Annotated in this window: 91 protein-coding genes (1 of these 91 running past the window's edge); 56 read left to right on the top strand and 35 right to left on the bottom strand. The window is 67.1% G+C overall.

Going from position 1 to position 115,343, the window contains the following annotated elements:
* The 5 genes from J7J08_RS06405 to J7J08_RS06385 form a co-directional block, all read left to right on the top strand.
* Window positions 1-864: the 3' portion of a LacI family DNA-binding transcriptional regulator gene (locus tag J7J08_RS06405; protein ID WP_214902842.1), read on the top strand. Its footprint begins 198 nt before the window's first position; the window shows 864 of its 1,062 coding nt (coding positions 199-1,062); its start codon lies off the left edge, out of view; the stop codon is at window positions 862-864.
* 279 nt (window positions 865-1,143) lie between these two features.
* A complete protein-coding gene (gene kduI / locus J7J08_RS06400) occupies window positions 1,144-1,992 on the top strand; it encodes a 5-dehydro-4-deoxy-D-glucuronate isomerase (protein WP_214902839.1) in 849 nt (282 codons plus the stop codon).
* 67 nt (window positions 1,993-2,059) lie between these two features.
* Window positions 2,060-2,815: a 2-dehydro-3-deoxy-D-gluconate 5-dehydrogenase KduD gene (gene kduD, locus J7J08_RS06395; protein WP_214902836.1), complete on the top strand. Its 756-nt coding sequence runs from the start codon at window positions 2,060-2,062 to the stop codon at window positions 2,813-2,815.
* A gap of 116 nt (window positions 2,816-2,931) precedes the next feature.
* Window positions 2,932-4,038: a GDSL-type esterase/lipase family protein gene (locus J7J08_RS06390; RefSeq protein ID WP_214902833.1), complete on the top strand. Its 1,107-nt coding sequence runs from the start codon at window positions 2,932-2,934 to the stop codon at window positions 4,036-4,038.
* 305 nt (window positions 4,039-4,343) lie between these two features.
* Window positions 4,344-5,411 carry a Fic/DOC family N-terminal domain-containing protein gene (locus tag J7J08_RS06385; protein ID WP_214902830.1) on the top strand — a complete coding sequence of 356 codons (1,068 nt, stop codon included), beginning with the start codon at window positions 4,344-4,346 and terminating at the stop codon, window positions 5,409-5,411.
* A gap of 31 nt (window positions 5,412-5,442) precedes the next feature.
* Here J7J08_RS06385 and phhA read toward each other — a convergent pair whose 3' ends face one another.
* Window positions 5,443-6,339 carry a phenylalanine 4-monooxygenase gene (gene phhA / locus J7J08_RS06380; RefSeq protein WP_214902827.1) on the bottom strand — a complete coding sequence of 299 codons (897 nt, stop codon included), beginning with the start codon at window positions 6,337-6,339 and terminating at the stop codon, window positions 5,443-5,445.
* A 127-nt stretch (window positions 6,340-6,466) separates the two neighbouring features.
* On the opposite strand from phhA, the gene J7J08_RS06375 reads away from it, so the two are divergent.
* Window positions 6,467-6,949: an Lrp/AsnC family transcriptional regulator gene (locus J7J08_RS06375; protein ID WP_214902824.1), complete on the top strand. Its 483-nt coding sequence runs from the start codon at window positions 6,467-6,469 to the stop codon at window positions 6,947-6,949.
* Window positions 6,950-7,045: 96 nt separating this feature from the next.
* On the opposite strand, the gene J7J08_RS06370 is transcribed toward J7J08_RS06375, so the two are convergent.
* Window positions 7,046-8,047 carry a patatin-like phospholipase family protein gene (locus J7J08_RS06370; RefSeq protein ID WP_214902820.1) on the bottom strand — a complete coding sequence of 334 codons (1,002 nt, stop codon included), beginning with the start codon at window positions 8,045-8,047 and terminating at the stop codon, window positions 7,046-7,048.
* Window positions 8,048-8,384: 337 nt separating this feature from the next.
* Here J7J08_RS06370 and J7J08_RS06365 point away from each other — a divergent pair, with 337 nt between their 5' ends.
* Complete coding sequence (locus J7J08_RS06365) at window positions 8,385-10,652, top strand: TonB-dependent receptor (RefSeq protein WP_214902817.1); 2,268 nt, start codon at window positions 8,385-8,387, stop codon at window positions 10,650-10,652.
* 347 nt (window positions 10,653-10,999) lie between these two features.
* Here the strand turns inward: J7J08_RS06365 and J7J08_RS06360 are convergent, their stop codons facing one another.
* Window positions 11,000-11,845, bottom strand: a complete 846-nt coding sequence (locus J7J08_RS06360; RefSeq protein WP_214902814.1) for a phosphatase PAP2 family protein — start codon at window positions 11,843-11,845, stop codon at window positions 11,000-11,002.
* A 273-nt stretch (window positions 11,846-12,118) separates the two neighbouring features.
* On the opposite strand from J7J08_RS06360, the gene J7J08_RS06355 reads away from it, so the two are divergent.
* Together J7J08_RS06355 and J7J08_RS06350 are read left to right on the top strand one after the other, a co-directional pair.
* Window positions 12,119-13,000, top strand: coding sequence for a hypothetical protein (locus J7J08_RS06355; protein WP_214902811.1), 882 nt, complete (start codon window positions 12,119-12,121; stop codon window positions 12,998-13,000).
* A gap of 10 nt (window positions 13,001-13,010) precedes the next feature.
* A complete protein-coding gene (locus tag J7J08_RS06350) occupies window positions 13,011-14,219 on the top strand; it encodes a DUF4785 domain-containing protein (protein WP_214902807.1) in 1,209 nt (402 codons plus the stop codon).
* Window positions 14,220-14,338: 119 nt separating this feature from the next.
* On the opposite strand, the gene J7J08_RS06345 is transcribed toward J7J08_RS06350, so the two are convergent.
* A complete protein-coding gene (locus J7J08_RS06345; RefSeq protein WP_214902804.1) occupies window positions 14,339-15,166 on the bottom strand; it encodes an ATP-binding cassette domain-containing protein in 828 nt (275 codons plus the stop codon).
* Between the two features lie 119 nt (window positions 15,167-15,285).
* On the opposite strand from J7J08_RS06345, the gene J7J08_RS06340 reads away from it, so the two are divergent.
* The 6 genes from J7J08_RS06340 to J7J08_RS06315 all read left to right on the top strand — a co-directional run bounded on the left by J7J08_RS06340 (window position 15,286) and on the right by J7J08_RS06315 (window position 22,974).
* On the top strand, window positions 15,286-16,518 hold the full coding sequence (locus J7J08_RS06340) for a fatty acid desaturase (protein WP_214903096.1): 1,233 nt from the start codon (window positions 15,286-15,288) through the stop codon (window positions 16,516-16,518).
* 42 nt (window positions 16,519-16,560) lie between these two features.
* The gene (locus J7J08_RS06335) at window positions 16,561-16,887 is read left to right on the top strand and encodes a hypothetical protein (RefSeq protein WP_343237709.1); all 327 of its coding nucleotides are present in this window, start codon (window positions 16,561-16,563) and stop codon (window positions 16,885-16,887) included.
* A 41-nt stretch (window positions 16,888-16,928) separates the two neighbouring features.
* Window positions 16,929-17,741 carry a bifunctional DNA-formamidopyrimidine glycosylase/DNA-(apurinic or apyrimidinic site) lyase gene (mutM, locus tag J7J08_RS06330; protein WP_214902801.1) on the top strand — a complete coding sequence of 271 codons (813 nt, stop codon included), beginning with the start codon at window positions 16,929-16,931 and terminating at the stop codon, window positions 17,739-17,741.
* A gap of 63 nt (window positions 17,742-17,804) precedes the next feature.
* Window positions 17,805-18,371, top strand: coding sequence for an ECF-type sigma factor (locus tag J7J08_RS06325; RefSeq protein ID WP_214902798.1), 567 nt, complete (start codon window positions 17,805-17,807; stop codon window positions 18,369-18,371).
* Between the two features lie 78 nt (window positions 18,372-18,449).
* On the top strand, window positions 18,450-21,323 hold the full coding sequence (locus J7J08_RS06320) for a serine/threonine-protein kinase (RefSeq protein ID WP_214902795.1): 2,874 nt from the start codon (window positions 18,450-18,452) through the stop codon (window positions 21,321-21,323).
* A 49-nt stretch (window positions 21,324-21,372) separates the two neighbouring features.
* Entirely contained in the window at window positions 21,373-22,974 is a 1,602-nt protein-coding gene (locus J7J08_RS06315) for a glucan biosynthesis protein D (RefSeq protein WP_214902792.1), read from the top strand.
* Between the two features lie 240 nt (window positions 22,975-23,214).
* On the opposite strand, the gene J7J08_RS06310 is transcribed toward J7J08_RS06315, so the two are convergent.
* Complete coding sequence (locus J7J08_RS06310) at window positions 23,215-23,835, bottom strand: thymidine kinase (RefSeq protein WP_214902789.1); 621 nt, start codon at window positions 23,833-23,835, stop codon at window positions 23,215-23,217.
* An 88-nt stretch (window positions 23,836-23,923) separates the two neighbouring features.
* On the opposite strand from J7J08_RS06310, the gene J7J08_RS06305 reads away from it, so the two are divergent.
* Both J7J08_RS06305 and J7J08_RS06300 read left to right on the top strand, forming a co-directional pair.
* Window positions 23,924-25,900: a UvrD-helicase domain-containing protein gene (locus J7J08_RS06305; protein WP_214902786.1), complete on the top strand. Its 1,977-nt coding sequence runs from the start codon at window positions 23,924-23,926 to the stop codon at window positions 25,898-25,900.
* A gap of 113 nt (window positions 25,901-26,013) precedes the next feature.
* Window positions 26,014-26,547, top strand: coding sequence for a GNAT family N-acetyltransferase (locus J7J08_RS06300; protein WP_214902783.1), 534 nt, complete (start codon window positions 26,014-26,016; stop codon window positions 26,545-26,547).
* 35 nt (window positions 26,548-26,582) lie between these two features.
* Here the strand turns inward: J7J08_RS06300 and J7J08_RS06295 are convergent, their stop codons facing one another.
* Window positions 26,583-27,242 carry a DUF480 domain-containing protein gene (locus tag J7J08_RS06295; RefSeq protein WP_214902781.1) on the bottom strand — a complete coding sequence of 220 codons (660 nt, stop codon included), beginning with the start codon at window positions 27,240-27,242 and terminating at the stop codon, window positions 26,583-26,585.
* Window positions 27,243-27,352: 110 nt separating this feature from the next.
* Between J7J08_RS06295 and J7J08_RS06290 the strand changes: the two genes are divergently transcribed.
* The 5 genes from J7J08_RS06290 (at window position 27,353) to plsB (ending at window position 33,813) form a co-directional block, all read left to right on the top strand.
* A complete protein-coding gene (locus tag J7J08_RS06290) occupies window positions 27,353-28,282 on the top strand; it encodes a 5'-nucleotidase, lipoprotein e(P4) family (RefSeq protein WP_251006465.1) in 930 nt (309 codons plus the stop codon).
* On the top strand, window positions 28,279-28,998 hold the full coding sequence (pyrF, locus tag J7J08_RS06285) for an orotidine-5'-phosphate decarboxylase (protein WP_214902775.1): 720 nt from the start codon (window positions 28,279-28,281) through the stop codon (window positions 28,996-28,998). Before J7J08_RS06290 ends, pyrF begins: the two co-directional genes overlap by 4 nt.
* A gap of 202 nt (window positions 28,999-29,200) precedes the next feature.
* A complete protein-coding gene (locus tag J7J08_RS06280) occupies window positions 29,201-30,019 on the top strand; it encodes a serine protease (protein WP_251006464.1) in 819 nt (272 codons plus the stop codon).
* A gap of 120 nt (window positions 30,020-30,139) precedes the next feature.
* On the top strand, window positions 30,140-31,120 hold the full coding sequence (locus tag J7J08_RS06275) for a hypothetical protein (protein ID WP_251006463.1): 981 nt from the start codon (window positions 30,140-30,142) through the stop codon (window positions 31,118-31,120).
* Window positions 31,120-33,813: a glycerol-3-phosphate 1-O-acyltransferase PlsB gene (plsB, locus tag J7J08_RS06270; RefSeq protein WP_214902769.1), complete on the top strand. Its 2,694-nt coding sequence runs from the start codon at window positions 31,120-31,122 to the stop codon at window positions 33,811-33,813. The genes J7J08_RS06275 and plsB overlap by 1 nt, the downstream gene beginning before the upstream one ends.
* A gap of 228 nt (window positions 33,814-34,041) precedes the next feature.
* Here the strand turns inward: plsB and J7J08_RS06265 are convergent, their stop codons facing one another.
* Window positions 34,042-34,245 carry a DUF465 domain-containing protein gene (locus tag J7J08_RS06265; RefSeq protein WP_214902767.1) on the bottom strand — a complete coding sequence of 68 codons (204 nt, stop codon included), beginning with the start codon at window positions 34,243-34,245 and terminating at the stop codon, window positions 34,042-34,044.
* An 88-nt stretch (window positions 34,246-34,333) separates the two neighbouring features.
* On the opposite strand from J7J08_RS06265, the gene ttcA reads away from it, so the two are divergent.
* The 4 genes from ttcA to J7J08_RS06245 all read left to right on the top strand — a co-directional run bounded on the left by ttcA (window position 34,334) and on the right by J7J08_RS06245 (window position 37,869).
* On the top strand, window positions 34,334-35,242 hold the full coding sequence (gene ttcA / locus J7J08_RS06260; protein ID WP_214902764.1) for a tRNA 2-thiocytidine(32) synthetase TtcA: 909 nt from the start codon (window positions 34,334-34,336) through the stop codon (window positions 35,240-35,242).
* Between the two features lie 51 nt (window positions 35,243-35,293).
* Window positions 35,294-36,199: a recombination-associated protein RdgC gene (locus J7J08_RS06255; protein WP_214902761.1), complete on the top strand. Its 906-nt coding sequence runs from the start codon at window positions 35,294-35,296 to the stop codon at window positions 36,197-36,199.
* Window positions 36,200-36,323: 124 nt separating this feature from the next.
* Window positions 36,324-37,103, top strand: a complete 780-nt coding sequence (locus J7J08_RS06250) for a SprT family zinc-dependent metalloprotease (protein ID WP_214902758.1) — start codon at window positions 36,324-36,326, stop codon at window positions 37,101-37,103.
* Window positions 37,104-37,353: 250 nt separating this feature from the next.
* Complete coding sequence (locus J7J08_RS06245) at window positions 37,354-37,869, top strand: hypothetical protein (RefSeq protein ID WP_214902756.1); 516 nt, start codon at window positions 37,354-37,356, stop codon at window positions 37,867-37,869.
* Window positions 37,870-37,907: 38 nt separating this feature from the next.
* On the opposite strand, the gene J7J08_RS06240 is transcribed toward J7J08_RS06245, so the two are convergent.
* On the bottom strand, window positions 37,908-38,792 hold the full coding sequence (locus J7J08_RS06240) for a methylglyoxal synthase (protein ID WP_214902753.1): 885 nt from the start codon (window positions 38,790-38,792) through the stop codon (window positions 37,908-37,910).
* 134 nt (window positions 38,793-38,926) lie between these two features.
* On the opposite strand from J7J08_RS06240, the gene J7J08_RS06235 reads away from it, so the two are divergent.
* Window positions 38,927-39,199: a hypothetical protein gene (locus J7J08_RS06235; protein ID WP_214902751.1), complete on the top strand. Its 273-nt coding sequence runs from the start codon at window positions 38,927-38,929 to the stop codon at window positions 39,197-39,199.
* 46 nt (window positions 39,200-39,245) lie between these two features.
* Here J7J08_RS06235 and J7J08_RS06230 read toward each other — a convergent pair whose 3' ends face one another.
* From J7J08_RS06230 to J7J08_RS06220, 3 genes are all read right to left on the bottom strand, one after another.
* A complete protein-coding gene (locus J7J08_RS06230) occupies window positions 39,246-40,691 on the bottom strand; it encodes an FAD-dependent oxidoreductase (RefSeq protein ID WP_214902748.1) in 1,446 nt (481 codons plus the stop codon).
* A gap of 101 nt (window positions 40,692-40,792) precedes the next feature.
* Complete coding sequence (gene gltB, locus J7J08_RS06225; RefSeq protein ID WP_214902746.1) at window positions 40,793-45,247, bottom strand: glutamate synthase large subunit; 4,455 nt, start codon at window positions 45,245-45,247, stop codon at window positions 40,793-40,795.
* A gap of 165 nt (window positions 45,248-45,412) precedes the next feature.
* Window positions 45,413-45,775 (bottom strand): I78 family peptidase inhibitor, encoded by a 363-nt coding sequence (locus tag J7J08_RS06220; RefSeq protein WP_251006462.1) that lies wholly within the window; start codon window positions 45,773-45,775, stop codon window positions 45,413-45,415.
* A gap of 185 nt (window positions 45,776-45,960) precedes the next feature.
* Between J7J08_RS06220 and J7J08_RS06215 the strand changes: the two genes are divergently transcribed.
* A complete protein-coding gene (locus J7J08_RS06215; RefSeq protein WP_214902740.1) occupies window positions 45,961-47,016 on the top strand; it encodes a DNA topoisomerase IB in 1,056 nt (351 codons plus the stop codon).
* Between the two features lie 64 nt (window positions 47,017-47,080).
* Here the strand turns inward: J7J08_RS06215 and J7J08_RS06210 are convergent, their stop codons facing one another.
* On the bottom strand, window positions 47,081-47,422 hold the full coding sequence (locus tag J7J08_RS06210) for a hypothetical protein (RefSeq protein ID WP_214902738.1): 342 nt from the start codon (window positions 47,420-47,422) through the stop codon (window positions 47,081-47,083).
* A gap of 174 nt (window positions 47,423-47,596) precedes the next feature.
* Here J7J08_RS06210 and J7J08_RS06205 point away from each other — a divergent pair, with 174 nt between their 5' ends.
* The 3 genes from J7J08_RS06205 (at window position 47,597) to J7J08_RS06195 (ending at window position 51,188) form a co-directional block, all read left to right on the top strand.
* The gene (locus J7J08_RS06205) at window positions 47,597-48,703 is read left to right on the top strand and encodes an SDR family oxidoreductase (protein ID WP_214902736.1); all 1,107 of its coding nucleotides are present in this window, start codon (window positions 47,597-47,599) and stop codon (window positions 48,701-48,703) included.
* Window positions 48,704-48,881: 178 nt separating this feature from the next.
* Complete coding sequence (locus J7J08_RS06200) at window positions 48,882-49,268, top strand: BlaI/MecI/CopY family transcriptional regulator (RefSeq protein WP_214902733.1); 387 nt, start codon at window positions 48,882-48,884, stop codon at window positions 49,266-49,268.
* 3 nt (window positions 49,269-49,271) lie between these two features.
* Window positions 49,272-51,188, top strand: coding sequence for a M56 family metallopeptidase (locus J7J08_RS06195; RefSeq protein ID WP_214902730.1), 1,917 nt, complete (start codon window positions 49,272-49,274; stop codon window positions 51,186-51,188).
* A gap of 70 nt (window positions 51,189-51,258) precedes the next feature.
* On the opposite strand, the gene J7J08_RS06190 is transcribed toward J7J08_RS06195, so the two are convergent.
* The 3 genes from J7J08_RS06190 to J7J08_RS06180 all read right to left on the bottom strand — a co-directional run bounded on the left by J7J08_RS06190 (window position 51,259) and on the right by J7J08_RS06180 (window position 55,228).
* Complete coding sequence (locus J7J08_RS06190) at window positions 51,259-51,594, bottom strand: I78 family peptidase inhibitor (RefSeq protein ID WP_214902727.1); 336 nt, start codon at window positions 51,592-51,594, stop codon at window positions 51,259-51,261.
* A gap of 95 nt (window positions 51,595-51,689) precedes the next feature.
* Window positions 51,690-52,751 (bottom strand): ribonuclease H-like domain-containing protein, encoded by a 1,062-nt coding sequence (locus J7J08_RS06185; RefSeq protein ID WP_214902724.1) that lies wholly within the window; start codon window positions 52,749-52,751, stop codon window positions 51,690-51,692.
* Complete coding sequence (locus J7J08_RS06180; protein WP_214902721.1) at window positions 52,748-55,228, bottom strand: DEAD/DEAH box helicase; 2,481 nt, start codon at window positions 55,226-55,228, stop codon at window positions 52,748-52,750. Before J7J08_RS06180 ends, J7J08_RS06185 begins: the two co-directional genes overlap by 4 nt.
* A 137-nt stretch (window positions 55,229-55,365) precedes the next feature.
* Between J7J08_RS06180 and J7J08_RS06175 the strand changes: the two genes are divergently transcribed.
* Both J7J08_RS06175 and J7J08_RS06170 read left to right on the top strand, forming a co-directional pair.
* The gene (locus tag J7J08_RS06175) at window positions 55,366-55,833 is read left to right on the top strand and encodes a hypothetical protein (RefSeq protein ID WP_214902718.1); all 468 of its coding nucleotides are present in this window, start codon (window positions 55,366-55,368) and stop codon (window positions 55,831-55,833) included.
* On the top strand, window positions 55,830-56,135 hold the full coding sequence (locus J7J08_RS06170; RefSeq protein WP_214902715.1) for a type II toxin-antitoxin system RelE/ParE family toxin: 306 nt from the start codon (window positions 55,830-55,832) through the stop codon (window positions 56,133-56,135). Before J7J08_RS06175 ends, J7J08_RS06170 begins: the two co-directional genes overlap by 4 nt.
* On the opposite strand, the gene J7J08_RS06165 is transcribed toward J7J08_RS06170, so the two are convergent.
* The 9 genes from J7J08_RS06165 to J7J08_RS06125 form a co-directional block, all read right to left on the bottom strand.
* Window positions 56,127-57,992 (bottom strand): hypothetical protein, encoded by a 1,866-nt coding sequence (locus tag J7J08_RS06165; RefSeq protein ID WP_214902712.1) that lies wholly within the window; start codon window positions 57,990-57,992, stop codon window positions 56,127-56,129. The genes J7J08_RS06170 and J7J08_RS06165 overlap by 9 nt on opposite strands.
* Window positions 57,989-60,151 carry a DUF4175 domain-containing protein gene (locus tag J7J08_RS06160; RefSeq protein ID WP_214902710.1) on the bottom strand — a complete coding sequence of 721 codons (2,163 nt, stop codon included), beginning with the start codon at window positions 60,149-60,151 and terminating at the stop codon, window positions 57,989-57,991. Before J7J08_RS06160 ends, J7J08_RS06165 begins: the two co-directional genes overlap by 4 nt.
* Window positions 60,148-61,263, bottom strand: coding sequence for a BatA domain-containing protein (locus J7J08_RS06155; protein WP_214903090.1), 1,116 nt, complete (start codon window positions 61,261-61,263; stop codon window positions 60,148-60,150). The genes J7J08_RS06160 and J7J08_RS06155 overlap by 4 nt, the downstream gene beginning before the upstream one ends.
* Before the next feature lie 2 nt (window positions 61,264-61,265).
* Window positions 61,266-62,156 (bottom strand): DUF58 domain-containing protein, encoded by an 891-nt coding sequence (locus J7J08_RS06150; RefSeq protein WP_214902707.1) that lies wholly within the window; start codon window positions 62,154-62,156, stop codon window positions 61,266-61,268.
* A gap of 7 nt (window positions 62,157-62,163) precedes the next feature.
* The gene (locus tag J7J08_RS06145) at window positions 62,164-63,150 is read right to left on the bottom strand and encodes a MoxR family ATPase (protein ID WP_214902704.1); all 987 of its coding nucleotides are present in this window, start codon (window positions 63,148-63,150) and stop codon (window positions 62,164-62,166) included.
* A gap of 61 nt (window positions 63,151-63,211) precedes the next feature.
* Window positions 63,212-63,913 (bottom strand): DUF4159 domain-containing protein, encoded by a 702-nt coding sequence (locus J7J08_RS06140; RefSeq protein WP_214902701.1) that lies wholly within the window; start codon window positions 63,911-63,913, stop codon window positions 63,212-63,214.
* A gap of 43 nt (window positions 63,914-63,956) precedes the next feature.
* Window positions 63,957-65,291 carry a TldD/PmbA family protein gene (locus tag J7J08_RS06135; RefSeq protein WP_214902698.1) on the bottom strand — a complete coding sequence of 445 codons (1,335 nt, stop codon included), beginning with the start codon at window positions 65,289-65,291 and terminating at the stop codon, window positions 63,957-63,959.
* Window positions 65,292-65,312: 21 nt separating this feature from the next.
* A complete protein-coding gene (locus J7J08_RS06130; RefSeq protein ID WP_214902695.1) occupies window positions 65,313-66,947 on the bottom strand; it encodes a TldD/PmbA family protein in 1,635 nt (544 codons plus the stop codon).
* A 23-nt stretch (window positions 66,948-66,970) separates the two neighbouring features.
* Window positions 66,971-68,599, bottom strand: a complete 1,629-nt coding sequence (locus tag J7J08_RS06125) for a TldD/PmbA family protein (protein WP_214902692.1) — start codon at window positions 68,597-68,599, stop codon at window positions 66,971-66,973.
* A 113-nt stretch (window positions 68,600-68,712) separates the two neighbouring features.
* On the opposite strand from J7J08_RS06125, the gene J7J08_RS06120 reads away from it, so the two are divergent.
* A complete protein-coding gene (locus J7J08_RS06120) occupies window positions 68,713-69,330 on the top strand; it encodes a DUF938 domain-containing protein (RefSeq protein ID WP_214902689.1) in 618 nt (205 codons plus the stop codon).
* Between the two features lie 75 nt (window positions 69,331-69,405).
* On the opposite strand, the gene J7J08_RS06115 is transcribed toward J7J08_RS06120, so the two are convergent.
* From J7J08_RS06115 to J7J08_RS06095, 5 genes are all read right to left on the bottom strand, one after another.
* Window positions 69,406-71,058, bottom strand: coding sequence for a DUF2235 domain-containing protein (locus J7J08_RS06115; protein ID WP_214902686.1), 1,653 nt, complete (start codon window positions 71,056-71,058; stop codon window positions 69,406-69,408).
* Entirely contained in the window at window positions 71,055-71,972 is a 918-nt protein-coding gene (locus tag J7J08_RS13360) for a hypothetical protein (protein ID WP_251006461.1), read from the bottom strand. Before J7J08_RS13360 ends, J7J08_RS06115 begins: the two co-directional genes overlap by 4 nt.
* Window positions 71,973-72,107: 135 nt before the next feature.
* A complete protein-coding gene (locus J7J08_RS06105; RefSeq protein WP_214902683.1) occupies window positions 72,108-73,385 on the bottom strand; it encodes a type II toxin-antitoxin system HipA family toxin in 1,278 nt (425 codons plus the stop codon).
* The gene (locus J7J08_RS06100; RefSeq protein WP_214902680.1) at window positions 73,382-73,825 is read right to left on the bottom strand and encodes a helix-turn-helix transcriptional regulator; all 444 of its coding nucleotides are present in this window, start codon (window positions 73,823-73,825) and stop codon (window positions 73,382-73,384) included. The genes J7J08_RS06105 and J7J08_RS06100 overlap by 4 nt, the downstream gene beginning before the upstream one ends.
* A 187-nt stretch (window positions 73,826-74,012) precedes the next feature.
* Window positions 74,013-77,711, bottom strand: a complete 3,699-nt coding sequence (locus J7J08_RS06095) for an indolepyruvate ferredoxin oxidoreductase family protein (protein WP_214902677.1) — start codon at window positions 77,709-77,711, stop codon at window positions 74,013-74,015.
* 162 nt (window positions 77,712-77,873) lie between these two features.
* On the opposite strand from J7J08_RS06095, the gene J7J08_RS06090 reads away from it, so the two are divergent.
* The gene (locus J7J08_RS06090; protein WP_214902674.1) at window positions 77,874-78,512 is read left to right on the top strand and encodes a tetratricopeptide repeat protein; all 639 of its coding nucleotides are present in this window, start codon (window positions 77,874-77,876) and stop codon (window positions 78,510-78,512) included.
* Between the two features lie 54 nt (window positions 78,513-78,566).
* On the opposite strand, the gene J7J08_RS06085 is transcribed toward J7J08_RS06090, so the two are convergent.
* The gene (locus J7J08_RS06085; protein WP_214902672.1) at window positions 78,567-80,051 is read right to left on the bottom strand and encodes an AAA family ATPase; all 1,485 of its coding nucleotides are present in this window, start codon (window positions 80,049-80,051) and stop codon (window positions 78,567-78,569) included.
* Window positions 80,052-80,182: 131 nt separating this feature from the next.
* Here J7J08_RS06085 and J7J08_RS06080 point away from each other — a divergent pair, with 131 nt between their 5' ends.
* The 9 genes from J7J08_RS06080 (at window position 80,183) to J7J08_RS06040 (ending at window position 89,112) form a co-directional block, all read left to right on the top strand.
* A complete protein-coding gene (locus J7J08_RS06080) occupies window positions 80,183-80,812 on the top strand; it encodes a ParA family protein (RefSeq protein ID WP_214902670.1) in 630 nt (209 codons plus the stop codon).
* Between the two features lie 16 nt (window positions 80,813-80,828).
* On the top strand, window positions 80,829-81,305 hold the full coding sequence (locus tag J7J08_RS06075) for a histidine phosphatase family protein (protein WP_214902668.1): 477 nt from the start codon (window positions 80,829-80,831) through the stop codon (window positions 81,303-81,305).
* Between the two features lie 129 nt (window positions 81,306-81,434).
* A complete protein-coding gene (locus J7J08_RS06070) occupies window positions 81,435-81,920 on the top strand; it encodes a YceI family protein (protein WP_214903086.1) in 486 nt (161 codons plus the stop codon).
* Window positions 81,917-84,004, top strand: coding sequence for a phospholipase D family protein (locus J7J08_RS06065; protein WP_214902666.1), 2,088 nt, complete (start codon window positions 81,917-81,919; stop codon window positions 84,002-84,004). Before J7J08_RS06070 ends, J7J08_RS06065 begins: the two co-directional genes overlap by 4 nt.
* Before the next feature lie 28 nt (window positions 84,005-84,032).
* Complete coding sequence (locus tag J7J08_RS06060; protein WP_214902664.1) at window positions 84,033-84,470, top strand: hotdog fold thioesterase; 438 nt, start codon at window positions 84,033-84,035, stop codon at window positions 84,468-84,470.
* Between the two features lie 73 nt (window positions 84,471-84,543).
* Entirely contained in the window at window positions 84,544-85,335 is a 792-nt protein-coding gene (locus tag J7J08_RS06055; protein ID WP_214902662.1) for a lysophospholipid acyltransferase family protein, read from the top strand.
* A 28-nt stretch (window positions 85,336-85,363) separates the two neighbouring features.
* Window positions 85,364-86,353, top strand: coding sequence for an alpha/beta fold hydrolase (locus J7J08_RS06050; RefSeq protein WP_214903081.1), 990 nt, complete (start codon window positions 85,364-85,366; stop codon window positions 86,351-86,353).
* Window positions 86,354-86,417: 64 nt separating this feature from the next.
* A complete protein-coding gene (locus J7J08_RS06045) occupies window positions 86,418-88,487 on the top strand; it encodes a tetratricopeptide repeat protein (RefSeq protein WP_214902660.1) in 2,070 nt (689 codons plus the stop codon).
* A 13-nt stretch (window positions 88,488-88,500) separates the two neighbouring features.
* The gene (locus tag J7J08_RS06040) at window positions 88,501-89,112 is read left to right on the top strand and encodes a YbhB/YbcL family Raf kinase inhibitor-like protein (RefSeq protein ID WP_214902658.1); all 612 of its coding nucleotides are present in this window, start codon (window positions 88,501-88,503) and stop codon (window positions 89,110-89,112) included.
* Between the two features lie 180 nt (window positions 89,113-89,292).
* On the opposite strand, the gene J7J08_RS06035 is transcribed toward J7J08_RS06040, so the two are convergent.
* Together J7J08_RS06035 and J7J08_RS06030 are read right to left on the bottom strand one after the other, a co-directional pair.
* Window positions 89,293-90,132, bottom strand: a complete 840-nt coding sequence (locus J7J08_RS06035) for an META and DUF4377 domain-containing protein (RefSeq protein ID WP_251006460.1) — start codon at window positions 90,130-90,132, stop codon at window positions 89,293-89,295.
* Window positions 90,133-90,203: 71 nt separating this feature from the next.
* Window positions 90,204-90,998 (bottom strand): undecaprenyl-diphosphate phosphatase, encoded by a 795-nt coding sequence (locus tag J7J08_RS06030; RefSeq protein ID WP_214902655.1) that lies wholly within the window; start codon window positions 90,996-90,998, stop codon window positions 90,204-90,206.
* A 240-nt stretch (window positions 90,999-91,238) separates the two neighbouring features.
* Here J7J08_RS06030 and glnA point away from each other — a divergent pair, with 240 nt between their 5' ends.
* The 12 genes from glnA to J7J08_RS05970 all read left to right on the top strand — a co-directional run bounded on the left by glnA (window position 91,239) and on the right by J7J08_RS05970 (window position 113,176).
* Complete coding sequence (glnA, locus tag J7J08_RS06025; protein ID WP_214902654.1) at window positions 91,239-92,648, top strand: type I glutamate--ammonia ligase; 1,410 nt, start codon at window positions 91,239-91,241, stop codon at window positions 92,646-92,648.
* A gap of 189 nt (window positions 92,649-92,837) precedes the next feature.
* Window positions 92,838-93,176 carry a P-II family nitrogen regulator gene (locus tag J7J08_RS06020; protein WP_214902652.1) on the top strand — a complete coding sequence of 113 codons (339 nt, stop codon included), beginning with the start codon at window positions 92,838-92,840 and terminating at the stop codon, window positions 93,174-93,176.
* Between the two features lie 18 nt (window positions 93,177-93,194).
* Complete coding sequence (gene amt / locus J7J08_RS06015; RefSeq protein WP_214902650.1) at window positions 93,195-94,631, top strand: ammonium transporter; 1,437 nt, start codon at window positions 93,195-93,197, stop codon at window positions 94,629-94,631.
* 341 nt (window positions 94,632-94,972) lie between these two features.
* Window positions 94,973-96,646, top strand: a complete 1,674-nt coding sequence (locus tag J7J08_RS06010) for a ShlB/FhaC/HecB family hemolysin secretion/activation protein (RefSeq protein ID WP_214903078.1) — start codon at window positions 94,973-94,975, stop codon at window positions 96,644-96,646.
* Window positions 96,647-96,716: 70 nt separating this feature from the next.
* Window positions 96,717-99,893 carry a filamentous hemagglutinin N-terminal domain-containing protein gene (locus tag J7J08_RS13355; RefSeq protein WP_343237707.1) on the top strand — a complete coding sequence of 1,059 codons (3,177 nt, stop codon included), beginning with the start codon at window positions 96,717-96,719 and terminating at the stop codon, window positions 99,891-99,893.
* On the top strand, window positions 99,894-109,136 hold the full coding sequence (locus J7J08_RS06005; RefSeq protein ID WP_343237711.1) for a hemagglutinin repeat-containing protein: 9,243 nt from the start codon (window positions 99,894-99,896) through the stop codon (window positions 109,134-109,136).
* Between the two features lie 8 nt (window positions 109,137-109,144).
* On the top strand, window positions 109,145-109,528 hold the full coding sequence (locus J7J08_RS05995; RefSeq protein ID WP_214902648.1) for a hypothetical protein: 384 nt from the start codon (window positions 109,145-109,147) through the stop codon (window positions 109,526-109,528).
* A 168-nt stretch (window positions 109,529-109,696) separates the two neighbouring features.
* The gene (locus J7J08_RS05990) at window positions 109,697-109,879 is read left to right on the top strand and encodes a hypothetical protein (RefSeq protein WP_214902646.1); all 183 of its coding nucleotides are present in this window, start codon (window positions 109,697-109,699) and stop codon (window positions 109,877-109,879) included.
* Between the two features lie 460 nt (window positions 109,880-110,339).
* Window positions 110,340-110,555 carry a hemagglutinin repeat-containing protein gene (locus J7J08_RS05985; protein ID WP_343237710.1) on the top strand — a complete coding sequence of 72 codons (216 nt, stop codon included), beginning with the start codon at window positions 110,340-110,342 and terminating at the stop codon, window positions 110,553-110,555.
* Window positions 110,556-110,732: 177 nt separating this feature from the next.
* Window positions 110,733-111,473, top strand: a complete 741-nt coding sequence (locus tag J7J08_RS05980) for an N-acetylmuramoyl-L-alanine amidase (RefSeq protein WP_214903072.1) — start codon at window positions 110,733-110,735, stop codon at window positions 111,471-111,473.
* Between the two features lie 28 nt (window positions 111,474-111,501).
* The gene (locus J7J08_RS05975; RefSeq protein WP_251006473.1) at window positions 111,502-112,623 is read left to right on the top strand and encodes an MltA domain-containing protein; all 1,122 of its coding nucleotides are present in this window, start codon (window positions 111,502-111,504) and stop codon (window positions 112,621-112,623) included.
* Window positions 112,624-112,633: 10 nt separating this feature from the next.
* On the top strand, window positions 112,634-113,176 hold the full coding sequence (locus tag J7J08_RS05970; RefSeq protein ID WP_251006459.1) for a hypothetical protein: 543 nt from the start codon (window positions 112,634-112,636) through the stop codon (window positions 113,174-113,176).
* A gap of 33 nt (window positions 113,177-113,209) precedes the next feature.
* Here J7J08_RS05970 and J7J08_RS05965 read toward each other — a convergent pair whose 3' ends face one another.
* The 3 genes from J7J08_RS05965 to J7J08_RS05955 form a co-directional block, all read right to left on the bottom strand.
* Window positions 113,210-114,184 carry a polysaccharide deacetylase family protein gene (locus J7J08_RS05965; protein WP_343237706.1) on the bottom strand — a complete coding sequence of 325 codons (975 nt, stop codon included), beginning with the start codon at window positions 114,182-114,184 and terminating at the stop codon, window positions 113,210-113,212.
* A 95-nt stretch (window positions 114,185-114,279) separates the two neighbouring features.
* On the bottom strand, window positions 114,280-114,801 hold the full coding sequence (locus J7J08_RS05960; RefSeq protein WP_214902638.1) for a hypothetical protein: 522 nt from the start codon (window positions 114,799-114,801) through the stop codon (window positions 114,280-114,282).
* Window positions 114,802-115,177: 376 nt separating this feature from the next.
* On the bottom strand, window positions 115,178-115,343 hold a 166-nt coding region (locus tag J7J08_RS05955; protein WP_214903066.1), incomplete at its 5' end, for an IS3 family transposase.

The following is a 115,343-nucleotide window of genomic DNA, read 5'->3' as shown; positions in this document are numbered from 1 at the left end:
GACCCGCTCGCGCGCGGCCTGGCCTTCCGTCGTTCATTCCTGATCGGCATGGTCTACGACAACCCGACCGCGCAGTACATCGTGGACATGCAGTACGGCGCGCTGGATGCGCTGCGCGGCTCCAGTTTCGAGCTGGTGGTGCACCCCTGCGATTCGCGCAGCCCGGGTTACATCGAGGGCGTGCGCCGCTTCGTGCAGCAGCAGAAGCTGCACGGGGTGATCCTGGTGCCACGCGCCTCCGAAGACCAGGCGCTGGTGGACATGCTGGATGAGATCGGCTGCCGCTTCACCCGCATCGCCGCGCTGCCGCTGGACGAAACCTCGCAGATGGTGGTCACCCACGACCGCGACGGCGCCGCCGAAGCCGCCGATTACCTGCTCTCGCTTGGCCACCGTGACATTGCGCTGGTCACCGGCCCCAGTGCCTACCGTTCGGCGCACGAGCGCACCGCCGGCTTCATCGATGCCCTCGCCCAGCGCGGGATCGAGCTGCCGCCCGGACGCATCGTGGAGGCCGGCTACACCTTCGAATCCGGCGTGGCCGCCGCCGAGAAGCTGCTGCTGGGCAAACAGCGCCCGACCGCTATCTTCACCGGTAACGATGAAATGGCCGCCGGCATCTACAAGGTGGCGCTGCGCGCGGGCATCAACATTCCGCGCCAGCTGTCCATCATCGGCTACGACGACAGCCCGCTGGCCTCGCGCCTGTGGCCGTCGCTGACCTCGGTACGCCGCCACACCCGCGACACCGGCCGCACTGCCGCGGCGATGCTGGTCCAACCCGACGGCCAGGCCGCGCTGCAGATCGCCAGCGTGCGCCCGCATCTGATCGTGCGCGATTCGTGCCAACCGCCGGAGGACTAACCCGGGAGGATTGAGCCCCGGAGGGGATCAATCCGGTAGGTCACGCAAGGAACGGCGCAGCCGTTCCTAACGTCGTTTACCGACGGCCCGAAGGGTGGCCGCCGCCAGGCGGGCATACCGTTAGTCGTGACTCCTTAGTCCCTGTAACGGTGACACCCCCACATTGCCCGGGCCCCTCCCACCTTGCACCGCAAAATGACACCGGTTTCCTGTCCGGCTAGAATGGACGGAAATCGCGCCGGGGCCGCCCCTGCGGCCCACCCCTGCTCTGGAGACGCCATGTACTGCAAGACCCACTACGCCACCCATCCCGACGCCATCAAGGGCGCCAGCAACGACGACCTGCGCGAGCTGTACCTGCTCGACGGCCTGTTCAATGCCGACGCGGTGACCCTGAAGTACACCCACTACGAGCGTTTCGTGCTCGGCGGTGCGGCCCCGGTGAAGGGCCCGGTGGCGCTGCCGAAGCAGACCGAACCGGCCTCGGCCGCCGGCCATGCCTTCCTGGAGCGCCGCGAGCTGGGCGTGATCAACGTCGGCACCGGCAGCGGCACCGTCACCGTGGATGGCACCGTGTACACGCTCGGCCCGAAGGACGGCCTGTACGTGGCGATGGGCAGCGAAGAGGTCGTGTTCGCCTCTGACGATGCCGCCGCCCCGGCCCAGTTCTACCTGGCCTCGACCCCGGCGCACGCGCGCTTCGAGACCAAGCAGCTGTCGATCAAGGACGCGGTGGCGCTGGAGCGCGGCGCGCTGGAAACCAGCAACGAACGCACCATCTACCAGTACATCGTGCCGGCCACCTGCCAGTCCTCGCAGCTGCTGCTGGGCCTGACCGTGCTCAAGCCGGGCAGCGTCTGGAACACCATGCCGCCGCATCTGCACGACCGCCGCAGCGAAGTCTATTTCTACTTCGACCTGGGCCAGAACGACCGCGTGTACCACTTCATGGGCGAGCCGGACGCGCAGCGCCATATCGTGATCCAGAACAACGAAGCGGTGGTGTCCCCGCCGTGGTCGATCCACATGGGTGCCGGCACCAGCAACTACGCCTTCATCTGGGCGATGGGCGGCGAAAACCTGGATTACACCGACATGCACGTGCTGGACATCTGCCAGCTCAAGTGACGTTTCGTGCGCCGCCCGCACTGGGCGGGCGGCGCCTGTGCCGCATTGAATAAGGACCGTAACCGCAATGGCTAATCCGTTCAGTCTGGAAGGCAAGATCGCCCTCGTCACCGGTGGCAACACCGGCCTGGGGCAGGGTATCGCGGTGGCGCTGGCACAGGCCGGCGCCGATGTCGCCGTGGCCGGCATCGCGCCGCCCACCGAGACCATCGCGAAAATCACGTCGCTGGGCCGCCGCTGCCTGGCGGTGGAAGCGAACCTGATCAGCATCGAGCCGGTGGAGCGGGTGATCCGCGAAACCGTGGAAGGCCTGGGCGGCCTGGACATCCTGGTCAACAACGCCGGCCTGATCCGCCGCGCTGATGCGGTGGACTTCAGCGAGCAGGACTGGGACGACGTGATGAACGTCAACATCAAGTCCGCGTTCTTCATCTCGCAGGCGGCGGGTCGTCATTTCATCGCGCAGGGCCGCGGCAAAATCATCAACATCGCCTCGATGCTGTCCTTCCAGGGCGGTATCCGGGTGCCGTCGTACACCGCCAGCAAGAGCGGCATCGCCGGCATCACCCGCCTGCTGGCCAACGAGTGGGCCAACAAGGGCATCAACGTCAACGCCATCGCCCCGGGCTACATGGCCACCGACAACACCGCCGCGCTGCGCGCCGACGAGGACCGCAACAAGTCCATCCTCGACCGCATCCCGGCCGGCCGCTGGGGTACGCCGGAAGACCTCGCCGGCACCGCCGTGTTCCTGGCCTCCAGCGCCTCGGATTACGTCAACGGTTCGGTGATTCCAGTCGACGGCGGTTGGCTGGCGAGGTGATGCACCGATATCGACCAACGGTCGATATCCATCGCGTAGCGCCGGGCTCTGCCCGGCCCACGCACTCCTGACACCGCGCGATCGCCGGGCAGAGCCCGGCGCTACGGGGGACGAACATGCTGCGCTTTTCGTTGCTGCTGTCGTTGCTGTTGTTCTCCACCGTGACCCACGCTGCGCCGCAGCGGGTTTTCATCGCCGGTGATTCCACCGCCGCCGAATACGGTCCGGAACGCGCCCCGCAGGCCGGCTGGGGCCAGGCACTGCAGAGCTACCTCGACCCGGCCGTGTGGGAGGTGCGCAACCACGCCAAGGGCGGCCGCAGCGCACGCAGTTTCATCGAGGAAAAGCGCTTGGACGCCATCGCCGCCGACATCAGGCCCGGCGACGTCCTGCTGATCCAGTTCGGCCACAACGACGCCAAGTTCGAAGACCCCACCCGCTACAACGAACCAGCCACGGCCTACCCGCGCTACCTGCAGCGCTACATCCAGCTGGCCCGCGACAAGGGCGCCACCCCCGTGCTGATCACCCCGGTAGCGCGGCTGCTGTACGACTTCGGCGCGCTGCTGGACACCCATGCGCTGTATACCCAGGCCATGAAGCAGCTGGCCGCGCGCGAACAGGTGGCGCTGATCGACCTCAACGCCAGTTCCACCCGCTGGATCCGCGCGCTGGGCGAGCAGGGCGCCAAACCGTATTTCATGTTCGTGCCCGAACAGAACAAGGCCGACGGCACGCACTTCAGCGTTGCCGGTGCCACCGCTGTGGCCTGCCTGGTGGTGCGCGACTGGGTGGCGTTGAAGCCGGAGCTGAAAACCGCGTTGAAGCGCGATATCGACTGCGACGTGAGCGAACCTGCAGGGCAGGGCAGTGATGCGGCCAAGCCCTCGCGCGTGGTCCACGAGCGCGATATCGCCATTACCCAGCCCGGCCCGCATGGCGGCGCAGGACCGACCACCGCGTACCCGTTCTTTGCCGACGACAAGGACCTGCCGTTCGTGCTGCGCAAGCGCGTGCTGCACAAGGGCGCCGGCATCGGCCTGCACCCGCAGCACAAGGACGAGATCTATTACATCGTCAGCGGGCAGGGCAGCTATGTGCTGGATGGGAAGCAGTACGACGTGGCGGCGGGCGATGCCCTGCTGACCCGGGTGGGCAGCCTGCATGCGCTGCAGCAGCGGGGGGAGCAGGATCTGGTGGTGCTGTTGGCCTATCCGCGGTAAGGCCCCGGCCGGGCAGAGCCCGGCGCTACGCGCAGGCGCCGGTAGAGCCGGGCTCTGCCCGGCTGCTCGGCTAACCTTCAAAAGCCTGGCCAGCTTTTGAAGGTTAGTTGCCTAAACTTCAAAAGAGTGGGATGCTTCTGAAGGTTAACGTCCCATGGCTTGGGGGTCGAATGCGCCGTGAAGACATCGCAGGCCCCCTCCGGGCCTACCTGACCCCAGTAGCGGGGCGACCCCATCTGCTGGCAATGTGCCCGCCGCCGACACCGCGCAGGCTCCCCCTTGGCCAATCGGGTTCCCGTGACCTGATGATCCAGGCCAATGCGGCCCTCGACCGGTTAAGCGACGCCATCCGCCATTGGCCCGCCCCCGAGTTGGTCACACGGACACTGGCGCGCCGTGAGGCGGTCCAAAGCTCCCAGATTGAAGGTACCCAGACCGACCTGGACCAGTTGCTGGTCTACGAGGCCACGCTGGGCATGGACGGTCTGCCGGTCGACGTGCTGGTAACCGAACGCTATGTACAGGCGCTTCAATATGGTCTGGACGCGGTCAGGAAACGCGGCAGGTCTGCGCTCAGCCTGGCGTTGGTCAATCAGCTGCATGCCATGCTGATGCAGGATGCTCCGGACGATTTCCCAAAAGGGGCGTACCGCAACGAGCAGGCCATCATCGGCGCCCTCGGCAGCCGGCCGGAAGATGCCCGCTTCATTCCGTCGCCGCCGGACAGGATCGGCGCTGCGATGCAGGAGCTGGAGCGCTCGATGCTTCAGTACAGGGCGGGCGAAGAAGAGCAAAGCGAGTTGATCGTGGTGGCACAGCTCGCCATCGCGCACGCGCAGTTCGAGACCATCCATCCTTACAAGGATGGCAACGGCCGAACCGGCAGGCTGTTGATGCCGCTCATCCTCGCGGCTGAAGGCTACCCGCCGCTGTATCTGTCAGGTGCACTGCTACGCAGCAGGAATGCGTATTACGACGCGCTCAACCAAGTGCAGATCAAGGGCAACTGGACGCCCTGGATGGACATGCTGTGCAAGGCGATCGTCGAATCGGCGCACGATGCGATGTCGATTGCCGACGACATGACCGCATTGGTGCAGATGTGGTCCGAAAAGTTGAAAAGCTACCGCCGCGATTCGGTGGCCCAGCGCCTTCCGAACCTGCTCATCGGGCACCCCGTGGTAACGGCGGCGCAGGTCGCCGCGCTATTGGACGTTTCCGAACGCTCTGCACTGACCGGCATCTACGCACTGCAGAAGGAAGGCGTGCTGGTTCAGGGCGACGAACGCAAATGGGGGCGAACGTATTACGCGCAAGCCGTGCTGGACCGGCTCAACCAGCTGCCAGTGCCTCCGAAGATCCGCGCGTGGTGAAGCGAAGGCCGGGCAGAGCCCGGCTCAACGCCTACACGTCGCCGCCGTCTTCCCAGCCCTCGCCGGTGCCCTTCTGGAACACGCGGTCGCCTTCCTGCACGTCGCCGGCCGGCAGGTGCTCCAGGGCTTCCAGCGCTGCATAGATCGGGATGAAGTCCGGCGAGGTGGCTTCCATCAACTGCTCGTAGCTGTCGATGACGAAGTAGGTCTTCTGGAACGTGTCGATGCGGTAACGGGTGCGCATGATGCGTTCCAGATCGAAGCCGATCCGGTTGGGTGCGGCCGATTCCAGCGAGTACAGCGATTCGCCCTTGGACGAGACGATGCCCGCGCCGTAGATGCGCAGCCCTTCGGGTGTGTTGATCAGGCCGAATTCCACCGTGTACCAGTACAGGCGGGTGAGGTGCTGCAGCGCTTCAGGGCCGATCGCGTGCGCCTTGACCCCACCACGGCCGTAGGCGGCCATGTAATCGGCGAACACCGGGTTCATCAGCAGCGGTACGTGCCCGAACAGGTCATGGAACATGTCTGGTTCGGCGATGTAGTCGATCTGGTCCGGGCGGCGGATCCACCAGGTGACCGGGAAGCGCCGGTTGGCCAGATGGTCGAAGAAATCCAGCTCCGGCAGCAGCCCTTCCACGCCGACCAGGGTCCAGCCGGTAGCCGCGCCCAGCACTTCGTTGAGCTGGTCGAAGCGCGGAATCATGTGCGCGTTCATGCCCATCTCGTCCTGCGCCTGCAGGAACTCCCGGCTGGCACGGCCGACCAGCAGCTCGCGCTGGCGCTGGTACAGCGTGCTCCAGGTGGCGTGGTCGTCTGCGGTATAGCTGTCCCAAGGCTGCTCCACCACGGCGGTGGTATACACCGGCACATAGCCCTTGTCGGTCTGCTGGTGTTCGACGCGGCGGGGGGCGGTGGCGGTTTCCATCGAGGTGGGCTCCTGGGAAGTGACCCATTGATGCTAGGGCAGGGCGCGCGCAAGAGGATTGCAAAGTTGCGCGGATAAGCCGTTGTGGCGCAATATCGTTGCGTCAATTCAATGTTGCGGAGCAGCAATGTCCGGAGATGCCCCCTTCGACCGCACGGACCTGCGTCTCCTGGCGGAGATCCAGCAACATGGCCGTGCTACCAACGCCGAGCTGGCCGCGCGGGTGAACCTGTCCCCGTCGGCGTGCCTGCGCCGGGTGCAGCGGCTGGAAAGCGAAGGGGTCATCGCCGGGTACGGCGCGCGTCTGGAGCCTCGACGGATAGGGCTTGGCCTGCAGGCGTTCGTGCGCGTACAGCTGGAGAAGCACGACCAGCACGCCATCGGTGTGTTCGCCGACAGCGTGGTGGAGTGGGATGAGGTGGTGGCCTGCCATGCGCTGACCGGCGACATGGACTACCTGCTGCACATCTACGTGCGCGACCTGGCACATTTCTCCAGCTTCCTGCTGGACAAGCTGCTGAACGCGGCGGGCGTGGCCGATGTGAATTCCAGCTTCGTACTGCGCACGGTGAAGGATTTCAGGGCATTGCCGTTGTCACAGCTTGAATGACGCGTAGTGCCGGGCTCTGCCCGGCAACACGGGAATGCCTGACGCCCGCACGAAGAGCAGCCGGGCAGAGCCCGGCGCTACGGCGCCCGCGTGGGGTTATCCCTCGCACTTTTCCTTGCGGCCCATCAGCCTGCCCACGCGCGATGGCTCGTCGCACTTCGGCGTCGGTGGCGGCGGGGCCAGCGCGGCGGCGCGGGCTTTCTGCAGCTGCTGGATCTTGGCGCGGATCTGCGGCATCGCCGCCATCGCGGCCTTTTCTCCTTCCAGAATCGCGTACCCGCGCTGGCTGAAATCGGCCGCGCCGATGTCCAGCACCTTGGGGCGGATGATGATGTCGGCGCGTGCCAGCTCCTGCTCGCCCAGGCGCTGGCCCATGATCGCGATCGACTGGTTGACGATGCCCAGCATGCCGGTCGGCGACTTGCCGCTGGCCTTGCTGGAAATGTCCACCGCGATGACGAAGTCCGCACCCAGCTGGCGCGCGGCGTCCACCGGCACCGGGCTGACCACGCCGCCATCCACGAACAGGTTCTTGCCGATCTTCACCGGCTCGAACACACCGGGAATGCTGCTGGAGGCACGGACGGCCTGGCCCACATTGCCGCGCACGAACACCGCGCGCTCGCCGGTGTCCAGGTTGGTGGCAACCGCAGCGAACGGCTTGCTCAGCTTCTCGGCGGGGCGGTTGCCCACCTGCGCGTTGACGTAGTCCTGCAGCTTCTGGCCCTGCACCAGCCCGCCGGAGAACAGGCGCACGTCGCGGATGCTGGCTTCATCCAGCGCCACCGCCTTGGACTGCATGTCGAACGCGTCCATGCCGCTGGCATACAGCGCGCCGACCACGCTGCCAGCACTGGTGCCGGAGACGACCACCGGTTCGAAGCCATTGGCTTCCAGCATCTTGATTACACCGATATGCGCAAAGCCCTTGGCGGCACCGCCGCCCAGGGCGATGCCGATCTTCACCGGCTTGGCCTGCGCGGCCGGCACCACCACGGGCGTGACCGGGGTCGGGCGGGCATTCTCGCCGCCGCAGCCGGCCAGCAGGCCGAGCAGGGCAACGGACAGCGAAAGGCGGGTACGGCGGAAGGCGGTCATGGCGTCGGCGGAAAGTGAATGGGCGATAGCATAGCGGTAGCGCCGGCCGTTGGCCGGACCTCGCGATGGTTGGGGAACCCGAACATTCAGCAGGCGGACGGTTGGCCGCTTCGGACAGGCGGGGTAGGTGAGCTCGGTTGTATCCGTCACCGTGTGCGTGTCGAACGTCCAAGTGCCGCCTGGGCCGGCCAACGGCCGGCGCTACCGGGGGTGACCCTTCACGCTGCGACCTGAAGAATCGGGTAATGAATGCCCGGAATTTGCTCGCATGTTGTTGTACTGCAACAATTGTCTGGTAGCGCCGGTCCACCACCCTTCCCAACACAGCCTAATCGCCATGTTCCCGAACCGCACTGCCCACGGCCGTCTTCCGTCCGTGCACCCCCTCGTTGTCGCTCTTGCCGCCCTGCTGCCATTGACGGCCGCAGCCCAGGACGCCCCCGCCACCAAGGATCCGGTTGCACTCGACACCCTGCAGGTCACGGCCCAGCGCCGTGTGGAAAACGCCAAGGACGTGCCGGTCTCGATCTCGGCGATCCAGGGCGAAAAGCTCGACGTGCTCGGTTCGGCCGGCGACGACATCCGCTTCCTGTCGGCGCGCGTGCCGAGCCTGAACATTGAATCGTCCTACGGTCGTGCCTTCCCGCGCTTCTACATCCGCGGCCTGGGCAACACCGATTTCGACCTCAATGCCTCGCAGCCGGTGTCGTTGGTATATGACGATGTGGTGCAGGAAAGCCCGCTGCTGAAGGGCTTCCCGCTGTTCGACCTGGCCGGCGTGGAAGTGCTGCGCGGCCCACAGGGCACGCTGTTCGGGCGGAACACGCCGGCCGGCGTGGTGAAGTTCGATTCGGCGCGTCCGTCGCAGGACGCCGACGGTTACGTCAAAGTCTCCTACGGCACCTACGACACCTGGAACACCCAGGCGGCCTACGGTGGCCCGCTGACCGACCGTTGGTCCGCGCGCGTGTCGGCGCTGTACCAGCGCCGCGAAAACTACGTGGACAACACGCGCCCGAATGCACCGGCGGAAGGCTTTGAAGGCTACGACGAAGCCGCTGGCCGCGTGCAGTTCCTGTACGAAGGCGATGAGTTCGAAGCGCTGTTCAACCTGCACAAGCGCAAGCTCAACGGCACCGCGCGCCTGTTCCGCGCCAACATCCTCCAGCCGGGCAGCAACGCGCTGGTCGAGAACTTCGACCGCGACAAGGTCTCCAACGACGGCATGAATTTCTCCGAACTGGAAACCTGGGGCGGCAGCGCGCGCCTGCAGTGGAACCTGGGCGGCGTCACGCTGCACTCGATCACCGGCTATGAAACCGCCGAATCGCTTAACCATGGCGACATCGACGGCGGCTACGGCGCCAGCTTCCTGGGCGACGGCAACTACGGCCCCGGCTTCATCCCGTTCCCCTCCGAATCGGCCGATGGCCTGCCGCACCACCGCCAGTGGACCCAGGAATTCCGCGTGGAATCCAACGAATGGGGCCGCTTCGACTGGCAGGCGGGCGTGTTCTACTTCGATGAAGACGTCACCATCGACAGCTTCAACTATGACTCGCTGACCCCGGGCAACCCGCAGACCGGCCACGCCGTGCAGAGCCAGCGCAACAAGGCGTGGGCGGCATTCGCGTCGGGCGACTTCGATGTCACCGAGAAGTTCAAGCTGCGCGGCGGCGTGCGCTACACGCAGGACAAGAAAGACTTCACCGCCAGCGTGCTGCAGGCCGTGCCGGGTGGCACGCCGGTGAGCGGGCCGTACGTGGCCAACACCGATGTGGATGATGTCAGCTGGGACCTGAGCGGTGTGTACCAGGTTACCGACAACTTCAACGCGTACGCACGCGTGGCCAAGGGCTTCCGCGCTCCGTCGATCCAGGGCCGCCTGGCCTTCGGTGGCGTGTCGCAGGCCGATTCGGAGAAGGTGATTTCGTATGAGATCGGCGTCAAGGCAGACCTGTTCGACCGCCGCGCGCGCCTGGGCTTCAACATCTTCCGCTACAACGTGGATGGCCAGCAGTTGATCGCGGTGGGCGGCAGCAACAACACCGCCACCCTGCTCAATGCCGACAAAACCATCGGCCAGGGCGCGGAGCTGGACTTCGAAGCCTACCTGACCGACCACGTGCTGCTGACCCTGGGCAGCAGCTACAACGACACCGAGATCAAGGACCGCGACCTGGCGGTGGCGATCTGCGGTGGCGGCTGCACCATCACCGACCCGACCACGGTGATCAACGGCGGCACCTACGCGCTGGTCAACGGCAACCCGCTGCCGCAGGCGCCGAAGTGGATCCACAACATGACGCTGCGCGCCGGCTTCCCGATCACCGATGCCAGCGAGTTCTACGTCTTCACCGACTGGGCCTACCGCAGCGCGGTGAACTTCTTCCTGTACGAGTCGCCGGAATTCCGCAGCCGCTCGTCGCTGGAAGGCGGCCTGCGCCTTGGCTACAACTGGGACTACGGCCAGTACGACGTGGCCGTGTTCGGTCGCAACCTGACCAACCAGACCCGCGTGGTGGGCGCGATCGACTTCAACAACCTGACCGGCTTCCTCAACGAGCCGCGCACGTTTGGCGTGGAGTTCACGGCGAAGTTCTGATGTCGCCGTTGATGGCCTGAAACGAAAACGGCGCGGAGAGATCCGCGCCGTTTTCCGTTAGACGCATTGCCTGCGTGGTAGGGTCGATTCCCAAACGACTGCCGATAACGTCTCAACGCTCGGTAACGCATGACCTTGAAACGAAAAACGGTACTCCGTTCCGATGTCATGAATGCCGGATGGGTGGCTTCGGACAGAGGTCAGCGTCGGTGATGACACCAACGCCGCGTTGTTGTCGCTCCGGACGCTTGAGCCGCGCTTCGCGCGGTCGCCGGGCAGAGCCCGGCGCTACGAATTGCTGGCGAACGTTATGAGGCCCGGATACCGCAGCATCGGGCGATCAAACGTCACTGGGCGCTGGCGGGTCGGATTCTCAGCACCGTTTCCTCGGCCGCGCAATCGCGGTTTGCGGTCGCTCCCGCCCTTCGCGCCGCTGCGATTTCCTTGCGCGCCGCCAGCAGGTCGCGGTTGAAGTCGGCGTTGTCGTGCAACCTCGCCACCGCCGCCCCGCCCATGAACCGCCCTTCCAGGATGTCGCTCTGCCAGTGCACGTTGCACACCAGCCGGCTTTCGCCGTAGTTGCGGCCGCGCGCCTGGATGGCGTCGGCACGCTCGGGCACGATTTCCGACAGGATCAATGCCCAGGCCCAGCCGATCGAGGTGTGCCCAGAGGGGTACGAACCGTTCTTGCGCAGGCCTTCCTCATCATCAGGCGTGCAGGTCGGTTCACCGTTGACCATGAACGGACGCGCACGCTGGTAGTGATGCTTGGCGGCGCGGGTGGCGGCGCTGGCGTCGATCCGGCTGCGCTCAAGCAGGCGGTACAGCGCCGGCGTCTTCTGCGCGTCCACATCCAGGCCTATCGCGCAGGAGAACTGGTTGGCTCCTTCGGGGAACCCCAGCTCGGCGTCGCGGTGCGCCTGGGCGAAGCGCGGGCCGTCGCGCAGGGCACGTGCTTCGCGGCTGACCTGTTCATCCAGCGCGAACCCGGCCGAACCGGCGGCCGGCGGGGCCGGCACCAGCAACAGGCTGTCCGGTACGGCGTCCGCCGCCAGGTAACCCACCGCCTTGGTCACCATCGACGCTTCGACCGGCGTGGTTGGTGCGGCCACCGTGGTACAGCCCGCCAAGGCCGCAAGCAGCCCGGTGGTCAGCAGGGGGCGCAGGAAGCGGGCAAAAGCGTCAGCGTGCATCGGCAGGTCTCAAAGCGTGAAGCCCGCATGATCGCAGCTTCCCGGCCCCCTGCCAGCGGCCGCAGGTCATAGCGCCAGACCCGGCATGGCGCAGTGCAGCGCAGCATTGGGAGTCGTTTCAAATGATAGGAACCCTCTACTGGTTCACGGAAACCGATTCGCAGCCGGCATAGCTTCTGCCTCGGCGCCGCCATGGGTTGTACGCGGCGCCGGCAATCAGGGGGATCACCGGTAGCGCGGGGCTCTGCCCCGCTGATCAAAGGGAGTCACACGATGCAAAGCACTGCAGTGGGGAAGGGCACTGGCCTGGCCCTGGGAATGATGCTGGCCTGCGCCAGCGCGCACGCGGCCGACGTGGTGGGCGTGGCGTTCGTGCACGGCACGGGCAAGCAGACCGATGCGCGCGCCGATTACTGGCAGCCGGGCATCATCGACACGGTACGCCAGGGCCTGCCCAACAGCGCCAACTACACCGTGGTCAACTGCGATTTCGAGCAGTACATGTGGAAGCCCGAAGCCGCCGGCTGCCTGGCCGGGCAGCTCACCACCTTCATCAACACCCGCGGCATCACCAAGCTGGTGGTGATCACCCATTCCAACGGCGGCAACGTGGTGCGCTGGATGCTCTCCAACCCCACCTACGACAGCCGCTACCCGAAAATCATCCAGACCATCAGCAAGGTTACCGCGCTGGCCCCGTCCTCGGCCGGCACGCCGCTGGCCGATGCGGTGCTCAACGGCAATGCCTTCGAAGCCTCGGTGGGCTGGTTGCTGGGTTACCAGAACGATGCGGTGCGCATGCAGCAGGTGGGCTGGATGGCGACCTACAACGCGCAGAACCTGTACGGCACAGCGGGGCGCCCGGCGCTGCCCAAGCCGTTCCGCGCGGTGGTCGGTTCGGACGTGGAATCGGCGGTGTGGGACAACAGCAGCTACTGCGGTGGCTATGCGGAGAACGTCGGGCTGGAACTCACCCAGAACTGGCTCAACAGTTGCTCCGACGGGTTCCTCGACTGCAGCAGCCAGAAGGCCGCCGGCAGCGTGCTGTTCACCGACAAGGCGCGCACCAACGGCGCCGAGCCGCTCAGCCACAACCAGAGCCGACGCGAATGTTTCGGCCTGGGCGCGACCCTGCGCAACGACCTGACCCTCTGAGGAGCACGCAATGACTTCAAGATTGACGATTGCATTGGCCGTGGCCTCGGCGTTGTTCGCGCTGCCGCTGCACGCGGCACAGCCCCTGCAGGCCGCACGCGGCACTGATCAGATCGCACCGCGCGTGGAGCGCGCGCCGATGCCCGATGCGGCGATCGAACGTGCGCCGGTACGCTTCGCCTGGGCACTGGACCCGGACCAGGCGCTGACCGCGCCGGCACCGTACACCGCGTTGAGCCGCAGCTACTGGGACACCGTGGATGCGGCCACGCTTCAGCGCGGCCTTGCGTTGCCGCTGACCGCGCCCGATGCGGTGATCCAGGTCAGCCCGGTGCAGGGCGCCCGCGCGCTGGAGGTGGAGCAGTTGCAGGTGCGCGACCCCTCCGGGGCGGTCGCGCTGGACAAGGTGGTCGACGCGCAACAGCTGCGCGCGGCCGGCATGGGCGTGGGCGAGGGCACCGCGATGGCGCGGACCGGCGCCAGCACCGCGGTGGGAACCTATCGCCTGCAGGCGCCGCAGGCCCAGGGCCGCTACGTGGTGCAGGTGCTGGAACCCAACAGCGCGGTCGCGCTGCAGCTGCAGGCCGACCGCCAGCAGGTGCTGGCCGGCGGCAGCGTGGTGCTGAGCGCACGCCTGCAGCACGACGGCGGCAGCGCGGCGCTGGCGGCGGGGCGTTCGGTGGCGCGCACGCTGCCCGCCGGCGGTGAAGCGCTGCTGGTGGCACCCGATGGCCGCAGCTGGCCGGTGCCGCTGGTGGCCGGCAAGGACGGCCTGCGCGCGCAGGTGAGCATTCCCGAGGACATCGGCCAGGCCCAGGGGCTGTGGGAACTGCAGGCCTTCGTGACCGCGCAGGGCGTGCAGCGCGATGCCAAAGTGGCATTCGCGGTGGCCCGTCCGACCGCGCGCTTCAGCGGCCAGGTCGAGGTGGATGCGGCACAGCGCCAGGTGCGGCTGCCGCTGCAGATCGGCGCGCCGGGCCGTTACGAGGCGCGCGGCACGCTGCACGCCACCGGGCCCGACGGCAAGCTGCACCCGGTGGCGCAGGCGCACAGTGCGGCGTGGTTCGACGCGGCGGGTGCGGGCGAGCTGCTGCTGGCGTTCGACACGGTGGCACTGCCCAGCGGCTATGCCGCCCCGTTCGAACTGCGCGACCTGCGGCTGCAGGACCAGGGCCGGATGGCACCGATTGAAAGCCGCGCGGTAGCAGTGCGGTTCTGAAAGAAGCCGGGGGACGGGCAACGCCCGTCCCCTCCGGTCGTAGAGCCACGCCCTGCGTGGCTTCGCCGTCCTGAACGAAGGGCAGCCCGCAGTGCGTGGCTCTACCCCCGTCGCGGGTGTCAGCCTGCGAAGGCGGTCAGGCGGCCCTCGTGCTCCACCACCTGGATCGGCCCGCCGAATACGTCCGATAGTGGTCCATCGCGCAACAGCTCCGCGCGCGTGCCATCGGCCGCGATCCGCCCACCGCGCAGCAGCACCACGCGTTCAATCTCCGGAATCACTTCTTCGATGTGGTGGGTGACCAGCACCAAGGTGATGCCCTGCGCGGCCAAGGTACGCATGGTGGCGATCAGGTGCTGGCGCGCCACCAGGTCCAGCCCGGTAGACGGCTCGTCCAGCAGCAGCGCCTGCGGCCGGTTGACCAGCGCCCGAGCGATCAGCACGCGCCGGGTTTCACCGGCGGAAAGTTCGGCATAACCACGGTGCAGCAGCGGCAGGGCCCCGGTCAGCGCCAGCGTCTCACGCACCCGCGCGCGCATGTTGTCGGTGACTTCGCGGAAGGCTGGTACCACGAAGCTGGCGAAGAAGCCGGACAGCACCGCCTCTTCCACGGTCAGCCCGGGCATGTCGGCCAGGTTGCTGCTCAGGTCGCCGGTGACGATGCCCAGCTGCGAGCGCAGCCGGTCCACCTGCCAGCGGTTCTGCCCGAGCACGCGTACGGCCACGCTGCCGTCGGCATGCGCCAGCGGATACAGCTCACGGGTGATGAGCTTGATGAAGGAGGATTTGCCGCAGCCGTTGGGGCCCAGCAGCGCGGTGTGCTGGCCCTGGGCGATACGCAGGCTCAGGTCGTGGAGCACGCGCACCTGGCCACGGATGACGCAGGCGCGGTCGAGTTCGATCAGGGGGGCGGCGGCAATGGCCGGCAAAGGGGTGGCAACGGTCATGAATGCGGGGGCAATGCTCACGAAGGGGGAAAACAACTGAATGACTGCGCAAAAATCGCATCAGATGGATGAAGTTTGCAACGTCTGGCCCCATCATGGACACACCCGTACCTGTTTCCCTGTTGGCCGCTGCGGCCCGGAGTCCTGCGATGCTCGATACCCTCCTCAACTTCCTGACCGGCGGTGTAGTCGGCCTCGGGTGGTGGGGCATGGGCCTGGTGCTGCTGGTGGTCACCCAGCTGACCATCTTTGCCGTCACCCTGTACCTGCATCGCAGCCAGGCGCACCGCGGCGTGGATTTCCACCCGGTCATCGCGCACTTCTTCCGCTTCTGGACCTGGCTCACCACCTCCATGATCACCAAGGAGTGGGTGGCCATCCACCGCAAGCACCACGCCAAGGTGGAAACCGACGAAGACCCGCACAGCCCGGTCACCAAGGGCATTGGCATGGTGTTCTGGCGCGGCGTGGAGCTGTACCGCGAAGCCCGTGGCATGCGCGCGGACATCGAGCAGTACGGCCGCGGCGCCCCGGAAGACTGGATCGAGCGCCACCTGTACACCCCGCACGCCACCCTGGGCCCGGTGGCCCTGTTCGCGGTGAACCTGCTGCTGTTCGGCCTGCCCGGCGTGGCCCTGTGGGCGATCCAGATGGCCTGGATCCCGTTCTGGGCCGCCGGTGTGGTCAACGGCCTGGGCCACTGGTGGGGTTACCGCAACTTCGAATCGGCCGATACCTCCACCAACCTCACCCCGTGGGCGTTCTGGATCGGAGGCGAAGAGCTGCACAACAACCACCACGCCTTCCCCAGCTCGGCCCGGTTCTCGATGCGCCGCTGGGAATTCGACATCGGCTGGGCAGTGATCCGTGGCCTGCAGGCCGTGGGGCTGGCCAAGGTGTTGCGCGTGGCGCCCAACATGGATGTGCGCCCGAACATCGCCGTGCCCGATGCCGAAACCCTCAAGGCGCTGCTCTCGCACCGTTTCCAGGCCATGACCGATTACCAGCGCAACGTGTTCGTGCCCGCCCTGCGCGAGGAAGCGGCCTTTGCCGGTGCCAAGCTGCGCAAGCTGCTGCCGCGCCGCATGCGCCGTGGCCTGGTCAACGACGGCCGCTGGCTCAAGCCTGACTGCCGCGCCGAACTCAGCACCTGGGTCGAACAGCGCCCGCGCATCCGCGTGCTGGTGGAACACCGCGCGCGCCTGGCGGCCCTGCTGGAAGCCCGTGGCAACGATGCCGCCGAACGCCTGAAGCTGCTGCAGGCCTGGTGCCACGAGGCCGAAGCCAGTGGTATCGCCGCGTTGCAGAACTACGCCGCGCGCCTGAAAGGCTACGCGCTGACGGCGCACTAACCGGTGCGGCCTGCCCATTGCACCACCGGAAAGCGCCGCCTTGTGCGGCGTTTTTCCTGCGCGTTCCTGCTGCTTGCCGCCTCTGCGCAGGCCCAGGTCACCGATACCGTCAGCTACCTGCAGCGCATGGATACCGACGGTGACGGCAAGGTCAGCGTCGAGGAATACGTGCAGTGGATGATGTACGCCTTCGAGCGCATGGACCGCAACGGCGATGACGTGCTCAGCGCCGATGAGCTGCCCGGTGGCAAGGGCAAGCCGATCCCCCGCGAACAACAGCGGCAGACGATCATCGAGCGCTTCCACAAGCAGGATGCCAACGGTGATGGGTTCCTGAGCGCGAAGGAACTGTCGGCCCCACCCCGGTAGAGCGGGGCTCTGCCCCGCTGGGCCCCACGTAGAATCCCCCCATGCCCGAACTCCCCGAAGTCGAAACCACCCGCCGTGGCCTTGCCCCGCACCTGGAAGGCCGCAGCATCCACGGCGTGATCCTGCGCAGGCCGGACCTGCGTTGGCCGATTCCCGACGAAATCGGCGCGCTGCTGCCGGGCCAGGCCATCCAGGGCGTACGGCGGCGGGCGAAATATCTGCTGCTGGATACCGCCATCGGCAGCGCCCTGCTGCACCTGGGCATGTCCGGCAGCCTGCGCGTACTACCGGGGGACACCCCGGTCCGCGCGCACGATCACGTCGATATCAGTCTCGATAACGGCCGCCTGCTGCGCTTCAACGATCCGCGCCGCTTCGGCAGCCTGCTCTGGCAACCAGCCGGGGAAACCCACCCGCTGCTGGTCGGGTTGGGACCCGAACCGCTCGAAGACACCTTCGACGGCGACTACCTGTTCCAGCGCAGCCGGGGCCGCAGCGCCTCGGTGAAAACCTTCCTGATGGACCAGGGCATCGTGGTCGGGGTGGGCAACATCTACGCGGCCGAAAGCCTGTTCATGGCCGGCATCAACCCCCTGCGCGAGGCGGGCAAGATCTCCCGCGAGCGCTACCAGCGGCTGGCGACGGCGGTGAAGCAGATCCTGGGCCACGCCATCACCCGTGGCGGCACCACCCTGCGTGATTTCATCAACCCGGATGGCGCCCCGGGTTACTTCGAGCAGGAACTGCTGGTCTACGGGCGTGAAGGCCAGCCCTGCCGCCAGTGTGGCCGGGCGTTGCGCCACGCCACCATCGGCCAGCGCGCCAGCGTCTGGTGCGGGCACTGCCAGCGCTGAGCCGTAGCGCACCGGGCACGAACGGGCGCTATAGTCGGCCAAACGTCACCGGCGGGGTGTGCGATGGACGAAAGCCCGGATATCACCGTATGGCTGGATTCGGCCCGCGCGGGCGACCGCGCCTCGCTGGACCGGGTGCTGACCCTGCTGTACCAGGAACTGCACAGCATGGCCCGACGCCAGCTGGCCGGCCAGCAGGGCCGAACACTGGATGCCACCTCGCTGGTCCACGAGTCTTACCTCAAGCTGTTGGGCGCGCGCGGCGCGGCCCGGTTCGAGGATCGCGCGCACTTCTTTGCTTATGCCGCTTCGGCCATGCGCAGCGTGGTGGTCGATTACGCGCGCAACCGGCTGGCGCGCAAGCGTGGCGGCGATCTCAAGCGCGTGGCTGAAATTCCCGAGAACAGCAGCAGCGGCGTGCGCCTGGACGAAGACCTGCTGGCGCTGGATGTGGCGCTGGCCCGCCTGCAGGCAGTGGACCACCACCTGGCCAAGGTGGTGGAACTGCGTTATTTCGCGGGGTTGTCCGAACAGGAGATCGCCGACCTGTGCCATCGCTCGGAGCGCAGCATCCGGCGCGACTGGCAGAAGGCGCGGATGTTCCTGCTGGCGTCGGTCCGCGAGGACTGAGCACGGCGGCAGTCAGGGCCCCGTGCGCTGGCGCGGGTGGATGTGCACGGTAGTAATGCAGCGCCCGGGGAAGGGACGATGGACGCAGTGCGCTGGCGGCAGCTGTCGACGCTGCTGGATCAGTTGCTGGAAATGCCCCACGACCAGCGCGTCGCGCGCCTGGCGCAGCTGCGCGCGGCCGATGCGACGCTGGCCGATGACCTGGAACGGCTGCTGGAACACGAACGGGAAAGCCAGGAGTTCCTGGCCCAGCCGCTGTGGACCGCCGCGCCGGAAGACAGCCGCGCCGGCACCCATATCGGCCCGTACCGGCTGCTGCGGCAACTGGGCGAGGGGGGCATGGGTGAAGTCTGGCTGGCCGAGCGCGCCGACGGGCTGTACCAGCGCCAGGTGGCGCTGAAGCTGCTGCGCAGCGGCTATGCCGATCCCGGGCTGCGCCAACGCTTCAGCCGCGAACGCGAGATCCTGGCGCGGCTGCAGCACCCGCACCTGGCGCAGCTGCTCGACGCCGGCGTGGACCTGCAGGGCCAGCCCTACCTGGCGCTGGCCTACGTGGAAGGCGAGCCGATCACCGATTACTGCCAGCGCCTGCAACTGCCGCTGGAACGACGCCTGCACTTGATGCTGCAGGTATGCGCGGTGGTTAGCCACGCGCATGCGAACCTGATCGTGCACCGCGACCTGAAGCCCTCCAACATCCTGGTCACCGCCGAAGGCGAGGTGAAGCTGCTGGATTTCGGCATCGCCAAACTGCTCGACGACGAGCAGGCGCGCACCAACGCCGCGCACCCGCCGACCGAGGCACGCGCCTTCACCCTGCACTACGCCGCGCCCGAACAGGTGCGCGGCGAGCCGGTGACCACGCTGACCGATGTGTATTCGCTGGGCGTGGTGCTGTTCGAGGTGATTACCGGGCGCAAGCCCTACCGCCTGCGCCGGCACAGCGATGCCGAGTGGGAACGTTCGATCCTGGAAGTGGATTCGCCACGTGCCTCCAGCATGTTGCTGCGCGGGGACATCACCGATGCGGCGGCCGCACCGGCGGCGCGGCGCCTGGCCCGGCGCCTGCGCGGTGACCTCGACACGATCCTGCTCAAGGCCCTGCAGAAGGAACCGGCGCAGCGCTATGCCTCGGTGGAGGCGCTGGCGCAGGACCTGCAGCGCTTCCTGGAAGGCCGCCCGATCCACGCGCGCCCGCAGCGCTCGCTGTACCGCCTGCGCAAGTACCTGGGCCGGCATCGCTGGGGCGTGGCATTGGCCGCCGTAGCGGTGCTGGCATTGGCGGTGCTGGCCGCGCTGGCGGTGTGGCAGATGCAGCAGGCGCGGCGTGAGATCGCCCGCGCGCAGGCCATGCAGGATTTCACCATCGGGCTGTTCGACCGCGCCGCCAGCGTGCGTCACGGCAGCTTCGATGTGCGCCAGCTGCTGGCCACCGGGCAGCAGCGTGGCGAGGCCGAACTGGCCGACCAGCCGCTGCCGCTGGCGGACCTGGAAGGGGTGATAGGACGTTTGCGGATCGGCATGGGCGACTACGCGCTGGCGCTGGAAACCCTGGACCGGCAGCGCGCGCTGCTGGAGCAGGTCAAGGAGGTCCCGCCCGGGCTGCAGCTGGAAGCGGTGACCCAGCGGGGCCGCGCGCTGCGCATGCTGGGTCGTTCGCGCGAGTGCGTAGCGCACATGACGCCGATGCAGGCGCTGGCCGCCGAACAGCGCAAGGCGCTGCCGTCGATCGTGGCCGAGTTCCATGCCCAGCTGGGCCGCTGCCAGCAGCTGCTGGGCTACCGCAATGCGGCGCGCGAAGGGTTTGAACGTGCGCTCGCCCTGCGCCGTGACATCACCCACGACGCCACCGGCATGTCCGAGAGCCTGGCCGACCTGGCCGCGCTGGAGAGCGACGATGGCAACGCACACGCCGCGCTGGCCGGTTACCGCCAGGCCTTGCAGCTGCTGCAGGCACGCACCACCGACCGACATCCACAACGGGTCACGCTGCGCCGCCACCTGGGCGAAATGATGGCCGCGCAGGGCGACCTGGACGGTGCCGACCGCAACCTGCGTGCGGCGTGGACCGACGCGGTCACCCTGTACGGCAATGACCACCCCGAAACGCTGACGATCCGCCGCCTGCGCGCCACCTTGGCGCTGCAGCGCGGTGATCTCGCCGAAGCCGAGGCCGCCCTGCAGCAGGTGCATCAGCTCACCCGGCAGGCCTTGGGCGAACGGCACCGCGATACTGGCCAGACCTGGCATGCACTCGGCCGTTCGGCGCTGGAACGCGGCGACAGCGCCGCCGCCGTGGACGCGTTCGGCCGCGCGGTGGCGATCTGGCGCCAACCCGACTGTATCGGCCTGCTGCCGCAGGGCCTGTACGACTACGGCAACGCGCTGGCCGAGGTCGGCCGCTGGCAGGATGCGCTGGCCGCCTTCCATGAGGGCCGCCAGTGGCAGGCCGCGCAGCGCGGCGATGACGACCCCGAGGTGCGGCGCGGCGACCGCCGCATGGCCGAAATCATCGGCGAGCATGTCGATCCCTGGCAGGCCGGCGAGCGCCTGGCCACGCTGATGCGCCAATCCGCGCGTGGCGGCCCCGACGCGCGCCTGCAGCAACAGGCGGTGCAACTGGCCTGGGGGCGCAACCTGATCCGCATGGAGCAGCCGGTGGAGGCGCAGCGCGCGCTGCAGCCACTTACCCAGGGCGGGGCGATGGATCCGCGCAGCGTCAACCTGCGCTGGCTGGCACGGGCCGCGCTGGGCCAGCTGGACTGCGCGCAGGCGCCGGCCCGTGGGCGCGAGGCGCTGGCGCGACTGCAGGCCGAGGTGCGCGCGCAGCGCCCCCAGGGGGGCCGCATTCCGCGCCAGGTCGAGCAGGCCCTGAAAGCATGCAGCGGCGGGTCATTGCAGGTGCGGCTGGGCCAGCCTGAACGCGAACCCGGCACCACGGCGGCGAATTAACGTTCGCGTGCCTATGATGGCCGACCCTTTCCTGCCCATCGCTGCCTGCATGCAACGACGCGACTTCATCCGCAACGCTTCCCTGGCCCTGGCCGCCATCGGTTTTCCGGCGCTGCCGGCCTGTGCCGCACAGGGCAGCCAGGTCGGCCTGCGCCGGCTGGGCCAGCCGCAGCCGTTCGACTTCGCCATTCTCAAGGGGCAGGCGCGCGCGCTGTCCGAGGCGGCGTACAAGAGCCATCGGCGCACCCTGCCAGGGCCGCTGGAAGCGCTGGACTGGGACCAGTACCAGTCCATCAGCTACCGCCAGGACCACGCGCTGTGGGCCGACCAGCCCGGCCGCTTCCAGGCCAAATTCTTCCACCTGGGCCTGTATTTCCATTCGCCGGTGCGCATGTTCGACATCGTCGACGGCAAGGCGCAGGAACTGGCCTACGACCCGGCGGCATTCAACTACGGCAAGAGTGGCCTGAAAGACGGGCACCTGCCGGCCGACCTCGGCTTTGCCGGCTTCCGCCTCAACACCCGTAAGGACACCGACCGCGACTTCGCCGCGTTCCTGGGCGCCAGCTACTTCCGTGCGGTGGGCAAGGAAGGCCAGTACGGGCAGTCAGCGCGCGGTCTGGCGATCGATACCGGCATGGACCGCCCGGAAGAATTCCCCGACTTCATCGCCTACTTCCTGGAACAGCCGGCAGCCGACTCCAACACGCTGGTGGTGTATGCGCTGCTGGATTCGCCCAGCGTGGCCGGCGCCTATCGCTTCGCCATCACCAACGGCGATGTGCTGCTGATGGACGTGGACGTGGCGCTGTACCCGCGCAGGACCATCGAACGGCTCGGCATCGCGCCGTGCACCAGCATGTACCAGGTGGGCGAGAACGACCGCCGCATGGCCTGGGACTGGCGCCCGGAAATCCACGACACCGACGGTCTGTCGATGTGGACCGGCGCGGGCGAATGGATCTGGCGCCCGCTGTCCAACCCGCGCCAGCTGCGTTTCAACATGTTCGTGGACAACAACCCGAAGGGCTTCGGCCTGCTGCAGCGCGACCGCAACTTCGACCACTACCAGGACGATGGCGTGTTCTACGAGAAGCGCCCGTGCCTGTGGGTGGAACCGAAGGGGCAGTGGGGCAAGGGCTCGGTGCAGCTGGTGGAAATTCCCACGGTGGACGAGACCTTCGACAACATCGTGGCGTTCTGGAACCCGGAGGCCAAGCCGCAGCCGGGCCAGGAGCTGCTGATCGGCTACCGCCTGTACTGGGGCGCCGAACCGCCTGCGCGCCCGCCGCTGGCACAGGCCGTGGCCACCCGCACCGGGTTGGGCGGGGTGATCGGCAAGAAGCGCGAGTACTTCTCGTGGCGCTTTGCCGTGGACTTCCAGGGCGGCGAACTGGCCGCGCTGATCGACAAGGGTGAAGTGGAAGCCGTGGTGCAGGCCAGCCGCGGCCGCACCGAGATCGTCTCGGCGCGCCCGTTGCGCGAGATCAAGGGCTACCGCGCCATGTTCGACCTGGTGCCGCCGGACGATTCCACCGACCAGATCGATATCCGCCTGTACCTGCGCAGCGGCGGAAAAACGCTGACGGAAACGTGGTTGTACCAATATTCGCCGCCACCGGCGGGGGCGCCGGAGCGGACGTTGTATTAACGGCGGCTTCGGTTTGGGGTAAACGCCGGTTCGTTGGTCGGACCGGCATTTTTCGTGGCTTCGGATGCTTGGGCCGCGCTGCGCGCGGTGTCCGGCCAACGTTATGCCCGCCATCCCTGGCGGCCACCCTACGGACCGTCGCTGTGCGACGTTGAGAACGGCTCCTGCCGTTCTCTTCGGGGCTACGAATTGTTACGTAATGACCGGTTGCCCGGATCAACCAACCAACGGCCGGGCTGTTTAAATCGGCAATTGCGCTTGGGCGGGGTCGATTTTGCCTTCGCCGCGCGTGATCTTCTTGAACTCCGCGCGGCTGACCGATACGTAGCGTTCGTTGCCGCCGATCTCCACCTGCGGGCCGTCCTGCACTGCATGACCGTGTTCGTCCACGCGTACGGTCATGGTGGCCTTCTTGCCGCTGTGGCAGATGGTCTTGATCTCCTGCATCTCGTCGGCCCACGCCAGCAGGTACTGGCTGCCTTCGAACAGCTCGCCGCGGAAATCGGTGCGCAGCCCGTAACACAGCACCGGAATGCGCAGCTGGTCGACCACCTCGCTGAGCTGCCAGACCTGGCTGCGGCTGAGGAACTGCGCCTCGTCCACCAGCACGCAGCCCAGCGGCCCGTGGCTGGCGATATCGGTGCGGATCAGCTGTTCCAGGTCGGTATCGCGGTCGAAGGCGATACCGTCGGCCTTCAACCCGATCCGCGAGGCCACCACGCCGCGCCCGGCACGGTTGTCCAAGCGTGGGGTCAGGATGGCCACGCGCATGCCGCGCTCGCGGTAGTTGTGCGCCGACTGCAGCAGCGTGGTGGTCTTGCCGGCATTCATCGCCGAATAATAGAAATAGAGCTTGGCCATCGGCCAATTCTAGACGGCCCGCTACTTCCCGTCGCATGAATCCATTCATGGAATGGCTCCGCTACAATGCGGCACCCACGGAGATGGCATGCACGGTCTCAACCCCCCCCAGAGCGCGGCAGTGCTGCACTGCGAAGGTCCCCTGCTGGTCCTGGCCGGTGCGGGCAGCGGCAAGACGCGCGTGATCGTGGAGAAGATCGCCCAGCTGATCAGCACCCGGCGTTACCCGGCCAAGCGCATCGCGGCGATCACCTTCACCAACAAATCCGCCAAGGAAATGCGCGAGCGCGTGGCCAAGCGCCTGCAGGGCGGCGACGCCGAAGACGTCACCATCTGCACTTTCCACGCGTTGGGCCTGAAGTTCCTGCAGATCGAGCATGCGGCGGTGGGCCTCAAGCGCGGCTTCTCGATCTTCGACGCCGACGATTCCACCTCGCAGGTGAAGGACCTGATGTACGGCGCCAAGCCGGACGACATCGAGGACGTGAAAAACCTGATTTCGCGGGCGAAGAACGCCGGCCTGTCGCCCGAACAGGCGATGGCCGAAGCGCGCAGCAACCGCGAGAAGGAAGCGGCCAGCGTCTACGAGCGCTACCAGCTGCGCCTGACCGCGTTCAATGCGGTGGACTTTGATGACCTGATCCGCCTGCCGGTGCAGGTGCTGGAGGAAAACCCGGAGATCGCGCTGGCCTGGCGCGAACGCATCGGCTACCTGCTGGTCGACGAATGCCAGGACACCAACGATGCGCAGTACCGGCTGCTCAAGCAACTGGCCGGCAGCGCGGGCAACTTCACCTGCGTGGGCGACGATGACCAGTCGATCTACGCCTGGCGCGGTGCCAACCCGGAAAACCTGCAGCAGATGGCGCGCGATTATCCCGCGCTGGAGATCATCAAGCTGGAGCAGAACTACCGCTGTTCCAACCGGGTGCTGCGCGCAGCCAATGCGCTGATCGCCAACAACCCGCACGAACATCTCAAGAAGCTGTGGAGCGACCAGGCTGATGGTGAGCGCATCCGCGTGTGGGAGTGCCGCAACAGCGAACACGAAGCGGAAAAGGTCGCGGCCGAGATTTCCTACCTGGCCACGTCCAAACAGATTCCGTGGAGCGATTTCTGCATCCTGTTCCGCGGCAACTTCCAGTCGCGCCCGCTGGAAAAGGCGCTGCAGTTGGTGCGCGCGCCATACCACATCACCGGCGGCACCGCGTTCCTGGAACGCCAGGAGGTGAAGGACACGCTGTCGTGGCTGCGCCTGCTGGTCAATCCCGATGACGACACGGCCTTCATGCGTGCGGTGCAGTCGCCCAAGCGCGAGGTGGGCGCCGGCACGCTGGCCAAGCTGGCCGAGCTGGCCTCGGACAAGGAGCTGCCGATGGCGCATGCCGCCGAGGCGATTGGTGCGTTGTCGCAGCTGCCGCCGCGCGCGGCCAACAGCCTGAGCCGCTTCACCGACATCCTGCGCGACCTGCGTGCGGAAATGCCCAAGCTGAGCTCGGGCGACCTGGTGCGCAAGCTGGTCAAGGATTCGGGCCTGGTGTCCGAACTGCGCGGCGCGTGCAAGGAAGAATCGGTATACCAGCGTCGCCTGGGCAACCTGGAAGAGCTGGCGCAGTGGTTCGAAGGCGGCCCGCGCGGTGCGTCCACCGCCGACCTGGCCGCGCAGCTGGCGTTGCTGTCGCGCAACGACAAGGATGATGGCGGCAACCAGGTGCGCATGATGACGTTGCACGCATCCAAGGGCCTGGAATTTCCCTATGTGTTCATCGTCGGCTGCGAGGATGGCGTGCTGCCGCACCAGGTGAGCCTGGACGAAGGCAACCTGCAGGAAGAGCGCCGGCTGCTGTACGTGGGCATCACCCGTGCCAAGGTGCAGCTGTGGATGAGCCACAGCAAGCTCACCCGCAAGTTCGGTGAGCACGTGCGGCTCAAGCCGAGCCGTTTCTTCGACGAGATTCCGGCCGAGGAAATGCAACGCGACGGTGCCGACCCGGTAGCCGATGCGGCGCGCAAGAAGGAGCGCGCCAGCGCCGGGCTGGCGGCGATCGAGGCGTTGTTCGACTGAATCGCGTGCCATCTCGTAGAGCCACGCCCTGGGTGGCTTCGCCGTCCTGAACGAAGGGCAGCCACGCAGGGCGTGGCTCTATAATCGATGCCATCCCGTCGCCGAGGCTTTCCATGTCCGCCGTGATCCAGACCGAACGCCTGCGCCTGCGCCTGATCGATCCCGACCATGATGCGGCCGACATGCTGGCCCTGCTCAATGAGCCCGGCTTCATCCGCCATATCGCCGACCGCGGCGTACGCACACTGGCGCAGGCACGCGATTACACCGCCGAGCGCGTGCTGGGCAGTTACACGCTCAATGGGTTTGGCATGTACGCGATCATCCGCCGCAGCGACGGCGCCTGGCTGGGCAACGCCGGGCTGGTGCGCCGTGATGGGCTGCCTGCACCGGACGTGGGCTATGCGCTGCGCGCACAGCACGAAGGCCACGGCTACGCGTTCGAAGCCGCGCGCGGGGTGATGCATTACGCGCGTGACGTGCTCGGGTATCCGGACCTGTACGGCATCGTTGCCCCGGAAAACCTGCGTTCGGCCGCGCTGCTGCGCAAGCTGGGCATGGAAGACCGGGGCGACCTGCGCCTGCCGGCACCGCGTGACGAAGAAGTGCTGCTGTTGTTCGCCACGCCGGGCGCGCCGATGGTTTGAGGGGTAGAGACACGCCATGCGTGTCCCTCGCAATCTCACCCGCCCAGCTGAGCGCGCAATTCCGCCAATTGTTCCTGCAGGGCCGCCACCGTGGTTTCCAGCTCCTGCACGCGCGCTTCCAACCCTGCATTGCCACCGCCACTCGACGGTGCCGCCTTGTACTGCTCCGCCAATGCCTGCACATCCACCGGCCCGGCCAGCAGGTGCATGTAACGATCCTCGCGCTGCCCACCCGCGCGCGGCACCTGCACGGCCAATCCGCGCTGGATCATGCGCTCGACGTGGTGGCGCACCTCGTCGGCGTCCTGGAACGGGAACAGGCGCTCGGCGCGGGTCAGCAGCTCGTTCACCGTCTGCGGGCCGCGCAGCAGCAGCAGGCCCAGGATGGCCAGCTGCTGGCGGGTCAGGTCCAACGCGCTGCCGGCGCGGTGCTCGTAGCGCTCGGCGCGCGAGGAAAACTGCTGGCGGGCCAGGCCCAGGGTTTCCAGCTGGCGCAGGGCGTGGTGAACATCACCAGCCGACAGCTGCAGCACCGGCTCGCGCGCGGTCTTCTGGTTGGCGGCCACCTGGGTGGCGTTGACGGTGAGCGGGTAGGCGTCCGGGGTGGTCGCTTCCTTCTCGATCAGGCAGCCCAGCGCGCGGGCCTGGGCCGCGCTGAGCACGGGCAGGGCGGGGGTCTGGGTGTCGTCGGTCATGTCGCGCTCCGGGGTGTTTCTGGGGCGTGCAGCATAGCCGAGCCCCGCCGCCGGCATGAACCGCCGCGGCCAAGCCGGTAAACTGGCGCCACTCCGTCCTGGTGATTCCCATGCGTCGTACCGCTGTTTCCCTGTCCGTGCTTGCCTGTGCCGTGATGGCGCTGGGTGCGTGCAAGCGCACCGAAGCCCCCGCCGAAGCCGCTGTCCCGGCACCTGCCGTGGCCGCCGCCGCCGCTGCACCGGCCGCCAAGGGCGATGCTGCCGTAGCCGCCAACGACAACCTCAACGCCGTGCTGTGGATGCAGCGCTCGCAGGAATACCGGGCCATCACCGAGCAGACCTACCGCGCCGCCGCCGACCACCTGGACAAGGCGCTGAAGGAAGCCCACTGGGACGCGCTGGTACCCGAAGAGCGCGGCAACGCGGCCAAGGGCCTGAAGCCGGCGGTGGTGCTGGACGTGGACGAAACCGTGCTGGACAACTCGCCCTACCAGGCCCGCCTGGTCCGCGACGGTGGCGAGTACGACGAACTGAGCTGGGACCAGTGGGTGGCCGAAAAGAAAGCCAAGGCCATTCCCGGCGTGGTCGATTTCGCCAAGGCCGCCAATGCCAGGGGCATGACCCTGCTGTACATCTCCAACCGCGCGGTGCACCTGAAGGACGCCACCCTCGCTAACCTGCGTGCCGAAGGCCTGCCGGTGGCCGACGACAGCGTGTTCCTGGGCCTGGGCACGGTGGTGAAGGATTGCGAGCAGGCCGGCAGCGAGAAGAACTGCCGGCGCCGCCTGGCCGGGCAGAACTACCGCGTGCTGATGCAGTTCGGTGACCAGCTGGGCGATTTCGTGGAAGTCACCGCCAATACCAACGACGGCCGCGACGCACTGCTGCAGCAGTACCACGACTGGTTCGGCGAACGCTGGTGGATGCTGCCCAACCCGACCTACGGCGGCTTCGAACCGGCCCAGTTCAACAACGATTACAGCCAGTCGCGCCAGGCCCGCCATGACGCCAAGCGCGCCGCACTGGACTACGCGCCGTGAGCCGGGCCCCGCTGCCGCTGCGCGATGACGAACGCCTGATCTTCGCGCTCGACGTGCCGGGCCGCGAGGATGCGCTGGCCTGGGTGGACCGGCTGGGCGATGCGGTGTCGTTCTACAAGATCGGCATGGAGCTGCTGGCGTCGGGCGAGTACTTCGAGGTGCTCGACGCATTGGCGGCGCGCGACAAGCGCGTGTTCGTGGACCTGAAGTTCTTCGACATCCCGGCCACCGCTGCGGCGGTGATCCGGCGGCTGTCGCAGTGGCCGGTGAGCTACGCCACCATCCACGGCTGGCACCCGGCCATGATGGAGGCCTGCGCGGCCGCCAACAGCAGCGACATGCGCCTGCTGGCAGTGACCGTGCTGACCTCGATGGGGCGCGATGACCTGCGCGGCATGGGCATCGACCGCGAGCCGGTGGACGTGGTGGTCGAGCGCGCGCTGGCCGCCCAGGCCGCCGGTATCGACGGGGTGATCGCCTCGGGCCAGGAAGCCGGCCCGATCCGCGCCGCCACCGGCGCCGGGTTCTCGATCGTATGCCCGGGCATCCGCCCCGGCGGCCCGGTCGGCGATGACCAGAAGCGCACCGTGGGGGTGGCCCAGGCCTTCGCCGACGGCGCCGATGCCATCGTGGTCGGTCGCCCGGTCCGCCTTGCGGCCGACCCGCGCGCCGCCGCGCGGGCGATCCAGGACGAGATCCGCACCGCCCGACGCTGATCGCTGCACCGCCTGCACGCACCGGGATGGAACTGCATCCCGGTATGGTGTTGCGCCCGTTCGCAGAAACGCATCCATCAATCGCCACGACCGCTGAAACGCGACCGGCCACGCAGTCGTCCCGCCTTCTTTGCCGTCGAATCGACCTGGCACGCGCACCGCGCCGTGCTGTCGTTTCCACTTACCGCAAAGGAGTTGCTGCATGCGTACCTGTTCCCGGCCGGCCTGGATGTTCGGCCTGATCCTCTCTGCTGTCTGCATTCCCGCGCTGGCCCAGTCCGGGCCGGACACCGCGCCACGCATCATCGGCGGGGTCGACGCCGAACCCGGCCAGTACCCGTTCATGGCCAGCCTGCAACGGCTGGGCCGGGGCGATTCGGACCACGCCCGGCACGGCTGCGGCGCCACCCTGATCTCGCCGTCGTGGGTGCTCACCGCCGCCCACTGCGTTGACGGCCTGCTGCCGGCGCACTTGGCGGTACTGGTCGGGCAGACCACGCTGCAGGCCACGCCGCGCCGCCGCGTGTCCAACGTCAAGGCGATCCACGTGCACCCGGCCTTCGACGAACGCGAACTGGCCAACGACGTGGCGCTGATCCAGCTCAAGCGACCGGTGGCCAAGGCCGAGCCGGCCGAGGTGCTGCTGGGCCGGGACAGTGCCTACCTGCGCCCCGGGCGCCACTTCACGGTGATCGGCTGGGGCGTGATCGCGTTCCCCGGCGAAGCCCTGCCGACCACCCTGCAGACGGTGCAGACCCCGTTCGTGGCGTTCAACGCCTGCCAGCAGGCCTACCCGGACCTGCAGGCCGGGGCGGTGATCTGCGCCGGCGCCGAGGGCATCGACAGCTGCAACGGCGACTCCGGCGGGCCGCTGCTGGTGCGCCGCAAGGGGACCTGGACGGTACTGGGCACGGTCAGCTGGGGTGAAGGCTGCGCCCTCCCGGGCCGCCCCGGGGTGTATGCGCGGTTGTCGCAGGGCTATGTGCGCGATTTCATCCAGGCCACCTGGATGCGTGACTGATACCAAATAAAAACAACGGGTTACGACCATCCTGCCGGCCCGGCGGGCAGGATGGGTTGCCGCTGTGGGGGCGCAGGCCGCAAGATGCGGACCGGTCCGGGGAAGTCCGAATTCATGTCCATGTCGTTGATGAAAGGGCGCTACCGACCCTGGGTGATGTCGCTGTCGCTGTGTGGGCTGCTGTTGCTGGGGGCGTGCAAGCGCGACACGATCGACCCGGATGCACCGGCCGCCGAGCCGGTGGCCGCGTTGCAGCAGATCGCTCGCCACTTGGCTGACGACGACCTGGTGGGCTACGCCCGCGCGTCAGTGCCGCCCGCCCAGTACGCCCGGCTGCAGGCCGCATGGGGCGAGGGCCACAGCCGTTGGCCGCTGACCGACCTGCCGCTGGATGGCCAGTTGCTGCCGATGCTGGCGGCCCTGTCGGCGCCGGATGCGCCCAAGCGCCTGCAGCGCTCGTTCGATACCCAGATTGCCGGCCAGGCCACCGGGGTGCGCCAGGCGGCCCACTCGATGGGGTTGTTCGGCGTGCAGTACCTGCGCAACCAGACCGACTACAGCGACGCCGAACGGGCCCACTACACCCAGGTGGTGGACGTGCTGAGCCGCTGGGCCGCCGCCGCGCCGCTGACCGACAAGCAGCGCGCCAGGACCACCATTACCCTGCTGACCGCCACCGCACGCACCGCTGCGTTGTCCACCGATGCCGAGCTGCAGGCAGCCGGCATGGAGGGCAGCCTGCGCCGGCTGGGCCCGTTCGCCAAGGCGCTGAAGACCGCGCTGGCCAGTTACGGGCTGTCGCTGGACGCGGCGATGACTGAACTGCGCGGCGAGCTGGTGTCGCAGGAAGGGGACAGCGCCCTGCTGCGGATCCAGTACCCGCTGGCCGGCGAACAGATCGACGCCCAGGTACGCATGACCCGCCGTGACGGGCACTGGTACCTGGCGCGCACGCTGGAAGAGACCGATGCGCTGCTCAAGGCAGCCGACGAGGCTGCCGCTGCGGTTGCCGCGCAAGCTGAACATGACGCGCAACAGGCCGCCGAAGCAGAGGCGGCCGCGCAGGTCAAGGACGGTGCTTCTGCACCGGCTAAGCCATAATGAAGCCGATGCCGAACCAGAATCCCCTGCCTTTCCCCGGCGAAGAGCCGCCCAAGACGCCGGACGCCCCGTCCGCGTCGCCCGACACTGCGCCCGGTGCAGGCGCCACGAACGGGGGCGAAGCCGCGCCCGTGGACGCGGCCGACCCGGCCGCGATCGTGCCCAGCCCGGTCAGCGCCATGGCCCGCACCTCGTCCGGACGCCGCCCCTGGTGGGCGCGGCTGCTGGGCAGGCTGGTGGAGCCGTGGCTGTCGCTGAAGATCGAACCCGAACACCCCGGCCAGTACGACGACGGCCGCCCGGTGGTCTATGTGTTGGAAGACTACGGCCTGTCCAATGCGCTGATCCTGGACAAGGCCTGCCGTGAAGCCGGCCTGCCCTCGCCGCTGGTCCCCATTGCCGGCGATCCGACCGGGCGCAGGCGCGCCTACCTGGCGCTGTCGCGGCGGAGCAGCAGCAATTCGCTGATTCCCGAACAACGCGGTGCCAAGACCCATTCCGATTCGCTGGCCAAGGTGCTGCAGGCGCATCGTGCACGCGGCGAGCTGGACGTGAACCTGGTTCCGGTGTCGATCTTCGTCGGCCGCGCGCCGGACAAGCAGAGCGGCTGGTTCGCGGTGCTGTTCTCGGAAAACTGGGCGCTGGTGGGCCGTTTCCGCCGCCTGCTGGCCGTGCTGCTCAATGGCCGCAGCACCATCGTGCGGTTCGCCCCGCCGATTTCGCTGCGCACCACCGTGGACGAGGGGCTGGACCCCGAGCGCACGGTACGCAAGCTGCAGCGCGTGCTGCGCACCCACTTCCGCCGCATCCGCGAATCGGTGATCGGGCCGGACCTGTCCACCCGCCGCCTGCTGGTGGACAAGGTGCTGGAAGCCGACACGGTGCGCGACGCGATCGCCTCGCAGGCCAAGCGGGACAACACCAAGCCGGCCGACGCCTGGAAGAAGGCGCATGCCTACGCCTGGGAAATCGCCGCGGACTACTCCAGCCCGGTGGTGCGCTCAGCCAGCTTCATGCTCAGCCACGTCTGGAACCGCATCTACGCCGGCGTGCTGGTCCACCACCTGGACAAGTTCAAGGCGGCCGCGCCGGGCCATGAAGTGGTGTACGTGCCCAGCCACCGCAGCCACATGGATTACCTGCTGTTGTCGTACCTGCTGTACGACCGTGGCATCGTGCCGCCGCACATCGTCGCCGGCATCAACCTGAACCTGCCGGTGGTGGGCACGCTGCTGCGCAAGGGCGGTGCGTTCTTCATCCGCCGCTCGATCCGCGGCAACGCCCTGTACTCGGCGGTGCTGAGCGAATACGTGGCGCAGCTGGTGGCCGGTGGCTATTCGATCGAGTACTTCGTCGAAGGCGGCCGTTCACGCACGGGGCGCCTGCTGCAGCCCAAGGGCGGCATGATCTCGATGACGCTGCGCGCGTTCCTGCGCCAGCCGCGCAAGCCGGTGCTGTTCCAGCCGGTGTACATCGGCTATGAAAAGCTGATGGAGGGCGGCAGTTACCTGGACGAACTGTCCGGGCGGCCGAAGGAAAAGGAATCGATCTGGCAGCTGCTGTGGTCGATCCCGAAGGTGCTCAAGCAGAACTACGGCCAGGTGGTGGTGAACTTCGGCGAGCCGATCGCGCTCAACGACGTGCTGGCCCGCCAGGCGCCGGAGTGGGATGGCGCGCCGGTGGGCGAGGACGAGAAGCCATCGTGGCTGCCGGGCACGGTGGACCACCTGGCCGAACGCATCCAGGTGCACATCAACGGCGCAGCCGACGTGAACCCGATCAACCTGCTGGCGCTGGCGCTGCTGTCCACGCCCAAGCATGCGATGGGCGAAGCCGACCTGATCGCGCAGATCGAGCTGTGCAAGACCCTGCTGGTGGAGATGCCCTATTCGGACCGGGTTACGGTCACGCCGCATTCGCCGGAGCGGATCATCGCGCACGCCGAGGAAATCAACGTGCTGACCCGGGTCAAGCACCCGCTGGGCGATGTGCTGAGCGTCAGTGGCGATACCGCGGTGCTGCTCAGCTACTTCCGCAACAACGTCATCCACCTGTTCACCGCCTCGTCGTGGGTGGCGTGCTGCTTCCAGAACAACCGCCGCATGAGCCGCACCGGCCTGGTGCAGCTGGGCCGTACCGTGTATCCGTTCCTGCAGGCCGAGCTGTTCCTGCCGTGGACCGAAGACGAGTTCGCCCAGCGCATCGAACAGACCATCGCGGTGTTCGTGCGCGAGGGCCTGCTGCAGAACGTCAACGACGATGATGGTGGCATCCTGGCGCGCAACACCGGGCAGACCGACGAAGTGTTCCGCCTGCGTGCCATTGGCCATTCGCTGCAGCAGGCGTTCGAGCGTTACTACATCGCCATTTCGGTGCTGGTGAAGAACGGTCCGGGCACGCTGGGCGCGGCCGAACTGGAAAGCCTGTGCCAGCAGGCCGCGCAGCGCCTGAGCCTGCTCTACGCACCCGCCGCGCCGGAGTTCTTCGACCGCACCCTGTTCCGTGGCTTCATCCAGAAGATGCGCGAGCTGCGCCTGGTGTGGCCGGACGAAAACAGCAAGCTGCTGTTCGACGAACGCCTGGACACCTGGGCCAAGGACGCCAAGTTCATCCTCGGCCGCGAGCTGCGCCACACCATCGAACGGGTCAGCCCGGAAGCGGCAAAACCAGAGGAACCGGTAACGCAGGATTGACGACCACGTCGTCAACCCTGCGTATCCAGACGTATCCGGATTTCACCGCGTTCGCCAGCAATTCGTAGCGCCGGCCGTTGGCCGGCGACCGCGCAACGCTCGGCTCAAGCATCCGGGTCAGGGACACCGCGCCGTCCATGAACCTGCCGACGCTGACCTCTGTCCGAAGCCGTTTGTCAGGCCCCCGTCACGCCTGACGGAGAGCAGCCGACCAACGGTCGGTGCTACCTACGCCGGCTCGTCCGGAATCAACATGTCTTCAAGCTTGGCAATGCAATCCTTCAGCCGCAGCTTGTCGCGTTTCAAGCGCTTTGCCTCCAGCTCGTCCTCGCCATTGGCGGCCATGCGCTCGATGCGCTGGTCCAGCTCACGATGCTCCTGCCGGAGTTCGGCAAGACGGGCGCTGATCTGTTCGGGAGTCTGGGTATCCACAGTCGCTGAGCATACACATCCGCGATGACACCCGGGAGTGAACGCAGTCACGTCCGCGCGTCGGTGAGGGCCGGTGCGAGCCGGTAGAATGCACAGGATGCCTGCCGTCCTGCCCCTGCCCGATCCGGTCCACCGCGCTCCGCGCGCGGACGCGGCCGCGCACGACAAACTGGCCCGCAAGCTGCGCCGCCAGGTCGGCCAGGCGGTCGCCGACTTCGGCATGATCGAGGACGGCGACCGCATCATGGTCTGCCTGTCCGGCGGCAAGGACAGCTACACCCTGCTGGACGTGCTGCTGCAGCTGCAGAAGAAAGCCCCGGTGGCCTTCGAACTGGTGGCGGTGAACCTGGACCAGAAGCAGCCGGGCTTCCCCGAACACGTGCTGCCCGGGTACCTGGCGTCGATCGGGGTGGCCTGCCAGATCATCGAACAGGACACCTACTCGGTGGTCAGCCGGGTGATCCCCGAAGGCCGCACGATGTGCTCGCTGTGTTCGCGCCTGCGTCGCGGCGCGCTGTACCGGCACGCCGCAGAGAACGGGTTCACCAAGATCGCCCTCGGCCACCACCGCGACGACAGCGTGGCCACGTTCTTCCTCAACCTGTTCCACCACGCCAAGCTGTCGGCGATGCCGCCCAAACTGCGCAGCGATGATGGCCGGCACGTGGTGATCCGTCCGTTGGCTTATGTCAGTGAGAGCGACATCCAGGCATACGCCGACGCGCGCGCGTTCCCCATCATTCCGTGCACCCTGTGCGGCAGCCAGGACACCCTGCAACGCCGCCAGGTGGCGCAGATGCTGCAGCAGTGGGAAGACCAGCACCCCGGGCGGATCGACCAGATCGCGCGCGCGCTGGGCAACATCCATCCGTCACAGCTGGCCGACCCGGCCCTGTTCGATTTCATGTCGCTGGGGCGCACGGCCATGGCCCCCAGCCCACCGTCGGCCTGGTCCGACGCTGCCTCCGACCCCGGCGAGGGCAGCGGCCTGGCCTGAGCCAGGCTGCGGCTGTCACCGCTTCCTTTCACGACTTCTTTCCGGATCTCCATGTTCTTTCGCAACCTGACCCTGTTCCGCTTCCCGACCGCCACTGATTTCTCTGACGTCGACACCCTGCTGCCGCAGATGCTGCTCAAGCCGGTAGGCCCGCTTGAAATGAACTCCCGCGGTTTCATCTCGCCGTTCGGCCGCGAGGAGAAGGCCGTGTTCTCGCACCGCGTCGGCGACGCGCTGTGGCTGACCGTGGGCGGTGAGGACAAGATCCTGCCGGGCGCGGTGGTCAACGACCTGCTGGCGCGCAAGCTGGAAGAGATCGAAGAGAAGGAAGGGCGCAAGCCCGGCGGCCGCGAGCGCAAGCGCCTGAAGGACGACCTGCTGCACGAACTGATGCCGCGTGCCTTCGTGAAAAGTTCGCGCACCGACGCACTCATCGACCTCACCCATGGCTACGTGGCGGTGGACTGCTCGAGCAGCAAGAAGGGCGAAAACATGATGTCCGACATCCGTGGTCTGCTCGGCAGCTTCCCCGCGATGCCGCTGAACGCCGAAGTCGCCCCGCGTTCGATCCTGACCGGCTGGATCGCCGGTGAGCCGCTTCCCACCGGGCTGAGCCTGGGCGAGGAATGCGAGATGAAGGACCCGGCCGAGGGCGGCGCGGTGGTCAAGTGCCAGCACCAGGAACTGCGCTGCGACGAGATCGACAAGCACCTGGACGCCGGCAAGCAGGTCACCAAGCTGGCCCTGGTGTTCGAGGACAACCTGTCCTTCGTGCTGGGCGACGACCTGATCGTGCGCAAACTGAAGTTCCTGGACGGCGCCCTGGACCAGCTGGAACATGCCGACGAAGACGGCCGCCGCGCCGAGCTGGACGCCCGCTTCGTCCTGCAGAGCGGCGAAGTGCGCCGCCTGTTCCTGCTGCTGGAAGAGGCCTTCAAGCTCAGCAAGGCGGATTGACAGGCAACCCGTAGAGCGGGGCTCTGCCCCGCTGCCCGCGATCCCGCAGCGGGGCAGAGCCCCGCTCTACCCCCGTCGTGGTCCGCAGTCATACGCCCCGCGCCACGAGCGCTATGCTGTACCCATGCCTGGATTCCTCCGCCGCCTGATCTCCCCGGCCGCCGCCCCGACCCTGCAGCGCGACACCGTCCGCCTGCGGCTGGAGGATGCCGAGATCGACGTGCTGCGCGTGCGCGATCCACGCGCGCGCCGGATCAAACTGAGCGTGGATGAGCGTGGCGTGCGGTTGACCCTGCCGCCACGCGCCAGCCTGGTGATGGGCGAGCGCTTCCTGGAACAGCACCGTGATTGGCTGTCCACGCAGCTGCGCAGCTACCAGGCGCAGAACCTGCCGCCGCCGCTGGTGATCGGCGAACCGGGGCTGCTGCCACTGCGCGGCGAGCTGTTGCCGCTGCGCTGGGACACGGGGCGCTACGCGCGCCTGGAACTGGACCCGGACGGTGCATGCATGCACCTGCCCGCGCGCGGCACCGATGCCACGGTGCGGCGCACGCTGCGCGAATTCTACGAAGCGCAGACCCGCGCCGATGTCGGCCAGTGGCTGCCGCGTTATTTGCCCAGCCTGCCACGTGCACCGGCACGGCTGCGCCTGAAGGTAATGTCATCGCAATGGGGATCGCTGGCACCGGATGGCAGCATGGCACTGGACCTGGCCCTGGTGCTGGGGCGGCCGTCGGCGTTCGAATACGTGCTGGTGCATGAGCTCTGCCATCTGATCCAGGCCAACCATTCCGCTGCGTTCTGGGAGGAAGTGGAGCAACGCTTCCCGGCGTGGCGTGAGGAGCGGGATTATTTCCAGCTGGAAGGGCGGCGGCTTAAAGCGATGCTGCGGCAGTTGTTGTAACCCGGCTTCGGTGCGGTCTGCCACGCTACCAAGCGTATCCCGGCGTTGCGGACGCACCCGGGCGCGTAGCGACGCACTCACTGTTCCGGCGCACGCCGTTCATGGGACGCGGCGTGGCACTACGCGCATCCGGTCGTAGAGCCACGCCCTGCGTGGCTGTCTGCCACAACACCACGTTCGACTTTGTTGCATGGCGCTGCCCTGCAGGCTGGCTGAACCTGCTGGCCTGTACCACCATCACGGAACACCCATGTCGACCATGGCCTCGGTTGCCTTCGATGTGCTCACCAACGTGCTCGCCGCCACGGTGCTCGGCAGCGCGGCGATGCTGCGTGCGCGCGTACCGGATATCTCGGGGGTGTGGACGCTGACCCGTTTTGCGCCTGGCGACGCCCGCCGCACTGCGGCGGTGTACCTGGTGATGCTGTCGCAGAGTGGCGGGCGCGTGGAGGGCGTAGCGGAATGCGTGCAATGCCGTGATGGCCAGGGCGTAGGGCCGCTCCGCCTGCTACCGGAGCGCGAACGCCCACGGGTGGACGTCAGCGGCGGGTTGTACGGCAGCGTGTTCCACCGCAAGCGCTTCCGCCTGCTGTTCCGCGAAACGGGGCGGCGCCAGGGCAGCATCGCGACGCACGGCATGGACCGTCGCGAGAATGACGACCTCTGGCGTGGCGGCTATATCGTCAGCGCGGGCGGCTGCAGCGGCGAAAGCGAATGGCGCCGCGGCCAGGGCGCACATGGTTTTGCGGCGTCGCTGCAGGAGTAGCGCACGCCGCTGCAGCGTCGTTGCACCCGCAGCGTTGATCAGCCGCCCGGGGTTGCCGCCGCCCGCCGCGTAGCCGCCTGTGCCCAGCGCGCCGCCACCCGCGGCGCGGTGATGCACACCGCCTGGTCGGTCACGGTGGTAACCGCGCGTTCCAGCAGCTGGATGTCGGCCTCGTGCTGGCGCGCCACATGCGGGTCCTCGAAGAAGATCGCGCGCTGGCAGCGGCCTTCCAGCACCCGGTCGGCGATCTGTGCGTCGCCGCCCATCGGGCCGCTCTGGTAGCGGGCCACCCATTCCTGGTCCTTCGGCCAGCCGCGGCTCCAGGCCAGTTCGTTCAGGCGTTGGCCGGTGGTGCCGGTGCCGACCCGGCTGCGGAAGCGCGACAGCAGGTCGAAATGCTCATCGGCGAAGGCCAGCATGGCGGGCTTCATCGCATCGTGCGCGATCATCGCCAGGGTGTGCTGCTCGAACGCGTGCAGGTCGTCGGCACCGCGATCGGCGGCCAGCCCGGCGTGAATGCGCTCGACCTCGATCCAGTCGCGTGCGGTGGCCACGGTGGAGATGAAGGGCTTGCCATGGATCACGCACTGGCGCTTGAGCGCAGTGGCCTCGGGGAACACGGAGGACGGATCCACCGGGTCCATCAGGTAGATGGCACCGTCCAGGGTGCGCTCGGGCGTGCCCATGCCCACCACTTCGGCAACCAGCTTCATCAGGCCGCCCTCGCGCCCGTTCGGGTAGCGGCGCAGCGCGTCGAAGTCGTTCAGGAAACCCAGCCGCTGGATGGCGTCATAGGTGCGCCCGACCGCGTGCAGCTCCACGCCCAGCTCGCGCAGCCCGGTATCGCTGGCGCGCAGCCAGCGGAACAGCGCGGCGTGCTTGTCGTGGTGGTGCAGCCGATTGGCGGCCAGGCCGATGCGCATGGGAATCATCCGGGAGAGTGGGGCGTTAGCGACATTACCAGCCCTTCACGACAATTCGTAAAAGTTGCATGGCCGCCTACCGGGGTCATAACCGACATTGACTGCCATCAGCCCGTCAATCAGGACAGCCCCCCATGCCTCTCTCCGCTTCCCGCAACGATCCGTCGGTGCAGACGCTGGCGCACGACCGCAGCGCCCGCATCCGCACGCTGGGCCGCCTGCTGCGCCATGCCGCCCACGGCGATGCCGATGTGCTGCTGGTCGGGTTGGCGCGCATGCTGGATGCGCATATCGATTGCGATCACGCCGATGGTGCCGGCAATGCCCGCATCCGCGACCAGCTGGATGAGATCCAGCTGTTGTTGGCGTTGGAAATCGAGCGCGCTGGGGTACGGGCCGCCGCCTGAGCCACGGCTCTATGTGGGCCGGCCAACGGACGGACATCCGCCGGCGCTAGGCGCTGATCAACGTCACGATGCTCGCCGCCGCATCACGCCCTTCGGCCACGGCGGTGACCACCAGGTCCGCACCGCGTACCGCGTCGCCGCCGGCGAACAGCTTGGGGTGGGCGGTCTGGAACGGCAGGCGGCCGCTGCCGCCGGCGAGGATCCGGCCATTGCTGCCGGCCTCCACTCCCTGCGCGGTGAGCCATTCCGGTGCGGTGGGCGAGAAGCCGAACGCGATGATCACCACATCCGCTTCCAGCAACGATTCGCTGCCCTCGATCGGCACTGCGTTGCGCCGGCCCTGCGCATCGGGCACGCCCAGGTGGGTTTCCACCACGGTCACGCCGATCGCTTCGTCATCGGCACCGGCCTCGATCGACAGCGGCTGGCGGTTGAACAGGAACCGCACGCCTTCTTCGCGCGCGTTGGCCACTTCGCGCGCCGAGCCCGGCATGCTGGCTTCATCGCGGCGGTAAGCGCAGGTCACCCGCGCTGCACCCAGCCGCACCGCACTGCGCACGCAGTCCATGCCGGTATCGCCGCCGCCCAGCACCACCACGCGCTTGCCCTCCAGGTCGGGCAGGGCGAGGGTGTCTTCCCAGCCGGCGATGGGCCGGCCATGCGCATCGCTGCCGCTGACGATGCGGCTGTTCTGTACCAGGAACGGCAGCGCCGGCAGTACGTTCTTGAGGTCCTGGCCGGGCAGTCCGCCATCGGTATAGCGGTAGGCGCCGGTACCGACGAACACCGCGTCGTAGTCGGCCAGCAGCGTCTCCAGGGTCACGTCGCGGCCGATTTCCACGCCCAGCCGGAACTGCACGCCCATGCCTTCCAGCACGTTGCGGCGGCGGCTGATCACCGACTTGTCCAGCTTGAAGCTGGGAATGCCGAACTGCAGCAGGCCCCCGATCTGTTCGTAACGGTCGTACACCACCGCCTGCACGCCGGCATGCGCCAGCCGGTCGGCACAGGCCAGCCCGGCCGGGCCGGCACCGATCACCGCCACGCGCTTGCCGGTGCTTTCCACCGCCGCCATGTCCGGCCGCCAGCCGGTGGCCAGGGCGGTATCGACGATGTACTTCTCCACCGCGCCGATGGTGACCGCGCCGAATTCCTCCAGCGTGCAGCTGCCTTCGCACAGGCGGTCCTGCGGGCACACGCGGCCGCACACTTCGGGGAGCGGGTTGGTGGAATGGCACAGCGTGGCCGCTTCGTGGATGCGGTTTTCCTGCACCAGCTGCAGCCACTGCGGAATGGCGTTGTGTACCGGGCACTTCCAGCTGCAGTATGGATTGCCGCAGTCCAGGCAGCGGCCGGCCTGGTACTGGGCATCTTCCTTGCCGAACTTGCCGTACAGCTCACTCCAGTCGCCGGAGGTGCGCAGCTCCACCGGAATGCGCTGCGGCATGGTCCGGGGCAGGTCGAGGAACTGGAAGGCTTGCTTGCGGCTCATGGGAAGGCCCTTGAATGTTCAGTTGCCAGCCAATGCCGGCGGTACGTCTCGGGATTCAATCTGCGGAGGGCCGGCCAACGGCCGGCGCTACCGGAGGCGCGTTACGCGGCGCGGCGCAGCGAGTCGGTGAGCGACTCGATGCTGGCGGCCTTGGGTTTGACCAGCCAGAACTTGCCCACGTAATCGCGGAACTCGTCGAGGATCTGCTGGGCCCAGATGCTGCCGGTGAGCTCGCGGTGGCGGCTGATCAGGGTGTGCAGGTGCTGGCGGTGGTTTTCGAACCCTTCGGCCGAAATGCGGTGGATGTCGATCAGCTCGTGGTTGTAGCGGTCCACGAAATCGCGGTCGATATCCAGTACGTAGGCCAACCCGCCGGTGAAGCCGGCACCGAAGTTCAGGCCCACCTTGCCCAGCACCAGCACGATGCCGTCGGTCATGTATTCGCAGCAGTGGTCGCCGGCACCTTCGATCACGGCCAGCGCACCGGAGTTGCGCACCCCGAAGCGCTCGCCGGCGCGGCCAGCGGCGAACAGCTCGCCGCCGGTGGCGCCATACAGGCAGGTGTTGCCGATGATCGCGGTGTTGCGCGCCTCGAAGCGTGCGCCGCGCGGCGGGCGTACCACCAGGCGGCCGCCGGCCATGCCCTTGCCCACGTAGTCGTTGGCTTCGCCTTCGACTTCCAGCTGCAGGCCACCGACATTGAACGCGCCGAAGCTCTGCCCGGCGGTGCCACGGAAGCGCAGGGTCAACGGGGCATCGCTCATGCCCTGGTTGCCATGCGCGCGCGCTATGGCGCCAGACAGGCGGGCGCCGATGGAGCGGTCGGTGTTGTGGATCAGGAAGCGGTGCTCACCGCCCAGCTTGCCGGCGATTGCCGGGGCCAGCAGGCCATCCATCTGCGTGGCCAGGCTGTCGGGCGATTCGTACAGGCGCTGTGCGGCGCAGTGGCTGCCGCCGTACCGGGCCGGGTTGAGCAGGCGCGAAAGATCCACCTTCACGCCCGGGCGCGGGGCAACCTCCAACTGCTGCAGCAGGTCGGTGCGGCCCACGATCTCGTCCAGCGAACGCACGCCCAGGTAGGACAGCCAGCCGCGCACTTCTTCGGCCAGCAGCCGGAAGAAATTTTCCACGCGCTCGGGCAGGCCGGTGAAGTACTGCGCACGCAGGCGCTCGTCCTGGGTGGCCACGCCGGTGGCGCAGTTGTTGAGGTGGCAGATGCGCAGATACTTGCAGCCCAGCACGATCATCGGCGCGGTGCCGAAGCCGAAGCTGTCCGCGCCCAGCAGCGCGGCCTTGATCACGTCCAGGCCGGTTTTCAGGCCGCCGTCGGTCTGCAGCAGGGTGCGCCCGCGCAGGTCGTTGGCCACCAGTGCCTGGTGCGATTCGGCCACGCCCAGCTCCCACGGCACGCCCGCATAGCGGATCGAGCTGACCGGGCTGGCACCGGTGCCGCCGTCGTGGCCGGACACGGTGATCAGGTCCGCGCCGGCCTTGACCACGCCGGCGGCAATCGTGCCCACGCCGGCATGCGAGACCAGCTTCACCGACACCAGCGCATCCGGGTTGACCTGCTTGAGGTCGTAGATGAGCTGGGCCAGGTCTTCGATCGAATAGATGTCGTGGTGCGGCGGCGGCGAGATCAGGCCGATGCCCGGCTTGGCATAGCGCAGCCGCGCGATCAGCTCGTTGACCTTGTGCCCGGGCAGCTGCCCGCCTTCGCCGGGCTTGGCGCCCTGGGCGACCTTGATCTGCAGCACTTCGGCATTGACCAGGTATTCGGCGGTGACGCCGAAGCGGCCCGAGGCCACCTGCTTGATCTTGCTGCGCTTGTTGGTGCCATAACGCACCGGGTCTTCGCCGCCTTCGCCGGAATTGCTGCGCCCGCCGAGCTTGTTCATGGCGATGGCCAGCGCTTCGTGCGCTTCGGGCGACAACGCGCCCAGGCTGATCGCGGCGGTATCGAAGCGGCGGAACAGGTCTTCGGCCGGCGCCACTTCATCCAGCGGCGTCGGGGTCGGTGCGGCCTTGAGCTGCAGCAGGTCGCGCAGGGCCGATACCGGCCGCCCGTGCACCGCTTCGCAGTAGCGCTGCCAGTCGGCGGCATCACCGCTGCGCGCGGCGCGCTGCAGGGTCATCACCACATCGGGGTTGTACATGTGGTATTCGCCGCCGTGCACGTACTTGAGCACGCCGCCCACGTCCGGGCGCAGCAGGTCGTTCCAGGCGCGCACGGTGAGTTCGCGGGCTTCGTCATCCAGCCGCGCGAAGCCCACGCCGGCCACGCGCGAAGGCGTTTCCGGGAAGCACAGGTCCACCACCTCGTCGTCCAGGCCGACGATCTCGAACAGCTGCGCGCCGCGGTAACTGGCCACGGTGCAGATGCCCATCTTGGAGATGATCTTGGACAGGCCCTTGTAGATGCCCTTGCGGTAGCTGCGACCGATCTGCGACTGCTCGCCGCCCTTCTTCAACTGCAGGATGCCGCGCCGGCCCAGGTCGAACAGCGTCTGGTAGGCCAGATACGGGTACACCGCCGTGGCGCCGAAGCCGAGCAGGCAGGCCATGTGGTGCGGGTCGCGCGCGGTGCCGGTTTCCAGGATCAGGTTGACCTCGCAGCGCAGCCCGGCGTTGGACAGATGGTGATGCACCGCGCTGGTGGCCAGCAGCGCATGCACCATCGGCCGGTCGGCCACCGGGTAGCGGTCGCTGAGCAGCAGCATGACGATGCCGTCGCGTGCGGCCGCTTCGGCTTCGGTGCAGATGCGCTCGATGCCGGCCTTCAGCCCTTCGTCCAGGCTGTAGGAGAGATCGATAAGCCGGTTGCGGTCCACGTACTGCGGCATCTTGATCAGCTGGCGCAGCTTGCGCTGGCTGAGCACCGGCGAATTGAGGATGACGTGGTTCACCGTCTCCGCACCGGCATGGAAGATGTTGGTCTCCTTGCCGAGCTGGGTGGTGAGCGACATCACGCAGTCTTCCCGCAGCGGGTCGATCGGCGGGTTGGTGACCTGCGCGAAGGCCTGGCGGAAGTAATCGTAGAGCGGCCGGCTCTGTTGGCTGAGCACCGCCATCGGGGTGTCATCGCCCATCGACCCGGTGGCTTCCTGCTCGGTCTCGGCCAGCGGGCGCAGAATCTGCTCCACTTCCTCGGTGCTGAGCTGGAACAGCTTGTGGTAGCTGCGCAGGGTGCGTTCGTCGAACGGTTCTTCCACCAGCGAGGGGTCGATCAGCTCGGTCTGCTGGTAGGTCACGCCCTGCTGCAGCCACTGCTTGTACGGCGCACGGCCGCGGTTGATGCGGTCGATGGCGTCCGAATCGAGCAGGTCGCCGCGTTTGAGGTCGATGGCCATCATCTCGCCCGGGCCCAGCTTGCCCTTGCGCACCACGCGCTCGGCCGGCACTTCCCACACGCCCGCTTCGGAGGCGACCAGGAAGTGGCGGTCGGAGGTGAGCATCCAGCGCGCCGGGCGCAGCCCGTTGCGGTCCAGCGTGCACGCCGCATAGCGCCCGTCACAGGCGACGATGCCGGCCGGGCCATCCCACGGTTCGCTGTTGAGGCCGTAGAACTCGTAGAACGCGGCCAGGTCGGCGTCCTTGAACTCCAGCGACTGGGTTGCCGGTGGCACCAGGATGCGCAGCGCCTGGATCAGGTCCATGCCGGCACTGACCATCAGTTCCAGCATGTTGTCCAGGCTCTGCGAATCCGAGCCGTGCATGGAGATCACCGGGTCGAATTCGCCGATGTCGAAACGCGGGGTCTTCCACACCTTGCTGCGCGCCTGCGCCCAGCGCCGGTTGCCTTCGATGGTGTTGATCTCGCCGTTGTGGGCGAGCATCCGGAATGGGTGTGCCAGCGGCCAACGGGGCAGCGTATTGGTGGAAAAGCGCTGGTGGAACACGATGGCGCTGGAGGCCAGGTCGTTGCGCTGCAGGTCCGGGTAGAACCAGCTCAGCTTGTCCGGCAGCACCATGCCCTTGTAGCTGATCGCGTTGGGGCTGAGCGTGGTGACGTAGTAATCGGCATGTTCGCGCAGCTGCTGTTCGCTGCGGCGGCGGGCCAGGAACAGCGCCAGGGTGAAGGCCGCTTCGTCCTGGCCGCTGCCGGCATCGACGAACACCTGTTCGATATGCGGCAGGGTGTCGCGGGCCAGCTGGCCGCACACGCTGGGGTCAGTCGGAACCACGCGCCAGCCGAGCGGCTGGCAGCCGGCGTCGCGCAGTTGCTGTTCAAGCGCGTCGCGGCAGGCCTGGGCGGCGGCTTTGTCATGTGGCAGGAACACCACGCCGGCGGCATGCAGCGTGCCGAGGGCAATGCCGGCTTCGGCGGCGAGCGCCTGCAGGAACGCGTCGGGGCGGCGCAGCAACAGCCCGCAGCCATCACCGGTGACACCGTCGGCGGCGACGCCGCCACGGTGGGTCATGCGCGAAAGCGCGGCAATGGCGGTGTCGACCAGCAGCCGTGAGGGCTGGTCATCCAGTTGCGCCACCATGCCGAAACCACAGGCATCGCGTTCGTCTTGCGGGTCGTAAAGCCCTTGGCGGTTGCGGGGGGCCATCTCTGCCTCGATGTCGGGTGAGCGGCGACACTCGTCCCCGCTCAATCCGTTGAGCGCATCTGGAGGCACCGGATGCTTCGACTAGAGCACAGTTGTTGCAACGCCGCAATACACGGTTGCAGGCGCAACCAAACCCCTCTAAAAGCCGCTTCCGGTGCGCCCAATTCAGCCGCAGCGCAGGCCGGTGACCACGCCCTTTTCATCCACTTCGATGTTCAACCGCTCGCCGACGAATTCCATGGTGGTCATGTCATCGGGCTTGAGCACGCGCAGTTCGCGGGCGCTGGCATCCTGCTGGGCCTGCGCACCGATGGCGTCGCTGTAGGGCTGGCCGACCAGGCTCTGCACCTGGTTGGCATCGCAGTTGCCGACCGGTGGTGCCTCGGTAGCCTTGCCGGTAGTGTCGGCCGGTGCAGCGGCTTCTTCGGCGGCCTTCTGCGCGTGCGTACCCGCCGCTTCCTGTTCGTCCATTGGCGGCGCGTTGCAGGCGCCCAGCAACAGCAGGGTGGGGACCAGGGCCGCAGCCATGATCGTGGGACCAAACGGACGCCGCAGGCGGCGGGAGGACAAGGACGGCATCGGGACTCCAAAGTTCCACGCGGGAAACCATGGAGCATATCGCCAAGGGCGGGCGTGAGGTGTTTGGGTTCCGTTATTGACGTGGTGCCGCCACCACGCCCACCACACTGCAGGCCCCTACCTTGCCTGCCGCCATGCCTGCACGCCCTGCCACCCCCGAAGCCACCGCCGCCCGCGATGCGGGCCTGCACTACGTCAGCGATGAACAGCCGGGACTGGCGCGGCGGCGCACCGGCAAGGGCTTCAGCTACCGCGATGCCGACGGCCACGTGGTGCGCGACGCGGCCACCCTGGCCAGGATCCGCGCATTGGCCATTCCACCGGCCTACACCGATGTGTGGATCTGCGCCTCGCCCCATGGCCACCTGCAGGCCACCGGACGCGATGCGCGCCGACGCAAGCAGTACCGCTACCACCCGGACTGGGCGCGGGTACGCGGGGATGGCAAGTTCGACCGGGTGATCGCTTTTGGCCAGGCCTTGCCGGCGTTGCGCCGGCGCCTGCGCCGCGACCTCACGCGGCCCGGATTCCCGCAGGACAAGGTGTTGGCGATCGTGGTGGCGCTGCTGGCCGAAACGCTGGTGCGGGTGGGCAACCCGGAGTACGCCCGCGACAACCGCTCCTACGGACTGACCACGCTGCGCAACCGGCACCTGGAGCTGGTGAAGGGGGGACGTGCGCGGATGCGCTTCCGCGGCAAGTCCGGCCAGCAGCAGGATGTGGATATCGACGACAAGCGCCTGGTGGGGTTGATCAAGGGCTGCCAGCAGCTGCCGGGGCAGGCCCTGTTCCAGTACCGCGATGACGACGGCACCCTGCAGCCCGTGGACTCGGGGCAGGTGAACGCCTACCTGCGCGATGCGATGGGGACCGATTTCAGCGCCAAGGATTTCCGTACCTGGGGTGGCACCGTGGCCGCGCTGCGCCAGTTCGCCGCCACCGCCTTGCCCGAGGCACCCAGCGAGCGTGCGCTGGCCGCGCTGCAGAAGGAGGTGGTGTGCGGGGTGGCCACGCTGCTGGGCAACACGCCGGCGGTATGCCGCAAGGCCTATATCGATCCCAGCGTATTCGACGGCTGGCGCGACGGCACCTTGGCCACGCTGGCGGGGCTGCGTGGCGAGCGCCAGTGGGAGCAGGCCACACTGAAGTTCCTGCGCTCGGCAAGAAAGAAGACCCGCAACGCCCGCTGACCCCGATCCGGTAGCGCCGACCGTTGGTCGGCCCAGGCGGTCCAACCGTGCCCGTCAGCCGCAATCAACCACAGAAAATCGCAGTGATGTTGTTGGTGCGCCCGGTCTCGATGGTCAGGCGCTCGCCACCGCTTCCCGCACCCGGGCTGGGATTGACCGCGCCGCTGGCAGTGGCGCCGCTCTCTGCGCGCTGGCCGCGCAGTACGACCACCTCGAGGCTGTCGCTGTCCACGCGGGCGCGTTCGACAGTGGCGGCCGATGCGGCAAGGCCAACCGCGCCGCGCACCTTGTCCACGTGGCACTGCCCGGAGATGACGCCGTCGATGGGTTCCACCTGGGCCACTGGCGTGCTGCTGCAGGCGGTGAGGGCGGTCAGTGCGGCAACGGCAAGCAGGGGACGGAACATGGGAGCACTCCAGCGGGATTCTGGTGCCACGATGCCGCCGCAGGCGTATGCGGCGGATGAAGCCCTGCACGGCGTGCCCACATTGCATTCACCGTATGTGACCGCCAGCGCCGACACACTGCCCTTGCCTCGCCCTCCACCCGCGCCGAGGCAACCGCAACGAAGGAGTTGAGCATGGCCACCGCCAAGAAGTCCCGCAAACGCACCGCGTCCAAGCCCATCGCCAGCGGGGACTCGTCGGCGCGCGAACGCACCCCGGTCGTCAAGACCGCCACCCGCAAGGCCGCCGCCGCCGATCCGCGCGCTGCACGCGTGGCCGCGCGCCAGCGCCGGCTGCAGGACCAGGAAAAGGCCAAGGACGCGCGTGCTGCAGCAAAGAAAGCCGCCACCAAGAAGGCCGCGAAGAAGGCGACCCAGGCCGGCAGCCGCAAGCAGCCGGACACCATGCCGGCCCAGCACATTGCCAAGCCGGGCAACGAACACGAACTGGATCTGGCCCCGCGCTTCCTCGCGCCGGACTATGTCGGCAGTGGCAAGCTGCAGGGCAAGCGCGCGATCATCACCGGCGGCGATTCCGGCATCGGCCGTGCGGTGGCGGTGTTGTTCGCACGCGAAGGCGCAGACGTGGCCGTGCTTCACCTGGACGAGCAGGAAGATGCAGAAATCACCCGCCAGCATGTGGAAGCCGAAGGTACCCGCTGCGTGGTGATCGCCGGCGACGTGCGCGATCCGAAATTCTGCAACAGGGCGGTGAAGCAGGTGGCCAAGGCGTTCGGCGGCGTCGACATCCTGGTCAACAACGCCGCCTTCCAGCTGCACTGCGAACGGCTGGAAGATCTGGAAGACGCGCACCTGCAGGAAACCCTGCAGACCAACATCGGCGGTTACATCCAGATGGCGCGCGCGGTGCTGCCGCATCTGGAAGAAGGCGACTGCATCATCAACACCGGTTCGGAAACCGGGCTGTTCGGCAGCAAGGCGCTGATCGACTACTCGGCGACCAAGGGTGCGATCCATGCATTCACCAAGGCGCTGGCCAGCCAGCTGCTGCCACGCGGCATCCGCGTCAATGCGGTCGCGCCGGGTCCGGTCTGGACCCCGCTCAATCCGGCCGATAAACAGGCGCCGGACGTGGCCGAGTTCGGCAAGAACAGCGACATGGGCCGCGCCGCACAGCCGGAAGAATTGTCGCCCGCGTATGTGTTCCTGGCGTCGCCGGTGACCGCCAGCTACATCAGCGGCGTGGTGCTGCCGGTGATGGGCGGCCCGCACGGTAAGTAGCCGACGTCGTACGGCCAGCCGGCCAACGGCCGGCGCTACCCCGTGTAGGGCCCGGTAGCGTCGGCCGTTGGCCGACCCAGGCGGTCCTCTACCGTTCGTCGGCCCGCACTCCTCCGGCACTTGACGACACCTGTAGTCACTGGCACGGTAGCGACACGTGTAGTCATCGGAGAGTGTTATGCGCGGCAAGACCATCGGGGACCAGGAACTGGCCCTGCTGCAGTACGTAGCGGAACAGAACAACGCCAGCGTGGGCGAGGTGGCGGCCGGCTTCGGCGAGGAGCGGGGGCTGGCCCGTTCCACCGTGCTGACCATGATGGAACGCCTGCGTGGCAAGGCTTACCTGCAGCGCGAGCAGGTCGAGGGCGTGTACCGCTACTCGGCTACGGGCGAGCAGGACAGCGTGGTCCAGGGCGCGGTGGCCAGCTTCGTCGAGAAGACCCTGCAGGGGTCGGTGTCCCCGTTCGTGGCGTTCATGTCGCACAAGGCTGACGTGAGTGACCGCGAGCTGGCCGAACTTGAAGCGCTGGTTGCCCAGCTGCAATCCCGCAAGCGGGAGGGCTGAGCCATGGATACCCAGATGATGGAACTGTTGACCCGCCTCGGCTGGACCAGCGTGCAGAGTGCGGTGCTGGTGGCGTTGGTATGGGGCGTGTGCCGGTTGCTGCCGCGCCTGCCCGCCGCCACGCGCTGCCGCCTGTGGTGGCTGGTGGCCGTGCAGGCGGTGCTCGGGCTGGTGTGGAGCAGCCCGCTGGAGCTGGCCGTGCTGCCGGCGCCCGGCATCGATACCGCCACCCTGGCCGCGCAACCCATGCTGCCGGTGCAGAGGGTACTGAGCGGGGCAGCGGTCGACGTGCCGCTGCCGGCGGTAACGGCATCGCTGCTGCCCGACCTGTCCTGGCAGACCGCGCTGTTCGCGCTGTGGGCCGCCGGTGTGCTGGTCATGCTGCTGCACAGCCTGCGCGCTTACCGCCAGAGCCGTGCGCTGGTGCGCAGTGCTGCACGCTGCACCGACGCCGGCCTGCAGCAGGCACTGCAGCTTGCTGCCGAAGCACACGGGCTGGCGCGTGCGCCGCAGCTGAAGATTTCGGCGCAGATCACTTCGCCGCAGCTGATCGGCCCATGGAATCCGGTGCTGCTGTTGCCGGCGCGCGAGCTGCCGGCAATGGCCGCCGATGACCTGGACATGGCGCTGACCCACGAACTGGTGCACCTGCAACGCCGGGACCTGTGGTGGGGCCTGCTGCCTTCGCTTGCCCAGCACCTGCTGTTCTTCCATCCGCTGGTGCACCTGGCCGCGCGTGAGTATGCGCTGGCCCGCGAAGAAGCCTGCGACAGCGCGGTGGTTGCCGGCCACGGGCATTGCCGCCACGACTATGGCCGGCTGCTGGTGCAGCTGGGCGTGGCCCCGCGCCCGGCCGTAGGCGTGGCCAGTGCCTCGCCGAACTTCCGCAGCCTCAAGCGCCGCCTGCTGACCCTGCAGCAGACCGGTTCGCTGCCGCGCGTGGTCTCGGTAGGCGTCACCGCCGTGTTCGTGCTGGTCGGCGTGGCCCCGTTGCGGCTGGTGGCGGCGGTACCGCCGGCGCCCCCGGAACCGCCCGCGTTGGTTGCCGCCCCGGCAATGCCCGCTGTACCCGCCGCCCCGGCAGCGCCGCCGGCGCTGGCCGCTCCGAAGCCGGCGCCCGCGCCGCGCCCGGCCAGCGCACCGCGTCCCCCAGCGGCGCCTGCAGCACCCACAGCGCCACCGCATCCCGACGAGGCCAGCACGCTGCAGGTCAACAGCAGCGGCACCAGCACCACCCTGGTGACCCATGGTCGTTTGGATCTGTCGCACCAACCGTCGCAGGCCTACGTACTGCGCATGGGCGGCGATAACTTCGTGGACGCCTCGATGGACGACCTCAAGCAGTCACAGCGCGATACGCGCAGCGGCGAGCCGGCGCTGTGGGTGCGTCGCGGAAACGATCGTTACGTGATCCGTGACCCAGCCGTTATCCGCTCGCTCGGCCAGTCGCAGAAGGAAATCGCCGAGCTGGGCCGTGCGCAAGGCGAACTCGGTGAACAGCAGGGCCGGCTGGGCGAACAGCAGGGGCGGCTGGGTGAGCGCATCTCGACCATCGCGCAGCAGGCGAGCCGCGACGCGATCGACGCCAGCCGTGAGGCGATGGCGATGGATGCGGCGGAGATGGCCAACCAGGCGGCCGGCTCGGAGCGCGGCAGTGCGAGCGCAGCGGTTGCCGCACGCCGCGCCTCCGCTCAGGCCCGCCAGCAGGCGGCGCAGGCACGCGACGACCACACCCGCCAGCAGCAGATCGAACAGGCCGCCCAGCAACAGTCCCAGCTTGCCCTTCAGCAGCAGGGGCTTGCCCGCCAGCAGGAGGCGCTGGCAGCACGCCAGAGCGTGGCATCGGCCAAAGTGGCTCGCGAGGTGCGCACGGTCATTGACCAGGCGCTGGCCAACGGAACCGCGCAGCGGGTGCGGTAATGCGGTAACCCATCCGGGTGCCGCTGCGCGCTTGCGTGGCGGCATCTTGAGCCCCCCGCCCGGGTGACGGTCAACCGCAGTTGATGCTGGTGATGCGGTTCTGCGCATCCACCTGGATGGTCAAGCGGTCTTCGCGGAAATCCATGGTCACCGCCATGTTCGGCTTCACCACGCGGGCGTGCTTGGCGCCGCTGTCCTTGACCGCTTTGTCCACCGTCGCGGTATCGGCAAGCTTGCCTTCCAGGCCCTGCAGCGCTTCGGGCCGGCACGGGGTAATGCCTTCGGAACCGGCCGGCACCGGGTCCACCACCGCCTGCGGTGGCTCGTCGGCGGTCTTCGGCGGCGGGCTGCTGCACGCTGCCAGCGGAAGGGCACAACCGATCAACAGCAACATGGGCAGACGCATGGCGCACTCCTTACCGGGGATATGCGGCAAGTTTGCACGCCGGGGCCTGCACGGGGTGTCAACGCGATGAATACGCGCGTTGCCACCGGCACGGCTCAGCCGAACGGCGCGGCCGCAGACAGTGCCAGCGTCTCGCGCTCGCGCTGCTCCTCGGCGACCAGCCGAACCATCAACAACGACAGGGTCACCACGTCCTGGTGGTTGTGTTCGGCCACCCGGCGCAGGTTCACCGCGCTGCCGCCGCGCAGGTAGTTCAGCCATGCCGCAGGCGCTTCGGAACCGGGCAGGTCGTCCTCGCGCACGATCTGCAGCAGCTGGCGCTCGATGGTGGCCAGCCGGCAGTTCTCCCACGTGCCCCGGTAGCGGCGGCGGGTAGGGAACAGCAGGTCCACGTGGTCCAGCGGGGTGATCGGGCAGCGCTGGCGGGCCAGCCGGTAGCGGGTCTTCAGCAGCGGCGCGTCGTAGCAGCGGCCGTTGTAGCTGGAAAACACCGTGCTGGGCTGCAGCCAGCCGGCGAACTCGCGCAGCATCGCGGTTTCCGCGGCCATGGTGGTCATCAGCAGCTGCCGGATGCGCAGGCCGTCGCCGCGCGCGGCATCGTGGTGCCAGTCGGCCGCGCCGATCATGAAGGCGCGGGTGCCGGTGCCGCCGGCCAGGCCGGTGGTTTCGGTGTCGAAGAACATCAGGTCCTGCGGCTGCACCGCCTCGCCTTCGCGCCTGGCGAATGCCAGCGACAGCGGCTGCAGCGGAATGGCCTGCGGCAGGAACGATTCGATCAGGAACAGTCCCGGCGCGATCTCTTCGCCGGGAACATGGTGGTCGCGTGCATCCACGCGCGGACGTGCGGCCGCCGCTGCGCCACGGTCGCGCAGGCCCAACAGGCGATGCAGGTCGCCCACCTCCGGTCTGCGCAGTGCCGGCGGTGGCGGCGATACGGGTGCAGGTGCGGCGTCGCCGGGGGCCTTGTGGCGGATCTCTTTATCGACCCACGCAAACACCGAGTCCGGCGCGGCCCGGCGGGCCTGCGCGTCGTTGGCCGCCACTGGTGTGGCAGGCGCTGGCGGCACCGGGGGCGTCGCATGCCCGGCCGCCGGCCGCGGCGTTGCATCGCCGGCCTGGCGGCGCAGCAGCCGCAGTTTGTCCAGGCTCAGGCTCAAAACGGCACCACGTCGGCATCGATCCGCTCACGTTCGGCGGCGCTGGGCAACGCGTGCTCGTCAAACAGCGCCAGCACCTTCAACGCCAGCGCCTTGGGCGTGGTGGCATCGTCTTCCTGGCCGGCCAGCACCGGGCCCACGCAGGCCGGGCAACCGGCCTTGCAGTCGCAGCGCTGCACCAGTTCCTGCGCGCGCTGCAGCAGTTCGGCCTGGCGCAGCCACAGCGGCTCGCTCAGGCCCACGCCGCCGGGGAAATTGTCGTACAGGTACACCGTGGGCACGAACTGCTGCTGCAGCTCGATCGCGCTGGCATCGAATTCGGCACCGCGCAGCTGGCCGCGCCCGCTCTGGTCGGCCACCGCGAACCACGCGCCGTCGCCGTTGCCCACCGCCTTCTGCAGGTCGCGCGCATCGGCCATCACCGCTACGGTGGCGACGATGTGCAGCGCATAGGCCGCGCCGAGGAAGCCATCCAGCGCTTCCTGCTTGCTGTCGAACGCGGTCAGCAGCAGGCCCTGCGGCAGCTGCCACCACACGGCGGTGGTGTGCAGCTCCTGGTCGGGCAGGTTGACCGGGCCATAGCCGATGTTTTCGTGCGTGTAGTAGCGGATCTTCTTGTAGCCGGCCACGCGCCGCACCACGTGTACTTCGCCGTGGTGCGAATCGCCCTGGCCGGCCATGCAGCCGTCGAAGCGGTCCAGCACCTTGAGCTTGGTGAAGTCGATGCTGTCGGTGTAGTAGTCCACGTGGGTACGGGTGACATAGGCCTTGCGGCCCTCCCAGTCCAGCCGTTCGACCTGGTACGGGGTGGACTGCACCATGTGGATGGCGCCCTCGTACAAGGTGAGCGCGGCGGCGGAATAATCCACTTCGGCGATGATCTGCTGCTTGCCGTCGCTGCGGTCGACCACCACGAAGTTGCCATCGGCCACCGAGCGCAGGCTCACCGCATTGGCCGGGTAGCTGTCGGCGATCCACTCCCAGCGGTCGCCTTCGCGGTGCACCACGTCGGTTTCGGCCAGCGCTTCCAGGAACACCAGCGGGTCGATCGGCCCGAACGGGTCGCCGGCCAGGAAGGGCAGTTCGAAGGCCGCGCAGCGGATGTGGTCGAACAGGATCAGCGGCTGGTCCGGGGCGATGCGCGCGTGTTCGGGCGAGGCGTCTGCAAAGAAGTCCGGGTGCCGCACCACGTACTGGTCCAGCGGCTGCGAGCTGGCCACCAGTACGCCCAGCGCCGGCTGCTGGCGGCGGCCGGCGCGGCCGAAGCGCTGCCAGGTGGCCGCCACGCTGCCGGGGTAGCCGTTGAGCACCACCACGTCCAGGCTGCCGATATCCACGCCCAACTCCAGCGCCGAGGTGCTGACGATGCCGTCGATGCTGCCGGCGCGCATGGCGCGCTCGGTTTCGCGGCGTTCGGTGGGCAGGTAGCCGCCACGATACGCGCGGATGCGTGCGGGCTTGCGCGGGTCGTGGTCGAAGATGTCCTTGAGGTACTTGGTGAGCACTTCGACCATCAAGCGGCTCTGCGCGAAGATCAGCGTCTTCAGGCCGGATTTGATCGCGATGCGCGCGATGCGGTTGCTCTGCGAGCGTGCCGAGGCACGCAGGCCGAGGTCGGCGTTAACCACTGGCGGGTTCCACAGCAGCACGTGCTTGGGCCCGGTCGGCGCGCCCGATTCGGTGATGGCGGTCACCGGCGCTTCGATCAACGCTTCGGCATGTGCCTGCGGGTTGCCGATGGTGGCCGAGCACAGGATGAACTGCGGCGAGACGCCGTAAAACGCGCAGATGCGCTTGAGCCGGCGTAGCACGTTGGTGACATGGCTGCCGAACACGCCGCGGTAGGTGTGCACCTCATCGATCACCACATAGCGCAGGTTCTCGAAGAACTGCGCCCACTTGGTGTGATGCGGCAGGATGGCCTGGTGCAGCATGTCCGGGTTGGACACCACGATGTCGCCGTGCAGGCGGATCGCCTGGCGCGCATCGCCGGGGGTGTCGCCGTCGAAGGTGAAGGCCTTGACCCCCAGGTCGCCGGCGCGGTTGAGCTCCAGCAGCTCGGCCACCTGGTCCTGGGCCAGCGCCTTGGTCGGGAACAGGTACAGCGCCTTGGCCTTGCCCTGCATGGCGGCACTGACCACCGGCAGGGTGTAGCACAGCGACTTGCCGCTGGCGGTGGGGGTGACGATGGCCACGTGTTCGCCGCGCTGGGTGGCATCCCACGCTTCGGCCTGGTGGCTGTACAGCTGTTCGATGCCGCGTGCCTTCAGCGCGGCGGTCAGCGCGGCCGGCACATCGGCGGGGATCGGCGCGTAGCTGCCTTCGCGGCCCGGGATGGTGAAGCTGCCGGTAATCCGGTCCGCATAGCGCTGCTGCAGGCGCGCGGTGAGCAGCGCACCGTTGCGCGAGGGCAGGCCATCGGTGGTGGAGAGCCGACGTTCGGCGTCTTCGGTGCGCTTGGCGAGTTCGTAGGCCATGGGGACAACGGTTTGCAAAGGACGCCATGGAAGCACAAGCGGGTCTCAGTGAATGAGACACGCGGCATTGAGGGGTGAATGGTTCGGATTAAATAATGGTTGTATGATTCCCGTGTAATCATTATTAGGGTGCCACCATGCCACAGACCGTACAACTCGCCACGGCGCGCGAACTTGCCGCTGCCGGCAGTGTTCACGACACCCTGTTAGTGGGACAAGCTGGCGGATATGCCGTCATGTTCAAGCTTGGAATCGGAGAACGTGCACTCGCAACCAAGGCGGGGGCGACAAGGTTGTTCGCCGGACTCGATGCCGCCGTGCGCGTGCTTCGTAGGGAATTGGGCATCAACCAGTACCACGTTGATGCAAGCGGCTATGCCGAGCGAGAGGAACCGCGTCGCCGTCCGGACCGCACTGCAGCCCTGAAGCAGAGTCATGAAGACGCGGCGTATGCCGAGTTTCTGCGTGAAGGTACTGCAAGGGCCCTGGCTGACACACGCCCGGCGCTTTCAAGCGCCGAAGCGAAGGCGCACATGAACGACATCAAGGCCGGACACCTGGCTCAGCTTGAAGAAATGATGAGGCGGAAGGATCGGAAGAAGTGAGTGTCCTGTGGACACCCGCGGCGCTGGAAGATCGTCAACGACTACTGGATGCAGCGTTGGCCAGTGCATTGGAAAAAGAAGATCCAGCGATCTATCGGGCATCCTTGAAAGCGGACGCAGATATGGAGCAGGAAGCTGATGCCCTGGACGGCGTTGCTACCTGGCGGCAAGGACCGCTCAAGGGCACGCGCCTGTACGTATGCCGGCGGACGCGACATCTGCTGATCTATACGCGCGAAGGTAACGACGTGCGGGTCATCTGGGTCGTTCCGGCCTCCTCCGACTGGAAGCATTCAACGTAAGGCGGGCAGTCGACGACGCTCCAGCCACCAGAGCAGGGAGGCGGCTGCGATGAACCCCAGAAGCCAGGGCCAGCGGGGACCCGGTACCTCTTCCGGTGCACCGCTTGTCCTCGCGGATGACCCGGCCAAGCGGTCAATCGTGGCGTCGCGCATCTGCTGCCGGTGCAGCGGCTGGGCGGAGGCGGGATCGAATACGTAGAAGGCCTGGACGGTGTCGCCCTGCTGCAACTGATGCCAACCGGGCTGCTGCGGCCAGTAGCCGGCGCAGCGCTGGGCGCCGGTGGCGGGATCGACCTGCAGGGCGACGGTGCGGCCTTCTGGGTCGCGGATCGAGGTGTTGTTGGCGACATCGCAGAGCGCCACGCGCTCGCCTGCCCATGGTGTTGCCGAGCGCAGGCGCGCGGCCGCCGTGCCGGGCAGGGCGCGGGCGATCCGGGCCAGCACGCCGGACCACAGCTCGGCATGGCGGTCGTCGCGGCCGGCCAGCACCAGCCGGTAGCTGTCGGTGACCGGTAGCAGCGCGATGCGGCCGCGACCCACGCTGCGCCAGCCGCCGATGGCATTGCCCTTGGCGTCGTGCAGCAGGGCATCGCTGCCGGGCAGCGCCATTTCAACGCGTTCCAGGGCGGGCGGTGCTGCGCTGTGCGAGGCGGAGTCGGCTTCGTCGACGTAGGCCGTGCTCTCGCTGGCGGGGCGTTGCGGACCGCGACGGGCGTGCAGCAGGGCGGCGTCTGGATCGGCGGGCAATGCCAGCGGCGCCGCGCGGGTGCCACCGCTGACCGGCAAGCCCCAGCTGCGCAGCGCCTGGCGCGTGGTGTCGTTGAGCGGGCCGGTGCTGCGGACCAGCACGCCCAGCCCTTCGCGCAGTGCTTGGGCAACAAGCGCGCGTTGTGCCGCGCCGAACGACGCCACGCTGCGCTCGTCCAGCACCAGTACGTCGGTGCTGGCCAGGCGTGCGGCGCTGAGTGCAACCGGCGCGTCGCCCAGCATGACGCCGCCGCCGGCGCTGGCCTGGGCCTGCATTTCCAGCCCGGTGTCGGTGGCCCAACGCCGCAGGTACTTCAGTTCCGGGCCCGGCGCGCCGGCCACGATCAGCAGGCGCGGGGCGGGTGCGGCCACGGTCTGCAGCGGTACCGGAACGGTGTCCACGGCGTGTTGCTGGGCGTCGAGCAGGCGCAGGGTGAACGCGCTGCGGCCGCTTGCACGTGCAGTGCCCTGCAGGCTTACCCGGCCCTGCGCGTCGAGTGGCGCGCGGTCGACCACGGCACCGGCGGGGTCGAGCAGTTCGGCGCGTGCGCTGGCGATGCCGCTGGCGCGCGCGGTGACGCCGAACAGCGCACCGGGTGCGGTGGCAGCGGGTGGCTGCAGTTCGATCCAGCCGCGCGGAGCGGGGGCGGGCTGCAGCGTGGTGCCTGCAGGCACCACGGTGTCGCGGTCGCGCGCGGCCAGGCCGTCGCCGATCAACTGCAGCGAGCGCGTGCCCGGGTGTTGGCGCAGGGCAGTGGCCAGGTCGGGGGTGCGGACGGCGTTTGCGGGGGATGTGGCTTCCGGTAGTGCGACCAGCACGGCGCCCGCAGGGATGGCGCCAGCCAGTGCCGCGTTGCCGGTCAGCACGGTCAACTGACCGCCGTCGACGCTGCGTTGCGGGGGCAACAGGGTGAAGTACAGCAGCAGGGCCGCCAGTGCCTGCAGAGTGAGCAGGGCGGCGCGGCGGCGCAGAGGCAGCCGGGCAGAGCCCGGCGCTACGGGGACCGCCGAAGCGGGGTTGGCCGCAGCGCGGCGGGGCATCAGCACGCGCAGGCTGGCCACGACGACGGTCAGGACCAGGGCGATGGCGACCCACGGTACGGTGCTCATCGCGTGGGCTCCAGGGCATCCAGGTAGCGCTGCGCCATCGGGTCCGGTGCGCTTCGGCGTTCCACCTGCGGCAGCGGGCGCAGCAGGGCACGCCACAGTTGCGCGCGCAGGGTGCTGCGGCAGGTGCTGCAGTCCGGCTGGAGGCGCAGTTCTTCGATGGCGGCCGCCAGGCTGAGCGGATCGGCCAGGCGGCGCTCGTTGCGGCCCAGCCACTGCGTGATTGCATCCAGGTCGGGCGCGCTGCCGGGGTCGGCCAGCTGCTGCCACACCGCGACGACGGCCGGGTCTGGTGCGGGCACCGGGGTGATCGACAGCGTGCGGCTGCCGAGGTCGTCGCGCTTGCCGCTCATTCGACGGCCTTCATCGATGGACGGCAGTTCCGGGCCGACACGGGCCAGGTAGATGCGCTCGGCCTGCTGCACCTGTTTGATGAACGCGAGCGCCTTGTAGGCGAATGGCAGTGCGCGCTCGGGGCGGCCCTGGCGCAGTTCGCCTTCGGATGACCACATCTGGTCCAGCGCGGCCTTCAGCGTGGCGCGGGTCTGCGGATCGAGCAGGGTGGCTGCTTCGGCGTGGTCGTGGGTGTGGCCGTACTCGGAGAGCACGTCGGTGGCAGCGCCGAACACGGGGGCGCTGCCGGCCTTGGCGGCACCATGGTCGTGGTCGTCGTGGCCGTTCTGCGCGGCCTGCTCTTCTGAGCCATTCGCATGGTCATCTGCATGACCGGTTGCAGGCGCGTCGCTGGTGGGCAGGCTGTCGCTGGTCGGCGGCGGCTTGGCCGCGCCTTCGCTTTCTTCGCCGAGGAACTGGCCATAGCGCAGGCGCAGGATGCGCTGGTCCACGCCGATGGCATCGCTGCGTCTGACGAATTCGTCAGCGCTCAACCGGCTGCGCTGTTTGATCAGTGCTTCGGCGTCGATGATGATCTGGCGCTGGCTGCGGAAGTACGCCGGCAGGGTCTTCTTGACCATGCCTTCCATTGCCTCGCCCAGCACCTGCTCTTCGCTGGGCAGGCGCAGGATCAGGCTGGTGCTCTGCGCGGCCTGGGGTGTTGGGGTGTGGTTGTCGCGCACGTGCAGCTGCGCGATCACATCGTTGCCCGGTCCCGCACCCAGCGCCGCCAGGTCCAGGGTGCGTGTGAAGCGACGCTGCGTGGCGGGGCCGCTGCCGGTCAGTGCGATGCGCTGCTCGCGGAAGGTGATGTTTTCACCGCTGCCCTGGGCCAGGGTCAGCGCCAGTTCGGCGTTGGCCGCCACTCCGAAATCGTCGTTGGCCTCGAACTGGAGCGTCCATTGGCGTTGGCCCGGGGTGGCCAGCACCAGGGTGCGGTCCGGGGCGATCACGCGCACGTTCGGCGGCCGGTCGGGCACTACGTCCAGCCGGTACAGACGCGGTGCGCTCAGCGCCGGCTCGGTGACGATGCGGTACAGGGTCGGGCGGCTGGCAGTCCACTGCCCCCGCCACTGTTCGCCCTCACGACGCAGCGCGATGCGCGTGCCATCGTGCAACTGCAGTGCGGCCTTGCCGGGCTGCGCGGTGAAACGCAATGACCATTCAAGCGCGCTGCCCTGCACCACCTTGGCGTCCAATGCCGTCTGCGTACGCACGGCCTGGCCGCTGTAGGCCGGAGCGCGGACCTGCAGGCGCGCGGACTGCAGGCTGGGCGGCCGTGCGGGGCTGGCAGCCGGCGCGGCGACGCCGGGAAGCACCGGCACGGGCGCTCCCGGTGCGGGCCAGCCCACGGCCAGCACCGCGACGAGCAGGCCACCGGACCACGCTGCAACGAGCCAACGGCGTGGCCACCGCATGCGCAGGTCGGGCATGGCGCTGTGCAGGGTGCGGGTGATGCGGTCGCGCTGCAACTGCTGCAACGGATTGAGCGCAGCGGGGTCGGCGAACAACAGGTCGGCGCTGTCCTGCGCGACGGGATGCGTGTCGAGCTGGCGCACCAGCCACTGCCGGTCGACGCGCCGGGCGCGCCAGGTAGCGGTGCCCGCGACCAGCAGCAGGGCGACCAGCAGCGCGACCGAGCCGAGGCTGATGCCGGCAAGGCGCGCCGCCACGGCGGTAACGGCCAGTGCCAACGGCAGCAGTATGGCTGCCGTGATCCACCACTGACGGCGACGCGCGCGCTGCCACGCCTGTTGCAGCGGACTCATGCGCTGGCCCCGCGCCGCCGCGACGTTGCCAACCAGCGCTCCAGCGCGAACAGGCTCACGATGAGCAGCAACAGCCATCCGGTCAGGTCACGTGGCTGCGGCAGCGCTGCCAGGGCGCCGGACAGCGGGCGCTGTGTGGCGGCAGGCGCAAGCTGCGGCGGTACCGGTGGCTGCACCCGCTCCAGCAGGTGGCGCGGGAAGGCGGGGTCGCGCAGCACGGGCAGCGCGTCAGGCGACAGTGCCGCAGTGAAGCGCAGCAGCTGGCCGCGACCCAGCGCATGCCGCGACAACGCGGCCTTGCCCTTGCTGTCCGGCAGCAGCGGCGTGCCCTTGCCGGGCGCGGCAGCGGCGGACAGGGCGATCACGTTGCCGCCGGCTTCCGCCCAGGCCTGCCACGCCGGTGAGAGTGGCGCGTTCGCAAGCCAGACGCCCACCTCTCCGTTCGCCGGTGCCGAATCGGCGCTGAGCGGCGGAGCAAGCGGCTGGCCGCTCCACGCGCGCTGCACGGCATCCAGCACGCGCAGGGTCTGTGCGTCAGCGGCAGCGCTGCTGAGGCGCAATCGAGGTGCCGTATTCGGTGTGGCGGCATCTACCGGTGCCGCGACCGGCCGCCATTCCACCGCGCGCGACAGCTGCGGCCGTTCGCCGTCCAGCCCCGGCATCGGGTCGGGCACATGCACGGTCAACGCGGCGCCGGACGGCAACCGCTGGTCGAGCTCTCGCAGCAGGCTGGCCAGCGGTTGCGCGGCGTTCGGCGCAGGGTCCTGCAATGAAGGGAACCCCGGTGCCAGCCAATGGCCTTCGCTGCCTTTGGGCACTGGCACCCGCTCCAGGCCCGGTGCGACCACCACCCACGGCGGTGTCTGTACCGGCGCGCCATGCAGCAGCGGCCGGGCCAGCAAGACGGCCAGCGCCGCCAGCAGCAACAGGCGCACCAGCAGCAGCGGCCATTCGTCGAAGCGGATGCGCTGGCGCGGGCGAGCCTTGGCCCGCAGCCAGCGCAACGCGGCGAACTCCAGCGGCGCGTACTGGTGGCGGCGCGCCAAGTGGATCAGCAACGGCACCAGCAGTGACGCCAGCGCCAGCAGCCCCAGCGGGAACAGCAGCGACAGGCTCATCGCGCGCTCCCGGCCAGCAGGCGCAGCGGTGCGTCCAACGGCTGGTCGGTATGGGTCACCACGTGGGCAACGCCGCCGCGCTGCAGCCGCGCCTGCAGTACGCGCTGCGCCTCGGCGAAGCGGGCCAGGTAATCGTCGCGGACAGCGCGGCCATCGCCGAGCAGCTCCTCGCCGGTTTCCGGGTCACGGAACCGGTGGCCGTCCTGGAACGGAAAGTCGCGCTCGTCGGCGGTGAGGATCTGCAGCTGCGCCACGTCGCGGCGGGCGGCGGCAAGGCGCTCCAGCAGCACGATGCCCGCTTCATCGAACCCGTCACCCAATGCGATCAGCATGTCGTTGGCCTGCACCCGCTCCCACACCGGGCGCAGCGCCTCCTGTGCCGGCCATGCGCCGGTGGCGCGCAGGCGGTAAGACAGCAGGTGGATACGGTCGCGCTGACGCGCGCCGCCACCAGCGGGGATCAGCTGCACGCCCGAGCCATTGACCACGATCAGCCCGAAGCGGTCGCCTTGTTGCAGCGCCAGTTCGACGATGCAGGCGGCTGTAGCGCAGGCATGGTCGAGCCTGGATGCACCGGGACGGGCGCGGTCGCACTGGCCTGCCGAGGCGGTGGCATCGACCAGGATCCAGATCGTGACCGGGCTCTCGCGCTCGGATTCGCGCACGAAGAAACGGTCCGAACGTGCATAGAGCTTCCAGTCGATCTGGCGCAGCTCGTCGCCAGGTTCGTAGGCGCGGTACTGGGCGAACTCCAGCCCGGCACCGCGGCTGCGGCTGGCATGCTGGCCGATGCCCTGCGCGCCGGCAGCACGCCGCGGCAACAGCCGCAGCGCCTTCAGGCGGCTGCGCACATCGGCGGGAATGGCGATCGGGGCGTGCGGGCTCACGGCAGGCTCAGGCGGGGAAGGGCACGGCCTGCAGCAACGCAGCGATCACATCGTCGGCGCCCTTCTGCTCGGCTTCGGCAGCAAACGAGAGCAGCAGGCGGTGGCGCATCACCGGCGCCATCAGCGCCTGCACGTCCTCGCGGGTAGCGGCGAAGCGACCCTGCAGCAGGGCACGCGCCTTGGCCGCCAGCACCAGCGACTGGCCGGCACGCGGGCCGGCACCCCATTTGATCCAGTGGTTCACCGCGTCGGGCGCGCTGCTGCCGGGGCGGCTGGCGCGGACCAGACGGGTGATCCAGGTCAAGACGTCGTCGCTGACATGCACCTGGCGCACCGCCGCCTGCAGGGCCAGCACGTCCTCGGCGTGCATCACCTTGGGCACCGCGCCGGTGACGCTGCCGGTGGTCTGCACCAGGATGTCGCGCTCTTCCTGTTCGGTGGGGTAGTCCACCCGGACGTGCAGCAGGAACCGGTCCAGCTGCGCTTCCGGCAGCGGGTAGGTGCCGGCCTGTTCAATCGGGTTCTGCGTGGCCAGCACGAAGAACGGCGCGGGCAGTGCGTAGGTGGTGCCGGCGTAACTGACCGTGCGCTCCTGCATCGCTTCCAGCAACGCGGCCTGGGTCTTGGGCGGCGTGCGGTTGAGTTCGTCGGCCAGCAGCAGGTGCGTGAAGATCGGCCCCTGCTGGAAACGGAAATGGCGGTGGCCGGTGCCGTGGTCTTCCTCCAGCAGCTCGGTGCCCAGGATGTCGCTGGGCATCAGGTCGGGGGTGAACTGCACGCGCCGGAACTGCAGCTCCAGCGCCTGCCCCAGCGAGCGGACCAGCAGGGTCTTGCCCAGTCCCGGCGCGCCTTCCAGCAACACATGCCCACCGGCGAGCAGCCCGATCAGCAACTGCTCCACCACGTCATGTTGGCCCACCACGGCCTTGCCCAGCGCATCGCGCAGGGGCTGCAACTTGGAAAGAAGGGCGTCAATGGGGCTATCGGTTTGCATGGCACGCTCGCAGCAATGAATGTAGAGCCACGCCCTGCGTGGCTGAAGAAATAAGCGGAACCTAATTATTCAACGCATACATCACGATGTTCACCCCGAACCGCGTGTTGTCCTCGGCCAGGAACCGCTTGTTGCGCCAGTCGTAATCCCACTCACAACCGTAGTCCTTGTTGCTGTAGAGCACACCCAGCCGCCCATCGACCTCGATGCCCTTCAGGTAATCGTGCACCAGGTCATCGCCCCAGCCGTTGAGCTCGAACCCGGTGGCCGGTGGCCCATCCGGGAACTTGAAGAAGCTGCGGTACAGCGCATGCGTGTTGGGCAGCTTCTTGAGCGCAGCCGCCCCGAACAGCTTGGCCATCTGCGCTTCGAACGACTTGGCGAACAGCCCGTCGATATCGTGGTTGCAGTCATCCACGAACACGAACCCGCCATTGCGCACGTAACGCACGAAGTTCTGCCGCTCGGCCGCATTGAACTCCACCAGCTTGTGCCCGGCCAGGTAGCAGAACGGGGCGTCCAGCATGCGCGGGTCCGACAGCGCGATCACCCGCTCGGTCGGGTCCACGCGTAGCGAGGTGTAGTCGATCAACGAGGTGATCAGGTTGGACGGCATGCGCGCGTCCACGTCCCAGTCGCCGGAGTCGTACTTGAGCCGGGTGAACCAGAAGTCGTAGCGCCCGGCCTGGGCGCGGGCGAACGAGGGCAGGGCCGCGAAGGCGGCCCCGCCGAGCATCAGCCGCAGGAACTGCGCGCGGTTCATCGCCGCACGCGCTTCCCGGGGCGTCTGCCGATACCGCGTTCCATCAGACCGCGTCGGACAGCGAGGTGAAGGTGAAATCGCGCAGCTTCATCGGCGGGATCATCATCACGAAGCTGGATTCGTCGCCGGCCACGCGCACCGGCTTGCCCAGTTCTTCGATGTTGTTGAGCATGATCACCGGCGATTCGTTGAAGCGGAAGTTTTTCACCGGGTACTTGATCTGGCCGTTCTCGATGTAGAAGGTGCCGTCGCGGGTCAGGCCGGTGAGCAGCACGGTCTGCGGGTCGACCATGCGGATGTACCAGGTACGGGTGACCAGGATGCCCTTCTGGGTGCCGCGGACCAGGTCAGCGGTGCTCTTGTCGCCGCCGCTCATCAGCAGGTTGCCCGGGCTGGCATTGGCGGTCTTGCCCTGCTTCTGCGCCCAGAAGCGCGAGTAATCCAGGTTGGCGACCTTGCCGTTCTCGATGATGGCCAGCTTGTTGCGCGGCAGGCCCTGCTGGTCCCACGGCAGCACCGGCGCCTCGGAGTGCCCAGGGTCGGCATACATGTTCACGCGCGGGTCGTAGACCTGCTCGCCCAGCTTGTTGCCGCCGCCCTTTTTGGAAAGGAAGCTGCGGCCTTCGTCGGCGGCGCGCGCATCGAAGAAGTTCATCATGAAGCTGATCAGGCCCGCCGCTGCAGCCGGTTCCAGGATCACCGTGTACTTGCCTGGCTCCAGCGCCTTGGCTTCGGACGATTCGGTGGCCTTGCGCATGGCGATGCGCACGTCCTGGTCGGCCTTGAAGTCGGCTGCGTCCTTGAGGTTGCGGCCCACCCAGCCCGACCCGCGCCCGTCTTCGGTGCGCACGGTGCAGGTGTAGTCGAAGTTGGTGGTGCGCTGGTAGCCGAAGTTGCCATTGCTGTTGGCGGTGGCCTGGAAGCCCTGGCCATCTTCCAGGAAGCCGGCAGCGATCAGGCCGTTGCCACGGCAGGGCGCGATTGAATCGGCGGCGACCTTGGCGCGGAACGCCGGGTCGATGGCGGCGGTGGATTCGCTGAAGGTCGGGCTGGCGGTGTAGGCCTGCTTGCCGATGGCCGGCAGGAACTCCGGGTTTTCCGGAGCCAGGCGGGCCAGGTCTTCGGCGCGGCGGACCACGCGTTCCAGCGCGGCGTCGTCGAATTCGTTGATCGAAGCGGTGCCGACGCGCTTGCCGAAGGCGACCGTGACGGCCAGTTCGGTGTTATCCACGATGCCGCTGGTGGAGACGTTGTTGAGGGCGAAACGGATGTTGCCATCGATCGAGCCGGCAAGCACCGCGGTGGTTTCATCGGCCTTGGACAGCGCGATGACCTTGTCGAGGATGGCCTTGGCCTTGGCTTCGGTGAAGATACTCATGGAATTAGGGCTCCTGACCGGTCAGCCGAGGCTGCGCGCGGTGTTGATGACATTGATGCCGTTGAAGCGCGCGGTGGACGAACCGTGCGAGACCGCCGAGACCTGGCCCGGCTGGCCCTTGCCGTCGAAGAACGAACCGCCCAGGCGGTAATCGCGTTCGTCGGCCACGGCGCTGCAGGCGTTCCAGAATTCCGGCGTGCGGATCTGGTAGGCCACGTCTTCCAGCATGCGGGTGATCTGGCCGTTCTTGATTTCGTAGAACAGCTGGCCACCAAACTGCGCGTTGTAGCGCTGCTGGTCGATGGAGAACGAGCCATCGCCGATGATGTAGATGCCGTTCTCGACGTCCTTGATCATGTCGGCCACGCTCAGCGGAGTCTTGCCCGGTGCCATCGACACGTTGGCCATGCGCTGGAACTGCACGCTGGACCAGGAATCGGCATAGCAGCAGCCGTCCGATTCGGTCTTGCCCAGGATGTGCGCCTGGTCGCGGATGGTCTGGTAGTCGACCAGCTTGCCGTCGCTGATCAGGTCCCAGCGCTTGGTCTTGACGCCTTCATCGTCGTAGGCCACCGCACCGAGGCTGCCCGGCTGGGTCTTGTCGGCGAAGATGTTGACCAGGTCGCTGCCGTACTGGAAGTGCTGTTCGCGCTTGTCCAGGGTGGCGAAGCTGGTACCGGCGTAGTTGGCCTCGTAGCCCAGCACGCGGTCCAGTTCCAACGGGTGGCCGACCGATTCGTGGATGGTCAGCCAGGTATGCGAGGGGTCCAGTACCAGGTCGTACTTGCCCGGCTTGACCGACGGCGCCTTCAACTTCTCCTGCGCCTGCTTGGCCGCGGCGATGGCGTCTTCCTTCATGTCGTAGGAAGCGCCGTAGTTGACCACGCCGTTGGGCGTGAGCACCTTGCCCGACGCGGCACCGTCCAGGTATTCGTAGCCCATGCCCATCGGTGCGGACAGGCCCTCGCGGGTGCGGAACTTGCCGCTGGCCTTGTCGATGGCGGTGATCGTCATCGGGGCCCAGATGCGGTGCACGTCCTGGTCGATGTAGGAACCATCGGTGGAGGCGAAGTACTTCTGTTCGTTGACCAGGAACAGCATCGAGTTGACGAAGCTGGCGCCGGCGCCCATCGCGGCGGCATTGACGTCCAGCAGCAGCTCGACCTTTTCCTTGATCGGCACCTCCATCGCGTTCTTGCGGATCGGCGTCTTCCAGCTCACCTCGCCCACGCCGGGCGTGGCGGCCAGCTGCACCGGGGCGGTCTGCACGCCGGCATTGGCCTTGGCGATGGCCACCGCCTGCTGCGCGGCGCGCGCCACGTCGGTCGGGTTGAGCTGGTTGGTGGCGGCAAAGCCCCAGGCGCCGTTGACGATCACGCGGATGCCCACACCGGTGGATTCGGTGTTCACCACGTTCTGCACCTTGTCTTCGCGGGTGATCACGAACTGGCGCAGGTAACGGCCGATACGCACATCGGAGTAGGTGGCACCGGCCTGGCGGGCGGCGGCGAGCGCGGCGTCGGCCAGGCGCTTCTTCAGCGCCGGGTCCAGGGTGCTGTGCAGCTGTTCGGCGGCGATCACCTTGCCGAAGAACGACGGCACGATCAGGCCGCCAGCAGTGAGCCCGGTCAGGGCAAGGAAGTCACGTCTTTGCAAGGCAGCTCTCCATGTGAATGCACTCAGCCCAGGCTGCGTGCGGTGTTGATGATGTTGATGCCGTCGAAGCGCGTGGTCGCCGAACCGTGCGACACCGCCGACACCTGGCCGGGCTGGCCCTTGCCATCGAAGAACGAACCGCCGAAGCGGAAATCGCGCTCGTCGCAGATCGCGCTGCAGGCGTTCCAGAACTCCGGCGTGCGGATCTGGTACGCCGCGTCTTCGACCATGCCGGCGATCTGCCCGTTCCTGATCTGGTAGAACAGCTGCCCGCCGAACTGCGCGTTGAAGCGCTGCTGGTCGATGGAATACGAGCCACGGCCGTGGATGTAGATGCCGTTCTCCACGTCCTTGATCATGTCGGTCACGCTCAGCGGGGTCTTGCCCGGTGCCAGCGACACGTTGGCCATGCGCTGGAACTGCACGCTGGACCAGGAATCGGCGTAGCTGCAGCCGTGTGATTCGGTCTCGCCCAGCAGGTGGACTTCATCGCGGGTGGCCTGGTAGTTGACCAGGATGCCGTCCTTGACCAGGTCCCAGCGCTTGGTCTTGACCCCTTCATCGTCGTAGCCCACCGCGCCCAGGCTGCCCGGTGCGGTCTTGTCGGCGAAGAAGTTGACCCGCTCGCTGCCCCAGCGGTAGCCGGCATCGCGCTTGTCCAGCGTGGCGAAGCTGGTGCCGGCGTAGTTGGCCTCGTAACCCAGCACGCGGTCCAGCTCGAGCGGGTGGCCGACGTTCTCGTGGATGGTCAGGAACAGGTTGGACGGGTCGAGCACCAGGTCGTACTTGCCCGGCTTGACCGACGGTGCCTTGAGCTTCTCGCGGGCATGCCGCGCGGCGGCGATCGCGTCTTCGACCGGATCGTAGGAATCACGATAGGCGGTGATCCCGCCGGGCAACTGGATCTTGCCGCTGGCGTCGCCGTCCAGGAACTCGTAGCCCATGCCCATAGGCGAGGACAGCCCGGCCCGGGTGCGGAACTTGCCGGTGCTCTTGTCGATGGCGGTGGCGGTGAACGGCAGCCAGATCCGGTGCACGTCCTGGTCGATGAATGAGCCGTCGCTGGAGGCGAAGTACTTCTGTTCGTTGACCAGGAACAGGGTGGAGTTGATGAAATCGGCGCCGGCGTTGATCGCCGCCGCATTCAGGCTGAGCAGCAGCTCGACCTTGTCCTGGATCGGCACGGCCATGGCGTTCTTGCGGATCGGCGTCTTCCAGCTCACATCGCCCACCCCGGTCACCGGGGCCAGCTGCACCGGGCGGGTCTGGATGGCTGCGTTGGCGCGGGCGATGGCGGCCGCCTGCTCCACGGCGGCCAGGATTGCGGCCGGGGTCTGCTGGTGGGTGGCGGCAAAGCCCCACGCACCGTTGACGATGACCCGGATGCCGATCCCGGACGATTCGCTGTTGGTCACGTTCTGCACCCGCGCCTCGCGGGTGATCACCGCCTGGTTGAGGTAGCGGCCGATGCGCACGTCGCAGTAGCTGGCCCCTGCCCGTTTGGCGGCGGCCAGGGCGGCTTCGGCGAGCGCCTTGTTGCGGGTCGCGTTGGCCGGCTCGAGCAGCTGCTCGGCGGCGATCGCGCGGGAATGCGGCAGCATCAGGCCGGCAAGGCCCATACCGGACAGGGTCAGAAACTCACGGCGTTGCACAGCTGGCGATTCCCCAGGAACGATCAGCCTTCGACTGTCGTTTGTGACCCGGTGCTGGCACAAGTGACTGCGGTCATGGTTGGATGTGCGCTGATCCGACATTTCCAATCGTCATGAGCCAACAACGCTGGTCCGAGGCCTGCGAGCGCAACCGCGACCCGATCCTGGCCGTGCTGCGCCGCCATCTGCAGGACCGCCGCCGCGTGCTGGAGATCGGCAGCGGCACCGGCCAGCACGCCGAGTACTTCGCCGCCCAGCTGCCGCACCTGGTGTGGCAGGCCAGCGACCACCCGGACTACCTGCCGGGTATTGCCGAACGACTGGCCGAGGCGGGCCTGCGCAACGCACCGGCGCCATGGCCGTTGCAGGCGGTGCTTGCGCCGGTGCCGGGCCTGGCACCGCTTCCGGATGGACCGCTGGGCTTCGATGCCGTGTTCAGCGCCAACACCCTCCACATCATGAGCTGGGCCCACGTGCAGGCCCTGCTCGCCGGGCTGCCGGCGGTGATGGGTGAGGGTGCGCTGCTGTGCGTGTATGGCCCATTCAATTACAACGGCAACTACACCAGCGACAGCAACCGGCAGTTCGATGGGTGGTTGAAGGCGCGGGATCCGGAGTCGGGTATCCGGGATGCGGAGGCGGTGGATGCGCTGGCGGCAGCGCAGGGACTGCGGCTGGTTGACGATGTGGCGATGCCGGCCAACAACCGGCTGCGTGTCTGGCGACGGTGACTCGCGCGGCCTGCCACCCCGGACCCGCATGGCGTGTTCCTTGCATAGGCTTGGGCGAGACGGTATCTACGCGAATTAGCGCGAAAACCCGCCCAAGGCTGGCGCTTCGGCGTGCTGCGCAGCGGCGTGCTGCAACTGGAAGGCCTGCTGCTGCTCGATCTCGCTGGCTGCAGCCTCCAGCTTCTGGTCCGACACCGCTACCGGCGTCTGCTTGGCCAGTTCGATATCAAACGGCACCCGCTGCGGGTCATGTGGTCCGTTCCCATGCTGGACAAGGAAGGCGTAGCCCTTCGACCCAAACACAACGTCATCGACGCGGGAAATCTCGCTTCCCTGCAGCGGCCCGCTGATGCCGCCGGGGTACAACGCCTGGCGCGTTTCCCGGTTGTCCATCGCGCAGGCCAACGCCGAGCGGCAGAACTGTTCGCGTTCCAGTCCGTTCGCGAAGCTGATCTGCCCCTTGTCCTCGGCGGCCTGAACGCCTTCCCGGATGCGGGTCAGTGTCGGGTTCTGCGCGTGCTCGGGGTCGTCCGGCGTCGTCCGGTGATCGCGCTGCGCGGCCAGCTCCACCAAAGCCTGCAGCTGCAGCTGTTCCACCGGATCGGGCTGGATGGAGCGGTGCTCGAACCGCGCCGCCAGCGCCTGGTCGATCGGCTCGGAGTCGTTGCACGGGTCCACGATCTTGCAGTTGGCCAGTGCCTCGCGCAGATCGCGCTTGCCATCGCCGTCGATCTTCAGCCCGTACAGCGCGGTCGCGCCGCCGGCCTGGTACAGCGTCATCGTGTCCAGGTCCATGGGCACGGCGCGCTTTTCGAACAGCGGCTCATCGCGCAACGTGTTCAGATAGTCGATTGCAGCGTTGCCGGTCAGGATCTCCAGGCCTGCATCGCGGTTCCCGCCGCCCACGTTGGAATGGCCACCTGGCGCGGCTACGTTGATGGCACGCCCATCCGGCGTCATCCCGGGATCGTTGATGGCCTGGTGCGGAAACAACTCGCGCCGCTCATGGGCGGCCATGATCGCCACGCGCGAGATCACGCTCGGTGGCAGGCGGGCGTCGAAGTTGGCGGGCAGGTTGGTCGCCACTGGATCCAGCAGCAGGGTGGCCTGTGCGGTCTGGCCTGGCGGCACCAGCGGTGGCAATCGGCTGATGACGCTGATGTTGCCGTTCTTGTCATGGCCAAACCCGAGGCCTTCTTCAGGAACGATGCCGTACTCATCAATCAACCGGAGCAGGCCCGCCGTCTGTACCGCGCCACGGCTGTAGCCGATGCCGATGACACGGATTTCGGCTTCAGGATCGTTGTTGGCCCATACACTCGCCTGACTTGCCAGGTCGCGATACGCGTCCTTGATTCCATCTTCCCACGTATGTGCAAGCATACCGTCCCATGCACGGGCCATCGCCCTCGGCTGGGTTCCAATGCCTCTGGAGTAGTGTGCACCTATGCGGCTGTCTGGCTCGTCCGCTCTAGCCAGCGCCTGCTCATACAGCCTCCCGACAGTGGTAGCTGGGCCAAGCCTCGGGTTGTTCAGGTCTTGACCCGTTCCATCCAGGAACGCGAAGAACAGATACTCATTTGTAGTGGCCTTGCGCTGGAGAACAGGCACCGAAAGCTGTTGCAACTGCTGCCGGACATCCTGCTCCATCCGGAAGTCATCTGTGGTCGCAGGACGACTACCTGCGCTGGAATTAACTTTGCCCACGGCAACACTCCATTTGCTCAATAGGTATACGTCTTGACCAGTACAAGATCGCGGCGCGAGGTGCTGTATCGATTACCGGGCTTCTGAAGGTGCTTCGTTGGCACTGATGCCACCATGTAAACGCGAATCACGCGATCGTTCACCTCCAGGAGGATTGAAGGCGGGCTTTCGTTCTTTCCATCAGGAAGATCAGCGGCCTCCTCACGAGGTACGAAATGGCGCATCAGTTGATCCTTGAAGATTTCCCCAATATCAATCTCGGCCTTGTGCGAACTTCCATCCTTGGAACGCCAGACCACCTTGGCGGCAGAGGGGAAGTTGGGGACCGCGCCGTAGCTGCCGTTCCAATCCTTGAGGTAATCTGGGCCATAGGACGCCGATGACCTCGTGGGCTTGTCCCCGCCAAAATCGAAGTTGTCGTAGATCACGTGGCATTCAAGCGTGTTGTAGCAGCGCGGGCCGAAGCTATGCTTCTCAAACCGCAGCGGCCATTCCACCGGCTTGTAGTTCATCTTCGCTGCAATGGCGGGATCACCCTCCGGCACCAGCTCGCCAGTAGTAACAACCGGCGTCTCAGGATAGGTATAGCGGACAGAGGACACCGGCGCGTTCTCCTGCATCTGTGTGGCCTTGGGCGTGGCCGCCCCGGGAGTGGCGCAGGCGGCCAGCGCCAGGCTGGCGACGGCGGCAACCTGCATGGGCATCTTCGGCATCGCACTTTCCTCATCATCGCGCCCAGTGGGCATCGGTGTTTCCGGCAACAGCGGAAGCGGCCTGCGTTTGCGCAGGATCGGTAAACCACCCGGTGGCAGTGCCCCGAGTGCTTCTATCGTCTGTGTGTTGATGATCGCCACGTCGCGCAGCAGCTGGGCGTCGTGGAAGGGGTCCTGGACCTTCAGTACCCGGGCCCCGCGCAGTTTCCTGTCGTCGTCCATCGCCCGCCTCCGATCATCCCTGTCGTCGCCCGATCATAGACGAGCCTTGAGCGCCGGTGTTCCTGGCTGACGCATTCGACTTCGATATGCGGGCGTTGCGGGTACATAGGCCTCCGCGCGTGGCGCCGCAGGCGATCAGGCTTCCGTGGAAAATTTGGCCAGGCAGCGCTGGCAGCTGGAGGCGATCTCCTGGACCAGTGTTTCCAGGACAGGGTGTTCGATACCCTCGTCTTCCAACTGCAGGCGCTGCTCCTCGGCCACGAGGGGAAGTTCGAGCGCCATGCTGGCCAGCATCTCCATCGCCATGACCGGAGCGAGGCGCATGGCCATGGCGGTAGCCTGCCAATCGCGCAACGTGATGTCCCACCAGCGATAGTGGCTGCCGACTTTCATGGCGAGCTTGATTTTTCGCTTCTGCAACTGCGGGTAGGGGAGTGCGCTGGAGATGTCGTAAAGCGGCGCCAGGCGGACCTGCTCGCTGTCCAGAAGCAGCGAGTAGTTCTTGGCGTGTGCATCGGTCCCGCCAATCAGATAGTTGAACGCCAAGGCCCGGAACAGCATCTCCACGTCTTCTTGCGGATGGCTGGCATGTTCCCACAGGACATCCGCAAGGTCAGCGGCGCCGGGTCCACCCTGGTTCTGGTACTTGATCTGAGGCATGACGCCCAGCGCCTGGCAGAAGTCCTCCTGGTGAATGCGCATCCATCCTTCCGCGGTACGCTTGCGGTCATAGCGTTCCACGCAGATGGCGGATTCTCCCTCCATCTCGATTTTTTCGGAGAATGCCGCCGGCATGCCCATCGCGCGGGCAAGGCGCAGGCAGAACATCTCGTTCTCGACGAAGCCGTTGTAGTCACTGCCGGGCGGCTTGAGGATGTGCGTTGTGGGAATACGTCCGCTGGGCACCGCCCAGCCGTCATCCGTTCTCAGCAACGCAATCTTGGCCTGCGTGCCGGCGAGACTGAACTGGCCAATATCCCCAAGCCAGCGACCACTGCCGACATCGCGCCGGACCTGCGAAAGGCGCGCGGCAACCTGCGCTTCGCTCAAGGGCTCGATGCCATCGGCCTCGCCTGCGATGACCGCCTCAACGCGTTCGGATGCAACGAACTGGACGGCGCCCGCGCAGTCTTCGCCCACGTGTGCAAGCAGGCCAACCGGATTGCGTGGCGAGACGTGGAAGCGCGACGCCCAGCCTTGAAGCGTGTTGTCGTTGTCAGGCAGCAGCCCCCACGCGACAGCCGCCACTGCGCCGGGCGCGTGGGTGGTTGCGCTGAGCGGCAGGCACAGCGACAGCGGGAAGGCCCCGGACGCGCCGCGCCATTCCGGGGTGTACGCGAAGTGCGGGTTGCCGTGTGCATCCTGACGCAACGTGCCCATGGGTACACCCTGCATCAGCACGTGGAGGCTCATTTCGGTTTCCGATGCTTGCCGGTGTACGACGGGGGCGTTTCATGCACGCTCGGTGGTTCCGCCGTTCCCTGATGGCCGGTGGCAGCGCGTGCGCGTTCCAGGATCTGGGCATACGACAGCGGCAAGCGATACGGGTCTGTGCGTGGTGATGCCGCAGGAACCGCGCGGTGGCGGTCAAGGATGTCGTCCAGCCCCGCTGCAGGGATGGCAAAGCGGGCGGGCTCCGTTTGCTGATCCGCGGCTGCGAGCCGCAGGCCGAGCACGTTCATCACCCGCAGTACCAACTGCAGCTCCGCGCGCGGCTTGCCCTTCTCGATATCCACGACCCATTGGCGGCTGACGCCCGATTCGGAGGCCAGGCGCGCTTGGTCCCATCCCAGTGCCTTGCGGCGTTGCCGGATGATATTGCCGACATCTTCTGCAGTCTTGAGCGTAGCCATGACAGAAATGTAAGCGAGCGAACACACCTTCGCAAGTGTCTGCGAACGTTTACATTTCAATGGGGGCGGGCCGTTCCATCAATCCTTTCAATCGAAATGCATTCGATCGCTTACATATGCGGTCAAGTCACCGAACGGATACATCGGCTAAGTCGGCGTTTGTCGACATTGAGATCACGACGTCGGGCTACGCCACCTGCACGATATGCAGTGCCTTCGGGTTGCGCCACTGCGCCAGCAGCACCGCTTCGCGTGCCTTGGCCTTGTGCAGGTGGGCTTCCTTGACATGTCCGTAGCCGCGGATGTGTTCGGGAATGCTGGCAATTTCCACCGCCAATGCCACCCGGTCATCGCTCAGCCCTTCCAGCAGCAAGGCCACGGTCTGCTCGTAATCGGCGATCAGCCGACGCTCGCCACGGCGCTCTTCGGTACGCCCGAAGATATCGAACGTGCCGCCACGCAGGAACTTCAACTTCGCCAGCAGCCCAAACGCCTTCAGCATCCAGGGCCCGTACTCCTGCTTGATCAGACGGCCCTGTTCGTCCTTCTTCGCGAACAGCGGCGGGGCCAGGTGGAAGTGCACCTGGAAATCGCCCTCGAACTGCTGCTGCAGGCGGCGCTGGAATTCGCCGCTGGTGTACAGGCGCGCCACTTCGTACTCGTCCTTGTAGGCCATGAGCTTGAAGTAGTAACGCGCCACGGTTTCGGTCAGCGCGGTGCTGCCGGCCTTGTCCCACTCCGCCGTGCGCACGCGATCCACCAGCGCGCGGTAGCGCGCCGCATAGGCGGCGTCCTGGTAGTCGGCGAGGAAGCGCACGCGCCGTTCCACCAGCTCATCCAGTGAACGCGACAGGCGTTCGTCGTCCAGCGGCAGGAACGCCACGTCGCCACCACCGCCATGCCCTGGCAACCCACGCAGTTCGCGTTCGTCGCCGGTTTCGCGCGGTGCTGCGGTGGCGCCCCATTCGTTGCCTTCCCACTCGCCCGGCGGCAGGTCATGCAGCGGGCCGGGGGTGCGTTCTGCGTCGGTGTGGCCGTTGCGGACCAGGCCGGCGGCCTGCTGCACTGCCTGCGGATCCACCGCAGCCAGGCGGCCCCAGGCGAACGCCTGCTGGTTCATCGCCACCGCCGCACCATTGAGCTCCACCGCGCGCATCAGCGCCTCGAACGAGATCGGCACCAGCCCCTGCTGCCAGGCGTAGCCCAGGATGAACAGGTTGGAGGCGATCGCATCGCCCAGCAGCGCCGTGGCCAGCTGCGTAGCATCGAGCAGCAGCGGCTCGCGGCCACCGAGGGCGACGCGGATGCCGGCAATGATGTCGGCGGCCGGGAACTGCATGTCCGGGCGGGTGGTAAAGGTGCCCGGCATCGCTTCATAGGTGTTGAGCACCACCTGCGAACGCTCGGCGCGCAGCTTCGACAGCGCCCAGTAATCGTTGACCACCACCATGTCGCAGCCCAGCACCAGGTCGGCTTCGCCGGCGGCAATGCGCACCGCATGGATGTCTTCCGGCGTGCGTGCAATGCGGATATGCGTGGTCACCGCGCCGCCCTTCTGGGCCAGGCCGGTCTGGTCGAGCACGCTGGCACCCTTGCCTTCCAGATGCCCCGCCATGCCCAGCAGCGCACCGATGGTCACCACGCCGGTGCCACCGACGCCGGTGATCAGGATGTTCCAGGGCTGCTCCAGCGCGGTGCGGAAGGTCGGCGCCGGCAGGTTCTCCAGCAGGTCGCTGCGGTCGCTGCGCGCGCCCTTGCGCAGCTTGCCGCCGTGCACGGTGACGAAGCTGGGGCAGAAGCCGGTGGTGCAGGAATAGTCCTTGTTGCAGTTGGACTGGTCGATATCGCGCTTGCGCCCGAACTCGGTTTCCTTCGGCAGCACCGACACGCAGAAGCTCTTCTGCCCGCAGTCGCCGCACCCCTCGCAGACCAGCGAATTGACCACCACGCGCTTGGGCGGGTCGACCAGCTTGCCGCGCTTGCGGCGGCGGCGCTTTTCGGTGGCGCAGGTCTGCTCGTAGATCAGGATGCTGGTGCCCTTCACCTCGCGCAGCTGTTTCTGCACGGCATCGAGCTCGGCACGGTCATGGAATTCCACGCCGTCAGGGAACAGCTCGCGCTTGTTCCACTTGCCGATCTCATCGCTCACCAGCACGATCGTCTGCACGCCTTCGGCGCGCATCTGGTGGGCGATCTGCGGCACGGTCAGGGTGCCGTCCACCGGCTGGCCGCCGGTCATCGCCACCGCATCGTTGTAGAGGATCTTGTAGGTGATGTTCACCCCGGCGGCGATCGCCTGGCGGATCGCCAGCGAACCGCTGTGGAAGTAGGTGCCATCGCCCAGGTTCTGGAACACGTGTTCGGTGTCGGTGAACGCGGCCTGCCCGGCCCAGGTCACGCCTTCGCCGCCCATGTGGGTGAAGGTGTCGGTGCTGCGGTCCATCCAGGTGACCATGTAATGGCACCCGATGCCACCCAGCGCACGCGAGCCTTCCGGCACGCGGGTGGAGGTGTTGTGCGGGCAGCCCGAGCAGTAATGCGGCACGCGCGGGAAGCTGGCGCGCGGCAACGCGAGTTCGGCTTCCTTGGCGTCCATCCAGTGCAGGCGTTCTTCGATGGAATCGTTGTTGAAGAACTTCTGGATGCGCCGACCGACCACCCCGGCGATGGTGGCCGGGGTAAGCTCGTTGGTGGACGGCAGGATCCACTCGCCGGCCTCGTCGTACTTGCCCACGATCGACGGGCGCTGGCCCCAGCTGGCCGGCCAGTTGAAGAACTGCTCCTTCATCTGGCGCTCGATGAAGGCCCGCTTCTCCTCCACCACCACGATGTCTTCCAGGCCCTGGGCGAAACGCGCGATGCCTTCCGGTTCCAGCGGCCAGGTCATGCCGACCTTGTATACGCGGATGCCGATGTCGGCGCAGGCGCGCTCGTCCAGGCCCAGGTACTCCAGCGCCTGCAGCACGTCCAGGTAGCTCTTGCCGGTGGTGACGATGCCCAGTCGCGCGCGCGGCGAATCCATCACCACCCGGTCGATGCCGTTGGCCCGCGCGAACGCCTGGGCGGCCTTGACCGCATAGCGGTGCAGGCGCATTTCCTGGTCCAGCGGCGGGTCCGGCCAGCGGATGTTGAGTCCGCCGGCCGGCATCTCGAAGTCCTCGGGCAGCACGATCCGGCGCGCGAACGGGTCGACCTCTACCGACGCGGACGATTCCACCGTTTCGGCGATGGTCTTGAAGCCGATCCAGCGCCCGGTATAGCGGCTCATGGCCCAGCCGAGCAGGCCCATGTCGAGGATGTCCTGCACGCCGGCCGGATTGAGCACCGGCATCATCGCGCTGACGAATTCATCTTCGCTGCCGTGGGGCAGGGTGGAGCTGCGGCAGGCATGGTCGTCGGCGGCCAGCGCCAGCACGCCGCCATGCACCGAGGTGCCGGCGGCGTTGGCATGCTTGAACACATCGCCGCAGCGGTCCACGCCCGGGCCTTTGCCGTACCACATGCCGTACACGCCCTGGACCTTGGCCCCGGGGAACAGGTTGGTCTGCTGGGTGCCCCACACCATGGTCGCGCCCAGGTCCTCGTTGAGGCCGGGGGTGAACTTCACCCGCGCTGCGTCCAGATGCTGGCGGGCGCGCCACAGTTCCAGGTCGAAGCCGCCCAGCGGGCTGCCGCGGTAGCCGCTGATGAAGCCGGCGGTGTCCAGACCGGCGGCCTGGTCGCGCAGCTGCTGCATCAGCGGCAGGCGTACCAGCGCCTGCACCCCGCTCAGGTAAATGCGGCCATCGGTACGGGTGTACTTGTGGTCCAGCGTGTAGCTGTCGTCCAGCGGCCCGGCAGGCAGGGTGGCGGACGAAGGCGAGGTGAGTTCGGCGGTACTGGTCATGGCTGGCCCGTGCTGACGGCTGGCACGGCCGCCGCAGACGGCGGCCGGAAAGGGCGGAATTGTATCAGTCGGGCTGTTTTGGCCCTTCGGGACTCGCATCCGGAGCCGTGCAGCGGTTAGGATCGGGGAGGGAGGTTGTTGTGACAACCTGGGGGAATCTGTATGGCAGTGGCAAGAAAGATGCTGACCGGCATGGTGCTGGCGGTGGGGATGACAGTGTTCGGGGCGGCAGCGCAATCGTTGCCGGCATTGCAGGAGTTCTACTTCGATGACGACGTGGCTGCGGTCACGCCCGTGGTCGTGCCGGCTGACAGCAGCGATGTCGTCGACCAGCTGATGAAGCAACGCGAACGTGGGCGCAAGGCGCTGGAAGCCACCGTGCAGCTGGCCAGCGTGGCATATGCACAGGGCCGCCCGGAGCTGGGCAGTGAGTTGTACGCAGATGCGGAAAAGAGCGCACCCGGCACCACGGTGTCCGGGCGCATGGTGCGCTGGAACCATGGCTGGGACCTGTTCCGCCAAGGCGACGTGGACGGGGCCCTGGCGCAGTGGCACAGCGTCCAGCAAGGCCTGCGCGGCAATGCATCGTGGGTGCCGCCGACCTACGCGCTGGCGTTGTGGACGCTGGGTCGCAAGGACGAAGCGGTGCAGTGGTATGCCGCCGCCGTGCGCACCGAACCGCAGCGTTGGAGCACCAGCGCCGGCTACGCGCAGGCGCTGCCGGACTGGCGCGACAGCGAACGGGCCACGTTGGCCGAAGTGCAGCAGGCCTGGGCGGCGCAGCCACCGGCCTGGCCGTAACGTAGCGCCGGGCTCTGCCCGGCACGCGGTGGTGCAGCCGGGCAGAGCCCGGCTCTACTCGTCCGCGCTGACCGTCCGGCCCTTGGCCCATTCGCGCAAACCATTCACCTGTTCGGCCATCAGCACCGACAGCGGGCGGCTGCCGCGGATCTCGGTCATCAGCAGGTCGGTGTCCAGCGCACGCTCCTCGGCATGCGCCGCGTACAGCCCGGCGACCACGGCCTGTTCGATCTCCGCGCCCGAGAAGCCATCGCTGGCCGCGGCCAGCGCCGGCAGCGCGAAGTCGTCGGCGTTGAGCTGGCGGCGGCCCAGGTGCAGCCGCAGCAGTTCCACCCGGGTGTTGGCATCGGGCAGGTCGACGAAGAAGATCTCGTCGAAGCGGCCCTTGCGCAGCAGCTCGGGCGGCAGCTCATGCACCTGGTTGGCGGTGGCCACGATGAACACCGTGCTCCTGCGCTCGGCCAGCCACGTCAGCAGGTGGCCCAGCACGCGTCGGGACACGCCACCATCCTCGCCACCACTGGCCAGGCCCTTCTCGATCTCGTCGATCCACAGCACGCAAGGCGCCAGCTGCTCGGCCGAGGCCAGTGCCTCGCGCAGGTTCTTCTCGGTTTCGCCGTGGAACTTGGCATACAGGCTACCGAAGTCCAGGCGCAGCAGCGGCACGCCGAATCCGGCGGCGGTGGCCTTGGCCAACATCGACTTGCCGCAGCCCTGCACGCCCAGCAGCAGCATGCCCTTGGGCGGGTCGAGCCCGGCCGGACCCTGGCCGCCCAGGAACACCGGGCGGCGCTGGTTGACCCAGCGCTTGAGCCGGTTGGCTCCGGCCACATCGGCGAAGCGCGTGGTGTCGTATTCGTAATGCAGGTGTCCGGCACGGTTGAGCAGTTCGAACTTCAGCTTGGCCAGCTGCGGCAGGTCGTCCTGGCTGATCGCGCCATCGGCAAAGATCAGCTGGCGGGCGATCCGCCGCGCATCCACCAGGCTCAGCCCGCGCAGGTTGTGCAGGATCTTCTTGACCGCATCGTTGTCCACTTCGACCCGGCGGCCGCCGTTCTCGCGCGCATACGCGGCCACTTCCTCGCGCAGCATCTTGAGCAGCGCATTGGGGTCGGGCAGGCGGGGGTTGAAGCGGGTGGCCAGCGCTTCCAGCTCGGCCGGCAGCTCCACCTTGGCACCTACCAGCACCAGCACGTGGGCTTCGCAATGGCGGCGCTGGATCAGGTCGCGCAGCGCGCGCTGGTGGCTGGCGTAACCCAGGTAAGGATGGAAATCGAGCAGCAGGTAGATGCCACGCTGGTCGGCCTGGCGGATCATCTGCAGGGCCGCGCTGGCATCGGGCGGACCGACCGCATCGTCCTCGCGGTCCATGTCGATCCGGCGCAGCCCTTCGGTGATGGACCAGCGGTGCAGGGCCCGCCAGACATGCATCAGGGTCTGCCGGAACAGCTCCACCACACGACCTTCATCCTGGGTCTCGATCACGATCAGCGGGGTATTGGCGCGGATCAACGCGCTGAGGTCCTGTAACTCGCTCATACCGGCATGCAGTCCATTGGATCGCGCACGATAGCAAAGCGGCGCGGAACACAGGAGGTTCAGCCGCGCGACTATCTCCATCACGGAGGGCGGTGTACGCTCGGGACACGTTCCCTGGAAGCGAGGCTGGCATGAAGACGATCCTGGTAGCCGGTTCCAAGGGTGGGGTGGGTAAATCCACCATTGCCACCCACCTGGCGGCGCAGGCCGCCCTGGCCGGCAAACGGACCGTACTGGCCGACGCCGACCCCCAAGGCTCCAGCACCCGCTGGGCCGAACGCCGTGCCGGGCTGGAAAGCGCGGTGCTGCCCATCGATGCCAGCGGCAAGCACCCGCTGAAGAACGTGCCCGCTGATACCGAGGTGCTGGTCATCGACGCCCCCGCCGGGGCCCGGGCCGGGGACCTGGAAGCCTTCCTGGACGTGGCCGACGCCGTGGTGGTACCGGTATTGCCCTCGGCGCTGGACATCGAAGCCATCGTCGGCTTCCTCAACAGCCTGTCCAAGGTGCCGCGCGTGCACAAACGCAAGCTGCCGGTGGGGCTGGTGCTCAACCGCACCAAGCCGTGGACCCAGACCTCCCGCCAGGCCGAGCAGATGCTGGAGGAATGGCCATACCCGGTCGTTGCCAAGCTGCGCGATACCCAGGGCTACGTGGTCATGACCGGCCTGGGCCGAAGCCTGTTCGATTACCGCTCCGCGCAGGTGCGCGAGCACCAGAGTGACTGGGAGCCACTGTTGAAGTGGTTGAAGATTGCCTGAGCCAGAAGAGAGCCTTATGCGAGAACTGATCCTGCTGCGCCACGCCCATGCCGAACCTGCAAGCACCGGCCAGGAAGACCTGGACCGGCCCCTGTCACCGGTCGGGCTGGCCGAAGCCGAAGCCGCCGGCAAGTGGCTGAAGGAAAACAATCTGTCGCCGGACTGCGTGTTGTGCTCACCGGCGCGCCGTACCCGCGAGACGCTGGAGGCGGTGCTGGGGGTTATCGGGTACGCCGAACAGAAGCTGGAGGATGGCGTCTACGACGCGACCCCGGGCACCCTTGCCCGCCTTATAGATGACAGGCGGGACGTCGAACGCCTGCTTGTCGTGGGCCACAACCCCGGTCTGGAGCAGCTGGTACCGCTCCTGGCCGAAGGCTCCAGCAGCGAAGTCCGCGGCATGGCCCCTGGCGGTATCGCCGTCCTCTCCTTCGAGGGCGACGCGCCCATCGAACCCGGCTCGGCCACATTGACCCAGTTCTGGTGGCCGTAAACCGTGACAGCAGTACCTACCCTGTTGTGCTGTCTGCTCGGGCTGGCGGCGGGGGCGGCGCGTGCCGAACCCCCGGTGCCGGTCCTGCCCCCGGCCCACGCCGCACCCAGGCAGGTGCTGGAGCTGGACATGGCGCGCTCCCGCCTTGGTTTCGAGATCCGCACCCGGCTGGGCCAGCGCATCGAAGGGGTGTTCCCCCGCTTTGAAGGCCGCATCGAGGTGCTGTCCGACGGCCGCCACCAGGTCCACCTGCGCATGTTCACCGGCTACGTGGAGATTCCCGGCAAGGAGCGTTACACCGGCTGGATGCGTGGCGAGGAGTTCTTCGACGCGGGCCGCTACCCGGTGGTGGAGTTCGATTCGGTGCCCTACGAGCCACAACTGGCCGAAAGGGGCGGCGGCATCCATGGCCGGCTGATCCTGCGCGGGGTGTCCCACCCCGAGACCCTGCAGGTCGAACCGGCGTCCTGCCTCCGGGCCGGGTATGATTGCGACGTGGTCAGCCGCGGTACCGTCCAGCGTGGCCGGTATGGAATGGACAGCTGGCAGCTAGCCCTGAGTGATCGAGTGACTTTCGTCTTGCGTGCGCGTCTCAACGAGGCGCCGAAACCGTGAATCCATTGTTGCGCGTAGGGGTGCTGGCAATCCTGTTGCTGGGCAGTGGCTGTGCGTCGCTGTCCAACGCACAGCGCGAGCGCGCGGCCGGGATCGCGGCGCAGGCGCGCTCCCATACCGTGGATTGCGACAAGCCCGACCGCTGCGCGCTCGATTCGCCGCTGCGCGCATTGGGTGGGCAGGCCTTCAGCGAATCCACCGAAGACGCCCCGCGCCATTACGCCACCATCCTGGACGAGGGCGAAACCGCACTGGTGGCGCGCATCAACCTGATCCGCAGCGCCACCCGCAGCATCGACCTGCAGACCTACATCTTCGACAAGGACGACAGCGCCCGGCTGGTGCTGGACGAACTGCTGGCGGCTGCCCGGCGCGGGGTCAAGGTGCGGGTGCTGATCGACCAGCTCTCGGCAATCTCCGACCTGGAGATCCTGGCCGCGTTGGCCAGCAGCCACCAGAATTTCGAGCTGCGCGTGTACAACCCGACCTTCGGCAAGGCGCGGCTGAACTACGCCGATTACGCCGGCAGCGTGATCTGCTGCTTCCGCCGCTTCAACCAGCGCATGCACAACAAGCTGCTGGTGATCGACGATGCGCTGGGCGTGGTGGGCGGGCGCAACTACCAGGACGACTATTACGACTGGGACAGCGAGTACAACTTCCGCGACCGCGACGTGCTGCTGGCCGGCCCCGAAGCGCGCGGCATGGCGGCCAACTTCGATGCGTTCTGGCACGCACAGCGCAGCGTGCCGGCCGAACGCCTGAACGATGTCGGCCGCACCCTGCTCAAGCAGGGCGCCCCTGCGATGCCGCCGGCCGACTACCGCCGCCCCGCACGGGTGGAGCAGGTCATCGATGAAGCCGTCGACCCGGCCTACATCCAGCGCATGTTCGTCGATACCGCACTGCCGGTGTCTTCGGTGCGTTACGTGGCCGACCTGCCGCGCAAGCACCGCCGCGAGCGCGCCAGCCAGCCGGCCAACGGCCAGCACGTGACCGAACCGCAGCTGGATCTGCTGATTGCCGGCGCGCAGAGCGAGGTGCTGCTGCAGACCCCATACCTGGTGCTGTCCAAGCCGGCGCGCAAGTTGTTCGAGGCACTGCGCAAGCGCGAGCAGCCGCCGCGCATCGTAGTCTCCACCAACAGCCTGGCCGCCACCGACAACCCGATCGTCTACGCGCTGTCTTACAAGTACAAACGCCGCAACCTGCGCGAGCTGGGCTTCAACATCTACGAGTTCAAGCCGTTCCCGCTGGATGCGCCGGTGGATTACCGCAACCTGGTGCCGGCCCCGCTGGGCGTAGCGCCAAGCGATGGCGATGGCCGCCGCAGCAGCCTGCTGGGCGGCAGCGCGGCCGGCAGCAATGCGCGCGGCAGTGGCAGCAGCCGTCGCGCAGCCGACAGCGATCCGGAGGCAGACACCGGGATCGACACCGCCAGCGCCGACGTCGACGTTGACGCCAGCGACCGCCGCCAACCCACCCCGGGCCCGGCCGCGCGCAGGCGCCCCGATGGCAGCGTGGTCGAACGCCGCGTGCTGCGTGCTGAAACCCGGCCCTCGTTCCTGGGCACCCAGGCCGTGAACAAACCGCTGCCGGTCACCCGCAGCGGCGCGCGCATGGGCCTGCACGCCAAGTCCCTGGTAGTGGACCGCCGCATCGGCGTGATCGGCACCCACAACTTCGACCCGCGCAGCGAGAACTACAATACCGAAGGCGCGGTGATCATCGATGACCCGGCGTTTGCCGAAGCGCTGGCACAGAGCATCCTGCGCGACATCCACCCCAGGAACTCCTGGGTAGTGGCGCCGCGGACCAAGCCACCGGTGCTGTCGGGCCTGAACTACAGCGTGGGCAAGGCTTCCGAGGCGCTGCCCGTGCTCGATTTCTGGCCGTGGCGCTACGCCACCGACTACGAATTCCAGCCCGGCCCGGGCTGCCCCGAGCCGCTGCGCCGCCAGGACCCGGACTTCCACACCTGCTACACGGCAGTGGGCGATTTCCCCGAGGTCAACGTCGGCCCGAAGTGGCTGCTGGTGCGCATGCTCACCGCGTTCGGTGCCGGCCTGGTGCCCATCCTGTAATTCCCCTTTCGTTCCACGGAGGCGCTGCATGTCCCAGGTATTCCGCGAGCCGGTCTCGATCGAGTCGCTCAATGCGCTCAGCCGCAATACGCTCATCGAACACCTCGGCATCGTCTTTACCGCCGCCGGTGACGACTGGGTCCAGGCGACCATGTCGGTCGACGCGCGCACCCGCCAGCCCTACGGCATCCTGCATGGTGGGGCGTCGGTGGTGCTGGCCGAAACCTTGGGCAGCAGTGCCGGCAACCTGTGCGTGGATATCCGCGAACAGGTCTGCGTGGGCCTGGAGATCAACGCCAACCACATCCGCGCCCAGCGCGCTGGCACGGTCACCGGCACCGCCCGGGCCGTGCACGTAGGCCGCAGCACCCACGTGTGGGACATCCGCATCGAAGACGAGGCCGGCAAGCTGGTCTGCACCTCGCGGCTGACCCTGGCCGTGGTCCCGGCGGTTCGCCCGGGCTGAGTGGCGCCATGCCGTGGACGCTGTGTTGCGCCGGCCGCTGGCAGACCCTGCAGCGCTCGGGTATCGTGCGCGGATGACTTCCCCCCCTTCGGCCTCGCGTGGCGGCGTGGCGCGCGTATGCCGTTACCTGTACCGCGTTCCCCTGCTGCTGATCCACCTGTTGCTGTTCCTGCCGCTGCTCCTGATCGGCATGCTGCCGCCGTGGGGAAACCTGCGCGTGGGTGGTCGTACGCTTGAGCACCTGCTGGTGAATGCCTGGTCGGGTGGGTTGATGTGGATCTTCGGCTTCCGCCTGCACCGCATCGGCACGCCGTTGCCGGGCGCGGTGCTGTTCGTGGCCAACCATGTGAGCTGGGTGGACATATCCATGCTGCACAGCCAGCGCATGATGGGCTTCGTGGCAAAGCGCGAAATCGCCGGTTGGCCGGTGGTGGGCTGGCTGGCCGCGCGCGGGCAGACCATCTTCCACCAGCGCGGCAGCACCGAATCGCTCGGTGGGGTCATGCAGGTCATGGTCGAGCGCCTGCAGGAAGGCAAGGCCGTGGGCGTGTTCCCGGAAGGGCGCACCCGCGGTGGCCATGAAGTGGGCCCGTTCCACGCGCGCATCTTCCAGGCGGCGGTGGAAACCCAGGTCCCGGTGCAGCCGGTCGCGCTGCGCTACGGCGTGCGCGGCGACGCGCAGACCGTGGTGGCGTTCGGCGACCGCGAAAGCTTCTTCGCCAACTTCCTTCGCCTGCTGGGAGAACCGGCACGGCGGGCCGAGGTACATTTCCTTGCGCCCATTGGCACCCATGATCTGGAAGGCCGTCGACGCATCGCGGAAACCTCGCGCGCGCGCATCGTGGCGGCCATGAACGCCGGCTAGCGCGATGGCGCCCTTTCACGCGCCCATGTTGACCGCTGCCGACTACTGTCCGCCGCGTTGGCTGCGCAACCCGCACCTGCAGTCGATGCTCAGCTCCAGCCGCATGCGCATGCAGCGCGGCCTGGTGCTGCTGGCCGCTACCGGCGCGGTCACCGAAGAGCTGATCCTGGACGGCGGCGAAGGCGTGCGCCTGCAGGGCTGGCACAGCCGCATCGAAGGCCGTGAACCGGTCGGCATGGCGCTGCTGCTGCATGGCTGGGAAGGTAGTTCCGAATCCAGCTACATGCGCATGACCGCCGCGCGCATGCTCGAGGCCGGTTACGACGTGGTGCGGCTGAACTTCCGCGACCACGGCAACACCCACCACCTCAATCCCGGCATTTTCCACTCCAACCGCATCGACGAAGTGGTGCAGGCGGCCGGCGACATCGCCCGGCGCTGGCCGCAGCTGCCGCTGGTGGCCGCCGGTTATTCGCTGGGCGGCAACTTCGTGCTGCGCCTGGCGTTGCGCGCGCCATCGGCCGGCGTGCCGCTGCGCCGGGTGGCCTCGGTCTGCCCGGTGCTGGACCCGGCGATCACCATGGAAAGCATCGAAAACGGCCCGGCGATGTACGACTGGTACTTCCGCCGCAAGTGGGCCGGTTCGCTGCGCCGCAAGCGCGACCTGTTCCCGGAACTGAGCGACTGGGACGACCGCGTGTTGAAGCTGGATATCCGCGCGCTGACCGCCTGGCTGGTCGAACACCACACCGAATTCGGCACCCTGCAGGCGTACTTCGACGGCTATTCCATCGCCGGCGATCGCCTGGCCGGGCTGGAAGTGCCGGCCGACATCCTGATGGCACAGGACGACCCGGTCATTCCCTATGCCACCTTCAACGGCTGGCGCCTGCCGGCCCATGCCCAGCTGGAGATCGCCCCGTGGGGCGGTCACTGCGGGTTCCTGGAAAACTGGCGGGGCGATGGCTTCTCCGAACGCTGGGTGGCCCAGCGGCTGAGTCTGGAAGCGCTGCGCTGATCGCCGGTCCGGCGCGTCGGCGCGGGTGTTCTACAATCAGGGTTTGACCCCAAGCCGGACCGTCATGCAAGACACGATTATCCAAGCCCTGCGCCGCAACGCAGCGGAAGAAGCCGCGCAGCTGGCGCGCGAATGGATCCAGGCCGAGCCGGAGCAGCCGCAGGCGCACCGCTGGCTGGCCTTGGCCCTGCAGCAGCAGGGCCAGTACGACAGCGCCCTGGAAAGCCTGCAGCGTGGGCTCGCACTGGCTCCGGACAGCGCCGAACTGCACCTGCAGCACGCCGGCCTGCTGCTGGCGCTGCGCCAGTTCGACGCCGCCAACACCGCGCTGGACCGCACCGCCGAGCTCAACCCCAACGAACTGTCGGCCTACCTGATGCAGGCCCACCTGGCGTTGTCGCGCAACGACGTGGACGAGGCCGAGCGGATCACCCGCACCGCCAACCGGGTCGAGGAAGACAACCCCGAAGTGGTTGCGCTGCAGGGCATGATCGCGCTGCGCCGAAACGATGCCGAGCGCGCGCTGGCGCTGCTGTCGGCCGCCAGCCAGGCGCTGCCCAACGACCCGCGCATCCTGTACACCCTGGGCTTTGCCTACCTGGGCAAGGACATGCTGGCTTTTGCCGAGCAGGCCTTCCGCCGCGTGCTCGAACTCAATCCCGGCATCACCTCGCTGCAAGGCCTGCTGATCCAGCTCGCACTGCGCCAGGGCAACACCGAAAGCGCAGCGGCCACGTTGAACCAGGTGCTGTCCCAGCCGGAAACCGATACCCCGGCCATGCGCCGTCTGGCCGGCGAGTTGGCCCTGCAGGCGGGCCAACCGCTGCAGGCACTGGAGCACCTGCTGCCGGTGCTGGAACAGTGGCCGGCCGATCGCCAGACCCTGCAGCTGCTGCTGATGGCCTGGCAGCGCCTGGGCCGCGAAGCGCAGGCCCGCGAGACCCTGGACGCCGCCCTGGCCACCCACCCGCGGGAACACAACCTGTGGCTGGCCCGTTTGTCGATCGACCCGGTCGGCGGCGCCGATGCCGCGGCCGTGGCCGATCGCTGGATCGAAGCGATGCCGGACCACATGGCCGCGCTGGAAACGCGCATGCGCGTGCACGACATGGCCGACGAGCCCGACGCGGCCGAGGCCATCGCTCGCCGCATCATCGCCCTTGAGCCGGGCCGGGCGAGCGGCGAAACGCTGCTGGTCGATACACTGCTGGCACGAGACCCCGCCGCCGCCGTAGCGCATGTCGAACAGCTTGTCCTGCGGGCCCCACCCGAAGCGCAGCCAGGGCTGCGGGCGTGGTTGGGCTCGGTGCAGGACCGTGCCGCACAACCCGAAGCCGCGCTCGCCACCTGGACGAGCCTGCATGCCAGCGAGGCGCCCAATCGCCTGCCGCTGCCGCCGCAGGCCAAGGCGCCGCTGAGCTGGCCGGACCTGGGCGAGGTCGCCGCAGGCACCAGTGCCCGCCCCATGTTCGTGTGGGGCGCACCCGGTTCGGGTGTCGAACGCGTGATCGCGGCCATTGCCGCCGCCAGCCAAGTGCTGCGCGGCGACCGCTTCGGGGCCAACCCGCCCGATGACGCCTTCCAGAGCTACCACGCGCTGCAGGACCTTTCGACCGGCAAGCTGACCCCGGAGGCACTGATCGCACAATGGCGCGGGCAGCTGCCGGCGCGTGGCCTGGCCGACGCCAACGTGATCGACTGGCTGCTGTGGTGGGACAACGCGCTGCTGTGGGCGCTGCGCCCGCAGCTGCCTGAAGGCCGCCTGCTGCTGGCCCTGCGCGACCCGCGCGACATGCTGCTGGAATGGCTGGCACACGGTGCGCCGGCCCCGTTTGCGGTGACCTCGGTCAATGAAGCGGCCGAATGGCTGGCGCGCGCACTGACCCAGATCGCCACGTTGCACGAGCAGGACCTGTACCCGCACGCGCTGGTGCGCCTCGACGAGATCGGCAACGACCCGGTGGCGATGGCCGAGCACCTTGGCGGTCTGTTCGGGGTGAGTTTCCCGCCCGCGCAGACCCTGGGTCCGGCACGGTTCCCGGCCGGCTACTGGCGCCAGTACAACAGCATCATGGCCGCCGCGTTCGCCCAGCTCACCCCGGTCGCCGTGCGGCTTGGCTACCCGGAAGCGTAAGGAGAAGGTTGCAATGAAACTTACCAGCACCGGCCTGCGCAACGGCGCACCGATCCCCGCCACCTTCGCCGCCGGCGATGCCAACGGCTTTGCCGCCAACCGCAATCCGCCGCTGGCATGGAGCGAGGTGCCCGAAGGCACCCGCTCGTTCGCCCTGCTGTGCATCGACCCGGATGTGCCGACCGTGCCGGAAACGGTCGGTCGCAGTGACTGCGTCGTGCCCTCCGAGCAGCCGCGCGCGGACTTCACCCACTGGGCGATGGCCGACATTCCCGGCGACCTGCGCGCCATCGCCGAAGGCAGCTGCAGCGATGGCTTCACCGCCAAGGGCAAGCCGAAGCCGGCCGGTCCGGCAGGGGGGCGACAGGGCTTGAACGATTTCACCGGCTGGTTTGCCGGCAATCCGGACATGGCCGGGCAGTACCTGGGCTATGACGGCCCGTACCCACCGTTCAACGACGAGCGCGTGCACCGTTATTTCTTCCGGCTGTTCGCCCTGGACGTGGACAAGCTGGAACTGCCGACGCCGTTCACCGCCGCTGATGTGCATAAGGCCATGCACGGCCATGTGCTCGCCGAAGCAGCGTTGCATGGCACCTACACGTTGAATCCGGCGTTGGCGTGATCCAGCATCCGGAGGGCCGGCCAACGGCCGGCGCTACCGGACCACGGTAATCGCCAGAATGCCGGAAACGGTAATCGCCGGGATGCTGGAAACGGTAATCGCCGGAATGCCGGAAAACGATGATCGCGCGGCGCGCGATCATCGGTAGCGCCGGCCGTTGGCCGGCCCACGCAATGTCGGTTACTTCACGATCTCCGACTCCACCACCATATCCAGCACATACGCCTTCGACGACGCATCCGCCGGCGGATTGGCCACGTTGAAGCGCTTCACCCGCAACACATTGCGCGTGCCGGCTTCGTGGGTATAGCCCTCGATCACGTCGTAGAAGTTCTCGAACTCACCCGGCGTACCCTGCTTGAGCCCCTTCTCATCGAACTGGATCTCGCGCGTCTGCAGGCACTGCTTGTCGCGGATCATCGGGTGCGGGCACGGCCTGGTCTGCGCGGCCACTTCAATGAACACCGTTTCGCCCGGGCCGCCGAAGCGGGTTTCGGCCGTGGGCTGCGGGCTGAACACCAGCACGTCGCCGCTGGCGGTGCGCAGGGTCAGCTGGCCCTCGGTGCCCAGCTCGGTCTTCAGCGCGCCTTCCAGCCGCGAGCCCGCCGCCTGGTCCAGCGCCATCAGCGCCTTGTCGGTGCAGGCCATCATGGTCGAGGCCATCGGCGAAACGGTGAGGGTGCCATCGGCCAGGGTGTAGCCGCCGCCCATCCGGTTGCAGGTATTGCTGACCGCCAGGCGGCCATCGATGAAGTCCAGCGTGACCGGCTTGTCGGCGCGCGCGAACAGCGCATCGATGCGCTTGCCAGCGCTGTCGGTGGCGCTGTCGAGCACCCAATGGTTGCCCTGCAGGCGCTGCACGTCCAGTTGCGCGGCGGCCTTCTGGTCGGCTGCGGCGGTCGGGGCCGGTGCCAGGTCGTCGCGGCCGGGCCCGGCGGGTGCCTCGCTGGAAGCGGGGTTGCTGCACGCCGCCAACAGGGCCAGCGGCAGGATCAGCATCAGGGTGCGGGTACGTTTCATGGACATCTCCTTGGGAACCCGGGGAATAACGCCGCAGCGCCCCCGGTGGGGTTGCAGCGGCGGTTGGCCGTTCAGTTGCCGGCAGGCAGGAACAGCAGCAGGCCTGCGCCCAGCGCGATCCGGTAGAACGCAAAGGCGGTGAAGCGGTGCGCCTTGATATAGCCCAGCAGCCACTTCACTACGACGAAGCCGGTGATGACGGCGGCAACGAAGGCCACGCCCACGTCGGTCCAGTTCTCGCTGGCCAGTTTGCCGCCCTTGGCCAGTTCCAGGAACGCGTAGCCACTGGCGGCGAACATGGTGGGAATGCCCACCAGGAACACGAATTCAGTCGCGGCCGCGCGCCGGCTCAGGCCGAACAGCATGGCGATGAAGATCGCCGCCGCCGAACGCGAGGTACCCGGGAACACGCCCGCCACCACCTGGGCCAGGCCGACCAGCACCGCCACTTTCCAGGTCACCTCGTCGCGGTCGGGCAGCCTGGCGGTACGCATCTCCACCAGGATCATCCAGATACCGCCGATGATCAGCGCCCAGGCCACCGGGGTCACCGTTTCGGGCAGTTCCCAGCCGGCCAGCCGCACCGGCAGGCCGACCACGGCGGTGACCAGGAACGCGGTGCCCAGCTTGAGTACGTAATCGCGGTTGGCGCGGTCGTGCAGGCCGGTGGCCAGCGACCACAGGCGCTGGCGGAACACCAGGGTGATGGCCAGGATCGCACCGGCCTGGATCACGATGTTGAAGAAGTCCGAGCGTGCGCCCAGCCAGTGCTGGGCGATCAGCAGGTGGCCCGTGCTGGAAATCGGCAGGAATTCGGTAAGGCCTTCAAGGATGCCCAACAACAGGGCGGAGAGCAGGTCGGACATCGGCAGGCAATAACTCGGGCTGGAAATGGGTGGCCGGGCTGTGCCCGGCTGGCACCGATCATAAAACATCACGCGCCGCACCAAATGTGTGCACGGTGCGGCTGTTGCACCGCAATGGTGCGCCTCGTTCAGCGCCCATCCGGGTGCGCGCCGTGTGAAATCAACCACTTGTGCGCCGCAAAAAGTTGGCACGGGGATTGCTCTATCCCCACAGGCAATCACCCATCTGAGGTTTCACCGATGTCCGTGGAAAACGTTGAGAAGCTGATCAAGGACAACCAGATCGAGTTCATCGACCTGCGTTTCGTCGACATGCGCGGTATCGAGCAGCACGTCACCTTCCCGGTCAGCATCGTGGAACCGTCGCTGTTTGAAGAAGGCAAGATGTTCGACGGCAGCTCGATCGCCGGCTGGAAGGGCATCAATGAATCGGACATGGTCCTGCTGCCCGACCCGGCCAGCGCCTACATCGATCCGTTCTACGCCGACCCGACCCTGGTGATCAGCTGCGACATCCTCGATCCGGCCACCATGCAGCCGTACGGCCGTTGCCCGCGCGGCATCGCCAAGCGCGCCGAAGCCTACCTGAAGTCCTCCGGCATCGCCGAGCAGGCCTTCTTCGGCCCGGAGCCGGAGTTCTTCATCTTTGATTCGGTCCGTTTCGCCAACGACATGGGCAACACCTTCTTCAAGATCGATTCGGAAGAAGCGGCGTGGAGCACCGGCGACAAGTTCGACGGCGCCAACAGCGGCTACCGTCCGGCAGTGAAGGGCGGTTACTTCCCGGTTCCGCCGACCGACTCGCTGCACGACCTGCGTGCTGAAATGTGCAAGACGCTGGAACAGGTCGGCATCGAAGTCGAAGTGCAGCACCACGAAGTGGCCACCGCCGGCCAGTGCGAAATCGGCACCAAGTTCAGCACCCTGGTGCAGAAGGCCGACGAACTGCTGCGCATGAAGCACGTCATCAAGAACGTTGCCCACCGCAACGGCAAGACCGCCACCTTCATGCCCAAGCCGATCGTCGGCGACAACGGCAGCGGCATGCACGTGCACCAGTCGCTGTCCAAGGGCGGCACCAACCTGTTCTCCGGCGACGGCTACGGCGGCCTGAGCCAGCTGGCGCTGTGGTACATCGGCGGCATCTTCAAGCACGCCAAGGCCATCAACGCCTTCGCCAACGCAGGCACCAACAGCTACAAGCGCCTGGTGCCGGGCTTCGAAGCCCCGGTCATGCTGGCCTATTCCGCCCGCAACCGCTCGGCCTCGTGCCGCATTCCGTGGGTGTCCAACCCGAAGGCGCGCCGCATTGAAATGCGCTTCCCCGATCCGATCCAGTCCGGCTACCTGACCTTCACCGTGCTGATGATGGCTGGCCTGGACGGCATCAAGAACCAGATCGACCCGGGCGCGCCGAGCGACAAGGACCTGTACGACCTGCCGCCGGAAGAAGAGAAGCTGATTCCGCAGGTGTGCTCCAGCCTGGACCAGGCCCTGGAAGCGCTGGACAAGGACCGTGAGTTCCTCAAGGCCGGTGGCGTGATGACCGACGACTTCATCGATGGCTACATCGCGCTGAAGATGCAGGAAGTCACCCGCTTCCGCGCCGCCACGCACCCGCTCGAGTACCAGATGTACTACGCCAACTGAGCAACAGGTGGCGATGCCGAAGGACTTCCCTCCCACCTTCGTCATCGCCACCGCTTCTGCAGCACCGCGCCAAGGCTGGGGAGCCACCACGCGGTTGAGCCGATCTCTGGTCGGCTGCGAGTGGCCGCCGGTTGACCTGACACCGGCCTGCATTTCCGGGCCGGTTCCATCCACCATCGGGACATGCGCATGAAACTGATCTCCGCCATCATCCGGCCGTTCAAGCTCGACGAGGTCCGCGAGGCCCTCTCCGATGCAGGCGTGTCGGGCATCACCGTGACCGAAGTAAAAGGTTTCGGGCGCCAGAAGGGCCATACCGAGCTGTATCGCGGCGCGGAGTACGTCGTGGATTTCCTGCCCAAGATCAAGATCGAAACCGTGGTGACCGACGAACGCCTGGACGCCGTGGTTGAAGCGATCCAGAGCGCCGCCGGCACCGGCAAGATCGGCGACGGCAAGATCTTCGTCACCGCCGTCGAACAGGTCATCCGCATCCGCACCGGCGAATTCGGCGCGGACGCGCTCTAACCCCACTCGGAGCCCACAATGAAGACTTCCTTGTTCACCGGGTGGCAAGCCCGGTTCCACGCGGTGTGCCTGTTGATGTTGTTCAGCGCGTTGGCCGTGGGTGCCTTCTCCGGCACCGCGCATGCCCAGGCCCAGGTCAGCCCGGCGCCGTCGGAAACGGTGGCGGTTGAACCGCTGCCCACGCCGGAAACCGCCGCGCCTGCGCCGGCAGTGGCCGAAGCAGAGGCCGCCCCCGCGTACGACCGCGGCGATGTCGCCTGGATGCTCACCTCCACCCTGCTGGTGTTGCTGATGGTGGTGCCGGGCCTTGCGCTGTTCTACGGCGGCCTGGTTCGCTCCAAAAACGTGCTCTCGGTGCTCAGCCAGATCGTGGTGGTGTTCTCGCTGGTGCTGATGCTGTGGGTGGCCTACGGCTACAGCGCGGTGTTCAGCGAAGGCAACCCGTTCTTCGGCTCGTTCACCCAGTTCGCCTTCCTCAAGGGCTTCACCCCGGATTCGGTCGGCAACACCCCGATCCAGGGCCTGCCGGATTATTTGTTCGTCGCCTTCCAGTCCACCTTCGCCGGCATCACCACCGCGCTGATCGTCGGCGCGTTCGCCGAACGCATCAAGTTCAAGGCGGTGCTGTTGTTCTCGGCGCTGTGGTTCACCCTCAGCTACATCCCGATGGCCCACATCGTGTGGGGCGGCGGTTTCCTCGGCGCGATGGGCGCGATCGACTTCGCTGGTGGCACCGTGGTGCACATCAACGCGGGCGTGGCCGGTCTTGTTGCCGCGTACTTTGTCGGCAAGCGCATCGGTTACGGCCAGACCGCACTGAAGCCGCACAACGTGCCGTTCACCTACATCGGCGCGATGCTGTTGTGGGTGGGCTGGTTCGGCTTCAACGCCGGCTCGGCCGCCGCTGCCGACACCGTGGCCTCGCTGGCCTTCATCAACACCCTCCTCGCCACCGCCGCAGCGGTGCTGGGCTGGACGTTGGTCGAAGCAGTGAGCAAGGGCAAGCCGTCGGCGCTGGGCGCAGCGTCCGGTGCGGTTGCCGGCCTGGTCGGCATCACCCCGGCCTGCGGCACCGTCGGCCCGCTGGGGGCGATCGTGATCGGTCTGGTCACCGGCGCGGTCTGCGTGTGGGGCGTCACCGGTCTCAAGCGCCTGCTCAAGGTCGATGACACCGCCGATGTGTTCGGTGTGCATGGCGTGGGCGGCATCGTCGGCGCCCTGCTCACCGGTGTGTTCAGCGCGCAGTCGCTGGGCGGCACCAAGGCGGACCTCGATATTGGCCACCAGGTATGGGTGCAGCTGGTCAGCGTTGGCTTCACCATCGTGTGGTGCGCCGTGGTCACCGTGGTCATCCTGCTGGTGGTGCGCCTGGTGTTCGGCCTGCGGGTGACCGAGGAAGCCGAGCGTACCGGCCTGGATGTCACCTCGCATGGTGAATCGGCGTACGAGGTCTGATCGGCATCACACTTTTCCGCGCTTCTGCCTCTGCCGTAGCGGACACTGACGCTTGACCTCACTGCCGGCGGCCCCAGGGCCGCCGGCTTTTTCTTGCCCCGAGGCCCGGTTCGCCAAGCCGGGTAATGGGCTGGATCTGAGTCACACTTTCGCCCCGAAGCTGCTCATGAGGTCCTGCACATTGTCGTGTTGGGCACTGTTTCGTAGCTTGCCATTCCCTTAATGTTCTCCGTCGGCAGCCACGTTGGTCGGCGCATGCCAGGGATTCTTTCTCAAGGAAGAGCGAACAAGTGCAACACAAACGTTTCGAACGCAGCCATGCGCTGCGCTGGCGGTTGGCCATGGCTGCTGCCATCGCCTGCATGCCCGTCGCCGTGGGCGCACAGGTGGCCACGCCATCGGACCAGGAGCTGCTGCGCCAGCAGGAGCGCGAGCGGGTCCTGCGCGAGCAGCAGGAAACCACCACCGACGTGCGCTTGCAGGCCGCGCCGGAGGAAGCGGTGGGACGCCTGCCCGTCGACGAATCGCCCTGCTTCACCATCAACCGCATCGCGCTCGACGGCGAACTGGCCGAACGCTTTCGCTGGGCGCTGAAGGCCGCCGACCCCAAGCATGATCCGGCCAGCGGCCGCTGCCTGGGCACCGGCGGGGTGGACATCGTGATGAAGCGCGTGCAGAACGTCATCATTGCGCGCGGCTTCGTCACCACCCGTATCCTCGCCGCCCCGCAGGACCTCAAGACCGGCACCTTGACCCTCACCGTGGTGCCCGGCCGCATCCATGCGCTGCGCTTTGCCAATGGCGAAGGCCGCACACCCGCGCTGTGGAACGCACTGTCGGTGGGTTCCGGCGACCTGCTCAACCTGCGCGACATCGAACAGGCGCTGGAAAACCTGCAGCGCGTGCCCACTGCCTCGGTCGACATCCAGATCGCGCCGCCGCAGGACAGCGCCCAGGCAAGGCCCGGCGAAAGCGACCTGGTGATCAGCTGGAGCCAGCGTTCTCCGGCGCGCCTGAACCTGACCCTGGACGACGCCGGCAGCACCTCCACCGGCAAGCTGCAGGCCGGCGCCACGCTGTCGCTGGACAACCTGGCCGGCCTGAGCGACCTGTTCTACTTCAACGCAGGCAAGTCGGTGCTCAACGGCAGCGCCCGCGGCACCGACAGCTGGGCCGCGCACTACAGCGTGCCGATGGGCTGGTGGCTGCTGGGTGCCAACGCCAGCGAGTACGACTACCAGCAGACCGTGGCCGGCGCGTTCGAAACCTACGAGTACAGCGGCTCCAGCCGCAATGCCGAACTGCGCCTCACGCGCATGCTGTTCCGCAATGCGCACGCCAAAACCAGCATGCATGCGCGCGGCTGGTACCGCGAATCGGACAACTTCATCGATGACACCGAAATTCTGGTGCAGCGCCGCCGCATGGCCGGCTGGGAACTGGGCCTGGCCCATCGCCATTTCATCGGCAGGGCCACCGTGGACGCGAACCTGGCCTACCGTCGCGGCACCGGCGCGTTTGGCGCGCTGCAGGCGCCCGAAGAGGGCTTCGGCGAAGGCACTGCGCACGGCAGGATATTCACTGCCGACGCGCAGCTGACCGTGCCGATGCAATGGGGAAAACAGGCGCTGCGCTACACCGGCAGCTGGCGCGCGCAGTGGAATCGCTCGCGGCTGGTGCCGCAGGACCGCTTCTCCATCGGTGGCCGCTACACCGTGCGCGGCTTCGACGGGGAAGTCTCGCTCACCGGCGAGCGCGGCTGGCTGTTGCGCAACGAACTGGCGTTCGCGCTCGGCGGCAGCGTCGAAAGCTATGTGGCCGTCGACCATGGCAAGGTCAGCGGCCCGTCCACTCAATGGCTGCTGGGCGACCGCCTGACCGGCATGGCGCTGGGCCTGCGCGGCGGCACCCGCCACCTGCAATGGGAAGGTTTCGTGGGCAGCCCGCTGCACAAGCCCGATGGCTTCCAGACCGCCTACACCACCTTTGGCATGAACCTCGGCGTGTCGTTCTAACGCCAGCTGCAAGGCCGCGCGCGCCTGCCGGGTGCACGCACCCCACACCGCTTTGAAAGGAAGCAACGCCGTGAATCGAGTCTACCGTCTGGTCTTCAACCGCACGCTGGGTGTCATGCAGGTCGCCTCCGAGCTGGTCAAGGCCCCCCGTGGCGGTTGCGATGCGCGCGGCGGTGCCAGCCTGGGCACGCTGCGACCGATCAGCTTCGCGCTGTGGCTGGCGTTGGGCTGGGTAGGCGTGGTGCAGCCGCTGTCGGCGCAACCGTCACCCAATGCCGGCCGCATCATCGTCGACCGCAACGCACCGGCGGATCAGCGTCCCACCGTGGTCAGCTCGGCCAACGGCTCGCCGCAGGTCAACATCACTACGCCCAGCGCCGCCGGCGTGTCGCGCAACCAGTACCAGCAGTTCGACGTCGGCAGCCAGGGCGCCGTCCTCAACAATTCCCGCACCGACGTGCAGACCCAGGTGGGCGGCTGGGTACAGGGCAACCCGTGGTTGGCCAATGGCACCGCGCGCGTCATCCTCAACGAAGTCAACGGCAGCAACCCCAGCCAGCTCAACGGCTACGTCGAAGTGGCCGGTGCGCGCGCGCAGGTGATCATCGCCAACCCGGCCGGCATCCAGGTCGACGGCGCCGGCTTCATCAACGCCAGCCGCGTCACCCTGACCACCGGCACGCCGATCGTCAGCAACGGTGCCCTGGAGGGCTACCGGGTAGCCGGTGGCGAAATCCGCATCGCCGGTGCCGGCCTGGATGCCAGCCGCACCGATTACACCGACATCATCACCCGCTCGCTGCAGGTCAATGCCGGCATCTGGGCGAACCAGCTGCAGGCCAGCCTGGGCAACAACGTGGTCCGTGCCGACCATGCCAGCGTCACTCGGCAGGCTGCCGACAGCGCTGCGCCGACCTTCGCGCTCGACGTCGGCGCGCTGGGCGGCATGTATGCCAATCGCATCTGGCTGGTCGGCAACGAGCAGGGCGTGGGCATGCGCAACGCCGGCACGCTCGGCGCGCAGGCCGGTGAGCTGGTGGTCACCGTCGACGGCCGGCTGGAAAACACCGGCGCGCTGCAATCCAGGCAGGATGTACGCATTGATGCCAGTGGCGGGGTGGTCAACGCCGGCACGATCGCGGCCACGCGCGAGCTGACGCTGAAAACGCCGGGTGCAGTGGACAACAGCACGGGCACGCTCAACGCCCAGCGTCTGCAGGTGGACGCGGCCACGCTGCGCAACCACAGCGGCAGCATTGAACAAACCGGTGTTCAGGCGCTGGCGATCACCGCCACTACGCTGACCAACCGCAATGATGGCCGTATCGGCGCGCTGGACGCGTTGGCCTCCGGCGGTGGCAACGCGGGCGGCGGCGACGCTGGCACCCCGACCACGCCGGGTTCGGGCGCGACTGATCCGGGCACGGGCAATGGTTCAGCCGGTGGCGGCACCACGCCGGTCGAACCGCAGACCCCCGTCGAGCTGTTGGCCAACGGCGCACTGAACATTGCGGGTAGCCTCGACAACGACGGCGGCACGGTCAGCAATGGCGGCACGGTGTCTCTGCAGCTCGGCAACGGGCTGGACAATACCGGCGGTCGCATCGGCGTGCAGGCCCTGGATCTGGCCGGCGACCTGCGCAACGACGCCGGCACGCTGCAGGTGCACGGCAACGTGGCGTTGCAGCTGGGTGCGCTTTCCAACCAGCAGGGCAGCCTCAGCGTGGCCGGCGTGCTGCGGCTGGACGCACAATCGCTGGACAACCGGGGCGGCCAGTTCCTGCATGGCGGCACCGGCACCGCGTCATGGACAATCCGCGATGCCCTGCAGAACGATAACGGCCTGCTCAGCACCAACGCCGAGCGCCTGCTCCTCAATGCCGGCAGTGTCAGCAACGCCGAAGGACGCATCGAGCACGCCGGCATCGGCGGCATGCTGCTCTCCAGCGGCGCCTGGACCGGCGCGGCCGGCAGCCTGAACACCGCAGGGGCGCTGGAGTGGTCGGGCAGTACGCTGGACCTGCGCGGCGGGGCGCTGAGCGCATCGCGTTTCCAGATCCTGGCCGATTCTGTCGACAACCGCGGTGGCAGCCTGCTGTCGTTGGGTACGGCGGGCAGCGTCATCCGCGCCACGCAGTTGGACAACGGCGGCGGCACCATCGCCGCCAATGGCGACCTCACGCTGTCCGCCGAGGCACTGGGCAACGCGCAGGGTCTGATCCAGCAAGCGGGCGACGGCACCCTGCAGGTACACGCCGCCACCCTCAGCGGTGCGAAGGGACAGCTGCTCAGCGCGGGTGCGCTGGCCTTGTCCGGTGGCCAACTCGATGTCAGCAGCGGTGTCATCTCGGCACAGCAGGTCAGTATTGATGCTGACGCGTTGAACAATGCCGGCGGCCGTATCGTCGGCAGTGGTGACATGTGGGTGGTTGCCGGCAGCCTGGACAACCGCGCCGGCGCCATCGAACACGCTGGCGATGGCCTGCTGCAGATCCGCGCGGACACCCTGCAGGGGACCGGCGGCCGCATCCTCAGCCTGGCCGAACTGCAGCTGCAGGGCGGTAACCTGGCACTGGGCGCTGGCAGCACCACCCAGGCCGAGCGCATCGGCGTGACCGCCGATGCGCTGTCCACCGCCGGCGGCACGCTCAGCGCCACGGGTACGGACGTGCTCGACCTGCGCGTGAGCGGCGCGCTGGACAACCACGGCGGCAGCATCGCCAGCAACGGCGCGATCGCGCTGCAGGCCGGCAGCGTCGACAACCGCAAGGGCAGCCTGAGCGCAGCCGGCAGCGAGAACAGCACGCTGGATGTTGTCGGTACGCTGGACAGCGCCGAAGGCACGATCGCCAGCAATGGCGACACGCTCGATATCCATGCCGCGCGGCTGGACAACAGCGCCGGCACCCTCAGTCACGCCGGCAGCGGCGGTCTGCAGATCGACGTCGACCGCCTCGACGGCAGCAAGGGCACCCTGGTCAGCAAGGGCGCGCTGACCCTCCAGGCCAACACCTTCGACCACCGCGAGGGCACCCTGGGTGCCGACCGGGTTGACCTCAAGACCAGCCACCTCGACAACCGCGACGGCACCATCGTGGCCAGCGGCACCGCCGCCAGCCGCATCCAGGCCAACCAGCTCGACAACGCCGGCGGCACCGTGGCCAGCAACGGCGACCTGCGGCTGCAGGCCACCACGCTGGACAACACCGCAGGCACCGTGCAGCACGCCGGCACCGGCCAGCTGTAGATCGACGCGCAGACCCTGCTCGGCCAGCGCGGCACCGTACTCAGCAACGGCGCGCTCGCGCTGACCGGCCAGAACATCGACCTGCGCGGCGCGAGCACTTCCGCGCGCGGTGTTGTCATCGATACCGGCAGCCTGACCACGGCCGGGGGCACGCTGTCGTCCTTCGGCGACCAGGCGCTGCAGCTGAACGTGCGCGACACGCTGGACAACAGCGCCGGCAACATCGCCAGCAATGGCGAACTGGCCCTGCGTGCGAACACCTTCATCAACAACGGTGGACAGCTGCAGGCGGCCGGTACCGGCCATTCGACGTTGACCATCGGCGGCGCGCTCGACAACCAGCAGGGCAAGATCCTGCTCGGCGGCACCGGCATCGTGGACGCGGCCAGCCTCGACAATCGCGGTGGCACCCTGCATGCAGCCGGGCTGACCGCAGGCATCGACGGGCGGCTGGACAACCGCGACGGCGGGCTGGTTTCCAGTGCTGCGGCACTCGAGCTCGACGCCGACACCCTGGACAACGCAGGCGGTACCCTCTACGCGGGCACGGCGCTGCAGTTGACCACCGCCACCGCGCTCAACAACGACGGCGGCGCGATCCAGGCGAGCGATGCGCTCACCCTGCGCAGCGCCGGCCTGTCCAACGCACAGGGCAAGCTGATCGGCGGCAGCGTCGATATCGATACGCGCGGCCTCGCGCTGGGCAACCAGGGCGGCACCATCGGCAGCCAGACCGGCGCGCTGGAGATCCGCAGCGGCGCGCTGGACAACAGCGGCGGCCGCCTGCAGTCGCAGACCGGCCTGCGCATCAACAGCAACGGGCAGGCCATCCTCAACACCGCCTCGGGCAGCACCGGCGGCATCCTCGCCGGCGATACGCTTCGCATCGAAGGCGGTGCGCTCGACAATCGTGGCGGCACGGTACTGGCCCAAGGCGAGGCGCAGCTGGCGCTGGGTACGGTCGACAACCGCGGTGGCTCGCTGAGCAGTGCGGCCGGCCTGACCCTGGATGCGGCAAGTCTTGCCAACGTGGACGGCCGTGTACAGGCCGGCACGAACATGGACGTGACGCTTGCAGGGCTGCTGGACAACCAGCGCGGCGCCATCGCGGCCGGCCAGGTGCTCATGCTCAAGGCGACCAGCATCGACAACCGCGACACCCGCACCGAGGAAGGCACGCTGGGATTGCAGGCGGGGCAACTGGAGCTGGAAGCGCAGAGCCTGGACAACCGTCAAGGCCAGGTAGTCACCGACGGCGACACACGCCTGCAGTTGGCGGGAAGCGTCGACAACAGCGGTGGTGCCGTGTCTTCGGGCGGCTCGCTCGATACCAGCGCCGCCAGCGTCAACAACGAGGCGGGGCTGCTGCGTGCCACTGGCAATCAGACCCTGGTCGCACAGAACCTCAGCGGCAACGGCCAGATCCACGCCCAGCGGGACCTCCGCGTGACCCTGCAGCAGGGGCTGAGCAACGACGGGGAATTGATCGCCAACGGCACCCTTGCGCTGGATATCAACGGCGACCTGGCCAACCAGGGCATCGTGCGCGCCGGCAACCTGGACCTCAACGCCGCCAACATCACCAACGCAGCAAGCGGCGAGATCACCAGCCAGGGCGTGACCCACCTTGCCGCAAGCGGTCAAATCACCAACCGTGGCCTGATCGACGGCAGCGTTACCCACCTGGAAGCCGACACGCTGTTGAACGTCGGCACCGGTCGCATCTACGGCGACCACGTCGCCCTTGCCGCCAACATGTTCAACAACCGTGCCGAGACCGTTGACGGCACCACCCGGGCGGCGACCGTAGCCGCGCGCGAGCGGCTGGACATTGGTGTGCGCATGCTGAGCAACGTCGAAGAAGGCCTGATCTACAGCGATGGCGATGCCGCCATCGGCGGTGCATTGGGCACCAACCGGCTGGCCATCGGCACTGCCGACACTGTCAGCAACATTGGCTCGATCATCGACGTGGCGGGCGATCTGTCGATCGACAGTCTGGAAGTCAGCAACATCCGCGAGAACGTGGTGGTCGAGCAGGTCACTACGGTCGAAGCGCCGGTGCGTCTGGATCGCCCGTCATGGTGGAGCAATGGTAAGAACAACGGCTCCGATATCCGAACGACCGGCCATTACAGCGCTCACGAGGTGTACTACCTCAATCCAGCCGACATCATCGAGGACGAGCCGTACATCACCCCCGATGGCTTTGCCATTCACCGTGCAGTGGTGCGGCTGACGGCGCAGACCACGGCATACCTCTTTGGACGTGGTGGGTTGTATGCCGCATATGGCGAACGCTCGCGGCTGAATGTGCAGGATGGCACTGTCACCCTGTACTACGTCGGCCGGCAGGACAACCAGGTCAACCCCGACCAGGCAACCAGCGGTGCGGATGACCCGTTCGCCGAGCTGTCCCAGATGGAGGCGGGCGCACCTGCGTTCCGCTATGTCGATGACACGCTCACCTACTCCGATACCTACGGCACCTGTACCACGGATTGCGTGCAGCTGTGGACCTACAAGGACTACAACAATCCCGATGCAACCCTGACCAGCCCGCGTGGTAACGGTGGCGATACGGTGGGCAGCAACGAGCAGTACCGCATCGCCACCCGGACCGTGACCGAAGACGTGCTCGCGCCAGGTATCGGGGCCGACGCGGTGATCCGTTCCGGCGGTGCGATGCGCATCCGTACCGATGTTCTGGTCAACAGCTACGGCGGCATTGCCGCCGGCGGCAATCTGGATATTGCGGGCAAAACGACTGCGATCAGCACCACCAATCGTTCGACTACCCTGTACCGCACCCACGAATTCGATAACGTCGGGCACACGTTCTCCGGCGACACCGTGACATGGAGCAACCCCGCGATCTCGGAGGTCATCGGCTCCGTCAGCGGCCGCATCGTCACCAACGGCACGCTCACCATCGATGGCGCGGACCTGAGCAACCTCAACGAGGGCCGTGATGCACCGAACGTGCAGAACGGATCGGCCGTCGCCAACTTGAACCTGCACGGCCCGGATGCGCTGCAGGGTTCGCCGGGCACTGCCGCACAGGGTCCCCGGCAGCAGGCCGGCACCGAAGCGGGGCAGGCGCAGGGGCAGGGCGCACGGACCGCCACCGGCGCGGAGCGCGGCACGGGTAGTGGAGCGGGTGCGCACGTGGTTCCGGCCGCTGGCGATTCACCGGACCGCATTGCGATGGTTGCGCCGGACACGCGCATCCCCGCCGTGAGCCTGTTCAACGTTCGCCCGAACACCGGCAACTTTTTGATCGAAACCGATCCGCGCTTCGCCGATCATCGCACCTGGCTCAGCTCGGACTACCTGCTGGCGCAGATGGGCTTCTCGCCTGACGCCATCATGAAGCGGCTGGGTGACGGCTATTACGAACAGAAGCTGATCCGCGAGCAGATCGGTGAGCTGACGGGCCGCCGTTTCCTGGAGGGCTACGCCAGCGATGAGAAGCAGTACCAGGCCCTGCTGGACGCCGGTGCGACGTTTGCGAAGGCGTGGGGCCTGCGCCCCGGCGTGGCGCTGACCGAAGCGCAGATGGCGCAGCTCACCAGCGACATCATGTGGCTGGTCGAACAGACCATCACCCTGGCTGACGGCAGCACCACCACTGCGCTGGTACCGCAGGTATACGTGCGCTTGCGTCCGGGTGACCTGGACGGGCAGGGTGCGTTGCTGGCCGGTGCCGATGTCGACATCACCCTCAGCAATGGCTTGGTCAATTCGGGCAACATCGCCGGTCGCAAGCTCGTCAGCATCACGGCGGGCAATATAGAGCACCTGGGCGGCGATATCTCCGGCCAGTACGTGGGGCTGTCTTCGAACAAGGACATCCTCATTTCGGGGGCAACCGTGACCGCGACGGACGCATTGTCCGTACAGGCCGCCGGCAACGTCACCGTGGTCTCGACCGTGGAGACATTGCGCGGTGCGGGCACGTACGCCTACGAAACCAGCCAGTTGGAGCGGGTGGCCGGGCTGTACGTGACCAGCCCGAGCGGGCAGGGCGTGCTTTCAGTCGCCGCCGGTGGCGATATCCGCCTGCAGGCGGCCCAGATCCGCAATGCGGGCGAAGGCGGCATCACCCAGCTGGCCGCTGGCGGAACGCTGGATCTGGGCGCGCAGACGCTGGGCAGCAGCACCGACGCCACCTTCGATGACCGCAACCATCAGCGCACCGGCCAGACCACCCATGCCGTTACCAGCGTGCAGGGCGCAGGCGATGTGGTCCTGGCCGCAGGCAAGGACATCAACCTGGCGGGCACCCAGGTCAAGGCCAGCGAAGCGCTGGTGCTTCAAGCCGGCGGAGACATCAACAGCCAGGCGCAGGTTGACAGCAGCAGCCAGGACCTCAGCAAGGCAGGAAAGCGTTGGTCCGAGCAGGCAAGCCCAAGCGACGACACCGTACGTGGCAGCCAGCTGTCTGCCGGCAGCGACCTGCTGATGGTGGCCGGGCGCGACATCACCTTGGCCGCCACCGGCGTGCGCAGCGACGACGGCACCGTGCTGGTCTCGGCCGGCCGCGACGTCAACCTGCTCTCGGTGCAGGAAAACCACGAAGCCAGCCTGGACAGCTACCAGAAGAAGAAGGGCACCCTCTCCAGCACCACTACCACCCGCCAGGAATCCAGCCGCGATTCCTACGCCGTGGGCACGGTGCTGGAAGGCGAAGCCATCGACATCTCGGCCGGTCGCGACCTTACGGCCGTCGGTGCCGTGGTCGACGCCACCGGCAATGTCAGCCTGGGCGCCGGCAACAACGTGCTGATCACCTCGGCAGAGGACCAGCACAGCGCCAGCGCCAGCTCCTCCAGCAAGAAGTCCGGTTTCAGTGGCGGGCTCTCCAATGGCGTGGCATCGGTGGGCTATAACAAGTCCAGCGCCAACAGCCAGGAATCGGTTCAGTCCACCACCCAGGTCGGCTCGGCCATCGCCTCGCGCGAGGGCAACGTGCTGATCTCGGCGGGCAACCAGCTCACCATCGCCGCCTCGGACGTGGCCGCGGGCGAAAACCTCACCCTGGTCGGCAAGGACATCCAGCTGCTGGTTCGCCAGGACACCGTGGACACGCAGGGCAGCCAGTCCAGCAGCTCCAGCGGCTTCTCGATGGGCGTCACCTACGACCCCACCACGGCCTATCGCAGCGCCCGCGATTCCACCACCGACGGCATGGCCGACAGTGGCTCGATCATGGGCGACATCACCCGCAACGCCGAAGGCACCGCCTCCGGCGTGCGTGCGGCCACCACCTCCACTGTGGTCACCGGTGGCAGCCAGCGCTCCAATGGCACCCAGAGCCATTCCACCAACGATGCGCGCGTCACCCAGCTGGCGGCGGGCGGCGACATGACCCTGATCGCCAACGGCGGCTCGATCACCAGCCAGGGCGCCCAGCTCTCGGCCGAGGGCGACGCACTGCTGCTGGCCACCAAGGACATCGTGTTCGACGTGGCCCACAACACCGAATCCAGCACCCGCCAAAGCGGCGGCAAGGGCTGGGGCTTTGCCAACAACACCAGCGGGTTGCCGTTCGGCACCAACAACTCGCGCAATGAAGGCAGCGGCCAGAGCGACACCATCACCGGCACCCAGCTGTCGGTGGGCGGTGGCGTGCGCATGGCCACCACCGAGGGCGACATCACCCTGACTGCGGCCAACGTGGCGGCGGAAAAGGACGTCAACATCCGCGCCGCAGGCAACCTGACCGTGCGCAGCGGCCAGGATACGGTGAGCAATGCCAACACCGCCGACAGCAAGGCGATCGGCACGGTGCAGATTTCGGACACGGAGAAGTTCGCCGGCTGGCACCGCGAGCAGCACGACGACGACAGCGGCATGGTCTCGCAGGTGGCCAGCACCATCGGCAGCCTGGGCGGCAACGTCAACCTGGGCGCGGGCGGCAAGTACACCCAGATCGCCAGCAACGTGGTGGCCGCGCAGGACGTGAACATCACCGCCGCCGAGATCGAGCTGCTCACCGCCAACGAGACCGGCTACAACTCGCAGAGCGACAAGGACCTCAAGATCGGCGTGTTCGCGCGGGTCAAGTCGCCCTTCATCGACCTGATCAACAACGTGGATGCGGCGCGTGAGTCGGACGGGCGTTTGGCCGCGATGCAGGGCATGGCGGCCGGGGCCAATGCCTACCAGGCGGGCAGTGCGATAGCGGCGGCGGCCGGCGGTGCCGGCAGCGGTACGCTGTTCAGCGCCGAAGCCGGCATCGGCTTCAAGAGCTCCAGCAGCAGCGCCGAGGGCAGCAGCACGGTTTCCCGTGGCTCCACCATCCAAGGCGGCGGCAACGTCAACCTGACCAGCACCAGCGGCGACATCCACATCGTCCAGGGCAACCTCAGTGCCGGCAATACCCTGGCGCTGGATTCGGCACGCGACATCCTGCTCGAAGCCGGCCAGGCGCACCTGCAGGACAAGAGCAAGAGCAACAACGCCGGCGCCGAAGTGGGCGTGGGCGTGTCGGTGGGCGCGCAGACCGGTGTGTACGTCTACGCCGAAGCCAGCGTGGGCAGCGGCAAGTCCAAGTCGGACAGCAGCGTCTGGCAAAACACCGAACTCACCGGCAAGAACATCTCGCTCAAGGCCGAAGGCGATACCACCCTGCGCGGCGCCACCGCGACCGCCGACCGGATCGACGTCAAGACCGGCGGCACGCTCACCATCGAGTCGCTGCAGGACATTGCCGAGAGCATGTCCAAGGACAGCCAGTTCGGCGGGCGGGTACAGGTGTCGGTCGGTACCGCCTGGGATGCCAGCGGCTACGCCAGTGCCAGCAAGGCCAACGGCAGCTACAAGGGCGTGGGAGAGCAGTCGGGGCTGTTTGCCGGGGACGGCGGGTACCACGTGGATGCCGGGCACGTGAACCTGGTGGGTGGTGCGATTGCCAGTACCAACGCGGCCAACAGCGAGCTGACCGCAGAGAGCCTCACCTATACCGATCTCAAGAACGAAATGGACTACCGGGCCAGCTCGGCCAGCGTCAGTGGTGGGTTTGGATATGGCGGAGAAAAAGCAACCGACGCGAATGGCAAGCCGCTCGCCACGCCAAATGTCGCCGGCCAGCTCAAGGACATTGGCACGAACGTGGCCGGTGGCAAGTTTGGTAGCGCAGACGGCACCAACTTCAGTGGTGGCGTGCCGATGACCAGCAGCGGCAGCGACAGCTCCACTACGTACGCGACCCTGACCGAAGGCAATATCACCATCGGCGGCAAGAAGGTCACCGCTGCGGAGCTGGGCGTCAATACCGATGCCAGCAAGGCACATGAGGCTATCGAAGCCCTGCCGGACCTGAAGAAGCTGATGCAGGAGCAGCAGGCGATGTCGTCGGCTGCGGGTACGGTCGTGGCTACCAGCAAGCAGGTGGCGGGCGACGTCTTTGCTTACAAGAGCGAGCAGGCAAAGCAGGCCTTTGAAGAGAACCTGAAGAAGAACAACGCCGAAGAGTGGGCCAACTACTCAAAGCTGGACAGCAATGGCAAGGCGGCCTACCTGCAGAATGCCAGCCAAGAGTATCGTGATGCACTCAAGTGGGGCACCGGCGGCGAGTACAGCCGTGCCTTGGATGCGGTGACGACGGCAATTGTAGGCAGCGTTGCGGGCCAAGGCGGTAGCCAGATGGTGTCGAATGCGCTGGCTCCGTATGCAGCCGCGTTGATCGGAGACCGATTCGACACCAACCACGGCAAGGATCCAGATGCGGTCCTGCAGCTCCTCTCTCACGCGGTACTGGGCGCACTCTTGGCAGAGGCAAATGGAGGAAGCGCTGGTAATGGAGCGCTTGCTGCTGCTAGTGGAGAGATTGCAGCGCAGTACATTGCCGATTACCTTTACCCAGAGGGTCTGGAGAATCTCAACGAGCAACAGAAGCAAACCGTCCTTGCACTGTCGCAGGCCGTAGGAGCGATTGCTGGCGGGGCAGGCGGGAATGGGCTTGCTGGCGCCGCCTTGGGATCTAATGTTGCCCAGAACTCGGTGGAGAATAACCGGCTTCTACACCCATCCGAGGTCAAACTCCTTGCCAAGAAGGAGACGGTCGATAGCTACATTGCCTTCATGGCAAGTCACGGCGTTGTATTGACCGCGGAGGAGGCGCGTTCCAGCCTCAACCGGTTTGCCAGCTCAAAGGAAGACAACAGTTGGTCGGCGATACTTGGCCAAGATCCGCTCACCAGCGAGTTCCTTTCCAGCATCTCGAAAGGCCTCTCATATCAGGACTCTACCGGGAAAAGTCACGCCTTCTTTGTCAGCTCCAGCACCGAGCTGAAAGATCCTACGATCAACTTGAATGCGCTGTACGACGCAAGGTTTGACCCTGTCGTAGCCCAGTACCTTGACAGTATTGGGGCCGGCAACCGCGAGCCCAGTGACCTGAATCGCGAGCTGTTTGGGTATGGGCAGTTGGCCGGCTACTCCTACGCAGATGGGCAGGCATCCGCTTGGGGCGACATCAAGTTGATTGCGAACTCCGTGGTGAGCCTCGGTCAGTCTGTGCTTTACAGTGGCACCAGCGACCAGATCGGACCATACGATGAGCTCAAGCTGAAGGCGAACCTCCAGCTGCTTTTGAAAGATCAGGGCCGGTGGGCGGAGGCGGGCTTTGTAGAGGGCGCAGAGTGGGCAACCACTCAAAGGCTCATGTGGTCAGGGATGGCACTCGGCGAGGCGGGCGGCTTCCTTGGTGGCAACCTTATCAAGTACGTAAAGCTTCCTTGGAATGTTGCTGATGATCTGGCCAAAGCAAAGAGCCCGCCAGTAGCGAGCTGGGCTGCGGATAGCGAGGCGGGGACCAGCGCTAAAGCGCCGAGCGGAGATCTGAAGGGCCAGCCAGAATCCCCCCCAAGGAACGCCTCGCCGGATCAGGTGCGCGCGATTGATCGACAGAACGAGGCGGCAGTGGCGCTCGCAAAGTCCGGTGAAGATGTTGAGCAATTGCCAAATACTAAGAGAAATGTAGCCAATCCCGACCTAAAGATTAACGGGCAGATCGCGGATGTCTTCTCCCCAATCACCAATAGTCCGATCTCGGTCCTCAAGACAATTCGAGATAAGGTGGAGAAGCAGGCGCCCACTATCGTGGTGAACTTACAGGATTCAGTGATCACGATCTCGCAGCTGGAAGGAGTTCTGCGTGCCAACCCGGTTCCAGGCCTTAGGGCGGTCTACATCATAAAAAATGGAGAAATCAACGTGATAAAGGTTAGCCAGTGAGTCTTACAATGTGGATTGAGATCGAGACTGGTGCGAGCATGCAAGGCATCTCAAGCACCTTGGCGGCCATGGACACCCAGATGGAACCCATCGACGGTGACGCTTCTGGCTTCTTCAACAGATCGCATTGCCAGTTCATATTCCGGTATGACTCTTCACCGGAAGAAGTGCTGGTCGACGTCGTGGAAGTGGATTGGCGCGTTGGCGTCCGAGGGTCCTTTCACTACCGAGCAGATAGCCTTCATGAAAGCTGGAGGGACATCGTAGACTTTGCGCGTTGCTATGCGGCATCGCAGCCGTTCAAGTTCATGTTGTCGTTCCAGTTCGAGACTCTTTATGCAATCAGGGATGAGTTCGGACTACGGTTCGTAGGGCCAATGCCTGAAGGCTGAATCCGAACTTGGCGGTCAGATGATGGAAGTTCTAAATGAGCAACTGAACTGGGTTTGCTGTGTCGCTAAAGGCTGTGCGGAGGTGGAATTCTGTCGATCGCCAACGCACTGCGCGATCGGGTGGATCCTAACTTCAACGGCAGAAGCAAGAGATCAGTGGGTCATTACATGTTCGCGCGGATCAAGTCGCCCTTCATCGACCTGATCAACAACGTGGATGCAGCGCGTGAGTCGGACGGGCGTCTGGCCGCGATGCAGGGCATGGCGGCCGGTGCCAATGCCTGGTTGTTGATACGGTACGCGGCCGGGTATCGCTGTGGATTCGAGGAAAGGGTTGGATCGAATGACTAAGGACGCAGAAGAGTCCAAATTTATCGTGGAGCTATGTGCCTTCGACAGGTCCGCAGGTGCCAACGCTACCGTGACCGAGAGGCCAGTATGGGGTCGCGTTGATTCGGCACTACACCAAGCATTTGAGAATGGCGGATTCGTAGACCTACGTGTCGTTGCACCAGACACTGGCCTGGTTAAGGAACTTACGATGAAGTCCATCGGTGGGAAGTACAGGCTTGTTGCATTGACAAGATCAACAGATCCAAAGCTGGATTTGCTCGAATGGTGGGAGCCAGAAGATCGGCCGTTCAGGGGAACGGAGAGGTTTGGTGATGATGAATGGGATGCGAGGACAGTCAGCTCAGAAGTTTCGCATGCGTTGAGATTGTTCCAAGAGCTGTTTTTGGATGGTGATCTGTCTGCCGAGTTGAACGGGTTGCGATCGCGATGGGATAGGAAACCTCGGTAGTGATGGCAGCTGCTCGCGCAGCTGATAAGTAGTTCCACCAGTGGCGACGTCCTTGTGGTGCAGGGCAACCTCAGCGCCGGCAACACGCTGGCGCTGGATTCGGCACGCGACATCCTGTTCGATGCCGGCCAGGCGTACGTGCAGGACAAGAGCAGGTGCAACAACGCCGGTGCCGAAGTGGGTGTTGGCGTCTCTGCGGGTGCGCAGACCGGCGTGTACGTGTAGGCCGATGCCAGCGTGGGCAGCAGCAAGTCCAAGCCGGACAGCAGCACCTGGCAGAACACCGAACTGACTGGCAAGCACATCTCGGTCAAGGCCGAAGGCGATACCACCTTGCCCACAGACCGCTTCCGCACGCATGCGCCCCGCGCATCCAGCCGCCGAATCAAGCACAATCGGGTAATGCGCCGATTCCGCCACCCGCTCGTGCTGCTCGCCACCCTCCTGCTCGCCGCCTGCGCCAGCACCGACGTGCGCAGCCCGCTGGCCACCTGGGTGCCTTCGCCGAACCACAACGTGCGCAGCCCGGTCATCATCGTGCTGCACCACACCGACCAGGACAGCGTGCAGCAGAGCCTGCAGACCCTGCGCACCGCCAACAGTGGCGGCCGGGTCAGCTCGCACTACCTGGTGGGGGCGGATGGCCACATCTACCAGCTGGTGGGCGACAACCGCCGCGCCTGGCATGCCGGCGGCGGCCGCTGGGGCACCATTACCGACCTCAATTCTGCGTCGATCGGCATCGAGATCGACAACAACGGCAGCAGCCCATTCGCCCCAGCGCAGATCGCCGCGCTGATCCGCCTGCTCACCGACCTGTGCACCCGCCTGGATATTCCGCGCACCCAGATCATCGCTCACGCCGATCTGGCCCCGGCCCGCAAGCAGGATCCCAGCCGCTACTTCCCGTGGCAGCAGCTGGCTGAAGCCGGCTTCGGGGTCTGGCCGCGCACCAGTGATGGCCCCGCGCCGGAAGGCTTCGACCCCTGGCTGGGTCTGCAGGCATTCGGTTACATGCTGGACGACCGCGCCGCCACCGTGGGTGCCTTCCACCGCCGCTTCCGCGGCCGCGACGACCTGCCGCCTACCCTCGACGCGGAAGATGCCCGCATCCTGTATTCGCTGCTGCAACAGACCCGGTGACATGACCAGAAACTCCGCCTTTGCCCTCATGGGCTTGACCTTCCTCACCGCCTGCAGCGTCAGCCCCCCGAAGCCGGACGCCCCGCCGACCAGCACCACCACCTACGCGAAGTCCGACTGGGCAGTGCTTCCCGCTGTCAGCGACAGCGACCTGCAGGCCGGCTTCGCCGCCTGGCGCAGCGCCTGCCCGCGCCTGAAGAACGACGTCATCTGGGCGCCCACCTGCACAGCCGCCGCGAATGTGGCGACCACTCCCACGGCCATCCGCCAGTTCCTGCAGGACAACCTGCAGGTATACGCACTACGTGCGGGCGGCCACCGCGCCGACGGCCTGATCACCGGCTACTACGAACCGGTCTACCCCGGCAGCGTCACCCGCACCGCCAAGACCACCGTGCCGGTCTACGGCGTACCGAACGACATGGTCAGCGTGCAGCTTGATGAGCTCTACCCCGAACTCAAGGGCAAGCGCCTGCGCGGCCGCGTGGAAGGACGCGTGCTGCGGCCATACGACGATGCGGCGACGATCAGCGCCAAGGGTGCCAAGGCGCCGGTCCTTGCCTGGTTGACCCACCCGATGGACCTGCAGTTCCTGCAGATCCAGGGGTCGGGCCGCATCCGCCTGGACAATGGCAGCGAGCTGCGCATCGCCTACGCCGACCAGAATGGCCACCCGTACCGCCCGATTGGCCGCTGGCTGGTGGAGCAGGGTGAGCTGAAGAAGGAAGACGTCACCATGGACGCCATCCGCACCTGGGCAAATGCGCACCCGGCGCGCATTCCCGAACTGCTGGCCAGCAACCCCAGCTATGTGTTCTTCACCAAAGGCCCGGACGGCGACGAAGGCCCGCGCGGCTCGTTGAACGTGCCGCTCACGGCCGGCTACAGCGTTGCAGTGGACCGCACCGTAGTGCCGCTGGGTAGCCTGCTGTGGCTCTCTACAACCCGCCCGGACGGCACCCCGGTAGTGCGGCCGGTGGCCGCGCAGGATACGGGCGGCGCCATCGCCGGCGAAGTGCGCGCCGACCTGTACTGGGGCACCGGCGACGCCGCTGGCAAGCTGGCCGGCGACATGAAGCAGAAGGGCAACCTGTGGCTGCTGTGGCCCAAGGGTGCGGCCCTGCCCACCATTACGGCCGCTGGCGGCTGAGGACACACGCATGCCCATTTGGTACCTGTTGGTCGCGCTGATCGTGCTGGAAATGGTGCTTCTGTTTACGTGGAACCCGTTTTACTTCGGAATGGGCATCCGGTTGTTCAACGAACGCATTCCAGCCACGGCAGAGATGCGCGAACGGCTGGTGCTCAACTGCCTGGAGCGCGACGTGGCCACGCAGGAATGGATAGCGCTGGTGTTCCATCCACTACCGGGTGGCCGCATGGCGTTTCGCGAAAGCTACTTCATGGCCTTCAGCGGGCGCTACTACCCGGTGATGCGCGGGCTGGTCGTGGTGGACGCCAAGCGCAACCAGGTACGGGTGGAAGGCATCTGCAACTGGATGACATTGGGCTTTGCGGTGCTGTGCGTGGCCATGCCCATGGTCGCTGCTTCCACCTGGCCGTTGCTGATCATCCTGGGGCTGTTCGTGTACTGCTACTTCATCCAGCGCCGTCGTTACCACGGTGTCGCCGAAGCCCTGCGCGAACAGATGCGCACCGAGCTGCCGGACGCCATCATGCAGTTGAGGCGTGGCACCCGGTGACGTCGCGCTGCCACGCCCTGCGTGGCAGGACGCCTATTCCGATTCCTGACCGGCCAGCGTCATCACCCATCCAGGCACCGCAGGCTCGCCCTGGTAGAACGCCTTGGGCATTTTGTCCGCCATGGCCCAGCGCTGGATCCAGCTGATTCCAGCGCCCCCGTTGTAGCCCTCAGGGCGCTGGTAGGCCGGGTCTTCCATTGCAGTTTCAAGCGTGATGAAGCGGTACCCTCGCCGGCGGGTGGCGGCTATCAGCTCTTCAACGCTGTCTGCATTGAGCGCGTTGGCATGCATCAGCCAGACCTGTGCGGGCAGCCTGCCGAGCAACTGCTGCGAGCGCTGCTCGTAGTAGGCCAGCTTGTTGAGCATGTAGGGGATATAGCCACGGCGCAGTTGGCGCAGGCGCGCTTCACGCGCGGCGGGGTCGGTTTCGGTATCGCGCACGTGGTCATACGCGAACGCCCAGACCCATTCCCCGTTATCGATCGTGACCGGGGCGATGCGGTAACTGTGCTGCTGCAGGAAAGCGGCCAGCTCGGCGCGCGCCTCCGGGGATTTCCCTGCCTGCAGGTACGGGTGCCGGAACCAGCGCGGCGTCTGCCCGGTTTCGGCAAGCAGCGGGCGCAGGATGGTTTCCCCGCGCAGGATGTCCTGCTCGTAGACGTCCAGCGCCACCGCGTGCATGGAGACGTGGCTGAACGTGTGGTTGCCCAGCTCGAACCCGGCCTCGCGCCAGTCGCGAAGCATCTGCACCCGTTCGGGCTGGACCTGCCCGTTGACCTCCAGCTTGGCCTCATTGACGAAGCCCACGATGGGGACGCCGGTCTGCTTGAGGGCGGCGATCAACCGGGCGTGCTGGGCGTCCAGATCCGGCTCGGCGCGTTCGCCGAGGCGCTGCCAGGGCAGGTCATCGATGGTGAACGCGATGCGGCGGTCGGGCTCGGTCGCGTGCGCGACGCCTGCCACACAGAAGAACGCAAAAGCGCCACACCGAAGTATTCCCTTAAGCACGCCCTGCTCCCATCGCGATGATGGTGAAGTATAGAGCCGTGCGTGCTTCCACCGGTGCCGACCTGACAAGCCAGCCATGATCGGCCACCCGCCGCCTAGCGGCTGCTGAAAAGAGCCGCAACAGCTGGATCCGTCGAGAACACGAAACGTTGCTGCAACTGATCGCCGACCGGTGCATAACTGTGGACTGCGCCGTATCTCCGAGCGGCAGGATCCCTGACCAGGCGACGACTCCACGCTTCATGGTCCGCCTGTGTAAGGGACGTAACCGAGCCAATGCAAAGACTCAGGCCGCAGGTCAGGTTCTCGACTACGCCAAGCTCTCCTACCGCACGCTCCAACACCTCTCTATGATGCGTGGCGAGCTTCTGCGCTTCAACGCTTGTCATCTCTTCGCCCCGCATCCTCTCCAGTGCGCTTGAGAACAGCGCATTGTCCACAAGCATTTCGTTTGACATATCAATCGAGATGGAACTGTGAACGATCAGCTCCGATTCGGTTGCAAGATAAGGAGAGGCTTCAGGATTCCCCGCCTTCCGATCCTCAGCCGGGCTTCGAAGGACTGCCGGCGCAGCGATTGGATCGATACTGGTCTGTGCCGAAGCTCGTTCCTGCATTGTGTCCTTCCGAACCTCTGTCGCCGTGCGCGTATCGTCGGAATCTGTACCCACTGTGCCGGCTGCACAGCCAATACACTGCAACGCAACTGCGACAGCAGTGCTACGGACTAGACACTTGATCATCTGAAGAACCTTGTTTGCGATATATGGTGTGGAGTGAAGCGGTACCTACAGCGGTCGCAACATTCATGTTCGTCCATCGGCTACCTGTCGCGCCTCGGCGGAAGCGCAATCGCCTTGATAGCGGCATCTGCCGAGAACAGAAACCGGTTATGAAGTCGGTCGTGGTTCATTTCAAACACATCGAAGGTCACATGTCTGACAGCGTCGGCATCCTCGTAAAGTGAATCGCCCAGGCTTTTGTAGACAGTCGTCAGCCGTTTAGTGCGTACCGCTTCTCAAACTCTACCGGGGACAGCCCGTCGTTGGAACTGTGCCGCCGTTTTGGGTTGTAAAACATCTCGATGTACTGGAAGACATCCGCACGCGCCTCGTCGTGATTGCTGTAGATCCTCCGCTTGATCCGCTCCCGCTTCAGC

The organism is Stenotrophomonas sp. ISL-67, from assembly GCF_018612915.1.
Classification (GTDB): Bacteria; Pseudomonadota; Gammaproteobacteria; order Xanthomonadales; family Xanthomonadaceae; genus Stenotrophomonas.
Note: the sequence above shows the minus strand (reverse complement) of the source record. Positions and strands in the feature narration are given on the sequence as shown.

Bases quoted from the DNA above. Each gene is read 5' to 3' on its own strand.
- J7J08_RS06355 (WP_214902811.1), top strand. From the start codon at position 12,119: ATGCAAAGCACTGCAGTGGGGAAGGGCACTGGCCTGGCCCTGGGAATG.
- gltB (WP_214902746.1), bottom strand. From the start codon at position 45,247: ATGGCCCCCCGCAACCGCCAAGGGCTTTACGACCCGCAAGACGAACGC.
- J7J08_RS06135 (WP_214902698.1), bottom strand. From the start codon at position 65,291: ATGAGTATCTTCACCGAAGCCAAGGCCAAGGCCATCCTCGACAAGGTC.
- J7J08_RS06205 (WP_214902736.1), top strand. From the start codon at position 47,597: ATGGCCACCGCCAAGAAGTCCCGCAAACGCACCGCGTCCAAGCCCATC.
- J7J08_RS06140 (WP_214902701.1), bottom strand. From the start codon at position 63,913: ATGAACCGCGCGCAGTTCCTGCGGCTGATGCTCGGCGGGGCCGCCTTC.
- J7J08_RS06190 (WP_214902727.1), bottom strand. From the start codon at position 51,594: ATGCGTCTGCCCATGTTGCTGTTGATCGGTTGTGCCCTTCCGCTGGCA.
- J7J08_RS05970 (WP_251006459.1), top strand. From the start codon at position 112,634: ATGCCCATTTGGTACCTGTTGGTCGCGCTGATCGTGCTGGAAATGGTG.
- J7J08_RS05975 (WP_251006473.1), top strand. From the start codon at position 111,502: ATGGGCTTGACCTTCCTCACCGCCTGCAGCGTCAGCCCCCCGAAGCCG.
- J7J08_RS06300 (WP_214902783.1), top strand. From the start codon at position 26,014: ATGTCCGCCGTGATCCAGACCGAACGCCTGCGCCTGCGCCTGATCGAT.
- glnA (WP_214902654.1), top strand. From the start codon at position 91,239: ATGTCCGTGGAAAACGTTGAGAAGCTGATCAAGGACAACCAGATCGAG.
- J7J08_RS06370 (WP_214902820.1), bottom strand. From the start codon at position 8,047: ATGACCGCCTTCCGCCGTACCCGCCTTTCGCTGTCCGTTGCCCTGCTC.
- J7J08_RS06035 (WP_251006460.1), bottom strand. From the start codon at position 90,132: ATGAAACGTACCCGCACCCTGATGCTGATCCTGCCGCTGGCCCTGTTG.
- J7J08_RS06320 (WP_214902795.1), top strand. From the start codon at position 18,450: ATGGACGCAGTGCGCTGGCGGCAGCTGTCGACGCTGCTGGATCAGTTG.
- J7J08_RS06100 (WP_214902680.1), bottom strand. From the start codon at position 73,825: ATGGCTACGCTCAAGACTGCAGAAGATGTCGGCAATATCATCCGGCAA.
- J7J08_RS06080 (WP_214902670.1), top strand. From the start codon at position 80,183: ATGAAGACGATCCTGGTAGCCGGTTCCAAGGGTGGGGTGGGTAAATCC.
- J7J08_RS06010 (WP_214903078.1), top strand. From the start codon at position 94,973: ATGGCTGCTGCCATCGCCTGCATGCCCGTCGCCGTGGGCGCACAGGTG.
- phhA (WP_214902827.1), bottom strand. From the start codon at position 6,339: ATGGAAACCGCCACCGCCCCCCGCCGCGTCGAACACCAGCAGACCGAC.
- J7J08_RS06220 (WP_251006462.1), bottom strand. From the start codon at position 45,775: ATGGCTGCGGCCCTGGTCCCCACCCTGCTGTTGCTGGGCGCCTGCAAC.
- J7J08_RS06325 (WP_214902798.1), top strand. From the start codon at position 17,805: ATGGACGAAAGCCCGGATATCACCGTATGGCTGGATTCGGCCCGCGCG.
- J7J08_RS06390 (WP_214902833.1), top strand. From the start codon at position 2,932: ATGCTGCGCTTTTCGTTGCTGCTGTCGTTGCTGTTGTTCTCCACCGTG.
- J7J08_RS06030 (WP_214902655.1), bottom strand. From the start codon at position 90,998: ATGTCCGACCTGCTCTCCGCCCTGTTGTTGGGCATCCTTGAAGGCCTT.
- J7J08_RS06275 (WP_251006463.1), top strand. From the start codon at position 30,140: ATGTCGTTGATGAAAGGGCGCTACCGACCCTGGGTGATGTCGCTGTCG.
- J7J08_RS06230 (WP_214902748.1), bottom strand. From the start codon at position 40,691: ATGAGCCGCAAGCAAGCCTTCCAGTTCCTCGACCTGCCCCGGACCATG.
- kduI (WP_214902839.1), top strand. From the start codon at position 1,144: ATGTACTGCAAGACCCACTACGCCACCCATCCCGACGCCATCAAGGGC.
- J7J08_RS06020 (WP_214902652.1), top strand. From the start codon at position 92,838: ATGAAACTGATCTCCGCCATCATCCGGCCGTTCAAGCTCGACGAGGTC.
- J7J08_RS06210 (WP_214902738.1), bottom strand. From the start codon at position 47,422: ATGTTCCGTCCCCTGCTTGCCGTTGCCGCACTGACCGCCCTCACCGCC.
- J7J08_RS06315 (WP_214902792.1), top strand. From the start codon at position 21,373: ATGCAACGACGCGACTTCATCCGCAACGCTTCCCTGGCCCTGGCCGCC.
- J7J08_RS06240 (WP_214902753.1), bottom strand. From the start codon at position 38,792: ATGCGCATCGGCCTGGCCGCCAATCGGCTGCACCACCACGACAAGCAC.
- J7J08_RS06350 (WP_214902807.1), top strand. From the start codon at position 13,011: ATGACTTCAAGATTGACGATTGCATTGGCCGTGGCCTCGGCGTTGTTC.
- J7J08_RS05990 (WP_214902646.1), top strand. From the start codon at position 109,697: ATGTTCGCGCGGATCAAGTCGCCCTTCATCGACCTGATCAACAACGTG.
- J7J08_RS06055 (WP_214902662.1), top strand. From the start codon at position 84,544: ATGACTTCCCCCCCTTCGGCCTCGCGTGGCGGCGTGGCGCGCGTATGC.
- J7J08_RS06160 (WP_214902710.1), bottom strand. From the start codon at position 60,151: ATGAGTCCGCTGCAACAGGCGTGGCAGCGCGCGCGTCGCCGTCAGTGG.
- J7J08_RS06255 (WP_214902761.1), top strand. From the start codon at position 35,294: ATGTTCTTTCGCAACCTGACCCTGTTCCGCTTCCCGACCGCCACTGAT.
- J7J08_RS06195 (WP_214902730.1), top strand. From the start codon at position 49,272: ATGGATACCCAGATGATGGAACTGTTGACCCGCCTCGGCTGGACCAGC.
- ttcA (WP_214902764.1), top strand. From the start codon at position 34,334: ATGCACAGGATGCCTGCCGTCCTGCCCCTGCCCGATCCGGTCCACCGC.
- J7J08_RS06070 (WP_214903086.1), top strand. From the start codon at position 81,435: ATGGCGCGCTCCCGCCTTGGTTTCGAGATCCGCACCCGGCTGGGCCAG.
- J7J08_RS05960 (WP_214902638.1), bottom strand. From the start codon at position 114,801: ATGCAGGAACGAGCTTCGGCACAGACCAGTATCGATCCAATCGCTGCG.
- J7J08_RS06345 (WP_214902804.1), bottom strand. From the start codon at position 15,166: ATGACCGTTGCCACCCCTTTGCCGGCCATTGCCGCCGCCCCCCTGATC.
- J7J08_RS06295 (WP_214902781.1), bottom strand. From the start codon at position 27,242: ATGACCGACGACACCCAGACCCCCGCCCTGCCCGTGCTCAGCGCGGCC.
- J7J08_RS06280 (WP_251006464.1), top strand. From the start codon at position 29,201: ATGCGTACCTGTTCCCGGCCGGCCTGGATGTTCGGCCTGATCCTCTCT.
- J7J08_RS06375 (WP_214902824.1), top strand. From the start codon at position 6,467: ATGTCCGGAGATGCCCCCTTCGACCGCACGGACCTGCGTCTCCTGGCG.
- J7J08_RS06040 (WP_214902658.1), top strand. From the start codon at position 88,501: ATGAAACTTACCAGCACCGGCCTGCGCAACGGCGCACCGATCCCCGCC.
- J7J08_RS13360 (WP_251006461.1), bottom strand. From the start codon at position 71,972: ATGGACGACGACAGGAAACTGCGCGGGGCCCGGGTACTGAAGGTCCAG.
- J7J08_RS06215 (WP_214902740.1), top strand. From the start codon at position 45,961: ATGCCTGCACGCCCTGCCACCCCCGAAGCCACCGCCGCCCGCGATGCG.
- J7J08_RS06075 (WP_214902668.1), top strand. From the start codon at position 80,829: ATGCGAGAACTGATCCTGCTGCGCCACGCCCATGCCGAACCTGCAAGC.
- J7J08_RS06365 (WP_214902817.1), top strand. From the start codon at position 8,385: ATGTTCCCGAACCGCACTGCCCACGGCCGTCTTCCGTCCGTGCACCCC.
- J7J08_RS06180 (WP_214902721.1), bottom strand. From the start codon at position 55,228: ATGGCCTACGAACTCGCCAAGCGCACCGAAGACGCCGAACGTCGGCTC.
- J7J08_RS06145 (WP_214902704.1), bottom strand. From the start codon at position 63,150: ATGCAAACCGATAGCCCCATTGACGCCCTTCTTTCCAAGTTGCAGCCC.
- J7J08_RS06085 (WP_214902672.1), bottom strand. From the start codon at position 80,051: ATGAGCGAGTTACAGGACCTCAGCGCGTTGATCCGCGCCAATACCCCG.
- J7J08_RS06045 (WP_214902660.1), top strand. From the start codon at position 86,418: ATGCAAGACACGATTATCCAAGCCCTGCGCCGCAACGCAGCGGAAGAA.
- J7J08_RS06250 (WP_214902758.1), top strand. From the start codon at position 36,324: ATGCCTGGATTCCTCCGCCGCCTGATCTCCCCGGCCGCCGCCCCGACC.
- J7J08_RS06200 (WP_214902733.1), top strand. From the start codon at position 48,882: ATGCGCGGCAAGACCATCGGGGACCAGGAACTGGCCCTGCTGCAGTAC.
- J7J08_RS06305 (WP_214902786.1), top strand. From the start codon at position 23,924: ATGCACGGTCTCAACCCCCCCCAGAGCGCGGCAGTGCTGCACTGCGAA.
- mutM (WP_214902801.1), top strand. From the start codon at position 16,929: ATGCCCGAACTCCCCGAAGTCGAAACCACCCGCCGTGGCCTTGCCCCG.
- J7J08_RS06245 (WP_214902756.1), top strand. From the start codon at position 37,354: ATGTCGACCATGGCCTCGGTTGCCTTCGATGTGCTCACCAACGTGCTC.
- J7J08_RS06090 (WP_214902674.1), top strand. From the start codon at position 77,874: ATGGCAGTGGCAAGAAAGATGCTGACCGGCATGGTGCTGGCGGTGGGG.
- J7J08_RS05995 (WP_214902648.1), top strand. From the start codon at position 109,145: ATGTGGATTGAGATCGAGACTGGTGCGAGCATGCAAGGCATCTCAAGC.
- J7J08_RS06165 (WP_214902712.1), bottom strand. From the start codon at position 57,992: ATGAGCACCGTACCGTGGGTCGCCATCGCCCTGGTCCTGACCGTCGTC.
- J7J08_RS06095 (WP_214902677.1), bottom strand. From the start codon at position 77,711: ATGACCAGTACCGCCGAACTCACCTCGCCTTCGTCCGCCACCCTGCCT.
- plsB (WP_214902769.1), top strand. From the start codon at position 31,120: ATGAAGCCGATGCCGAACCAGAATCCCCTGCCTTTCCCCGGCGAAGAG.
- J7J08_RS06290 (WP_251006465.1), top strand. From the start codon at position 27,353: ATGCGTCGTACCGCTGTTTCCCTGTCCGTGCTTGCCTGTGCCGTGATG.
- J7J08_RS06175 (WP_214902718.1), top strand. From the start codon at position 55,366: ATGCCACAGACCGTACAACTCGCCACGGCGCGCGAACTTGCCGCTGCC.
- J7J08_RS05980 (WP_214903072.1), top strand. From the start codon at position 110,733: ATGCGCCGATTCCGCCACCCGCTCGTGCTGCTCGCCACCCTCCTGCTC.
- J7J08_RS06310 (WP_214902789.1), bottom strand. From the start codon at position 23,835: ATGGCCAAGCTCTATTTCTATTATTCGGCGATGAATGCCGGCAAGACC.
- J7J08_RS06360 (WP_214902814.1), bottom strand. From the start codon at position 11,845: ATGCACGCTGACGCTTTTGCCCGCTTCCTGCGCCCCCTGCTGACCACC.
- J7J08_RS06105 (WP_214902683.1), bottom strand. From the start codon at position 73,385: ATGAGCCTCCACGTGCTGATGCAGGGTGTACCCATGGGCACGTTGCGT.
- J7J08_RS06385 (WP_214902830.1), top strand. From the start codon at position 4,344: ATGATCCAGGCCAATGCGGCCCTCGACCGGTTAAGCGACGCCATCCGC.
- kduD (WP_214902836.1), top strand. From the start codon at position 2,060: ATGGCTAATCCGTTCAGTCTGGAAGGCAAGATCGCCCTCGTCACCGGT.
- J7J08_RS06235 (WP_214902751.1), top strand. From the start codon at position 38,927: ATGCCTCTCTCCGCTTCCCGCAACGATCCGTCGGTGCAGACGCTGGCG.
- amt (WP_214902650.1), top strand. From the start codon at position 93,195: ATGAAGACTTCCTTGTTCACCGGGTGGCAAGCCCGGTTCCACGCGGTG.
- J7J08_RS06060 (WP_214902664.1), top strand. From the start codon at position 84,033: ATGTCCCAGGTATTCCGCGAGCCGGTCTCGATCGAGTCGCTCAATGCG.
- J7J08_RS06120 (WP_214902689.1), top strand. From the start codon at position 68,713: ATGAGCCAACAACGCTGGTCCGAGGCCTGCGAGCGCAACCGCGACCCG.